The following is a 110,678-nucleotide window of genomic DNA, read 5'->3' on the forward strand; positions in this document are numbered from 1 at the left end:
GCGCGTCGCAGCCGACGATGCGGAACTCGCGCGCGGTCTTCATGCCGGCGTCCTTGACCGTGCTGCGGAAGACCGTTCCGATCCCGGTCGGGCCCTCGGGCGTCTTGGTGATCTTCTGGACGCGCGGGCTGAACTCGGGGTCGTGGCGACCGTCGGCGAGGTAGGCGAAGACCTCCTCGACCGGCCGGTCGATCTCGACGCTCGCCTCGAACTGTCGGGACATGTCCGCTCCTCGCTGAGCCCCCGGTGAATCCGCCGGACGCCGTGCGACGACGTGGGTGCCCGGCCCGGCGTGCGCCGTGGGCGCCCGCTCCGTCACCACGATCCCAGAACCGCGGCTCAGGCGCGCGCCAGCAACCCCGAGAGCAGCACCTCCGGCGTTTCGCGCAGGGTGGTGCCGAAGCCGACGCGCAGCGCGGCCGGCACGGGGTCCTCCTCGTAGGCGGCGACCTGTGGGGAGACGTTGCGCTCCAGCACGGCGGCCTGGGCGCTGATCAGGTCGCACAGGACGGGCCGCGCGACGAGGGCCTCGGCGGGGCATCCGGCGACCAGGTCGGGCCGCCGCGCGGGCGGGGCGGCGTCCACGGCCCAGGCCAGGGCCCCGCCCAGGTGGGCGACGAGTTCCCCCGTGACGGAGGCGAGGAGCTGCTCCCGGCGGCGTCTGGCGGCTCAGTCCAGCAGGGCGTAGACCGTCGAGGCCGTCGCCGCCGGCTCCTCGGCGCCCTCGGGGGTCATCGTGACGTCGGCGAAGGCCATCCGGCGGCCCAGCTTGGTGACCCGCACCCGGATCAGCACGTCCGCGCCGACCACCGGCCGCTGGAAGCTCGTCGACTGCTGGACGGTGGTCATCGGCCCGTACCCGCCGCGCGCGGCGGAGACGGCGATGACCGTGGCGGTGTCGGCCGCGGCCATCAGGGCCTGCCCCGACAGGCCGCCGCCGTCCCGGGCCAGGTCGTCGGACCAGGGCAGCCGCAGGACGGCGTACCGGTCACCGGCCTCCTGCACGGTCAGACCGAGGGCGAGCACCCAGGGGGCGAAGTGGTCGGCGAGGATCTTGTCGGCTTCTGCGGGTGTCAACGTCACAGCCGCAGTGTGGCGGCCCGGACCCGGCCGCCACAACATCCCCGCCGGACCGCCGACTTCAGGCCACCACCCCGGTCCGGAACGGGCCGCCGGTGCCCGTCGACGCCGGCCACCGGGGCCGGCCGTCAGGACCCGGCCGTCAGGGCCCGGCCGTCAGAGGCCGGCCGCCAGCTCCGTGCCCTGGCGGATGGCCCGCTTGGCGTCGAGCTCGGCGGCCACGTCGGCCCCGCCGATCAGGTGGCACGCGACACCGGCCGCGCGCAGCGCCTCGTACAGGTCGCGGCGCGGCTCCTGGCCTGTGCACAGGACCACCGTGTCGGCCGGTACGACGCGCTGCTCGTCGCCGACCGTGATGTGCAGCCCCTCGTCGTCGATGCGGTCGTAGGCGGCGCCGGCGACCGGGACCACGCCCCGGTTCCTGAGCTCCGCGCGGTGGATCCAGCCGGTGGTGGTGCCGAGGCCGGCGCCGACCTTGGTCGTCTTGCGCTGGAGCAGGTGGACCCGGCGCGGCGGTGCGGGGCGCTCGGGCGCGGTGAGGCCGCCCGGTCCGGCGTACGTGGTGTCCACGCCCCAGTGCCGGAAGTAGACGGCCGGGTCCTGGGAGGCGCCCTCGCCGCTGTCGGTGAGGAACTCGGCGACGTCGAAGCCGATGCCGCCCGCGCCGACGACCGCGACGCTCTCGCCCACCGGGGCGCCGTCGCGCAGCACGTCGAGGTAGGTGACGACCTTGGGGTGGTCCACGCCCTCGATCTCGGGGGTGCGGGGGGTGACTCCGGTGGCGACGACGACCTCGTCGTAGCCCCGGAGGGCCGCCACGTCCGCGCGGGTGTTCAGTCGGACGTCGACCCCGGTCTCCGCGAGCTGCGTGCCGAAGTAGCGGACCGTCTCCTCGAACTCCTCCTTGCCCGGCACGCGCCGGGCGATGTCGAGCTGACCGCCGATGTGCCCGGCGGCCTCGAAGAGGGTGACGGCGTGGCCCCGGCCGGCGGCGGAGACGGCGCAGGCGAGTCCGGCCGGTCCGGCGCCGACGACGGCGACGCGCTTCTTCAGCCGGGTGGGGGCGAGGACGAGTTCGGTCTCGTGGCAGGCGCGCGGGTTGACCAGGCAGCTGGTGATCCGGCCGCTGAAGGTGTGGTCCAGGCAGGCCTGGTTGCAGCCGATGCAGGTGTTGATGGCCTCCGGGCGGCCGGCGGCGGCCTTGGCCACGAACTCGGCGTCGGCGAGGAACGGCCGGGCCAGGGAGACCAGGTCGGCGCGTCCTTCGGCGAGCAGGTGTTCGGCGGTCTCGGGGGTGTTGATGCGGTTGCTGGTGACGAGGGGGACGCCGACCGCGCCCATCAGCCGCTGGGTGACCCAGGTGTAGGCGCCGCGCGGGACGGAGGTGGCGATGGTGGGGATGCGGGCCTCGTGCCAGCCGATGCCGGTGTTGATGATGGTCGCGCCGGCGGCCTCGACCTCCTTGGCGAGCCGGACCACCTCGTCCAGGGTGGAGCCGCCGGGGATCAGGTCCAGCATGGAGAGGCGGTAGATCAGGATGAAGTCGTCGCCGAGGGCGGCCCGGGTGCGCTTGACGATCTCCAGGGGGAAGCGGACCCGGTTCTCGTACGCGCCGCCCCAGCGGTCGGTCCGCCGGTTCGTCGCCGCGGCGATGAACTCGTTGACCAGGTAGCCCTCCGAGCCCATGATCTCGACGCCGTCGTAGCCGGCGAGCCGCGCGAGGCGGGCGGCGCGGACGAAGTCCTCGACGGTGCGCTCGACCTCGATGTCGGTGAGCTCGTTGGGCACGAAGGGGCTGATGGGGGCCTGGAGGGGGCTGGGGGCGACCAGGTCCTTGTGGTAGGCGTAGCGGCCGAAGTGCAGGATCTGCATCGCGATCTTCCCGCCCTCGGCGTGCACCGCGTCGGTGACCACCCGGTGCGCGGCGGCCTCCTCCTCGGTGGTGAGGCGGGCGCCGCCCTCGAAGGGCCGGCCGGCGTCGTTGGGGGCGATGCCCCCGGTGACGATCAGGCCCGCGCCGCCGCGGGCGCGTTCGGCGTAGAAGGCGGCGAGGCGCTCGAAGCCGCCCTCGTGCTCCTCCAGGCCGGTGTGCATCGACCCCATGATCACGCGGTTCGGCAGGGTGGTGAAGCCGAGGTCCAGGGGGCTCAACAGGTGCGGGTACCGGCTCTGGGACATGGGGGCGCCTCCTCGCGCGGGGGTGATGGACCTGTTCTAGCGAGGCCGGGCCCATTTTGCAACTAGGTGCAAAACCGTGCGCGCACCGCTCTCCCCCCGATCCCGGACGCCACGGGCCCCCGCCCACGACCCCTGTGGCACAGTTCACGACCGCCGCCGGGGCCCCCGAGCCCCGGCGGCGCCGGTACTCGGTCTCCTCCGTCGGCCCGCCGTCCTCGAAGCGGCAAGCGGAACACGCGGGGGCGGCCGGGCCGGTCGTCGCCGCTCGTCGCGCACCAGGAGCGGGTGGCGGCCCAGGACGTCGTCGGCCGTCGCGACGATCGTCGTTCGAGGTCGGCCCCCCGTCTGCGTGTATACAGGGAGGGAGCGACCGTTATGTGACCCTTCGTCTGGACCGAGAGGAAGCAGCATGAGCGAGACCGTCGAGCCCTTGATCGTCGTCGGCGTGGACGGTTCGAGGCATTCCAGGGAGGCCCTGCGCTGGGCGGTCCGCCAGGCCAAGGCCACCGGCGGCCGGGTGCACGCGGTGATGAGCTGGCAGTGGAACACCAATCCCTTCGGGATGGCCCCGGACACCGCGGAGGCCGATTTCGTCAGCGCCGAGGAGGCGGCGCGCCTGCGGCTGGCCGACACCGTCGCCGAGGCCGTGGGCGCCTCCCCCGGCGTGCCCGTCTTCCGCCGGGTCGAACAGGGCTCCCCCGCGCAGGTGCTGGTGGACGCGTCGAAGGAGGCCGAGCTGACCGTGGTCGGCACGCGCGGGTACGGCGGGATCAAGGGCGCCCTGCTGGGCTCGGTGAGCCAGCAGGTGGTCCAGTACGCCACCAGCAGCGTGGTGGTGGTCCGCGCGGAGCCCGAGGCCTGACCGCGCCCGGCGCGCCCCGCCCGCGCCGCCCGGCCCGCCCTCAGGCCCTCGGGGCCACCAGGTCGCCGGGGTCGGTGTTGGCCCCGCACAGGATGACGGCGACCCGCTTCCCCAGCGGTTCCGGCGCCTCGCGCAGCGCCGCCAGGGCGGTGGCCGCGGCCGCCTCGACCACGAGGCGGTGCTCCTCCCACAGCTCCCGCCGGGCGGCCGTGATCGCCGCGTCCGGGACGAGGACCGAGCGCACGTCGCCCTCCCGGGCGACCCGGAGCGCGTCGGCCGAGACCCGGGTGGCCCCGAGGGAGTCGGCGGCGACCGAGTCCACGCCGACGTCCACGGGGCGCCCGGCGGCGAGGGCGGCGTTCAGGGCGCGGCAGTTCTCCGGCTCGACGGCGACCACCCGTACGCCGTGCTCGCGCGCGGCGGTGGCCACGCCCGCGAACAGGCCGCCGCCGCCGACCGCGACGACCACGGTGTCCAGGCCCGGGAGCGCCGCGCGGATCTCGTCGAGGAGGGTGCCGGCTCCGGCCGCGATGAGCGGGTGGTCGTAGGCGTGGCTGCTGAGGGCTCCGCTCTCGGCGGCGAACTCCCGGCAGGCGGCGAGGGCTTCGGCGTAGCGGTCGCCGACGAGCCGTACCTCGGCGCCGTAACCGCGCAGCCGGTCCACCTTCACCCGCGGGGCGTTGGCCGGCAGGAACACGGTCGCCGGGACGCCCTGGGCGCGGGCCGCCCAGGCGCAGGCGAGTCCGGCGTTGCCGCCGGAGGCGATGGCGACCCCGGCGGCCGGGAGGGCGCCGGCCCGGTGGTGGGCGGCGAGGAAGTTGCGGGCGCCGCGGGCCTTGAAGGAGCCGGTGTGCTGGAGGTGTTCCAGCGCGTACCAGACGCCTTCGGACGCCGGCGCCACGGCGACGGGCCGTATGCCGTCCGCGATGCGGCCGGCGGCGGCGCGCACGGCGGCGTAGTCGAGCTGCTGTTCCATGGTCGTTCTCCCCATCAGGCGGTGGGCCGGGCGGCCTCGATCAGCTGGCGCAGGGCGCCGTGGTACACCTCGTGGTCGGTCAGCGGCGGCAGTACGTCGGCCAGCGAGCCGGAGAGGACCGGGAACTCCTGCGGGTCCAGGGCGGCGAGCGCGGCCCGGGAGGCGGCGGTGGCCCCGGCCGGGTCGCGGTGGTCCACGAAGGCGGCGCTGCCCAGGGTGAGCAGGTACATGCGGCGGTAGGCGGTCATCGCCTCGGCGGCGGTCATCCCGGCGGCCACGCTGTCGGCGAGGGCGGGCTCGACGAGCCGGGCGAGGAGCTGGCGCCCCAGCCAGGGCCGGCCGCCGCGCAGGGCGAGCAGCCCGGGGTGGGCGACGAGCAGCCGGTAGAGCGCCCGGAAGCGCTGCTCGGTGGCGTCGGCCCAGTCCGTGCCCGCCGGGATCTCGGGCAGTTGCGCGGCCAGGTGTTCGGTGCACAGGTCGAGCAGGCCCGCGAGGTCGACGCAGCGGCGCTGGACGGTGGCGTGCGAGACGTCGAGCCGCTCGGCGAGGGCGCGGAAGCTCAGCGCACCGGCGCCCTGCTCGTCGAGGAGGCGCAGGGCGGCGGCGGCGATCGCTCCGGGGGTGGCGCGGTCCAGGGCGACGGATCTTCTCGGCATGCGATACACCGTAACAGACGGCGTAACAAACGATGGGGTCGACGGCGCCGTGCCGCAGCCCGGACATCGGGCCGCCTCTTTCGCGTGACACCGACTGCGGCCATATTGCTGGTCATTGTGCGATAACCGGCGACATCCGTTGACAGTGCGTAGCCGCGCGGATGCACTGTGGGCACCACAGCCCCCACGCCAAGGAGTCTCAGTGCCGCCCCGCCTGCGTACGACGCTCCCCTGTCTGACAGCGGCCGCCCTGTTCGCCCTCGCGCTCGCCCCCGCCCCGGCGGCGGCCGAGCCCACCGCGACCTCGGACACCCCGCTCGCGCTCACCCCGCCCATGGGCTGGAACAACTGGGCGCACTACATGTGCGACATCGACGAGGCCAAGGTCGTCGCCAACGCCGACGCGCTCGTGTCCTCCGGGCTCGCGGCCAAGGGCTACGACACGGTCACCGTGGACGACTGCTGGATGACCAGGAGCCGCGACGCGGACGGCGCCCTGGTCGTCGACCGGGAGAAGTTCCCGCACGGCATGGAGTGGCTCGGCGACCGGCTGCACGCCAAGGGCCTGAAGTTCGGCATCTACCAGGACGCGGGCCACCTCACCTGCGAGAAGTACCCGGGGAGCGGGGCGCCCCTGGGCGGCGGCCCGGACCACTACGCCCAGGACGCACGGCAGTTCGCGTCCTGGCGCGTCGACTTCGTGAAGATGGACGGCTGCAACCTGTACGTGCCGGAGGGCGTCACGAAGGAGCGGGCCTACCGCGACGCCTACCGGGCGGTGGCCGACGCGCTGCGCGCGAGCGGCCGGGACATGGTGCTGTCCGCCTCCGCCCCCGCCTACTTCCAGCAGGGCGAATGGGGCGGCCCGGACTGGCACCGGGTGCTGGGCTGGGTCGGCGAGACCGGCCAGTTGTGGCGCGAGGGCCGCGACATCCAGGTCTACAAGCCGGCCGCGCCCGCCACGTCCCGCTGGGGGTCGGTGATGGGCAACTACGGATACAACCGCTGGCTCGGCCGCTACGCCGGCCCCGGCAACTGGAACGACCCCGACTTCCTGATCGCGGGCGCCCCCGGGCTCACCGCGGCCGAGAGCCGCAGCCAGGTCGCCCTCTGGGCCATGATGGCGGCGCCGTTCATCCTGTCCTCGCAGGTCTCCGAGCTCACCCCGGAGGGGCTCGCCGCGCTCGGCAACACCGAACTGATCGCCCTGGACCAGGACCGGCTGGGCCGGCAGGGCGCGGTGGCCTCCTCGAACGCCACCTTCGAGATCCTCACCCGGCAGTTGGCGGGCGGCGACCGCGCGGTGGCCGTGCTCAACCGCTCCGGCAGCGCCCGTGACATCCACGTGCCGCTGGCCGAGGTCGGCCTGCCGGGCTGCACCGTCGACGCGAAGGAGCTGTGGACCGGGGAACGCCGGCGGGTCTCCGACGCGTTGACCGGGAGGCTCGCCGCGCACGACACCGCGGTGTGGCGGCTCGACCCGCGCGGGTGCGCCGGGGCCGTGCCCACCGGACAGATCGTGGGCCGCGGCTCCCAGTGCACCGACGGGGCCGATCCGGCGGGGCCCGGCGCCGTCGTCATGGCCGCCTGCACCGGCGCCCCCGACCAGCGGTGGACCCGGGGCGCGGACGGCAGCCTGCGCCTGTCCGGCGCGTGCCTGACGGCGGGCGGTGACGGCCTGGTGGGGCTGGCCGACTGCGACGCCCGCGCGGCGCGGGCCACGGGGCAGACCTGGACGCACCGCCGCGACGGCGCCCTGGTCTCGGTGCTGAGCGGGCTGTGCCTGACGGCGGCCGCGCCGGCCGCCGGCCCGGACACCCCGGCCGACCGGCTGCGCCTGGAGTCCTGCGGCGACCACCGGGTCGACCAGGCCTGGGCCCTCCCGGTCTGACGGGCGCGCCGATGACGAACCCGACGCGACGCGCGGGCCGGCGGCTGCCGCCCCTCCCCCGCCCCACCGCCCTCGCCGCCCTGCCCGCGGCGCTCCTGACCCTGCTGTGCGCGGGAGCCGCCCCCGGGGCGACCGCGGCCGCCCGGCCCGGCCCCGGCCCCGCCCCGGCCGCCGTACGGGCGGCCGCGCAGCCGCCCGTACGCTCCGGCGTCCAGGCGCCCGTACCGTCGGGCGTGCGTCCCGGTGGTGCACCGGGGCGGCCGCGGACCTTCGACACGGCGCCCGCGCGGGCCGCGCTGGAGCGGCTGCTGCCGCGCCACGCACGGCAGTTCACCCTCGTCCCGGACACCACCGCCGCCGCCGACGCCTTCACGGTCTCCGGGAAGGCCGGGGCGATCACCGTGCGCGGCTCGACCGGCGCCACCCTGCTCACCGGCGTCGGCTGGTACCTCCAGCACGTCGCCGGCGTGGACATCGGCTGGCCCGGCGACAGCATCGGCATGCTGCCGGCCGCGCTGCCGGCCGTCCCCGCGCCGGTCACCCGCCGCGCGCTGGTGCCGCACCGGTACGCGCTGAACGACACCGACGACGGCTACGCGGGCCCGTACCGCTCCTTCGAGGAGCACCAGCGGCAGATCGACCTGCTGGCCCTGCACGGTGTCAACGAGGTGTTCGTGCAGGTCGGAGCCGAGTACCCGTACTACCGGGCGCTCCAGGGCTTCGGCTACACGGCCGCCGAGCTGCGCGAGTGGATCCCCGGCCCGGCCCACCAGAGCTGGTGGCTGCTGCAGAACCTCAGCGGCTTCGGCGGCCCCGTCTCGGAGCGGCTGGTGCGCGAGCGCGCCGCGCTGGGCGCGCGGATCGCGGACCAGGTGCGCGGCCTGGGCATGACGCCGGTGCTGCCCGGCTACTTCGGCACCGTCCCGGCCGGGTTCGCCGCGCGCAACCCCGGGGCGTCCACCGTGCCGCAGGGCGACTGGGCCGGCTTCGACCGGCCGGACTGGCTGGACCCCACCTCGCCGGTGTTCCGCAAGCTGGCCGCCGCCTACTACGCCGAACAGCGCGCGGTGTTCGGGGACAGCGCCATGTACCGGATGAGCCCGCTGCACGAGGGCGGACAGACGGGGTCCGTGGACGTGCGCTCCGCCGCCCGGGCCGTCCAGGGCGCCCTGCACGCCGCCCACCCGGGCGCGCTGTGGGCGGTACTGGGCTGGCAGGACGACCCGACGGCGGAGCTGCTCGCCGGGGTGGACACCTCGAAGCTGCTGATCCTCGACGGGCTGTCCGACCGGTACAACCGGCTGGACCGCGAGACGCGCTGGGGCGGCGCCCCGTACGCGATGGGGACCATCTACAACTTCGGCGGGCACACCACGATCGGCGCGAACACCTCCGTGTGGATCGACCGGTTCGGTTCCTGGCGCGGCAAGAGCGGCAGCGCGCTGCGGGGGACCGCCTACCTGCCGGAGGCCACCGGCACCAACCCGGCCGCCTTCGACCTCTTCACCGACCTGGCCTGGGAGTCCTCGCCGGTGGACCAGCGGAAGTGGTTCGCGGACTTCGCGGCCCGCCGCTACGGCCGCCCCGACGCCGAGGCCGCCGCGGCCTGGGAGGAGTTGCGCAAGGGGCCGTACAGCACCTCCTCGGGACTGTGGTCGGAGTCCCAGGACAGCCTGTTCACCGCACGGCCGAGCCTGACCGCGGTGGGGGCGGCGTACTGGAGCCCCAAGTCCATGCGCTACCCGGCGGGTTCGGTGCGCAGGGCGCTGGACCACCTGCTGCGGGTCGATCCGCGGCTGCGCGGCTCCAGCGCCTACCGCTTCGACCTGGTGGACACCGCGCGCCAGGCGCTGGCGAACCATTCGCGGGTGCTGCTGCCGAGGATCAAGGCGGCGTACGGGGCCGCGGACCTCGACCTCTTCCGCGAGCTGACCGCCCAATGGCGCGAGGGCGAGAGGCAGTTGGAGGCGGTCACCGGCGCCGATCCGAACTTCCTGCTCGGCGGCTGGCTGGACGGGGCGCGGGCGGCGGGTGCGGACGCGGCCGAGCGGGAGCGGTACGAGTACGACGCGCGGTCGATCCTGAGCGTGTGGGGCCGCCGCGGCACCAGCGAGGGCGGCTTCCTGCACGACTACGCGAACCGCGAGTGGCACGGCCTGGTGTCGGAGCTGTACGGGCCGCGGTGGGAGACGTACTTCGGGACGCTGGAGGAGGCCCTGGTCCGGCGGACCGCCCCGCGGGAGGTCGACTGGCACGCGGTGGAGGAGCGGTGGGCCCGGCGCACCACGCCGCACCAGGACCGGCCGCGGGGAGACCCGCACGCCCTGGCGGCGGCCGTGGCCGCCTACCTCCCGGCAGCGACGGACTGAGCTAGCAGACCGCGGGCTCGATCTCCAGGCGATCACTGGGCCCGTCACTCTCCCGGGCGAAAGTCGCCACCCGTCCGAGGGAGAGCTTCCGCAAGGGGCCACCCGTCGCGGTGGCGGCGGGTTCACTGGCCCGCAACGATCGGGGGCGGCCACCGGAGCGGTGCGACGGGGGCCGCCCCTTCCGGCGCCGTGGGCCCTCGCCGTGAGCCCGTGCCGCGGCCGACCCGCCAGGAGGGACCCGCCATGTCCGAGTCCGAGCAGGAGCGGTCCGAGCAGGAGCGGCCGGGGCGGGCGGGACCCGCCCCGGCGGGCGCGATGCCCGCCTCGACCCTGGGCCCGCTGGCCCGTCTCGCCGACGGGGTGGTGGAACTGCGCAAGCGCGGGGAGATCACCACGGTCCGGGAGGGCGCGGCGGCGGGGTCGGCCGTAGCCTGGGACGCGGTGTCCGACGGGGCCCGCGAGGTCGCGGCCGCCCGGCGGGCCGTGGACGAGGCCGAGCGGCCCCCCGCGTGACGCACCCGGTGGAACGCCGGGAGCAATCCGGCGGGGCGTCGGCTGCGAATAACGGACGGAACGGAAAGTTCCTGGAGGATCGGTCCGTGGACGACGTGACCCAGCTCGCGAAGGTGCTCGGCCGGGTCGCCGAGGGCGACGAGGCGGCCTTCTCCGATCTCTACGAGGCGTTGAGCGGATCGGTGCTCGGCGTGGCCCTCTCGGTGCTGCGCGACCGGTCCCAGGCCGAGGAGGTGGCGCAGGAGGTGCTCGTCGAGGTGTGGCGCTCCGCCGGCCGCTACCGGGCCGACCTGGGCAGCGTCCGTACGTGGGTGCTGATGATCGCCCACCGGCGGGCGGTCGACCGGGTCCGGTCGGCCCAGGCGGCGACCGAGCGGGAGCGCCGGGCCGCCCGGCTGGAGGCGGCTCTCCCGGAGTTCGACGAGGTGAGCGAGGCGGTGGAGGACCGGGAGGAGCGGGACCGGGTGCGGCGCTGCCTGGGCTCGTTGACCGATATCCAGCGCCGGTCGGTGGCCCTGGCCTACTACCAGGGGCTGACCTGTCGCGAGGTGTCCGAGACGTTGTCGGTACCGCTGGGTACCGTGAAGACGCGGCTGCGGGACGGCTTGCTGCGGTTGCGCGACTGTCTCGGGGTGAGTGGCGGATGACGACGGAGAGCATGCACGAGGCGACCGGTGCGTACGTCGCCGACGCCTTGGCCGCAGGGGAACGGGCGGCCTTCGAGGCCCACCTCGGGACCTGTCCCGACTGCGCCCGTGAAGTACGGGAGCTCGCCGCGACGGCGGCCCTGCTGGGCCGCGCCGTGGCGGTGCCGCCACCGCCCGGGATGCGCGAGGCCGTGCTGAGCCGCATCCGGGCCCTGCCCCGCGACCCCGCCCCGGCCGATGCCGGGCCCGCGGAGCTCGGGGAGCGGGCCGGCGGCGCGGCGGACGACGCCCCGGCCGACACCACCCGGCCCGGTGCCGGGACCGCGGCGGGAGCCGCACCCCGTGCCGCCGCGGACTCCGGCCCCGGCCCGAGCGGTACCCGCCGTGCGCCGGCCCGGGCCGGGCGCGGCTGGCAGCGGTGGGCCCTGGCGGCGGCCGTCGCCGCGGTGGCCGGGCTCGGCGGGGTCGCCGTGTGGCAGGCGGAGCAGGCCGGGACCGCGCGGCAGGACGCGCAGCGCGCCGAGGCCCGGGTGTCGGCCCTCACGGAAGTGCTGAGCGCCCCGGACGCCCGGCCCGCCACCGCGAAGCTCCCGGACGGCGGCACCGCCACGGTGGTGTCCTCCCGCGAACGCGACCAGGCGGTGTTCGTGGCCCGCGGGATGCCCGCTCCGCCGCCGGGCCGGGTCTACCAGCTGTGGTTCGCCGACCCGGCCGGCGCCATGCACCCGGCGGGGCTGATGGACCCGGCCCGGCCCGGCGCGCCCGAGCTGATGACCGGCTCGGTCCGCGGTTCCACGGCGGTCGGGGTCACCCTCGAACCGGCGGGCGGCTCCCCCGCCCCCACCAGTGACCCCCTGGTCGTACTGGCGCTGCCGGCGGCGTGACCGGCGCCGTCGTGCGGGCCGCGGCGCGGCGGACCCGGCCCGGCGGCGCGAGGGGGTCCGTGCGCGCCGGTACATTGGCCGCACCACCGGACATCCCCCGCATCACCCCCTCCGTCCGTCAGGAGCCGGCGCCGTGGAGCTGACCAGTACGTCGTTCCTCGCCACACTGATCGCCGTCACGGTGCTCGCCATGCTCGCGGCCCTCCTCCTGTGGAACAGGCTCCCGGGGCCGCGCTGGCTGCGCTGGCCGGCACGGGTGCTGATGCTGGGCCTGTGCCAGCTGACCGCCATCTGCGTGGTGGCCACCTGGATCAACGGCAGCTACGGGCTCTACTCCTCCTGGGACGACCTGCTCGGCACCGACGCCGGGCAGGACGCGGGCGCGATGACCGGGCCGCCGGTGGGCCGCGCGCGGTTCACCGCGGACGGCGACGGCACCCGGAGCACCTACTTCCGCGGCTCCCACTCGAAGCTGGCGGGCCGGGTGACGGTGTGGACGCCCCCCGGGTACGACGCGCCCGGAGCGGACCGGACCCGCTTTCCGGTCCTGGTGCTGCTGCACGGCTACCCGGGCACGCCCCGCACCTGGATCGACCTCGGCGAGATGCCGGGCGCGCTGACGCGGCTGGTGCAGCGGGGCACGGCGCACCCCTTCATCGTGGTGATCCCGGAGATCTACCCGGGCGGGGTGAACACCGATTGCAGCAACGTCCCCGGGCGCCGGATCGCCGACTGGCTCGCGCAGGACGTCCCGGAGCTGGTCGCGCGCACCTTCCGCACGCTGCCCTCGCCCGCCGGATGGGGGCTGATGGGGGTGTCGACCGGCGGGTTCTGCGCGGCGAAGCTGCCCCTCCAGTATCCGAAGGTGTTCCGCGCGGGCGCGGCCCTGGACCCCGATCCGCTGACGGGCGATCCCGAGGTGCTGCCCGATCCGGTGCTGCGGGAGCGCAACAGCCCGCTCTGGCTGGTCGCGCACGCCCGGACGGCGGACGTCGGGCTGTTCCTGGCCACCTCCGCCCAGGACAGGGACAGCCCGCCCGCCCAGCTCGCGACCTTCGCCGCGGCCGCGGCGGGCACCGGGGTCCGGGTGCGGACCCTGGTCCGCCCGGCCGGCGGCCACAACTTCCAGACCTGGATCGGGATGTACCCCGAGGCCCTGGGCTGGCTGAGCACCGAGGTCGCGCCGCCGGCCCCGCGCCCGCGCACCGCGTAGGGGCGCCGCCGTCGCCCGTCGCACGCACCCGGTCCGCTCCTTGACGGATCGTCACGGGACGGCCGGTGCGCCGCTGGGCCGATCCCGCCCCGCAGGGGCGCGCGTACTCGGGCGGGCCCGCGCGGGCCCCCGATCGACAGCCGGGGCCGGGCGGGAGACGATGGGAGGACGCACACCTCGCTCCCTCGCGGGAGGAACCATGTCGAACCGACGCGTACGTCTCCTGATCCTCGCCCCCGCACTGGCGGGCTCGTTCCTGGTGGCCCCGGCCGCCCTCGCGTGGACCCAGGCCGCCGCGGTCCCCGCGGCCACCTGCTCCATCTCCGGCGTCCTCCCCAACGGGATGGTGCGCCTGTCCGGCGGCGGCTTCACCCCGGGCTCCGCCTTCCTGTCCTCGCCGACCGCCGCGGGCGGCTCGTTCGCCATCGGGCAGGACGGCGGCTTCCAGATGGCGAACGTGGAGAACGCCAAGTACACGGTGTCCCAGGGCAACGACCGCACCGAGTGCAGCGGCTTCAAGGAGACGAACCCGAGCCAGACGCCCAACCAGAACCCGAACCAGAACGACCAGAACCAGAACAACATGAACAACCAGAACAACCACCAGCGCCACCAGCACCGCGACCACATGGGGCGCAACGGCTGACCGGCCCACGCGCCGGGCGCACCCTCACCCGGCGCTGCGCCCCGGCCGGACCGGCAGCGCCCGGACGCCGTTGCCGATGAAGCTGCGCTGGTGGGGCAGGTCCGCCTCCGGGGCGGCGAGGCCGAGGTCGGGGAAGCGGGCGAAGAGCCGCTCCAGGGCGATGGTGGCCTCCAGCCGGGCCAGCGGGGCGCCCGCGCAGTAGTGCGCGCCGTGGCCGAACGAGAGATGCCGGGCGGCCGTGGGGCGGGTGATGTCGAAGCGGTCGGCGTCCGGCCCGTGGAAGGCCGCGTCCCGGCCCGCCGCCGTGTATCCGGCGAGCACCGGAGTGCCCCGGGGGATCACGGTCCCGCCGACGGTCAGGTCGCGGGTGGGGTAGCGGAACGGGAACCAGCTCACGGGGCCGTCCCAGCGCAGGGTCTCGTCCACCACGTCGGACCAGGTGGCCCTGGACTCCCGTACGAGGGCGAGCTGGTCGGGGTGGGTGCACAGGGCGCGGACGGCGTTGACGATGAGGTTCAGCGTGGTTTCGTGGCCCGCGACGAGCATCAGCCGCATGGTGCCGATCAGTTCGGCCTCGCTCAGGCGGTCGCCGTCGTCGCCCTCGCGGGCTGCGATCAGAGCGCTGGTCAGGTCCTCGCCCGCCTCACCGCGGGCCGCCGCCGCGCGGTGGGCGGCCGCGATGGTGCCCATGAGCGCGACGAGCTCGCGCGCGGCGGCCATCGCCTCGGCGGGGGTGGTGTCGGTCGCCACGATCACCGTGTGGGAGAGCTCGTGCAGCCGCCCCCGGTGCTCGGGGTCCACCCCCAGCAGTTCGCAGATGACGTTCATCGGCAGCGGCAGGGCGAAGTGCGCGTGCAGGTCGGCGGCGCCGTCGGGGTCCTCGGCGGCGGCCCGGGCGAGGTCGTCGAGGAGGGTGTCCGCCAGCTCCTCCACACGCGGCCGGAGCCGTTCCACCTGGCGGGCGGTGAAGGCCTTGCCGACGAGGGCGCGCAGGCGCCGGTGGTCCGCGCCGTCGGCCGTGTGCATGCCCTGGGCGTCGGCGAAGACCCGCAGCGGCCAGTCCCGGGCGATCGACCCGTCGTGCAGGGCCGGGCAGTGCCGGGCGTCCTTGGCCACGTCGGGGTGGGCGAGGAACTCCTTCAGCTCCTCGTGCCCCAGGACCACGGCTCCGGGCACGGCGCCGGGCAGGACGACCTCCGCCACGGCGCCCCGGGCGCGCAGGCGCGCGTTGAGGGCGTGCGGGCAGCCGCCGGCCGGGTCGACGCGGTGGGCGGGGACGGACGCGCTGTTCGGCGACAAGCGGCTCTCCTGACCTTCGGGGCCTTCGGGCCGTCGGCCCTTCGGACGGTGGTGTCGACCGGCTCAACTGTGCTGCCCCTCGGCCCCGTTGTACAAGGCGGCGTCGCGGCCGGCGCGCGTCCTTCGGACCGGGCGTCAGGGCTCCCGGGTCTCGATCAGTCGGGCGAGGCCGTCCAGGACGCAGCGCAGGCCGAACGCCCAGACGGCCTGCGGGTCGTACGCGCCCACCGTGGCCCCGACCCGGCCGGCCAGGGGGTAGCGGCCGGGGGCCAGGACCTGCTCCAGCAGGGGGGCGCTGACGGCCCACCAGTCCTCGTCGCTCTGCCGGCTGTTGTGGTGGGCCGCGTCGGCGGCGGCCAGCGCGTTGGCGTGGACGAAGCCGAGGAGGTGCGTCAGGGCGGCGTCCATCTCGGCGTCGGTCAGGCCGATGCCGTCGAAGGCCGCCAGCTCCTGCTCGTACTTGCCGATCACCCCGGGCCCCAGCGGGGGCCGGGTGACGGCGAGGTCGGCGATCCAGGGGTGGCGGGCGAGCAGGGCCCGGTTGTCCTCGGCGACGCGGGTGATCCGCGCGCGCCACGGTTCGCCGGGCACCGGCCGCCCGCGGCGCATCCGCCCGTACGCGCCGTCGAGCATGAGGTCGAGCAGTTCGGCCTTGCCCGGGACGTAGGTGTACGGCGTCATCGGCGTGACGCCGAGCCGCTGGGCCAGCGCGCGCATGGTGACGGCGGCGAGCCCCTCCTCGTCGGCGAGGGCGGTGGCGGCCAGCACCACGGCGTCCACGCTCAGGCCCTGCCGCGGGCCGCGCCGCCCGGGGCGGGCTTCGGCGCCGCTCTCGCGCCACAGCAGTCGCAGGGTGCGGACGGGGTCGCCCGCACCGCTCCGGTCCCGCGCCATCCGCACTCCTCATCTCTCTGGTCCAAAAACTCACTACAGCGTATAGCGTACAGTGTATAAAGTAAGCCGAACCACCGCCACCGCGAGGAGTTCCGTGCAGATCGCCGCCGACAGCCACCAGGTCATCCAGGTCCGCGGAGCCCGGGAGAACAACCTGCGGGACGTCTCCCTGGACATACCCAAGCGCCGCCTCACCGTCTTCACCGGCGTCTCGGGCTCCGGGAAGTCGTCCCTGGTCTTCGGGACCATCGCCGCCGAGTCGCAGCGCATGATCAACGAGACGTACACGGCCTTCATCCAGTCCTTCATGCCGACCCTGGGCCGGCCGGACGTGGACGGGCTGCACAACCTGAGCGCCGCCATCGTGGTCGACCAGGAGCGGATGGGCGCCAACTCGCGCTCCACCGTGGGCACCGCCACCGACGCCTACACCATGCTGCGGATCGTCTTCTCCCGGCTGGGCACCCCGCACATCGGCACCTCCAGCGCCTTCAGCTTCAACACCCCCGAGGGCATGTGCGCGCGCTGCGAGGGCATCGGCCAGGTGTCCGACATCGACGTGGACCAGCTCGTGGACCGCTCGCTCACCCTCAACGAGGGCGCGATCACCGTCCCCGGCTTCGCCGTGGACTCCTGGTACTGGCAGAACATGGTCAACTCGGGCTTCTACTCCCCCGACACCAGACTGGCGGACTTCACCGAGCAGGAGTGGGCCGACCTGCTGCACAAGGCGCCGGTGAAGGTGAAGGCCGGTTCCAACGGCTTCACCTACGAAGGCCTGATCACCAAGATCCAGCGGACCCACCTGGCCAAGGACCGCGAGGCCATGCAGCCCCACATCCGGGCCTTCGTCGACCGCGCCGTCGTCTTCACCGACTGCCCGGACTGCGCGGGCACCCGCCTCTCGGCCGCCGCGCTGTCCTCCCGTATCGACGGGGTCAACATCGCCGACTGCTCGGCGATGCAGATCAGCGACCTGGCCGCCTTCGTCCGCGGGATCGACGACCCCGGCGTGGCGCCGCTGGTCGCGGGCCTGCGCGACCTGCTCGACTCCCTCGTCGAGATCGGCCTCGGCTACCTCAGCCTGGACCGCCCGTCGGGCACGCTGTCCGGCGGCGAGGCGCAGCGGGTCAAGATGGTCCGGCACCTGGGCTCGTCGCTCACGGACGTCACGTACGTCTTCGACGAGCCCACCACCGGCCTGCACCCGCACGACATCCGGCGCATGAACGACCTGCTGCTGCGGCTGCGCGACAAGGGCAACACCGTGCTGGTCGTGGAGCACAAGCCGGAGGTCATCGCCATCGCCGACCACGTCGTGGACCTCGGTCCGGGCGCGGGCACGGCGGGCGGGGAGCTCTGCTACAGCGGTGACCTCGCCGGTCTGCGCGCCTCCGGCACGCTCACCGGCCGCCACCTCGGGCACCGGGCGCGGCTGCGGGAGGCGGTCCGCACCCCGCGCGGGCACCTGTCCGTCAAGGGCGCCGACCTGCACAACCTCAAGGACGTCGACGTCGAGGTGCCGCTGGGGGTGCTGGCCGTGGTGACGGGCGTCGCGGGCTCGGGGAAGAGCTCGCTGATCCACGGCTACCTGGCCGGGCGGGACGGCGTGGTGGTGGCCGACCAGTCGCCGATCCGCGGCTCCCGCCGCTCCAATCCCGCTACGTACACAGGTCTGCTGAACCCGATCCGGACCGCGTTCGCCAAGGCCAGCGGGGTCAAGGCCGCCCTGTTCAGCGCCAACTCGGAGGGGGCCTGCCCGAACTGCAACGGCCTCGGGCTCGTCTACACGGACCTGGCGATGATGGCCGGGGTGGCCTCGGTCTGCGAACAGTGCGAGGGCCGGCGGTTCACGCCCGAGGTGCTCACGTACCGGTTGCGCGGCAAGAACATCAGCGAGGTGCTCGACATGCCGGTGGCGGAGGCGCACGCGTTCTTCACCACCGGGCAGGCGCACGCGATCCTGGGCCGGCTGGCCGACGTGGGACTGGGCTACCTGCGGCTCGGGCAGCCGCTCAACACCCTCTCGGGCGGCGAGCGCCAGCGGCTCAAGCTCGCCATCAACATGGCGGAGAAGTCCTCCACGTACATCCTCGACGAGCCGACGACCGGGCTGCACATGGCCGACGTGGACAAGCTGCTCGCGCTGCTGGACCGGCTCGTCGACGACGGCAACTCGGTGATCGTCATCGAGCACCACCAGGCGGTGATGGCGCACGCGGACTGGCTGATCGACATCGGCCCGGGCGGCGGCCACGCGGGGGGCCGGGTGGTCTTCGAGGGCACCCCGGCGGCCCTGGTGGCGGACGCGGACACGCTCACCGCCCGCCACCTGAGGGAGTACGTCTCCTCGTAGCCGCCGGTCCCGTGCGGTCATCCGGCGGCCGGGGCCTCCCCGGCCGCCGGCAGGCGCAGTTCGCGCTCCGCACCGAGCGGGGCGAAGTAGCGCTCCACCTCGGCGTCCGTCACGTCCGCGAGGGCGGCCGGGGACCAGCGGGGCGCGCGGTCCTTGTCGACGACCTGGGCGCGGACGCCCTCGACCAGGTCCGGGGCGGCCAGGGCGCGGCACGAGACCCGGAACTCCCGGACCAGGTCCCGCTCCAGCGGGCCGGGGGCCGCGGCGCGGCGCAGGGCGGCGAGGGTGACCTTGAGGGACGTGGGGGACTTGGCCAGGACGGTTTCGGCGGCCTCCTTCGCGGCGGGGTCGCCGTGGCCGAGGAGCCGCTCCACGATCTCCTCCACGGTGTCCGCGGCGTAGCAGTGGTCGATCCAGCCCCGCCGGCCGGCCAGTTCGCCGGGCCCGGGCGCGGTCGCGTACCGCTCCAGCACGGTGGCGGCCGGGGACGTGGCGAGTTCTGCGGTCAGTTCGGGGAGCCGGGCGGCGGGGACGCAGTGGTCGGCGAGGCCGCAGTAGACGGCGTCGGCCGCGCCGACCGCGGCGCCGGTGAGGGCGAGGTGGGTGCCGACCAGTCCGGGGGCGCGGGCGAGCAGGTGGGTGCCGCCGACGTCGGGGACGAAGCCGATGCCGGTCTCGGGCATGGCGACGCGGGAGCGTTCGGTGACGACGCGGACGCTGCCGTGGGCGGAGACGCCGACGCCGCCGCCCATGACGATGCCGTCCATGAGGGCCACGTACGGCTTGGGGTAGCGGGCGACGCGCGCGTTGAGCCGGTACTCGTCGCGCCAGAACGCCGCGGAGGCGCCGCCCCCGGCCTTGGCGTCGTCGTGGATGGCCCGGATGTCACCGCCGGCGCACAGCCCGCGCTCGCCCGCGCCGCGGATCAGGACCTGGTGGACGGCCGGGTCCTGCGCCCAGCGGGCGAGGGCCTCGTCGATGCGCAGCACCATGGGGTGGGTGAGGGCGTTGAGTGCCCTGGGGCGGTTGAGGGTGATGACCCCGGTGTGCCCCCGGACGTCGAACAGGACGGGCGGCGCGTCGCCCGCTCCGCCCGCTCCGTTCTCGTGGCCGATCGCGCGTGCGCTCTCGCTGTCGTTCTCGTTTCCGGTCTTCACACCGCCCAGTATGTCGACACGCCTGACGGCCGCGGCCGGGGCCCGGGCGGCGGCGATCGGGCGTAGGGTGCGGGCCATGCGACGCGTCACCCTGATGATGTCGGTCTCCTTGGACGGTTTCGTCGAGGGACCCGGGCGGGACATCGGCTGGCACCTCGTCGACGACGAGCTGCACCGGCACTTCAACGACGAACTCCGTGCGATGGGCGCCTTCCTGACCGGCCGCGTCACGCACGAGATGATGGCGGCGTTCTGGCCGACGGCCGACGACGACCCGGCGAACGCGGGGCCGGTGGCCGAGTTCGCCGGGATCTGGCGGTCCATGCCGAAGTACGTGTACTCGCGCACGCTGCCGCGGGCCGACGCGTGGAACTCCACGCTGGTGCGCGAGGTCGTCCCCGCGGAGGTGGCCGCCCTGAAGGCGGCTCCGGGCGGGGACCTGGCCCTGGGCGGAGCGGACCTCGCCGCCTCCTTCCTGCGCCACGACCTGGTGGACGCGTACCGGATCTACGTCCACCCGGTGCGCATCGGCCGCGGCACACCGCTCTTCCCGCCCGACGCGGCCGCGGCGCCGCTCCGCCTGGAGGGCACCCGCAGCTTCGGCAACGGCGTGGTCCAGCTCCGCTACGGCCGCCCCGGGCCGGACGCCCGGACGGGGCCGGCGTGACGGACGGGGCCGCCCTGTTCGTGCGCTTCCAGGGCACGGAGCGCGACCCCCGGGGCCGCTTCCCCGGCGTCTTCGCCCTGGCCAACCGCCTGGCCCGGTCCGGACGGCTCGACGCGGCGCAGTACCGCTTCTGGCGTGCCGGCAACGACTGGTACGACGCCCACGTCACCGACCCGTCGCAGGTCGACCCCCGGGTCTACGACCCGGACGTGCACCCCGGCGCCACGGCCTGGTTCAAGACCACGTCGGCCGAACCGGTCGCCCGGGTCACCGGCTACCTGGAACTCCTGGCCTCCCACGGAGTTCCGTGCCGGCGCGTCGAATCCCCGTCCCCGGGCCGCGTCGTCTACGAGGACGCGGACCAGATCGTGGTCGTCCCCTGGTAACCCCGCACCACGCGTCCCGGAGGGGCGTCCCGCACGGCCGCCGCGTACGCCCGTACGGCCGCCCGGTCGGGCGAACGTGGGGGTGGGGGTGTGGGCGGTGGGGGCGGGGTGGTAACTCGATGGGCATGGAGCCACAGGTGTCCCCGTTCCTCCGTACGGCCGCGGCCCACGCGTGGCGGCTGCTGGTCGTCGGGGCGGCCGTGTACGCGGTCTTCGTCGTGCTGGGGCGGTTCCACGAGATCGGGGTCGCCCTCTTCCTCGGGCTCGTCGTCACGGCGATGCTGCGGCCCGTCGCGGACCTCGTGGCCCGCCGGCTGCCCCGGGGGCTCGCCGTCGCGTTCACGCTGATCGGCGGGATCGCGCTCGTGCTGGGGGTGCTTGCGCTGGTGGGCGAGGCGGTGGCGGGCGAGAGCACGGAGCTGACGCGGGAGTTCCGGGACGGCCTGGACCGGATCACGGCGTGGCTGCAGCGGCCGCCGTTCCGGCTGGACCCGACGGCCCTGTCCGACCTGCACACGAAGGTCGGCGACTTCCTGTCCAGCCACCGCTCGACGCTGCTCAGCACGGCGATCAGCGGCGCGAGCCACCTGGTGCAGGTGCTGACCGTCCTGGCGCTGGCGCTGTTCACGTCGCTCTTCTTCATCCACTCGGGCGACCGGCAGTGGAAGTGGTTCTGCGCGCAGCTGCCGGACCGGCTGCGGGTGCGGTGGGACCTGGCGGGGCGGGCGGCCTGGCGCACGTTCACGGGGTACACGCACGGGATCGTGCTCGTCGCCGGGACCAACGCGGTCCTGGTCGGGGTGGCGCTGTACTTCCTCGGGGTCCCGCTGGCCGTGCCGCTGGCGGTGCTGGAGTTCTTCGCCGCCTTCGTGCCGCTGGTCGGCTCTCCGGTCGCGCTGGCGGTGGCGGCGGTGGTCGCCCTCGCCGCGAAGGGGCCGCTGACGGCGGCGATCGTGATCGCGCTCATCGTGGTGATCGGCCAGATCGAGGGGCACCTGCTGCACCCGCTGGTGATGAGCTGGGCGGTCCGCCTGCATCCCCTGGTGGTGGCGATCTCGGTGGTCGCGGGCGCCATCGCGGCGGGCGTCGTGGGCGCGGTGGTCGCGGTACCGCTGGTGTCGGTGGTCTGGTCGGTGCACGCGACCCTGCGCGAGGGCGGGCGGGCCCCGGCGCTGGACGTCGGCTGACGACGGGGCCCGGCCGCGGGCCGGCGCCGTCGGCCGTCAGCCCCCGGCGACGCGGTGGACCCGCTGGTCGGTGAGTTCGTAGCGGGCTCCGATCACCGACAGGGTGCGTGCCGCGACCTTCGGCGCCAGGACGGGGTCGGCGGCCAGGCGGGCCCGGACCAGGTCGATGTGGGCGGTGATCGCCGAGTCGACGCGCGCCGGTCCCATCAGGGTGGAGTCGATCGAGGGGCGGATCTGGTCGGCGAGGTACTGCATGTGGCCGGGGAGTTCACCGCCCACCTCGGCCGCGTGGACGGCGGTGGCGACGGCCCCGCACGACTGGTGGCCCAGGACGACGACGAGGGGGATGCCCAGTTCCAGGACCCCGTACGCGATGCTCGCCAGGACCGCCTCGTCCAGTACCGCGCCGGCCGAGCGCACCGTCAGCAGGTCGCCCAGGCCCTGGTCGAAGACGAGTTCCGGCGGGACGCGGGAGTCGACGCAGCCCAGGACCACGGCGAAGGGGTGCTGGCCGGAGACCAGCGTCTGCCGCACGGACGGCGACTCGTCCGGGTGCTGCCCGTCGTTGCTGCGCCAACGCCGGTTGCCCGCCAGGAGTTCGCGCAGCGCGTCCTCGGGGGTGTTCGGGCGCCGGCGGCGGCCCGGCGAGCCGTGGGCGCCGCCGGGCGGGCTGCCGCCGCCGCCGGACAGCAGCCCGGCGAGGCCCGCGGCTCCGGCGGCCGCCCCCAGCAGGGCGGCCCGGACGAACCGGCGCCGCTCCCGGCGCACGTGACCTGCTTCGACCGTCATGCGGAGACAGGCTAGGCACGGTGGCGGGCGGTCGCGGACCGCGGCGCGGCCGTCGGGGCCGGAGCGGGAAGACGACCGGGCGCCCGGAACCCGGCGCCCCGGGGCCTGCGCGCAGGCCGGCCCGGCCCCGGACGTCACCCGACCGGCGCAGTCCCGGTCGTCACCCGACCGGATGACCCTCGCCGGCCCTCGTACGCCCCCCCCCGCCGGGCCGCCCTCACGCGCCGGTGCCGGGGACGGGGCGCCCGCCGCCCGGCCAGGCGTCGCGTACCGGCCCGGGGACCGCGACCTCCACCCACACGCACTTGCCGCCGGGGTGCCGCAGGAACCCCCAGCGGCGGGCCAGCCGTTCGACGATCATCAGCCCGTGTCCGTGTCCGCCCGACGGCCGTCCCGACCCGGCGGCCCCGGGACCCGGCCCCGGACGCACCGGCACCGGCGGGTCCGGGCTGGCGTCCGTGACCTCGATCCGCAGCCGGTCGCCGGTGCAGTGCAGCAGCAGCGCCGCGGGCCCGCCGCCGTGCAGACGGGCGTTGGCGACGACCTCCGACACCAGCAGCAGCACGTCGTCGGCGGCCTCCCGGTCCTCGTCCACCGCGGCCGGCAGCCAGTGCCAGGCGATCAGGGCCCGGCGCGCGAAGGTGCGGCTGCGCGTCACGACGTCGGTGGCGCCGGACAGCCCGAGGTACCAGGTCCTGCGGGGTGACCGCCGCTGCTCCATGACGCTCAGACTCCTCCGTGTCCCGGGCCGGGCCCGGGTGCCGGGGCGGCGGCGGGTGTCAGCCGGACAGGCCGTCCGGGCCGTTGGGGCCGTCCGGACCTCCCTGTCCGTCCAGGGCCTCCGCCACGCTGCCGTGTACGGGGAAGACCTCGTCCGCGCCGGTGATGCGGAACATCCGGGCGACCGGTCCGCGCAGTCCGGCGAGCTCCAGGCTCGCACCGGCCTCGCGGGCCGTGAGCCGGGTGTGGAGGAGGACGTTCAGTCCGGTGGAATCGCAGAACCCGAGACCGCCCAGGTCCACGAGCAGCCGTCCGCCCGGGGTGACCGCGGCGTCGAGGGCCTCGCGCAACGGCTGCGCCGTGTCGTGGTCCAGCTCCCCGTCGAGGCTCAGGACGACGGTTCCGTCCACGGCCCGCACCGCGACGGTGAAGCGCTCGCTGCCGATTCCGCGAACCATGCGGCATCACCCTTCCGTATGTCCTTGCCCCTTCCCGAATGCACGGTCGATACGCGCGGCGGGCGACGGCTACCGACGGCCACGCGGCACACACGTCTCGTGAGGCACTCCCGGACGCGTGCGTCCCGGCACGGACGGCGGCGTCCGCGGTACGGGGCCGGGGCGCGGGGGGGGCGGAACGGGATGCGGACGGGAGGGGAAGGGGCGGGCGGCGGGGTGCGCGCTGTCAGGTGCGCTGCCCCGCCGCCCGCGTCTCAGGAGGCCGTGACGCGCAGCGCGTCGGCCTTCTCGCCGGCCCAGGTGAGGGCGGCGGCGGCCGAGCGCTCCGGGGCCGGGGTCGCCAGCCAGCCCAGGAGGGCTCGGCCGCGGGAGACGGCGACGACGGCCGAGCCGGCCGGCAGGTCCAGCTCCCAGGCTCCGTCCGGGCCGGTGATGCGGTCGGCGGCGTCGGTCGGGTTGAAGCCGCCGATGACCCGTACGTCCTCGGGGCCGGTCCGGGCGAGCAGGACCGCGCGCCGTCCCTCCGAGGTGCCGCGCGGCGCGCCCGCGGACGGGAGGGCGGCCACGAACGCGGCGACCGCCCCGGCGGCCGGGGCGCTCGCGGCGACGGTCAGCTCGCCGGGGACGGCGGGGGCGTCGGGGTGTCCGGCGCGCAGGACGCCGACGGGGACGGCCCGGTCCGGGACGCGGTGCGCGTCGAGCCATCCCAGGCCGATGAGCCGCCCGGAGTCGCGCAGTTGCGCGTGGACGGAGTCGGCGAGTTCACCGAGGGGGGTGCGGCCGCCGCCGCGCTGCCAGGCCCCGGCCTCGGGCAGGGCCCGGTCGAGGAGGACCAGTGCGTCCAGCTCCGGTTCGGTGTCCAGCAGGATGCCGCCGAAGCGGTCGAGGAAGGCGGCCAGCAGCCGCACTCCCCCGGCGTTGGCCTGGTGCGCACCGGACTCGGCGAGGGGCGCGCCCGGACAGTAGGGCGGTGCGTGCAGGGCCGGGTCGACGCCCTCTGCGCGCAGGCCCTCGGGGTCCATGTCCACGAGGGCGTCCCAGGTCCCGGCGGCGCACGCGGTGTACACGCTGACCGTGGTGGAGCCCAGCAGCAGCGCGAGCAGTGCGTTGAACACGGGGGTGCCCGGCGCGGCGAAGGTCTCGTCGGTCCAGGTGAAGCCCCAGTTGGCCTCGGCGACGTCGGTGCCGCCGAGGAGGATCCCGGTCAGGTGGGAGGAGAGGGCGGCGGGATCGCGGGCCGGGTTGCCGACCCACTCGGTGTGGCCGAGCAGGTACCCGGAGCCCGCCAGGGCACGCTGCCGGGCGGCCCACGCGTCGAGGGCCGCGCGCGGAGCGGCCGCGTTCGCCAGCGGCACGTTGGCCATCCGGGCGGGACCGTCCGGGAAGAGACCGGAGATGTGGTCCCACAGGCCGGTGATGGCGTGGCCGCTCCAGCGGGACCACAGCACCCGCAGGGCGGTGGGCCACCGGTCGAGTTCCTCGGCGGACCGTGCGGCCTCGTCGGTGAGGCCGCGTCCGGCCAGCCACCGCGCGAAGGCCTCGCGGCCGGCCGGGGAGGCGTCCTGGGCATCGATCGGGAGGTGCGCCTCGCCCGCCATGCCCTCGTTGCCGAGCTGGAGCGCGACGACCGGCCCGTACGGCGCCGCCGCCTTGGCCACGACCTCGTCGGCGACGGCGCGCAGCCAGCGGTCGGCCTCGGTCCGTACGGCCTGGTCCAGCAGGCTCGGCAGCGGCTTGGCCTGTGAGGTGAGCACGGCGCCGTCCAGCCCCTGGTACGGGGCGTGCGCGGGCCCGCAGAGGCGGTCGGGCAGGCCGCCGAGCTGGACTTCGGCGTGGATGAAGGGGCCGGGCTTGAGCAGGACGGCCAGGCCGGCGCGGGCGGCGAGTTCCAGCAGCCCGACGACGTCGCGCTGGGGGTCGGTGCGGCCGGTGAAGTCGAAGCTCCGCCCCTCCCCCTCGCCGACCTCGTGGAAGCGCCACGGCAGGTACCAGGAGACGACGTCGATGCCGAGCGCGCGCAACTCCCGTAGATTCGAGGCCCAGTTGGCGGGGTCGGCACGGTAGTAGGGGTATTCGCCGACGATGACGGGCCGGGCCGCGCCCGGGACCAGGGCGCGGGCCATGCGGTGGCCCGGCCCGCGCCCGGCGGCGGGCGCCGGGGCGCTCGTGCGCGCGCTCACGCGTCCCCCTCGGCGTGCGGCGGTACGAGGACGACCTTGAGGGCGCTGTACTCGGCTCCGGGGACGGCGGCGAGGGCCTTGAACGCCTCCTCGTGGTCCGCGAGGGCGAAGTGGTGGGTCACCACGCGCTCCAGCGGCAGGGTCCGGGCGAGTTCGACGGCCTTGGGGAAGATCTGGCTGTTGTAGTCGCCCGCGCCGATGATCTGCAGGCCGCGCTGGAGCAGGGCCAGCGGCCGCACCGTGGCGGTGGCGTTGCTGTTGAAGCCCATGATGACGACCCGGCCGCGGACCGCGGCGTACCCGATGCTCTGCTCCAGGAGGTTGCCGACGGAGTCGACGACCAGGTCGCCGCGTCCGGCCAGTTCGGTGTCGTCGGGGGTGTGCACGGTGACGCGGCCGCCGAAGTCGGGGGCGTCGAAGACCTCGCGGTCCAGCCGGCGGCGGATCGGGTCGGGCTCGACGAGCAGCACCCGGGCCCCGTACAGCTGGGCGGCCATGGCGGTGACCACGCCCATCGGGCCGCCGCCGACGACGACCGCGCTCTCGCCGGCGGTGAGCCGGCCGGCCTCGATGTTGTTGAGGGCGCAGGCCAGCGGTTCGACGACGACGGCGCGGTCGAAGCTCATGCCGTCGGGTATCGCGTGGCAGAAGAGTTCGGGCAGGCGGATGAACTCGGCGAAGGACCCGTCGTAGTCCAGGCCGACCTCGGTGCCGGCCTTGCGCTCGCAGAAGTTCCAGTGGCCTTCGAGGCAGGCGGGGCAGGTGCCGCAGTACAGGGTGGGGTTGACGATGACGCGGTCGCCCACGGCGAAGCGGCTGGCGCCCGGACCGGTCGCGTCGACGACTCCGACGGCCTCGTGTCCCATGACCACGCCGGTCTCGGCGGGGAACTTGCCGACCAGCACGCTGCGGTCGGTGCCGCAGATGCCGCTCTGCGCGACGCGGATGACGACGTCGTCGGCGCGTTCGGGTACCGGCTTGGGGTGGTCGACGAGGGTGAGCGTGCGGTCGGCGGTGAGCGTCAGCGCCTTCATGAGGCCTCCGTCGTGTCGGGGGTGGTGGTGGCCGCCGCGAGGTCCCAGTCCACGGACTCCAGGAGCTGTGCGTGGAGTTCGGGCGTGGACGCGGCGATGCACGACTTCTGGTTCATGGGGCCGAGGTCCACCAGGGAGGTGCTGCCCAGGTCCGCGCCGTAGGCGTCGGTGATCGTCACGCCGGCGAGGCGGGCGAGGTAGACGGCGGCGGCGATGTCGTAGGGGAAGAGGTGCAGGATCGAACCGCGGCCCACGCGCAGGAACTCGGCCTCGGTGTGCGGGTGGTCGCGCAGGACCCGGTTGCCGATGTCGACGAAGGCGTCGAGCTGGCCGGTGATGATGCGCGAGATGGAGAAGGTGCTGCTGTTGAAGACGAAGATGCCGCCGGTGTTGGCCGAGCGGTCGACGAGGTGCGCGTACGCGTCGGACATCAGGCGCATCGGGTGGCCGTTGAACTCGATCGACCAGAACATGCGGGTGAGGTCGGTGGTGCGGCTCAGGCGCGGCACGGGGGTGGTGAAGCCGCCGCTGGTCAGGCCGTGCGCCTCGTCGCCGTAGATCCACGCGCCGCTCTTGATCTCGACCAGGCAGGCGGCGGTGACGTCGGCGAGGGTGGGAGCGCCGTCGCCGTAGGGCGCCGCGGCGATGGAGACCATGCCCATCTCCAGGCCGGCCGAGGTGGGCCGGGTGCCGTCGATCGGGTCGACGACGAGGAGGACCTGCGGGTCGGGGGCGAGCTCCACGTAGGAGCCGTCCTCGGTGTAGAGGGCGAGCGGGATCTCGGCGTGGGCGCGCAGGTGGTCGAGCACGGCCCGCTCGGCCACGTCGTCCACGTCGAACTGCGCGTCTCCGCCCGGCGAGTCGCCGTGGACGCGGCGGGCGAGGCCGCGGTCGGCGTAGGCGAGGAGTTCGGAGCGCACGTGGGCGCCGAGGCCGGTGAGCAGCAGCCGCATCCGCTCCGCCTGTGCGGCCCGGTCGGTCCCGTCGGTCCCGTCGGTTCGCGTCGTCCCCGTCGTCCGGTTCATCGGGCCAGCTCCGCGAGGAAGAGGTTCTCCAGCTTGTCGCAGATCTCCTCGGCCTGGTCCATGGTGAGGATCAGCGGCGGCCGGATCTTGAGGACGTTGCCGTAGCCGTAGCGCGAGGTGCGCAGGATCAGCCCGTGGTCCATGGCCTTGGCGGCGAGGTGGTTGGTGAGCTTGACGGCCGGTTTGCCGTCGGGCTCCGCGATCTCGAAGCCGATCATCAGGCCGACGCCGCGGACGTCCACGATGGGCTGGTAGCGGGTCTGCATGTCGCGCAGGCGCTCCATGATGGCGGCGCCGGTGCGGGTGACGTGGGCGAGGAACTCGGGTTGCCGGACGATGTCGAGGGTGGCGTTCGCGGCCGCGGCCGCGAGCAGGTTCGACCCGTAGGTGAACGAGTGGTGGTTGGCGGGGAGGCCGGCGAGCCGCTCGTTGGTGAGGATCGCGGCGACCTGGGCGCCCGAGCCGCCGAGGCCCTTGGCGGTGGTGATCGCGTCCGGCTCGACGCCGAAGTACTGGGCGGCGAACATGTGGCCGGTCCGGCCTATTCCGGTCTGGATCTCGTCGAAGATGAGGGCTATTCCCTGCTCGTCGCAGAAGGCCCTTAATTTCTGCATGTATCCGTCGGGAGGGACGATGTTCCCGCCGTTGCCGGATATCGGCTCGATGAGGACGGCGGCGACGCGGCCGCTGCTGGCGTAATCGACGAAGTCTTCCAGCCGGTCCACGCACATCATTCCGCAGGTTTCCTTCTTCTGCCCGTAGAAGCAGCGGAAGCAATACGGGTCGGGGACCTGGAGGCTGCCCGGGAAGAGGTTCGGGAAGGGCTCGCGGCGAAAGGCGTTCCCGGACATCGAGGTCATCATCATCGTCTGGCCGACGTGGCTGCGGAACAGCGTGATGACATCGGACTTGCCGGTGGCGAGCTGGGCCATCTTGATGGCCCCCTCGTTGGCGGCCGAGCCGCCGGAGACCTTCGGGTGCACCTTCGTCAGGCCGCTCGGCGAGGTCTCGACCAGGCGCTGGACCAGCCCGTTGATCGGGTCGCTCTGGTAGGAGGAGGTCATGTGGACCACCTTGTCGAGCTGGTCCTTCATTGCGGCGATGACGACCGGGTGCGAGTATCCGAGGCTCAGGTTGAACGTCGCCGAGGCGCAGTCGAGGAAGCGCCTGCCGTCCTCGTCGTACAGGTAGACACCTTCGCCCCGTTCCATCTTTCGTTCACTGACGGGGTAATAGAGGTGATCCGTGACTTCCTTGGTGTCCATTTTTCCTTCTCACGCGGGTGACAGGTGAACGTCAGGGTTCGGACGGAGAGGAATCGCTCACGTCCGGGGAGACGGGGGACCGGCGGTCGTGTGACCCGGGCGGTCTTCGCGTCGGTGTGGTTTTGGTCCGGCGGGGCGTCGCGCCCCGCGGGCGGCCCGGTTTCCTCACCCGTTGCAGATCGGGGTTCCGGCGCCTTCTCATTCATACGATCACATTCCAACGGGCCCTGACAACCACTGTTGTGCCAATTCCGGGTGTCCGGTCGGTGTGCCGTTCCGCACCGGTTCACGGCACACCGGAGAGGTCCGCGCCGAGGTCACACCGGCGGGCCCGCCAGGGCCGCCTCCAGCGCGTCGGGAGTGGTGAAGACGTGTCCGTCCAGGCCGAGTTCGCGGGCGGCGGCGACGTTGTCCGCCCGGTCGTCGACGAAGAGGATCTCTCCGGGTGCCAGCCCCAGCTCCCGTACGCACCACGCGTAGGCGGCGGGCTCCGGCTTGGCGCTTCCGATCCGACAGGAGAAGCCGATGACGGAGAAGCGGTCCAGCCAGGGGTGGGTGGTCTCGTACCGGGCGGCCAGCTCCTCGGGGATGTTGGACAGCAGGCCGAGGGTGTGGCCTCGGCCGGCGAGGGTGTCGAGCAGGTCCACGGCGTGCTGGTCGATCCCGCTCCAGCTGTCCAGGTCGGCCGCGATCAGGTCGGCGGTCAGGCGTGCGTCGGGTGCGATGCCCAGGCTCTCGCAGACGCCCCGCCAGTAGGCGGGGCCCGTCACGTCGCCGCGGTCGTACGGAGCGCGGTGGCCCCAGTACGCCGCCCAGAAGCGCTCCCGGTCGGCCCCGATGGTCTCCTCCAACACGGCCTGGGACGCGGGCGACTGGAGGCGTGCGATCACGCCGAACAGGTCGAACAGTACGGCTTTCATCCGTGGATTCCTTGGGTCGGGACGGTGTCGGGCACCGCTTCGGAGCCGGGGGTCCGCACTCCGTCGGGGTCGGGCGCGTGCCTGCGCAGCCACACGCTGAGGCCGACGCAGACGACGGCGAGCGCGAACAGGACGAGCGGAGCGGCCCGCACGTCCATGGTGTCGATCACCGCACCGAGCAGCGGCGGGAAGGCGACGCCGCCGATCATCGACGCGGCGATCACGTAGGCCCCGGCGGCGGCGACGCTGGGCACGGCGCGGTTGAGCCAGGGCAGGCAGGTGGGGAAGATGGGCGCGATCATCAGGCCGACGCCGAAGTAGGCGTACGGGGCGAAGGCGGGGACGGTCGCGAGCAGCAGGAAGCCGGCCATGCCGGCGCAGCAGACGGTGAGGATCGAGGGCGCGGACCAGCGCAGGCTGAGCGGGACGATGACGAACCGGCCGATGGTCATGGCGGCCCAGTACGCCGAGGTCGCGGTGGCGGCGGTCGCGGCGCCGTACCCGACGGCCTCCAGGTGGGTGGGCTCCCAGCCGCCGACGCCGGTCTCGATGGCCACGTGCAGGACGTAGACGCCGACGAACGCGGCGATGACGGGCAGTACGCGCGCTCCGCGGGCCCCGCCGGCCTCGGTGGCCGCGGGCTCGGGTTCGCGGGCGGCGACGCCGCCGAGGGTCGGCAGGATGAGCAGGCAGACGACGCCGATCCCGAGGAAGATCTGCGGGTAGCTGTCCGCGCCGAGCCAGCCGATCAGGGCGGGGCCGGCGATGGCACCCACGCCGAAGTGGCCGTTCAGCAGGTTCAGCATGGCGGTGCTGCGGCGGCCGAAGCCGATGGCGAAGAGCTGGTTCAGGCCGTAGTCGATGCCGCCGAAGCCCAGCCCGATGACGAAGGTGCCGGCCAGCGCCAGGATCCAGGTCGGGGAGAAGGCGAAGACGGCCGCGCCGGCCGCCATGAGCACGTAGGAGGCTCCGAGGAGCGTGCGGTTGTTCAGCCGGCCGCGCAGGACGTGGTAGACGAGCACGCCGAGCAGGGCTCCGATGAAGTGGGCGCTCAGGCTGAGCCCCGCCACCGCGGGACTGATGCCGAACTCCTCGCGCAGGGCGGGGATGGCCGGGCCGTACAGCGCCTGCAGGGCACCGATCACCACGAACGCCACGCACGAGGCGACGATGGCGACGGTGGTGAGCAGGGGCCGCGCCGTCTTGGACGGGTCGGTCCCACGGGTGGCGGACATCGCTCTCCTCGTCGATCGTTGGGAAATGAACATCATCCGCGTTCGATACAGCGTGAAACTCACAACCTGCACCGCAGACTACTCACCGTGAATGTTCATTTCAACAGGCGACATGCGCACTCGGGTGCCGGAGACCCCTTCCCCTGTGCTAAAAGCAGACACATGAACGTGATGGACAGACACAAGTTCGTGGTCGCGCTGCTCATGAAGGAGAACCGCGCGACCGTCGCGGAGCTGGCCGGCGCCACCGGCGCGTCCGAGATGACGATCCGCCGCGACCTGGAGGTACTGGAGTCGCGCGGCGCCCTGCGCCGGGTCCGCGGCGGCGCCGTGAGCAACCTCCCGGGCGGCGTCGAGCCCCCCTACGCGGTCCGCGCCATGTCGGGCGCACAGGCCAAGGAGCGCCTCGCGGCCTCGGTGATGGACCTGCTCACCGACGGCGAGACCGTCGCCCTGGACACCGGGACCACCGCCGTGGCCATCGCCCGGGCCATGGCCGGCCGGCAGTTCACCGTCACCCCGCTCTCACTGCACGCCGCCTTCGAGCTCTCCGGGCAGCCGGGCATCCAACTGCTGCTGCCCGGCGGCCAAGTGCGCCCCGAGGAGCTCTCCTTCCACGGCCACACCCCGGTCCAGACGTTCCGGGACCTGTGCTTCGACACGTTCGTCCTCGGCTGCTGCGGGGTCGACCCGATCCAGGGCGCCACCGCGTACAACCTGGACGACGTCCAGGTGAAGCGGGCGGCCGTGGCGTCCGCCCGACGGGTCGTCCTGGTGGCGACCGCGGACAAGCTCGGCCGGACGGCCCTGGGCCGGATCTGCCCGATGGACCGGATCGACCTGATCGTCACGGACGCGCCGGAGAGCTCTCCGGTGGTCGAGGAACTGCGGGCGCAGGGCGTGGAGGTGGTCCATCCGTCGGACGGCTGAGCCGCGCGGCCCCACCGCCGGCGGGGACGTTCCTGCCATGCCTCGCACCCTTTCCGCTCCGCTCACCGCCGTACCGGACGCCACCGCCGTACCCGACGTCACCGCCGTACCGGACGCACCGGACCGGCGCGTCGTCCACCAGGCTCCACCGGAGCGGACGGTTCACCAACGGGTCCGGACCGTCGTCTTCCCGACTGTCGGGAAGACGCCAGCAAAGGGTTTCAGCAACTTTCAGCCGCACCGGAAGCCGCACACCTGCGACGCAACCCGTTCGAATAGCGGACGAATCACCCTCCGCGACCGTGCGCACCGCACCCCACCAGGGCGTTCCCCCGCCGCACCGGGGTCGATCCGGATACGTCCGGAAGATGTCCGATACATGCGCCTGAGCGGGGCGCCCGAAAGGTGGGCGCTCTAGCATCGCGTTCGCGACTGGCGCGAACGAGAAGGTGTCCACAGTGGAATTACCCGCACAGCGGTGCCCGGAGGACCGGGACCCACCCAGGGAACTCAAACCCGCGGAGATAGACCTCTACCGCGAATTCGCTGAACAGGGGCCTTTGGAACTGGAGCAGCTGCTGACCCGGCGGGACCGCGGCGTGACCATCCGGCTCCTCGACACGCTCATGGCGGCCGGCCTGGTCCGCCAGGCCGGCACCAACCGGTTTGCGGCAGCCAACCCGACGGACGTCTCCGGCCGACTACTCAAGGGCTGGGAGGACCGGCTGCAGGGGGCCCAGCTCGACCTGCTGCGCATGCGCGGACAGCTCGCCGAGCTCGCCCTCATCCACGCCACCCAGCAGCGGACCCTCCACGGGCCGCCCCTGGAGCGGGTCGAGTCCCCGGCGGAGGTGAACCGCATCCTCGACCTGGCCGCCGGCGAGTGCGAGCGCGAAGTGCTCAGCGCCCAGCCCGGCGGCGCGCGACCGGCCCGGGAACTGGGCGGAGCCCGCGACCGCGACCGCGACCTGCTCGAACGGGGGGTCCGGCTGCGGACCCTCTACCAGCACGCCGCCCGCTTCCACCCCCCGACGGTGGGCTACGCCGCCGAGATGGCCCGCCTGGGCGGCGAGTTCCGGACGGTCACGAGCGACCTGCCCCGCTGCCTGGTCCTCGACCGGACGCTGCTGGTCGTCCCGCTGCACGGCGCCCCCGGCGGCGCCCTGATCGTGCGCAGCCCGGACCTCGTCGGCTTCGCCGCCGACGTGTTCGACGTGCTCTGGACGGCGGGCGAGGCCCTCGGCAAGGCCCGCGAGAAGGCGTTCCTCCAGGACATCGCGGAGCAGACGAAGCGTTCGGTGCTCCAGCACCTGGTCCAGGGCGAGGACGACCGGGCCACCGCCCGGGCCCTGGGCATCTCGGTGCGCACCTGCCAGCGCCACGTCTCCGACCTCATGCGCCGCCTCGGCGCCACCAGCCGCCTCCAACTCGGCTACCTGGCCCACCGCCACGGCCTCCTCGACCCCGAACCCCCCACCGCCCCCTGACCCCCCGCGCCCCGGCCCCGAGGGACGGCGCCGGGGCGGACGGGACCGCGCCGGGGGTGGGGCCCGCCCCACCCCCGGGCGGGTGGCGGGCCGTAGTGACCCGGTGGGTGCCGGTGCGCCAGGGTCGTCCGCATGCCCACCACCCCACGGTCCGCCCGCCCACACGGACCCTCCCGTCCCGCCCTCCCTCGCCCCGGCGCCCCGGGCCGCGCGTACGCCGCGCTCGCCGCTCTCGCCGTCGTCCTCGCCGCCGCGTTCGTCGGCGCCCCCGGCCCGCTCGCGGCGCGCCTGTCGGGCGGGGGCTTCGGCGACCGGCGCGGTCTCGTCGAGAGCCTCTCCGCGGCGTTCGTCGGCTACTGGAACTCCGGCGACCGGGCCTTCACACCGGGCCTGGAGCGGGTCGTCGCCTACTGGACGCACTATCACGTGGTCAAGGCCGTGGCCGCGGCGCTCCTGCTGATCGTGCTCGGCACGCTCGGCGTCCTGCTCTGGAAGGCGTTCCTGCGGGCCGGGTCCGGGGCGGGGCGGCGGGCCGCCCTCGCGTCGGCCGGGAGCGTGGTGACGGCGCTGGCGCTGTTCTCGCTGGTGACGGTCCTGGCCAACGTCCAGGGCGCGGCGGCGCCCTTCTCGTCCCTGCTGCCGGTGCTGCCGCTGCGCACCGCCGACGGTGAACTGGCCGCGGTGCTCGCCCAGACGGGGCAGCACCTGGCCGCCCTCCCGCGGGCGGGCGATCCGGGCCCGGCCGCCGTGGAGGTGATGGTGGGCGACTTCGCCCGGTACCACGCGGTGCTGGCCGTGGCCGCCGCGACGGTGGCCGTCGTCCTCCTCGGCCTGGCCGTGGTGGCGTGGCGCAGGGGTCCGGGAGCGGCGGCGGGCGACCGGCGCACGCGGCGCGTGTTGCGGTCGTTCGCCGTCCTCGCGGCCCTGGTGGCCGCGGCCTTCGCCGTCGTCGCGGTGGCGAACGCGACCACCACGGCCGATCCGGCGCCCGCCCTCCTGGCCTTCTTCGACGGCGGCTGGTGACCGGCGGGCCGTGACGGATGACCGCCGGCCGGGTCCCCGGCCGGCGGCCCGGCCCGGCGGCGGCCGTGCGGCCGCCGTGGCCCCCTCGCCGCTCCCGCCCCGCCGGTTCAGGCGTCCTCGCGCCGGTTCAGGCCTCCTCGGGATGCCCGGGGCACGGGCCCAGGGCCGCCAGGTCGTCGGCGAAGCCGCCACGGGCGCGGCCGCGGACGCGCGGGGAGGTGAGGACCGGGCAGAGCGCCGTGGGCAGGACCCGGTGACCGGCCCGTTTCAGCGCGTCCACCAGGGCGTGGTCCTCGCCGGACGCGAGGGGTGGGAAGCCGCCGACGGACCGGTAGGCCGCCGCGCCGACTCCGAGGTTGGCCCCGTGGACGTGGGGGTGGCGCCACTCCCCGCCCGGCGGCCGGGTCTCCTCGTAGCGGGCCCGGAGCCGGTCGGCGAGCGGCGAGGTGCGGGGCAGGACCACGGTGCCGACGACCGCCTCCCAGCCCTCCCGGGCCCGGGCGAGGTGGTGCGCGAGCCAGCCCGGGGGGACTTCGCTGTCGGCGTCGGTGGTGGCGATCCAGGTGCGGGCGGCCGGTCCGCCGAGCTCCCGCAGGGCCCGGCGGACGCCGAGGGCGCGGGCCCGGCCCGGGTTGCGGAAGCGGCCGGTGACGACGGTGGCTCCGGCCTCGCGGGCCAGGGACGCGGTGTCGTCGCGGCACGCGTCCGCGACGACCACGGTCAGCACCCGTACGCGGGCCAGGGCCGGGTGCCGGGCGGCGGTGCGCAGGGCGGCGAGCGCGGCCGGCAGCAGGTCCTCCTCGTCGTGGGCGGGGACCACGACGGCCACGGCTTCGAGGGACGCACGGGGCCGTGCCGCGCGGACGGTCACACCAGCCCTTCCCGCTCGGCGGGGGTCGCCGGCCGGCTGCCGTCCGGGAGGAGGCGCTGGTGGACCTGGAGGACGAAGTCGTCCTCGCGGTGGTCCGCCAGCAGGTGCAGGCCGGGGGTCGCGGCCAGGCTCCGCGCGATGCCGGTCCCGGTGGCGAGGTGCTCGGGGACGGGGTGGTTCCAGTGGACGGTCACCAGGGTCCCGCCCGGTTCGAGCGCCTCGACGGTGCGCTCCAGCAGGGTCCGTACGGTCGCCGCGTCGAGGTAGTAGAGCAGCTCGGAGAGTACGACCAGGTCGAAGGTTCCGTCGGGCCACTGCGCGGGCACGGTCAGTTGCCGGACCTCCACGTGCGGCTGCCCGGCCGTGCGGCGCCGGGCGGTCGCGACCGCCGGGGCGACCCGGTCGCAGGCGAGGAGCGCGTCGCAGCGGGCCGCCAGGCGGTGGGTCAGTTCCCCGACCGAGCAGGCCGGTTCGAAGGCGCGGCGGTAGCGCTCCTGCGGCAGGGCGGCGAGGGTCAGGTCGTACTTGCGGCGCTCGTAGGGGCGTTCGGCGAGGTGCCAGGGGTCCTCGGCGCGGTCGTACAGGGCGTCGAAGTACGAGGCCGGGGTGGACTGGTCGGTCACGTGAAGAACACCTCGATGTCGCGCAGGTGGTGGGCGAGCTCCTCGGGCGGCAGGACGGCCGCGTCGGCCGGGTCCGGTCCCAGGGGTGCGGTCTGGCTGACGAAGTGCCGTACGGCCCGGCGTTTGCGGGCCGCGGTCCCGGGGGGCAGACGGACCGCGACGGCCGCGTCCCAGGGAACGGCGGGGTCGCCGGGCCGGGCCCAGTGCCACATCCAGACCGGGTACGTCCAGCAGGTGACGGCGGCGGCCCGGGCCGCCGCCGTCGCGGCCCGCCCGGCGGCCTCGTGGTCGCCGTGCACGTCGCCGGTCCACGGCGCCAGGCACAGCCGGGCGCCGTCGAGGAGCGGCGCCAGCGCCGCGGCGACCTGCTCCTCGTGGTGCGCCAGCCGGGTGTCGGGCACGGCCAGGCGCACCACCTCGGCGTCCGTCGCGCCCAGCGCGTCGAGCGCGCGGCGCAGTTCGGCGGCCCGGACGGCCGCCAGCGCGTCCGGGGTGACGCGGGTGCTGCCGGGGTGGGAGCGCTCGCCGTCGGTGACGGAGACCACCGTGAGGGCGAGACCGGCGCGGGCGAGGAGGGCCAGGGTGCCGCCGGCTCCCAGCACCTCGTCGTCGGGGTGGGCCGCCACGACCACCACCCGGCCGCGCACGGGCAGGTCGGCCGCCGGCAGCCCGGCGAAGCCGTGCCAGGCCCGCCAGCGGTGCTCCGGGGTGCCGGGCGCCTGGATCGGGTCGGCGGCCGGCGCACCCTGCGGCGTCCCGGCGGCCCCGGCGGCCCTTGCCGTCCCGGGCGTGCCCGCCGTCACCGCTGGTCCGTACCGGCGACCAGCCGGCCCAGTTCGGCCAGGTTGCGCTCGCCGTGGTGCTGGCGGACGTAGACGGCGAGGTCGGTGGCGTGCCGCGTGTGGGACGGGTCGTGGCACAGCGGTTCGGCGCCGGTGGCCCGTCCGACGTGGGTCAGGACGTCGGCGCAGACCGATTCGACGAAGGCCCGCACCCGCAGGCTGCGCCGCCGGGCCGTGCCCCCGGCGTCACCGGGGTCGGCGTCGATCTCCGCCGCGGCCCGGGCCAGGACGGCCGCCGCGGCGTGCAACCGCATGTCGACGGCGCCCAGATGGGCGTCGGTGAGGGGATCGGGCCCGCGCCGTGCCGCCGTACGGCCGAGGAGGTCCGCGACGGCGCGGGCGCCGCCGTACCAGCAGGCCGCCACCCCGATGCCGCCGTGCTGGAACCCGGGCCGGTCCACGTACGCCTCCACGCCCCCCACCGGCACCGCGGGCACGTCCTCGAACACCACGTCGGCGCTGTCGCTGGCAGCCATGCCCAGCGCCTGCCAGCTGCCCTCCACGGGCCGGCACCGCCCGGCGCCCGGGCCCGCCCCCGGCGCCGCACCGGTGGTGACGGCGAAGAGGCGACGGCCGTCCTCTGCCGTGGCCGTCACCAGGGCCCGGGTGCAGCTGTGCGCCCCCGAGCAGTAGCGCTTCAGCCCGTCGAGCACCCAGCCGCGGTCGCCGCGGGACGCGGTGAGCCCCTGCCCCGGGGGCTCGGCGGCCCACACGCCCCAGCGCTCCCGGGGGCCCGCCTCCGGCCCGCCGAGCTCCGCGAGGATCGCCAGCGCGTCCGCGTGGCCCTCCACCAGGCGGACCAGCGAGAGGTCCCGCCGCGCCACCGAGGCAAGCGCCCGGAACCGGTCGGCGGTCCGGCCGCCGCCCGGCAGCGGGAGGTCCAGTGCGCCCGAGGCGAGGTCGGCGACGCACTGCGCGAAGTCCGCAGCGGCCTCCTCGCGGACCTCGTCCATCCAGGCCGCGCGGCCCGGGCCGTGGGAGGGCCTCGCGCTCGATCGGGCTCCGTACGCGGTGCCGTGCATCTGCGGTGCTCCTTGGGGAGGGGGACGAAGCCGGTGGCGGAACGGGCGGCAGGGTCCCATCGTGGGCGCCGGTGGCGGAACGGGCGGCAGGGTCCCATCGTGGGCGCCGGGCGGGCGACCCGCATCACGGCGCGGCCACCTGGCCCGCACGGCGCCCTCCGCACCGGCGCCGCGGAGCGGGCGCAGGAGGGAAGCCGTCACCGGTACGGCCGTCCCCGGGGTGCCGGGGCCCGGCGCGGGCGCAAGGGTGGCCCGGGGACCCGGGGACCGCCGGCACCCGCGCCCACCGCGTGAGGCAAGAGGAGACACCCGCCATGGCCCAGCAGAAGACGACGAAGCCCGCCCCGAAATCGAAGGCGAAAGCGAAGGCGAAGGCCTTGGAGCCGGCGGCGCCGAAGCGGCCCGCGAAGGCGACAGAGCCCGCAGCGGCCAAGCGCCCCCCGAAGGCGGCAGAGCCCGCAGCGGCCAAGGGCGCCGCCTCCGGGCGGGTCGTCCGGCGCGGTGGCGCCACCGCGGGACCCGCGGGCATCCCCGGCAAGCCCGCGCCCCGGCCGCCCGCGGTCGCGGAGCCGACCCGGCCGCGCGAACCGCTGCCCCCGAAGCCCGACCAGACCGGCCCGGACACCCTCGGCCCCACGGGACAGCCGACCGGCGCGCCGCGGGCCGCCATGGCGCAGGGCGGGGCGTACCTGACGACGGCGCAGGGGGCCCGGCTCCCGGACGGCGACCATTCGCTCAAGGCGGGGGCGCGCGGACCGGTCCTGCTCCAGGACCACCACCTGCGCGAGAAGATCACGCACTTCGACCACGAGCGGATCCCGGAGCGCGTGGTCCACGCGCGCGGCGCGGCCGCGCACGGCGTCTTCCAGGGGTACGGCACGGCGGCGAAGGTCAGCAGGGCGGCGTTCCTGGCGAAGGGCGTCGAGACGCCCGTCTTCGTGCGGTTCTCCACCGTCCTCGGCTCGCGCGGTTCGGCCGACACCGTTCGCGACACCCGGGGCTTCGCGACGAAGTTCTACACCGGCGAGGGCACCTTCGACCTGGTGGGCAACAACATCCCGGTCTTCTTCATCCAGGACGCGATCAAGTTCCCCGACGTCATCCACGCCGGCAAGCCGCACCCCGACCGCGAGATCCCGCAGGCGCAGAGCGCGCACGACACGTTCTGGGACTTCGTGTCCCTGCACACCGAGGCCACGCACCACACCCTGTGGAACATGTCCGACCGCGCTCTCCCGCGGTCGCTGCGGATGATGGAGGGCTTCGGCGTCCACACCTTCCGCCTGGTGAACGCCGAGGGCGCCACGACCCTGGTGAAGTTCCACTGGAAGCCCAAGCTCGGGGTCCACTCGCTGGTCTGGGAGGAGGCGCAGCTCACCAACGGGACGGATCCGGACTTCCACCGCCGGGACCTGGCCGACGCCATCGAGTCCGGCGCCTTCCCGCAGTGGGAGCTCGGCATCCAGACCTTCCCCGACACTCCGGAGCAGACCTTCGAGGGGATCGACCTGCTCGACCCCACGAAGATCGTCCCGGAGGAGGTCGCGCCGGTCGTGCCGATCGGCCTGATGACGCTGAACGCCAACCCGACGAACTACTTCGCCGAGACCGAGCAGGTCGCCTTCCACCCCGGCCACCTCGTCCCCGGCATCGACGTCACCGACGACCCGCTGCTCGCCGGGCGGCTCTTCTCGTACCTCGACACGCAGATCAGCCGACTCGGCGGCCCCAACTTCGGGCAGATCCCGATCAACCGGCCGCACGCCCCCGTCAACGACATGCTCCGCGACGGCGCGCACCAGACCGCCGTCCACACCGGTGTCGCCCCCTACCGGCCCAACAGCCTCGACGGCGGCTGCCCGTTCCTCGCCGGAGCCGACGACGGCGCCTTCATCGAGGTCCCCGTCGAACTGCCCGCCGCGCGCAAGGTCCGCGAGGCGCCGGCCTCGTTCGCCGACCACTTCGGCCAGCCGCGGCTCTTCTGGCTGAGCATGACGCCGGTGGAGCGCGAGCACATCATCGCCGCCTACACCTTCGAGCTGGCCAAGTGCTACGAGCAGGCCGTCAAGGAGCGCACCCTGGCCGTCCTGGCCAACATCGACCCGCGGCTCTGCGCGGAGGTCGCCGCCGGCCTCGGCCTGCCCGCACCGGCCGCCACGGTCCCGCTCGCCGATCCCGGCCCGAGCCCGGCCCTCTCGCAGGTGGGGCGGGAGTGGCCGCTGGACGGCCGGGTGATCGGCATCGTCGCGGACCCGGGCGGGGACCTCGCCGGGGTGCGGACCGTGCGCGACGCGGTCCTGGCCGACGGGATGGTGCCCTTGGTGATCGCGCCCACCGGTGGCACCCTGGGCCCGCGGAAGAACCCCGTCACGGTGCAGCGCACCTTCGCCACCGCCCGTTCCGTCGAGTTCGACGCCCTGTTGTTCGCGGGCGTCCCCGGGCCGGCCGCCGATGCCCGCGGCGCCCGGGACGCCAAGGCCGGCGCGGCCCGCTCCGACGGCCCGGACCCGCGGGTCCTGCTGCTGCTGACCGAGGCCTACCGGCACGGCAAGGCCATCGGCGGCTGGAAGAGCGCCTCCCGGGTCCTCGACGCCGCCGGGATCGGGGCGGACGAACCGGGCATCGTCTTCCGGGCGACTCCCGCGGCCGCGCTGAAGCAGCTGAAGCGGGCCATGGCCGGGCACCGGGCCTGGGACAGGTTCCCCGCCGCCGACTGACCGCGCCCGCCCGCGGGCCGGTTCCCCCAGGGGCGGGGACCGGCCCCGGGTCCCGGACCGTCAGGATGCCCTGGGGCGGGCCGGGAAGCCGTGCGTACGGGCGCCGAGCACGACGGCCAGTACGGGGACCAGGAGGATCGGCACGCTCCACGGCAGGGCCCCGGTGCCGAACGCGTCCAGCAGCAGGCCGCCGGCCACTCCGCCGCCCGCCATGGCCACGTTCCACAGGGTGACCAGCATGGCCTGCGCCGCGTCGGCCTGTTCCCCGCCGGCGTCCCCCGCCGCGGTCTGCAGCAGGGTCGGTGCGCCGCCCCAGCCCAGGCCCCAGAGCGCCACGGCCGCGTACACCGCCGCCGGCGTCCCCGAGAGCAGTGCCAGGGCCGTACCGGCCACCGCGATCAGCCAGGTACCGGCGATCATCAGCGCGCGCAGCCGCCGGTTGATCAGGGTCCCGACGGCCCAGATGCCCAGCAGCGAGGCGGCGCCGAAGAGCAGCAGGACGAGGTCCGTCCGGCCGCCCATGGCGAGGTGGTCGAGGAACGGGGAGACGTAGGTGTAGAGGATGGTGTGCGCCAGGACGAACACGAAGGTCACGAAGAGGACCGGGGTGACGCCGGGCACGTCGAGCGCCCTCGCCATCGACGCTGAGGGCCCCTTCCGCGCCGGGTGGCCCGGCTGGTCGGGGACGGCGGCCAGGATCCAGCCCAGCAGGACCAGCGTCAGCCCGGTCATCAGCAGGAAGGCCGCCTGCCAGCCGATGGCCTTGCCGACGAACGAGCCCGCGGGCACGCCGAAGGAGAGCGCGACGGGGATGCCGGCCATGGCCACCGCGATGGCCCGGCCCTGGAGGTGGAGCGGGGCCAGCCTGCGGGCGTAGCCGGCCAGGAGCGTCCACACCAGTCCGGCCGCGACGCCCGCGGCGAACCGGGCGGCCATGGTGAGGGGGTAGTACGGGGAGAGCGCCGTCACGGTGTTGGCGACGGCGAATCCGGCCATCGCGGACAGCAGCAGCGGACGGCGGCGCACTCCGGCGGTGGCGGCGGCGAGCGGGATCGCCGTGAGCACGGTGCCGAGGGCGTACACCGTCACCGTCTGGCCGGTGGCGGCCTCGCTCACGTGCAGGTCGGCGCTCATCGCGGGCAGCAGTCCGGCGGGCAGCGTCTCGGTGAGGCTCGTGATGAACACGGCGGTCGCCAGCGCGAGCAGCGCGGCCAGGGGCAGCTTCTGCGGACGGGGCGGGACGCTCGGCGGCCGGGGCGGCGCACCGGTGGGCTGCCGTGCGTCGTCGGGGGCGGGCGAGGGCTCCCTGTTCAGGTCTGTACTCGACATGGCAGCATGCTCGAACCCTTCCACTGGTGTGAAGGTCAAGCCGGATCCGGAAACGGGCGCCAGGGGGCGCCGCAGGGGGGAAGCGACCGTGCGCATCGGGGACTTGTCGGACCGCACCGGTGTCTCGCGCCGGATGCTGCGCTACTACGAGGAGCAGGGGCTGATCGCCTCCCAGCGGTGCGCCAACGGCTACCGCGACTACGGGGAGCCCTGCGTGGACCGCGTCCAGCAGGTCCGCGGCCTGCTGGACGCCGGGCTGCCCACGCAGACGATCCGCAAGATCCTGCCCTGCCTCGGGCCGCCCGGCCGGATCGACATCCCGGACCCGACGCCGGAGACGATCGCGCTGCTGGAGGACGAGTGCGCGCGCATGTCGCAGCGGATCGGCCAGCTCACCCGCAACCGGGACGCGATGGCCGCCTACCTCACCGAGGTCCGCAGGGCGGTGCGCCCCGGCCCGGCGGCGGCGGGCACGGCGGGCTGACGGCGGTCCGGAGGGGGGCGCCGCCGGCCGGTGGGTCGTCGCGCGAACGGTGGTGGGCGCGGTCGGCCGTCAGCCGGCCGTCAGGATCTCCACGCCGGTCGCCCTGAGCTGTTCGACGACCGCGTCGCGGGGGTCGGCGTCGGTGATCAGTCCGCTGACCCCCTCCCAGGGCAGGACGCGGAACCGCGAAGCGGTGCCGATCTTCTCGGAGGAGGCGAGGACGTAGGTGTCCGCGGCCCGTGCGGCCAGGGCACGTTTCATCGCCGCCTCCTCCGCGTCGCCGGTGGTCAGCCCGGCCTCGGGGTGCACCCCGGTGACGCCGAGCAGGAAGAGGTCGGCGGAGACGTTCTGCGCGGCCTCGACCGCGGCGGCCCCGCAGGTGACCGCCGAGTGCTTGAAGACGCGGCCCCCGAGCAGGAAGAGCTCCGCCCTCGGATGCTCCAGCAGGGCCGCGGCGATCGTCGGGCTGTGGGTGATCACGGTGCAGTCCAGGTCCTGCGGGAGGGCGCGGGCCACGGCCAGCGCGGTGGTGCCGCCGTCGAGGATCAGCGCGCCGCCCGGCCTGACGAGGCCCGCGGCCACCGCGGCGACCCTGCGCTTGCCGTCCGGGGCCACGGCCTGCCGGGCCGCGTAGTCCGCCACGGCCGGCGACACGGGCAGCGCGCCGCCGTAGACCCGCTGGCACAACCCCTCGGCCGCGAGGTCCCGCAGGTCGCGCCGGACGCTGTCCTCGGAGATCCGCAGCTCGGCGGCGACGTCCTTGGCGACGACCTTGCCCTCGCGGGCGAGCAGCCCGAGCAGATGGTCACGCCGTTCAGCAGCCAGCATGTACATTCCTTCCTGTTCTTGCATGATTCTGCATGTATGGTAGCGCCCCATGACCGACAAGCCGCTGCTCATCCTGATCGCCGGCCCGTATCGCTCGGGCGCCGGCGGCGACCCGCGGGCCATGGCCGCCAACCTCGCGCGCCTCGAAGCGGCCGCGTGGCCCGTCTTCGCCGCCGGCCACCTCCCCGTGATCGGCGAGTGGGTGGCCCTGCCCGTCCTGCGCTCGGCGGGCGCGGGCCCCACCGACCCCCTCGCCGACCGGGTCCTGTACCCCACGGCCGACCGCCTGCTCGCCCACTGCGACGCGGTACTGCGACTGCCCGGCGACTCCGCCGGGGCCGACCAGGACGTCGCCACCGCCCGGCGCCGCGGCCTGCCCGTCTACCGCGACCCGGCCGAGATCCCCCGCCGCACCCCGCAGGAGACCGCATGACGGACCGTCCCGGCACCGACACCCCCGACCACCGCGGCCGCACCGGCCTCGACCGCGCCGGACGCGGGCTGGCCCGCAACCCGGACGTCGTCGTCCGCGACGTCGAGCTCACCTCCCGGGGCTGGCACGTCCTGCGCCGCACCACCTTCGACCGCCGCCGCAGCGACGGACGCTGGGAAACCCAGCAGCGCGAGACGTACGACCGCGGCAACGGCGCCGTCGTCCTGCCCTACGACACCGGACGCCGCCGCGTCCTGCTCACCCGCCAGTTCCGCTACCCGGCGTACGTCAACGACCACCCCGACGGCATGCTCGTCGAAGCGGCCGCGGGGCTGCTCGACGCGGACGACCCGCCCACCGCCGTCCGGCGCGAGAGCGCCGAGGAACTGGGCGTCGCCCTCGGCCCGCTCACCCACGTCCTCGACGCCTACATGAGCCCCGGCTCCGTCACCGAACGCCTCCACTTCTTCGCCGCCGCCTACACCCCGGCCGACCGGACCGGCACCGGCGGCGGTCTGGAGGAGGAAGGCGAGGACATCGAGGTCCTCGAACTGCCCTTCGCCGAGGCCCTCGCCATGACACGGGACGGCCGCATCGTCGACGGCAAGACCATCCTGCTCCTCCAATGGGCCGCCCTGGACGGCCCCTTCGCCCCCGCACCGCCCTCCACACCGTGACCGCGCTCTCGAAGACGAGCCGACCGCACGACCCCGCTACGGCGCTTACGAGGCCCCCGGAGCCCCTGAGACCATGACACCGAACGGCCGCCGGGCCGCGATCCGCCCCCGTGCGCCCGCAGCGGCCCGGCCGGACGCCGCGCAACGCCCCACGGGAGAAGAAGACATGACCACACCACCACCCACCCCGGTCCCCGTCCCGGCGCCGGCCGGGACATCGGGGGTGCGGATCGGCGCCCTCGTTCCGCTGACCCGCCCCGGCTGGGTCGATGCGGGCCGCCACCTGCTCGCCGGCATGGAGCTGGCCGTCGGCGAGGTCAACGACACCGGCGGAATCGGCGGTGCGCCCCTCGAACTGCTGGTCCGGGACACCGCGGCCGACCCGCGGCGGGCCGCGGCGGCCGTGGACGAACTGGCCGGCCTGGGCGTGGCGGCCCTGGCCGGGGAGTACCACAGCGTGGTCGCCCGCGCCGTCGCCGCCCGGGCCGACGCCCTCGGCGTGCCCTACCTCTGCTCGTCGGCGGTGCTCGACGCGCTCACCGACCGGCCGACGGACCGGGTCGCGCGCCTCGCCCCGCCGCAGTCCCGCGGCTGGCACGCGTACGCGGACTTCCTGCTGCGCGCGGGACACCGCCGCATCGCCGTGGCGGCGCAGCCGAGCGTCTACTGGTCTTCGGGGATCCGCCTGTTGCGCGAGCGCCTCGCACCGCACGGCGGCACCGTCGTCGAACTCGGCGCGAGCACGCTCTCCCCCGCGCAGGTGTGCGACGGGCTCGTCGCCCATCGCGCCACGGCCCTCCTGCTGCTGGTCGGCCACCCGGAGCCGGCCGTGCCGCTCGTCGTCTCCGTCCGCCGCGACCCCCGGCTCGCCGAGATCCTGATCGGTGCTCCGGCCGGCCAGCCGGAGTTCCCCTCGTGGGCGGCGCTGCTGGGCGCCGACGGCGCCGGGGTCCCGTTCCTGCGCTACCTGCCCGAACGCCCGGGCCCGCTCGGCGCACGGGTCGAGCGGGCCCTGCGCGAACGACTGGCCGAGGCACCCTCGTTCGTCGCCTTCGAGGGCTACGACACGATCGCCGTCCTGGCCGCCGCGCTGCGCTCCCACGGCACGGACCGGGCACGCATCGCCGCGTCCTGGCCGGATGCGGCCGTCGAGGGCACCCGCGGCCCGATCCGGTTCACCCGCCCGCCGGGCACCCGGCTGTGGCAATGGCCGGACCCCCCGGTCCAGGTCGCCGACCGCGACCCGGCCGCCCCCGACCGGTTCCGCACCCTCCACCGGGACTGAGCACCCGGCTCGCCGGCGCGCGGACGGAGCCGGCAGCGCTCCGCCCGCCCGCCGGTCACCGGCGGCTCAGCGGATGCCGAGGGCGACGATCTGGGTGACCGCGTCCTCGGCGAAGTTGTCGTCGCTGACCAGGACCAGGGTGCGTTCGCCGTCCGGCAGGGTCGGACCCCAGGTCATGCCCTCGGTGTTGTCGACCCTGGACAGGCCCAGGGTGGCCAGGTCCGCGACGAGCTTCTTGCGCATCGGGACGATCTTGTGCCCCTTGAGGGAGTCGATGCGCCGGACGTCGGTGGCGCCCCGGGTGGTGGTGTCGAAGAGACGGATCTTGTAGCCCGCGCCCGCCACCCAGGTGCGTTCGAGGACGAGGTAGCGACCGGGGTCACCCGGGTGGGCCAGGATCGCGGGCACGCCGGTGTCGGGCGGATACGTGCTGGACCCGTCGGGCGCGGTGAAGATCCTTTCGAGCGGGTAGGCGAACTGCCCGAGCACCTCGCCGTCCCGGCTCTGCTGGGTGACGCGGACGGGCGCGCCGTGCTGCAGGGTCGGCTCCGGGCCGTCCTGGAGCAGCGGCCCCTCGACGGCGCTGGTGAGCATGGTGCCCCCGGCTCCGAACGTGATCGCCTCCACCGCCTTGTTGCGACGGATGCCCAGATCACCGCTGGTGATCTCGTAGTTGGGCGGCAGCGTCAGGTGCCCGCGGTAGGCGCCGGAGCGGGCGGCGAGGAGTTCCGTGCCGGCGCCTGCGCACGGGACGCCGAACGCCGCCTGCCGCGTGCGGAGCTGGACCGGCTCTCCGCGTCCGGTCTGCTCGCCGTGACCGTGCCCGCCGAACACGGCGGGGCCGACGTCTCCGCCGAGACCCTCGCCGAGGTCTTCCGGCTGCTGGCCGCCGCCGACGCCAGCCTCGCCCAGATCCCGCAGAGCCACTTCGCCTACGTCAACGTGATCCGGCGCCAGGGAACCGGCGAACAGCAGAAGTTCTTCTTCGCCGAGCTGCTGTCGGGGGCGCGTCTGGGCAACGCCCAGTCGGAGGCGGGCACCAAGCACGTCCAGGACATCCGCACCCGCCTGGAACGGCGGCCCGACGGCGCGTACGACCTGACCGGAGTCAAGCACTACTCCACCGGCGCCCTCTTCGCCCACTGGATCCCCGTGCTGGCCCGCACGGCCGACGAGACGCTGCACGTGGCCTACGTGCCCCGTGACGCCCCGGGCCTCGCCGTCGTCGACGACTGGGACGGCCTGGGCCAGCGCACGACCGCCAGCGGCACCGTCCGCCTGGAGGGCGTACGGGTGCCGGCCGACCGCGTCCTGCCGCACCACCTCACCTTCGAAGGGCCGCAGCTGCACGGCGCGGTGGCGCAGTTGTTGCACGCGGCGATCGACGCCGGCATCGCCGGAGCCGCCCTCACGGAGGCGGCGCGGTTCGTCCGGACCGAGAGCCGTCCCTGGTTCGAGAGCGGTGTCGACTCGGCCGCCGAAGACCCCCTGCTGATCCAGCGGTTCGGGGAACTCTCCCTCCAGGTCAGGGCTGCGAAGGCGCTCCTGGGTGACGCGGCGCGGGCCGTGGACACCGCCCGCGCGGACCTCAGCGACGACACGGCGGCCGAGGCGTCCGTCGCCGTGGCAGCCGCCAAGGTACTGGCCGCGCAGGCCGCCGTGGAGGTGTCGGCAGCCCTCTTCGAGGTGGCCGGGACCCGCTCGGCCGCCGACTCCCTCAACCTGCACCGGTTCTGGCGCGACGCCCGCACCCACACGCTGCACGACCCGGTCCGCTGGAAGATCCAGCACATCGGACGGTACGTGCTCAACCGCACCCGGCCGCCCCGCCACGGCCTGCTCTGACCATCCCCCGGGGGCCCGTCGGACCCCCGGGCCCTCCTGAACGGAAGACGCCCCGTGTCCCTCACCTTCCACTGGTTCCTGCCCACGAACGGCGACAGCCGCCATGTCGTCGGCGGCGGCCACGGCACGCCCGCCACCGCCAGCGGACGCGACCGGCCCCCGACGGTGGCCTACCTGAGCCAGATCGCCCGCGCCGCCGAAGACCTGGGCTTCGTGGGCGCGCTCACCCCGACCGGCGCCTGGTGCGAGGACGCGTGGCTGACCACGGCGATGGTCGCCCAGCACACCGAACGGCTGAAGTTCCTGGTCGCCTTCCGTCCCGGCTTCGTCTCCCCCATGCTCGCCGCCCAGATGGCCGCCACCTTCCAGCGGCAGACCGGAGGCCGGCTCCTGCTCAACGTGGTCACCGGCGGCGAGAGCCACGAGCAGCGCGCCTACGGCGACTTCCTCGACAAGGACGCCCGCTACCGCCGCACCGGAGAGTTCCTGGAGATCGTCCGGGCCCTGTGGGAAGGCAAGACGGTCGACCTGCGGGGCGAACACCTCCGCGTCGAGGGCGCGAGGCTCGCGGCCGGGCCGAATCCGGTCCCCGAGGTCTACTTCGGCGGTTCCTCGCCGATCGCGGGCGAGGTGGCGGCCCGGCACGTCGACGTCTACCTCACCTGGGGCGAACCTCCGGCCCAGGTGGCCGAGAAGATCACCCGGATCCGGGAGCTCGCCGCGCGGCGGGGGCGCCGGGTGCGCTTCGGCATCCGGCTGCACGTCATCACCAGGGACACCTCCGCGCAGGCGTGGGCCGAGGCGGACCGGCTCCTGGCGGGCTTCGACCAGAAGACGGTGGCATCCGTACAGGCGGGACTCGCCCGGAGCGAGTCCGAAGGACAGCAGCGGATGCTCGCCCTGCACGGCGGCGGCGACCGGCGCGGCCTGGAGATCCATCCCAACCTCTGGGCAGGGATCGGCCTGGTGCGGGGCGGCGCGGGCACCGCCCTGGTCGGCAGCCACGCGGAGGTCGCCGATCGGATCAAGGAGTACGCGGCGCTGGGCATCGACGAGTTCGTCTTCTCGGGCTACCCGCACCTGGAGGAGGCGTACTGGTTCGGCGAGGGGGTGCTGCCCCGGCTGGCCGCGGAGGGAGTGTGGCACCACCCGTCCGAGAAGGGCGACGCTCCGGCCGTCCGGGTGCCCTTCGCCTGAGCGCGGCCCGGTCCCGGACCGTGCGTGCGGCCACCAGGCCGCGGACATGCGAAAGGCCGCCCTCCCATGGATGAGAGAACGGCCTCCGACCTGCGTAAACGCTGGTCGGGACGACAGGATTTGAACCTGCGACCCCTTGACCCCCAGTCAAGTGCGCTACCAAGCTGCGCCACGTCCCGATGTGCTTGCGACCTGGGGTTTCCCCCGTCGCGGCGGCACATGCAGAACATTACCCCACGCTGAGGGGTGTGCATGCACGGGTAACGGCCGGAAGGGAGGATGAGGGGGTGAACACACGGGATCGGGACGGCGAAGGCCGGGCGCGCAGTGCGCGGCCCCGGGACGGGCTGGGGCGGCCGCTGCCCTACGGGGCCGGCGGGGTGGAGCGGCAGCCCGAGGGGGTGGTGCGGACCCCCGCCGAGACGGTCGCGGAGGCGCAGCGGCTGCTGGACGCCGGCATGCCGTTCCACGCGCACGAGGTGTTCGAGGACGCCTGGAAGTCGGGGCCCGAGGAGGCGGCGCCGCTGTGGCGCGGGCTCGCCCAGCTCGCGGTCGGGCTGACGCACGCCGCCCGCGGGAACGACGTCGGCGGGGCCCGGCTGCTGCGGCGCGGGGCCGCCGGGATCGACGGGTTGGACGGGGGCCCGTACGGGGTGGACGTGCCGGGGCTGGTCCGCTGGGCCGTGGCCCTGGCCGGGCGCGTGGAGCCCGCCGGGAACGGCACCGCGCCGTCCGGTCCCGGGCGGCGCGGCGACGGGCGGGGGACGGCACCCGTGGACGCCGCCCGCGAGGCGCCGCGGCTGGCGCCGGACCGGGCGCGGTGAGGGCGCCGGCTCAGGCCGCGGGCTGGAGCAGGTCCCAGCGGTTGCCGTACAGGTCCTCGAAGACGACGACCGAGCCGTACGCCTCGTGCCGCGGCTCCTCCAGGAAGCGGACGCCCTCGGCCGCCATCCGGGCGTGGTCGCGGGCGAAGTCGTCGGTGTAGAGGAAGAAGCCGACGCGGCCGCCGGTCTGGTCGCCGACGCGGGAGCGCTGCGCGTCGTTCTTGGCGCGGGCGAGCAGCAGCGCGGTCTCCTTCGCGCCGGGCGGCCGGACCACCACCCAGCGGGTGCCGTCCGGGCGGGCGGTGTCCTCGGCCAGGTCGAAGCCGAGGGCGCGGGTGTAGAAGTCGATGGCCTCGTCGTAGTCGTGGACGACGAGGGCGGTCAGGGCGATGTGTGCGGACATGGGGGTCAGTCTTCCGCAGCCGTCAGCAGGACGACCTCCAGGGTCCGCGGGCCGTGCACTCCTTCCACCCGGTCGAGCTCGATGTCGCTGGTGGCGGAGGGTCCGGAGATCCACGTGAGCGGCCGGGCCGGGTCCAGCAGCGCCAGGGCCAGCGGTACGGAGTCCACCACCTGCTCCGGTGCGCGGACCACGCAGACGTGGTGGTCCGGGATCAGCGTGATCCGGCGCCTGCCCTGGCCGGGGCCGGCGTCCAGGACGATGCTGCCCGTCTCGGCGACGGCCAGGGCGCAGCCGGTCACCACGCTGTCCACGGCGTCCAGCTCCCGTGCGGTGGAAGCGGCGCGGTCCGCGACGCGGGCCTGCCCGGCCCGGGAGAGCCAGGACGGGGGCAGGCCGGGCGGGACGAGCACCGTCCGTGCGCCGCGCGCGTCCAGCAGGCCGGCCAGCAGGGCGGGCAGGCCGTGCCGGTCGGTGCGGTGGACCGCGGCGCGGTACTCCGCGAGGTGGGCGGCGAGCAGGTCCGCGCTCTCCTGCGGGGTGCGCACCCCGTGGACGCGGAGGTAGTCCCGCGGGATCCGCGCGTAGCCCGGCGCCCCGGCGCGCCCGGAGGCTCCGGGCTCCCCCTCCGCGTCCGGGCCGCGCTCCCCCACCGCCCGGCGGATGCGGGCCAGGATCCGGTCCCTCGAACTCATCGCGGGGTCCCCCGTTCGCGGGTCCACCAGGCGCGGAAGGATTCCGCGGGGAGTTCGGGCAGCTCCCGGGTGTCGGTCCAGGCCCGGCCCGGCCCAGGGAGGCGGCGCGGGCGCAGCCGGCGGGCCCGCGCGAGGAGTCGTGTCGCCGTGCTCAGGGCGCCGGGGTGGTCCAGCAGGAGCCGGGCGGCGCGCATCGCGGCGCGTTCGGCGGTGTGCCCGCGGGCGGGGCGGATGCGGACGCGGACGCCGTTCCGGGTGACGGGGCCGCCCTGCGCGATCCGTTCGCGGAGGTGGACGAGGACCTCGGGGATGTCGATGGCGACGGGGCAGACCTCGTAGCAGGCCCCGCACAGGGTGGAGGCGTACGGCAGGGAGGCGTCGATCGCGCTGGCGGTGCCGCGCAGTTGGGGGCTGAGGATGGCGCCGATGGGCCCGGGGTGGACGGAGCCGTAGGCGTGGCCGCCGGCGCGCTCGTAGACGGGGCAGACGTTGAGGCAGGCGGAGCAGCGGATGCAGCGCAGGGCCTGGCGGCCGGTCGCGTCGGCGAGGGTGTCGGTGCGGCCGTTGTCGAGGAGGACGAGGTGGAAGGCGGCGGGGCCGTCGCCCTCGGTGGTGCCGGTCCACAGGGTGGTGTAGGGGTTCATCCGCTCGGCCGTGGAGGAGCGCGGCAGGGTCTGGAGGAAGACCTCCAGGTCGCGGAAGGTGGGGACGACCTTCTCGATGCCGACGACGGAGATGAGGGTCTCGGGCAGGGTGAGGCACATGCGGCCGTTGCCCTCGGACTCGAAGACGACCAGGGTGCCGGTCTCGGCCACCATGAAGTTGGCCCCGGAGACGGCGACCTTGGCGCGCAGGAACTTCTCCCGCAGGTGCAGGCGGGCCGCTTCGGCCAGCTCGCGCGGGTCGTCGCCGAGGCCCTCGGGTGCGGGCCGTCCCCAACGGCCCATCTCGGTGCGGAAGATGTCGCGGATCTCGGCGCGGTTGCGGTGGATGGCCGGGACCAGGATGTGCGAGGGCCGGTCGTGGCCGAGCTGGACGATGAGCTCGGCGAGGTCGGTCTCGTACGCGGCGATCCCGGCGGCCGCGAGGGCTTCGTTGAGGCCGATCTCCTGGGTGGCCATCGACTTGACCTTGACCACCTCGCGTTCGCCGGTGGCGAGGACCAGTGCGGTCACGATGCGGTTGGCCTCGTCGGCGTCGACGGCCCAGTGGACGGTGCCGCCGGCTGCGGTCACGGCCTCCTCCAGCTGGACCAGGTAGTGGTCGAGGTGGCGCAGCGTGTGGTCCTTGACCGCCTTTCCGGCGGCGCGCAGGCGGTCCCAGTCGGCGAGTTCGGCGACGGCGCGGGCCCGTTTGTCGCGGATCGTGTGGGTGGCGTGCCGGAGGTTGGCGCGCAGCACCCCGTCGCCCACGGCCTGCCGGGCGGCTTCGGGGAACGGCGGGAAGGCGGGCATGCCGAGGTCCGTGGGCGGGTGGGCCGGGCCGGCCGGCGTCGGCCCCGGTCGGCCCGGCCGCGTGTCCGGTGTCCGTCCGCTCATCGCGGGGGCCCCTCGTCCTCGGTGGCGGCCAGGATCTCGGCGAGGTGCAGGGTGCGCAGGGGCGAGCCGGTGCGCCGCAGCAGGCCGTCGAGGTGGGCGAGGCAGGAGTTGTCGGCGCCGCACAGGACCTCCGCGCCGGTGGCGGCGGCGCGGTCGGCCTTGTCGGTGCCCATGGCGGCGGAGACGTCGGGGTTCTTGAGCGCGAAGGTGCCGCCGAAGCCGCAGCACTCCTCGGCTCCGGGCAGTTCGACGAGGTCCAGCCCCCTGACGGCGGCCAGCAGCCTTCGGGGCCTCTCCCCGAGCCCGAGGGCGCGCAGTCCGTGGCAGGAGGGGTGGTAGGTGACGGTGTGCGGGAAGTAGGCGCCGACGTCGGTCACCCCGAGCACGTCGACCAGGAACTCGGTGAGTTCGTACACGCGCGGCGCGAGCTCCGCGGCCAGGTCGGCCAGCTCGCCGCCGCGTCCCTCCTCCGCCGCCTTCCGGCCGATGCGCGGGTAGTGCTCGCGGAGCATGGCGGCGCAGGAACCGGAGGGGGTGACCACGTGAGCGTGCCCGGCGAAGGCCCGCGCGGTGCGGCGCAGCAGCGGTTCGGTCTCGTACCGGTGGCCGGTGTTGTACTGGGGCTGGCCGCAGCAGCTCTGGGCCGCCGGGAAGTCCACGGTGACGCCGAGGCGCTCCAGGAGGCGCACGACGGCGACGCCGGTGCGCGGGTACAGCGCGTCGTTGACGCAGGTGACGAACAGGGCGGCACGCATGACGGGCAGAATAGCCGGGTGAAGAAGTTCTCTGTGATCGGCATCGGCGCGGGCGACCCGGACCACCTGACCCTCCAGGCGGTACGGGCGATCGGCGCGGCGGACGCGTTCCTCATCCTGGAGAAGGGCGAGGAGAAGTCGGATCTGACCGGGCTGCGGCGGGCGATGCTCGACGCGCACGCCCGTCCCGGGCACCGGCTGGTGGAGGGCCGGGACCCGGACCGGGACCGGACCCCGGCCCACTACGCCCCGACGGTGGACGGCTGGCGCAGCGCGCGGGCCGAGATCTTCGAGCGGTTCGTCGCCGAGGACCTGGCGGACGGGGAGACGGGTGCGTTCCTGGTCTGGGGCGATCCCTCGCTCTACGACTCCACGCTCGCCATCCTGGACGAGGTGCTGGAGCGCGGGCGGGTCGCGTTCGAGCACGAGGTGGTACCGGGCATCAGCAGCGTGTCGGCGCTGCTGGCCCGGCACCGGACGAATCTGAACCGGGTGGGGCGGCCGGTGCAGATCACCACGGGGCGGCGGCTGGCGGAGGGCTGGCCGCAGGACGTGGACGACGTGGTGGTGATGCTGGACGCGCGGCACGCCTTCACGGCCCACCTGGACCAGGACCTGTTCATCTACTGGGGGGCCTATGTGGGCACCCCGGACGAGATCCTGGTCTCGGGCAGGCTGGCGGAGGTCGCGGGCCGGATCGAGGAGCTGCGCACCGAGGCCCGGGCCCGCAAGGGCTGGATCATGGACACGTATCTGCTCAGGCGCGGCTGAGGTAGCCGGGCAGGCCGGCGGCGAGGCGCTCGTACTCCTCGGGCCGGTTGTAGAGCTGTCCGCAGATCCGGATGCCGCCGCCGCCCGGCCAGGGCCAGATCAGCACCCGGGTGCGCAGCCGGGCCGCGAGTTCCTCGCGCAGGGCGCTCGCGGCCTCCTGGGTTTCGGCGACGCCGGGCGGCAGCCGCAGGGTGCGCATGGCGAGGCCCTCGGTGTGCGGGAGCGGGGTGAGGCCGGGGAGTTCGGCGAGCAGGGCCGCGCCGTGGGCGGCGAGGGCGGCGTTGTGGGCCCGTACGCGGTCCGCGCCGAGGCGGTCGAGGAGGTCCAGGCCCTCGGGCGCGGCGAGCCAGCCGGTGTAGTCGAGGGTGGCGCGGTACTCGACTGCGCGGGGGAAGCCGTGCTCGTCCTCCCAGGACGGGACGAGGGCCCGGACCCGGTGGCGGTGGTGCGGGGCGACGGCCAGGACGGCGGTGCCGGTCGGCGCGTAGCCCCATTTGTGGAGGTTGCCGAACCAGAAGTCGGCGCCGCCCACGAGGGGTTCGGCGAGCATTCCGGGGGCGTGGGCGCCGTCGACGACGGTGGTGATCCCGCGCTCGCGGAGGTCGGCCAGGAGCCGGGGCGAGGCGATGAGGCGGGCCGTGGGCGAGCTGATGTGGTCGAGCACCGCGACCTTGGTGCGCGGGGTCAGCCCGGCCAGGACGGCCTCGCGCACGGCGTCCTCGTCGGGCAGGGCCGGGTCCAGGGCGACGGTGGTGACGGTGGCGCGGCGGGCGGCGGCCGTGACGACGGTGCCGTAGCCGTGGTCGGTGACCAGGATCTCGTCGCCGTCGTCGAAGGGGACGGCGTCGAGCGCGAGGTTGGCGCCCTCGGTGGCGTTGGCGATGAAGGCGAGCCCGTCGGGGTCGGCGCCCAGGTGGACGGCGATCCGGGCCCGGGCTTCGGCGAGCCGGTCGGAGACGGTGACGTGGAAGGCGTCGGGGTCGGCCGCCGCGGCGTCCCGGATCGCCGCGTGGGCCTCCTCGACGGGCAGGGGCACCGCGCCGAAGGAGCCGTGGTTCAGGTGGGCGACCCCGGGATCGAGCCGGAACAGCTCCCGACCGCCGGGGAACCGGGCGGCTCGGGCGGCGGGGCGGGTCGGGTCGGGCACGGGGCCTCCGTGGGGTGGGTGGGGCGCGGCGGTCCCGTGGATCATCCCCCGCCGGGGGCCGCGCCGTCACCCCCGCCGGGTCCCGCACCGTCACCCGCGGCGAAGGCGCGGCGGCAGTAGGGGAGCAGGCCGCGCAGGGCGGGCCCGCGCGGGCCCGTCCACACGAGGGAGAGCAGGGCCGGGACGTCCGCGTCCTCGATGGGTCGGGCGGTGAGCCGGTCGGCGAAGTGCTCGGCCATGGAGGCGCTGAGGACGGCGACGCCGAGCCCGCGCGCGGCCAGGTCGGCGACGGCCTCGGCCGCGCCCGCCTGCAGGGCGACGGCCGGGCGCAGTCCCCGGGCGGCGCACGCCCGGTCGAAGGCGGTGCGCAGCCCCGTGCCCTCGGGCATCGCCACGATCGGGTGGTCCGCCAGGTCCCGCAGCCGGATCCGGCGCCGCCGCGCGAGGGGGTGTCCGGCGGGGACGGCGGCGACGAGGCGTTCGCTGACGACGGTCAGGGCCTCCAGGCCGGCGGGCACGCTGCCGGCGGTGCCGACGAGGGCCAGGTCGAGGGCGCCCTCGCGGACGGCCCGCACGAGGCGGTCGGAGTTGTCCTCCAGCAGCACGATCTCGACTCCGGGATGCGCCCGGCGGAAGGCGGCGAGGGCCTCGAAGAGCGGGGTGACGGTGCAGCCGATCACCATGCCCACGGTCACCCGGCCCCGGACGAGGTCGCCGACCTCGCCCACCGCCTGCTCGACGGCCTCGGCGGCGGCGAGCGCGGCGCGGGCGTGTTCCAGGGCCGCCTTCCCGGCGACGGTGAGCGTCACGGCGCGCCCGGAGCGGTCGAACAGCTCGGCGCCCAGTTCGCGTTCGAGGCTGCGGATCTGCGCGCTGACCCCGGACTGGCTGATGTGCACGCGCGCGGCGGCGCGGGTGAAGTTCCGCTCCTCGGCGACGGCGACGAAGTACGCGAGCTGTCTCAGGTCCATGACTACTGATTCTAGCTCCGACCACTACCAGCTGTTGGACTTCTGGTGGGCGGCTACCGAGACTGGAGGTGCGCCAGATCACGGCCCGCCGGACGGCACCGGCGGCACGGACCCGAGGAGGACGAGATGACGGACTACGCGTCGTACGAGAAGGCCCTGCGCCCGCAGGACATCACCCGCCTGTTCGTCGAGCGTTCCAACGCCGGCGACGCGGCCGGGGTCGCCGCCCTCTACGAGGAGGACGCGGTGATGGCGTACCCGCCCGGCGAGTTCACGGTGGGCCGCGAGGCCATCCGGGCCCTGTGGGAGCAGGTGCTGTCCCACCGTCCGCGGTTCCAGCCGGAGGAGCCGCTGCCCACCCTGGCCAGCGACGGCATCGCCCTCACCTCCACCCCGCCCGGCGACGGCGCGGGCGCCCGCGCCCAGGTGGTGCGCCGGCAGCCCGACGGCAGCTGGCTGCGGCTGCTCGACCAGCCGGAGTTCGTGAGCACGCAGACCGCGACCGGCTGACGCGACGGCCCGCGCCGCCCCGGCCGGGTCGGAAACGCAGTGGCGTCCGCGCTCCGGCGGCGGCGAGGATCGCGCCATGCCCGTCTTCCTGGAAACCGTCCGGCTCGCGCTCGTCCCGTTCACGCCGGACGACGTCGACCACCTGCTCGCGCTCGACAACGATCCCGACGTGATGCGCTTCATCAACGGCGGCCGGCCCACCAGCCGCGAGGCGATCCTCGGCCGGACCCTGCCGCGGCTCCTGCACGAGCACCCGCGCTTCGGCACCCGCGGCTACTGGGCGGCCCGGGAGAAGGACACCGGCGCCTTCCTGGGGTGGTTCGAGTTCCGGCCGCCGGACGAGGACCGCCCGACCACCGTCGAACTCGGCTACCGGCTCGGCAGGGCCGCCTGGGGCCGCGGCTACGCCACGGAGGGCGCACGCGCACTCGTCCACGAGGGCTTCACCCGGCTCGGGGTCGAGCGGGTCACGGCCAACACCATGGCGGTCAACCGGGCATCGCGCCGGGTGATGGAGAAGACCGGCCTGCGCTTCCTGCGCAACTACACCGAGGACTGGCCGGAGGCGATCCCCGGCTCCGAGCACGGCGAGGTCGAGTACGTGCTCACCCGCGCCCAGTGGGAGCAGCGCTGAGCGGGCCGCCGCCGCGTGCGGGGACCGCCCGCGCGGCCCCCGCACGAGGGTGACCGAGGCCCCGCGGGGGAGGGCCTACGACCCCCGGCCGCTGGTGGCCGCGTAGTACTGGAGGTCCTGCACCTCCACCGAGCGGTCCGCCGGGTAGGGCAGCTCCACCTCGGCCCGGGTGCGGCCCTCGCGCACCACCTCGGCCGAGCTGGTGCCGGGCTTCAGCGGCAGCAGCTCGGAGTGCAGCCCGGCCGGCGCCTCGTGGGTGTCCTTCGCGGAGCCGACGGCCGTACGGACGACCGCGGGCGCGGCGAGGAAGCTGAGCACCTCCACGGAGTCCCGGGGTGCGGCGCTGCCGCGGCGCAGGGACATCACCAGCGACTGGTCGCCGGTGGGGTCGGCCGCGGCGAACTGGGTCCGGGCGGTGAGGTAGAGCGTGTCCCGGACGATCGCGGGCCAGCTGCCGGTCTTGAACCGGGTCAGGTAGTAGGAGGTGAGGTCGAGGTAGGCGTAGCCGTTGTGCAGGGACGGGGCGAACTGGCTGCCCTCGGAGTAGTCGTTCCAGGTGGTGAGCTGCACCCAGTCGGCGCCGTCCTCGATGGCGTGGGTCCAGGTCGCGCGCAGGGTGGCGGTGTTCCCGGCCTCGTCGTAGATCCCCTGGTTGGGCCGGGCGTCCTGCACGGAGACGGGCTGCATCCAGATCTTGCCCAGGTCGTGCGCGCGGCGGACGTCGCGGGTGTTGCCCTCCTGGCCGACGTAGCTGCGGCTGCCCCACTCCGAGAAGCCGTAGCTGATGGGGGCGAACTCGGCGCTGTGCGCGCCGAAGTCGAGGAAGAGGGGGACGAAGGCGGTGCGGACCCCGTGCCGGGACTGGAGGATGTCGAGCGTCCGGGTCCACCAGGCGGCGCTCTTCTCCTCCGCCTTGAACGGCGAGACGACGAGGCGGCCGTCGGCGAGCCGGTGGGCGGCGGGGGCGGAGCCGAGGGTGGCGATGGCCTCGGCGAGCACGGCCGGGTCGTCCGTCTTCAGCGAGGTCATGTCCGGCATCAGCATGATCTTGAAGGCGGGGTCGACCGAACGGGCCGCCGCCATGAGCAGGTTGGAGCGGTCCCAGTTCTTGCCGGAAAGGGAGAGCAGGTCGAGGGTGAAGCCGTCGATGCCCGCCGCGCGGGCCGTGCGCACCTCCTGTTGGAGGTTGGCGTACTCCCAGTCGCCGCCCTTCGGCTGGACGGGCAGCGGCCGGTCGCGCAGCAGGCCGCCGTAGCGCTCGTGCTTGCCGCTCTCGCCGTCGGGGTCGAGGTAGTTGCGGGTGTAGTAGTCCGCGTCGGCGCTCGCGTTGTCGAGGGAGAGCGGGTACGGGGTGAAGTAGTGGGCGAACACCAGCTTCCTGCCGGCCGCGCCCGAGCGCAGGGCGGCGGGCTGGGGCAGGTCGAAGGGCAGCGCGCCGGTCGGGCGGGCGGCCGCGGAGCCGGTGGGCGCGGCCTGCGGCCGGTCGGCGCCGCCTGGCGTCGGGCTCGGAGCGGGTGCGTCGCCCGGCTCCGCGGTGGCGGCGGGCGGGGCGGCGGGGGTGGCGCCGGGATCGGAGGGTCGGGGGGCGCCGGCCCCGGGCGCGGCGGCGGCGCGCGGACCGGCCGCGGCGAAGGGGTCCCAGGCGATGCCGGTGGCGGCGCACACCCCGACGAGGAGGAACGCGGAGAGGAGCAGCAGGAGGGGTTTGCGGCCTCGGAAGCCCGGTCTGCGCCGGTGGGACACGGGCCGCGCCGCACGCCGGGCCGCCCCGCGGCTCGCACGACGGCCCGCTCCCCGGTCCGCCCGCCCATCCGTCCGCCGGTCCGCTCCCATGCCGACCCCTCCCCGGAATATGCCCCGAGTGGGGGCTGCTCAGCAGTAGAACCCAATACCGGCGCCCGGACAACCGCTCCCGGGACGGACCGCCGGGTGCGTACGTCAGGGGGGCGACGGGAAATACGCCGGGCGCGGCCCCGCGTCTCCACGTCGCCGACACGGGCACGCGGCCGCCCGGACCGACCCGTTCGTACCCACGGGTAATGCGCGGGTGCGAATCCGGGCACTCACGCACGGTGCCGAGCTGCACCGATCGACCCCGCCCCGGAACACCGGCTTCCCGAGCGCACACGCACCCGCCACGCCCGGGGCGGACGCCCGCCGACGGCGCGCCGCCGCCGGCCCGCTCCGCCTCCGCACCCCGCGGTCCCGGCCCGCGGGCCGTCCCGCCCGGCGGGCCGAAGGCGGCTCCAATGGCCTTCCACCGGAACGGATTTGGCCGGACCCGACGGCCGATCGGCCGGCAGGGGAGCACGTGTCCGGCGGCGGCCCGCGACCGCGGCGCCGCCCTCGCCCGCTCCTCCTGAAAGACTGGTCAAGGCTTTCCATGGAATGCGAAATTCCCCTGGTCTTCCGACGCACGTGGCGCATAATCATCGTCACGCGGCGTGAAACAACTCTCCTGCCGCAGTGGTCACGCATGCAATGGGGGGCATCGTGCCGATCGGGGAATCCGGTTCCACCGGAGTTCTGCCGGCTACTTCCACCGAGCTGTCCCGGCTGCTCACCGCCGTCCGGCGGGGACGGGTGGTGACGGTGACCGGGGGGTTCCGCGAGCCGCGGAGCCTGCTGGTCCGCGAGATGGCGCGGCGGCTCGCGTCGAACTTCTGCGACGGGGTGGCCGTCGTGTCCATGGACCCGCTGCTCGGGTTCCTCGGGATCCGCGAGCTGGCCGCCGAGCTGGGCTTCCCCTCGTGCGGGCCGGCGAACGCCGCCTCGTGGCTGGCCGAGCGGGACATGCTGCTCGTCCTGGACGGCGCCGAGCAGCTCGCTCCGCAGGCCCGGACCTGGCTGCGGGAACTACTGGGCGTCGCACCGGGGTTGCGGATCCTCGCCGCCGGTCGTCAGCCCCTGGGCTTCGGCCAGGAGCGGGTCCACCACCTCTGACCCCGGCACCGCGCCGCGCACGGGCCCGCTCCCGGGGCCCGTGCGCACGGTTCGCGGGCACCCGCCCGATCCGCGCACCCGCGCCCGATCCGCGCGCCCGCACCCGGTTCGCGGCGGCGCGTTACGTGCCCGGCACACCGCCGCCACGGCACTGCCATACCGGCGCCACAGCGCCGCCACAGCCCAGCTCTAGGGTCTGACCTGCGGGTTTCGGCGGCGTACGGTGCGGCCGGAATCCGGTACGCCGTACGTCACCCGCCCCCGCACGTACAGGAGAGTCCCGTGAGCGAGCACCCCCGCACGCCCCGCACCGGCACCGTCGGCCGGCGCGGCTTCATCGCCGGCGCGGCCGCCGTCGCCGCCTCGGCCACCGCCACCGCCACCGGCCTCGCCCACCCGGCCGCCGCCGCGGCGGCGGCCGGGAACGGCTCCGCGGCAGCCGCCCGCCCCAACATCCTGCTCATCGTCACCGACGACCAGCCCAAGCACACCGACTGGGCCATCCCCCAGACCATCGACTGGCTCGGCGGCCACGGCGTCACCTTCACCCACGGCCACTCCGCCACCCCGCTGTGCGCACCGTCCCGCTCCTCGATCTTCTCCGGACGGCACGCCCACCACCACGGGGTGCGCAACAACGCCGCCTCGCACAGCCTCGACCAGTCGACGACCGTGCAGCGCCACCTGGCGCAGGCGGGCTACCGCACCGGTCTCTTCGGCAAGTACCTCAACTCCTGGACGCTGGCCGACAATCCACCGCACTTCGAGGAGTTCGCCCTCCTCCAGCCCGGTTACCACAACGCCCGCTGGAACGTCGACGGCACCGTCCAGCAGCTCTCCGGCTACACCACCAACATCGTCAAGAACCGGACGCTCGCCTTCCTGGACAAGTCGACCACCGACACCCGGCCCTGGTTCGCCTACGTCACCCCGTACGCGTCCCACGCGCCCAACACCCCCGCGCCCAAGTACGCCGAGACCCCCGTCCCGGCCTGGAACGGCCGCCCCTCGGTCCCCGAGGACGACCGGTCCGACAAGCCCCCGTACATCCGCAACGCCACGTCGACCCTCGACGACGGCCGCGAGACCCGCACCCGCCAGCTGCGCAGCCTGCTCTCCGTGGACGACGCGGTCCAGGCCATCCGCGAGAAGCTGGCCGCACTGGGGCAGTTGGAGAACACCCTCGTGATCTTCACCGGGGACAACGGCTACACCTGGGCCGACCACGGCTGGACCAAGAAGTCCGTGCCCTACTCCCCCGCCCACGAGGTGCCGTTCTACCTGTCCTGGCCGGCCCGCGGGCTCGGCGGCGGCACCACGGACCAGCGCATCGTCGCGAACATCGACATCGCGCCGACGATCCTGGACGCGGCCGGGATCGCCCGGCCCGCCGGCCAGGACGGGCGCTCGCTGCTCGGCCCGGCCGCCCGCGACCACCTGCTCGTCCAGTGGTGGAAGCAGGGCACGGGCGCCGAGGGACCCACGTCCTGGGCCTCGTACGTGGCCAAGGAAAAGCAGTACACCGAGTACTACGACCTGCACACCGACGCCGCGGGCAACGTCTCCGGCACCGGGCAGGTCACCTTCCGGGAGTACTACGACCTGGCGGCCGACCCGTACCAGCTGAAGAACCTGCTGTACCAGGCCACCCCCGCACAGGAGCAGGCGCTCGGCGTGCCGGCACTGGCCGCGCAGTTGGCCGCCGACCGCTCCGCCTGACCCGGCAACCGCCCGCTCGACCCGTACCGCCGCAACCACCGGCCCCAGGAGTGAGATCCATGCCGCCCGAGCCCTGCTGCACCCCCGGCCGCGCGCCGGCCGCCCTCGCCCTGACCCCGGCACCGCGGTCCGCGCCGGCGGCGGACCCGGCGGTGGCGGACCCGGCGGTACGGCGGGCCGCCCGCGACCTGGTGGACATCGCGGGCGGCCGGTTCCTGATGGGCACCGAGGACCCGGACGGGTTCGCCGCGGACGGCGAGGGCCCGGTACGGGAAGTGGTGGTCGGGGCGTTCCGCATCGCCCCGACCACCGTCACCAACGCGCAGTTCGCCTCGTTCGTGAAGGCCACCGGGCACGTCACGGAGGCGGAGTCCTTCGGCTTCAGCTTCGTCTTCGCCGGGTTCCTCGCGCCCGCTCTCGCCGCGGCGTCCCCCGCGGTGGCCGGCACCCCGTGGTGGCGGGCGGTCGACGGCGCCGACTGGCGCCGCCCCGAGGGCCCCGGCTCCTCCTTCGCGGCCCGGCAGAACCACCCCGTCGTGCACGTCTCCTGGCACGACGCCCTGGCCTACTGCGCCTGGTCGGGCACCCGGCTGCCCGGCGAGGCCGAGTGGGAGTACGCGGCGCGCGGCGGCCTGGAGGGCAGGCGCTACCCGTGGGGCGACGAGCTGCGGCCAGGCGGCCGCCCCATGTGCAACATCTGGAACGGAGACTTCCCGGCCCACAACACCCGGGAGGACGGATACGCGGGCACCGCCCCCGCCCGGTCCTTCCGCCCCAACGGGTACGGGCTCTACAACACCGTCGGCAACGTGTGGGAGTGGTCGGCGGACCGGTTCGCGGAGCACGGCCCGGAGCGGACCATGCGCGGCGGCTCCCACATGTGCCACGACTCGTACTGCAACCGCTACCGGGTGGCGGCCCGCACCCGCAACACTCCGGACAGCTCGGCGGGGAACATCGGCTTCCGCGTGGCCGCCGACGTCCCGGCCCGGTCTGCGCCCTAGTACAGCTTGGTCACCGCGGTGCGCAGCGTCTTCTTCCAGGCGGCCACGGGCGGCTCGCCCCAGTAGCTCGACCACAGGACCAGCGTGACGGTGTCCCCGTCCCGGCCCACGCCCCACAGGTAGGTGAAGTCGGGTCGCTCGTGGGCGTTGGCGTTGGCGGCCCGGACCCCGGCCCCTCCCGTGCGGTCACGGCGCCGCGCGGGAGGGCGCGGGTACGCCGCTGCCCCGGCCGGGAGGACCCGGCCGGGGCAGCGGCATTGCGCAGCGGGGGTCAGCCCAGCAGCGCGAGCGCCTTGTTCAGCGTCGCGGACGGCCGCATGACCGCCGTGGCCTTGGCGACGTCGGGCTGGAAGTAGCCGCCGATGTCGGCCGGGGAGCCCTGCACCGCGATGAGCTCGCCGACGATGGTCTGCTCCTGCTCGGCCAGGGTCTTGGCGAGCGGGTCGAAGGCGGCCGCCAGCTTCGGGTCGTCGATCTGGCGGGACAGCTCCTGCGCCCAGTACAGGGCGAGGTAGAAGTGGCTGCCGCGGTTGTCGATGCCGCCCAGCTTGCGGCTCGGCGACTTGTCCTCGTTGAGGAAGGTGCCGGTCGCGCGGTCCAGGGTGTCGGCCAGCACCTGGGCGCGGGCGTTGCCGGTGGTGGTCGCGAGGTGCTCGAAGGAGACGGCCAGCGCGAGGAACTCACCGAGGGAGTCCCAGCGCAGGTAGTTCTCCTTGACGAGCTGCTGGACGTGCTTCGGGGCGGAGCCGCCGGCGCCGGTCTCGAAGAGGCCGCCGCCGTTCATCAGCGGGACGACCGACAGCATCTTCGCGCTGGTGCCCAGCTCCAGGATCGGGAAGAGGTCGGTCAGGTAGTCGCGCAGGACGTTGCCGGTCACCGAGATGGTGTCCTCGCCGCGGCGGATGCGCTCCAGCGAGAAGGCGGTGGCCTCGACCGGCGACAGGATCTTGATGGTCAGGCCGTCGGTGTCGTGGTCGGCCAGGTAGGTGTTGACCTTGGCGATCAGCTGCGCGTCGTGGGCGCGGTCCTCGTCGAGCCAGAAGACGGCCGGGTCGCCGGTGGCGCGGGCGCGGGTGACGGCGAGCTTGACCCAGTCCTGGATCGGCGCGTCCTTGGTCTGGCAGGCGCGGAAGATGTCGCCCTGGGCGACCTCCTGCTCCAGGACCGTGGTGCCCTCGGCGTCGACGAGGCGGACGGTGCCCGCGGCGGCGATCTCGAAGGTCTTGTCGTGGCTGCCGTACTCCTCGGCCTTCTGGGCCATGAGGCCGACGTTCGGCACCGAGCCCATGGTGGCCGGGTCGAAGGCGCCGTGGGCGCGGCAGTCGTCGATGACGGCCTGGTAGACACCGGCGTAGCTGCTGTCCGGGAGGACGGCGAGGGTGTCGGCCTCGGCGCCGTCCGGGCCCCACATGTGGCCGGAGGTGCGGATCATGGCGGGCATGGAGGCGTCGACGATGACGTCGGACGGGACGTGCAGGTTGGTGATGCCCTTGTCCGAGTCGACCATCGCGAGGGCCGGGCCCTCGGCGATCTCGGCGTCGATGGAGGCCTTGATCGCGGCGGCGTCGGGCAGGGAACCCAGGCCGGCGAGGATGCTGCCGAGGCCGTCGTTGGGCGACAGGCCGGCGGCGGCGAGGGTCGCGCCGTAGCGGGCGAAGGTCTTCGGGAGGAAGGCGCGGACGACGTGGCCGAAGACGATCGGGTCGGAGACCTTCATCATCGTGGCCTTGAGGTGCACGGAGAACAGCACGTCCTCGGCCTTGGCGCGCTCGATCTGGTCGTTCAGGAAGGTGCGCAGCGCGTCCACGTGCAGGACGGAGGCGTCCACGACCTCACCGGCGAGGACCGGTACGGATTCGCGCAGGACGGTGGTCTTGCCGTCGGTGTCGACGTGCTCGATGCGCAGCGTGCCGGCCTCGGCGATCACGGCGGACTTCTCGGTGGAGCGGAAGTCGTCGGCGCCCATCGTGGCGACGTTCGTCTTCGACTCGGAGGTCCAGGCGCCCATGCGGTGCGGGTGGGCCTTGGCGTAGTTCTTGACCGAGGCGGGGGCACGGCGGTCGGAGTTGCCCTCGCGCAGGACCGGGTTGACGGCGCTGCCCTTGACCTTGTCGTAGCGGGCGCGGGTCTCGCGCTCCTCGTCGGTCTTCGGGTCGTCCGGGTAGTCCGGCAGTGCGTATCCCTGGCCCTGGAGCTCGGCGACCGCGGCCTTGAGCTGCGGGATCGAGGCCGAGATGTTGGGCAGCTTGATGATGTTGGCGCCCGGGGTCTTCGCCAGCTCGCCGAGCTCGGCGAGGGCGTCGGCGATGCGCTGGCCCTCTTCCAGGTGCTCGGGGAAGCTGGCGATGATCCGACCGGCCAGGGAGATGTCACGGGTCTCGACGGTCACTCCGGCCGTCGACGCGTACGCCTGGATGACAGGCAGGAACGAATGCGTCGCCAGGGCCGGGGCCTCGTCGGTGTGCGTGTAGATGATGGTCGAGTCAGTCACCGGATGCTCCGCTCCACAGTCTGCGTCTCTCGTCTGCAACATTGCTCGACATCAAGATATCTCGTGATCGGGCCGCTCAGGACAGCCCCCTGCCCCGAACCGCGGGAGACGCGCGTCACGCCCTGTCCGCAACGGCGAGAGCGCCGCCGCGGCTGTTTCCAGTCGCGGCGGCGCTCTCGGGCCCGGCGTCCCGCGGGCCCGTCGGGCCGCTCAGGTCGCTCGGGCCGACCGGGTCGGGGCCCGGGTGGTGCGGATCAGGCGTGGACGGCCTTCGGGCTCGGGCCGTACTCGTTGGCCTGGGGCTGGCCCTCGGTGGCCGTCAGGACGAGCAGCCAGATGCCGCCGACCAGCGGGACGAGGGCGATGAAGTACCACCAGCCGGACTTGCCGAGGTCGTGCAGCCGGCGGACGACGACGGCCAGGGTCGGCAGGAAGGTGCCGAGCACGTACAGGCCGACGAGCAGGGGGCTGGTGCTCAGTACGGCGTCGAGGATCGAGAGGACGATGACGATGCCCAGGTTGAAGAGGACGAACATCCAGTACTCCTGGCGGCGGGCGCGGCCGGAGAAGTCCACGTACTTCTTCAGAACGTCGGTGTAGTGGTGCATGGGTCCCCCCAGAGGACGGTTGATCGGGCCCGTCCTGCTGGAGCAAGCCGGGGCAGAACTTATGCCCGCCTTACAACAGGGTCAAGCCAGTTCCGAGGAGCCCGAAATCGGCCACGGGGAGAGATTTCCGGCACTGCGCACCCGTGACGGGACCACCGAAGTGCCCCTATGTCCACGGAAGTTCGGAAAGTCCCTCTCGTTCGCCTCCCGGCCGCCCGGAGAAGCGCACTGATCGTTACCCACATCGTTACCACCTCGCGACACCGCGGCCCGGTTCCGGGGAAGACCGGGAACCGGGCCGCGGAGCGCCGGCGCGCGTCAGCCGATGTGGAAGGAGTCCCCGTAGACCTTCCAGTCGAGCGGGGTGTTGAGGTTCAGGTTGCCCTTCTTGACGAAGACCCGCTGGGCGGTGTCGACGCGACTGGTGTCGCTGTGCGCCTCCTCCTGCTTCATGGCCCAGACCCGGGCGTCGAGGAAGGCGTTGAGGTAGGCGGTCTCACTGCCGCCCTGGGCCGGGGTCTTGGCCTTGGCGAGGGCCTTCTTGCGGATGTTGCGGAAGCTGGTGGAGTCGGACCCGTCGCCGTGCATGACGATGGCGTCGTAGTAGATGAACTGGCCGAGCACGCCGATGCCGTCGGACTTGCCCTGCTGTACGGCCGGGTTGAAGTAGACCCGGTCGCGCTCGCGGTCCTGGGCCTTCTTGAAGTCGGCGTCCTGGGCCGCCTTGGCCCAGTCCTTGGTGAAGTTCGGGTCGAGCCCCGCGTGCGAGTCGGTGCCGTCCACCTTGCGGAGGGCCGGCAGGTACTTGGCGAGCACGTTGCCCGGCTTGACCTGCGTGTAGTACTCGACGAGGTCGAGCATGTCGCCGGTGCCCGAACAGAAGCCGATGATGCCCGCCGTGTAACCGCGGCCGTCGTCGATGTCCTCGATGTACTTGTACTGCGCCTTCCAGTCCAGCGAGGAGTTCTCGGCGCTGGAGACGATCTGCATGGCGATCTCCTTCTTCGCCGGATCGTCGAGCCCGACGGCCGCGGCCGCGGCGACCGCACTCCCGGTGGGCGCGGGGGCGGGAGCGGTGGCGTGCGCGGCGACCGGTACGGCGAGCAGCGCGCTGCCGAGCAGGGCGGCTGCCATCAGCGTCTTGCGGTGAGGGGTGAACACAAGGCCTCCAGAAGGGAGTTGAGGCTTTCCCGATTTCGTTAGGAAACTTTACTACCAGACCGCCCGGCTCCTCAAGACCCTCGACCGGGACCGGCGGCGGGGGCGGCCGGAGGGGCGGATGCGAGGGCGGGGCGCCGCCGGGGCCGAGGGGAGGACCGGGTCGCGCTCCGGCGCGCACCCCCCGTACGGGCGTTCGATCCGGCCGCGGCGGGGATTCCGCCGGAAACCGGGCAGAAGGCCGGCGGGCGGCGGCCCCGGAAGACCGGCGGCGGACCGTCCCGGGGCGGGTCCCCGAAGCCGCCGAATCCTTTCCCCCGGCGACCAATCCAGGACCGCGCGGGCTCCGAAACCAGAGATGTCATCCCCGGGGCCCGGCCCCGGGCCCTCCCCGACGCCCCGCACCGACGCCCGCAGCGAAGGAACAGTCATGACGTGTACGCGCAACCACCCGCCGGCCCGTCCGGGTACCCCGGGGCGGGCGGCGTGAGGCAGCAGGCCGCGTTCAGCCCGCCGGACCGCCCCGGCGCACCCGACCTGCCCGCCCTCATGGAACGGATCTCCCGCGGCGACGAGGACGCCTTCGCCGCGCTGTACGACGCGGTCGCGGGCCCCGTCTTCGGCATCGCCGTCAAGGTCCTGCGGGACCGGGCCCAGTCCGAGGAGGTCGCCCAGGAGGTCATGATCGAGGTGTGGCGCCAGGCCCCGCGCTACCGCTCCGACAAGGGCTCCGTCATGACCTGGGTGATGACCATCGCCCACCGCCGGGCCGTGGACCGGGTGCGCTCCGCGCAGGCCGCCACCGCCCGCGAGCAGGACACCGCCGCGCGCGAGCACAAGCGCCCGTACGACGAGGTGAGCGAGCAGGTGGAGGTCCGGCTGGAGAGCGAGCAGGTGCGCCGCTGCGTCCGCGGCCTCACCGAGCTGCAGCGCCAGGCCGTCACCCTCGCCTACTACGGCGGGCTGACCTACCGCGAGGTCGCCGAGACCCTGGACACCCCGCTGCCCACGATCAAGACACGCCTGCGCGACGGGCTCATCCGGCTGCGCGACTGCATGGGGGTGACCGCATGACCACCGATTCCGACCACCTGCACGCGCTGTCGGGCGCGTACGCCGTCGACGCGCTGGAGCCCGGCGAACGCGAGGCCTTCGCGCACCACCTGACCCGGTGCACGGTGTGCGAGCAGGACGTACGGGAGTTTTCCGCGACGGCCGCCCGGCTCGGTTCGGCGGTGGCCCTGGCCCCGCCACCGCGGATGCGCGCCGAGGTGCTGGCCCGGATCGAGACGGTCCGCCAACTGCCCCCGGCCCGGCGCGGCATGGTCGCGCTGCGGCGCCGGGCGATCCCGCTCGCCCTCGCCGCCTGCCTGGCCGGCGGGCTGGCGGGCGGCGTGGCCCTGGGCGGCACCGCCCTGTGGCCGCGCTCCGAGTCCCGGCAGCCGGACCGGGCCCTGCAGGACCTGGCCGCGGTCATCACGGCCCCCGACGCCCGTACGGTCACCGGACGCTCGGCGGAGGGCGCCACCGCCTCCGTGGTCGTCTCCGCCCGCCAGGGCAGGGCGGTGTTCCTCGGGTCGGGGCTGCCGGCCGCGCCCGCGGGCAAGACGTACCAGCTGTGGTTCGCCGACGGCGCCGTGATGCGTCCCGCGGGGCTGCTGGCCGGCGACGGCGGCACCCTGATGACCGGCTCCCCCGCCGGGGCGACGGCGGTCGGCCTGACGTTGGAGCCGGCGGGCGGCTCGGCGCGGCCCACCTCGGCCCCGCTGATGCTGATGACCCTGGCCTGACCGGCCGAAGGGCCCGCGGACGCGCCCGCGGGTCGCGCGCCCGCCCGTGCACCGCGGGCCGGCGCGGGGCCCGCGGCGCGCGGGCGGGCCGCAGCGCCTCGGACCCGCAGCACCGGAGCGCCTCAGAGCCAGCCGTTGCGCCGGAAGCCGCGGTGGATGACGACGCAGGCGACGGCCATCACGCCGAGGATCAGCGGGTAGCCGTAGGTCCAGTGCAGTTCGGGCATGTGCGCGAAGTTCATGCCGTAGACCCCGCAGACCATGGTGGGCACGGCCACGATCGCCGCCCACGCCGTGATCTTGCGCATGTCCTCGTTCTGCGCGACGGTCACCTGCGCGAGGTGGGCCTGGAGGATGGAGTCGAGCAGGTTGTCGTAGGCGGCGATCTGCTCGGTGGCCCGGGTGAGGTGGTCGGCGACGTCGCGGAAGTACGCGCGGACCTCCGCCGGGATCACCGGTACCGGCTGCGTGGCCAACTGCTCCAGCGGCCGGCCGAGCGGCGCCACCGCCCGCCGCAGCTCCAGCAGTTCCCGCTTGAGTTGGTAGATCCGCCCCGCGTCGCCCCGGCCGCCGTGTTCGCTGAACACGGCCGTCTCGACGGCGTCGATGTCGTTCTGCACGGTGTCCGTGACGACCACGTAGTCGTCGACGACGTGGTCGGCGATGGCGTGCAGGACCGCCGCCGGCCCCTTGGCCAGCTGCTCCGGGGAGGCCTCCAGCTCCTCGCGGAGCGGGCCGAGGGTGCCGTGGCCGCCGTGCCGGATGGTGATCACGAAGTCCGGGCCGGTGAAGGCCATCAGCTCGCCGGTCTCGACCACCTCGCTGGTCGCGGTGAGCTCCTCGTGCTCCACGTAGCGCACGGTCTTGAAGACGGCGAACAGCGTGTCGTCGTACCGCTCCACCTTGGGGCGCTGGTGCGCGTGGACGGCGTCCTCGACGGCCAGCGGGTGCAGGCCGAACAGCGCGGCGAGCCCGGTGAGCTCCTCCTGCGCCGGCTCGTGCAGCCCGATCCAGACGAAGCCCTCCCCCGCCTTGCGCACCCGGCGCAGCGCCTCCTCGGCCTCCGCGCACCCGTCCTGGCGTACGCCGTCGAGGTAGACCACGCAGTTGACGACGGCGCTGCCGAGCGGGGAGCGGGAGGGGTGGCTGAGGTCGACGGCCCGCCGGTAGCCGCGGCGCACGACCCGGCGCAGGCTGCTGAACATGGACAACGGCTTTCTCCCCTTCGGCGGATCACGGGCCAGTGTGCCACCGCCACCCGGACGCCGGACACCTCCCCCGCCCCGCCTTCCCGCCCCGCACCCGCCCGACACGGCGGGGTGGACCGGGGCCCGGCCCGGGGAGGCCGTCGCGCTCAGACGCGGTCGATGAACACGCTCGTGGACTTCACCCGCGCGGTGGCCCGCGCGCCCACCTCCAGGCCGAGTTCCTCGACCGCCTCCCGCGTCAGCAGCGACACGATCCGGTGCGGTCCGGCCTGGATCTCCACCTGGGCCTCGACGACCCCGAGCCGGACCCCGGTCACGATCCCCGGGAAGGCGTTGCGCACCGACGTGTACGGGGTCTCCTCGCCCTCGCCGGCCTCTTGGGCGACCGCGACGCAGAACGCCGCCAGGTCCGGCCCCTCCACCATCCGCCGGGTGCCGTCGCGGCGGGTGGGAAACCGTTCGGCGTCCGCCCAGCGCCGCGCCGTGTCGACGCTCACGCCGAGCAGCCGCGCCGCCTGGCCGATCGTGTAGGACTCCATGGCGGCAGCTTAGGCGGACCCGGCAGGGGCCGGCCGCAGCGCCTCCCCGGCCGCCCCGGCGATCACCTCGGCCACCCGCGCCAGCGCGGGCGAGTCCAGCTTCCACTGCTGCCAGTACAGCGGTACGTCCATGGGCCGGCGCGGGGCCAGCAACACCAGCCGTCCCGTCCGCACCAGGGGCCGCGCCTGCGACTCGGGCACCATGCCCCAGCCCATCCCGGCGGCCACCGCGTCGCAGAACCCCTCCGACGTCGGCACGTGGTGCCGCACCGGCCCCGACCGGGCCGCCGGGTCGCGGGTGAGCGACCGTACGAACGCGTCCTGGAGCTCGTCCTTCCGGTCGAACACGACGGTCGGGGCCGTCCGGAGGTCCCGGCGCAGTGCGCCCGTCAGGTGGCGGGCCGCGAAGTGCGGGCTCGCCACCGGCAGGTAGCGCGCCAGGCCCAACGGCCGCACCGTGCAGCCGGCCACCGCGTCCGGGGAGGAGGTCACGGCGGCCATCACCTGCCCCTCCCGCAGCAGCGCCGTCGTGTGCGACTCGTCCTCCCGGTGCAGCTCGAAGCAGACCGGCGGGTCCTGCGGCACCCGGGCCAGCGCCGGCAGGAACCAGGTGGCGAGCGAATCCGCGTTCACCGCGATCGGCAGCCGCACCGGACCCGTGCCGTCGGCCATGCCCAGCTCCGCCCGCGCGTCGCGCTCCAGCCGGGACAGCTGCCGGGCGAAGCGGACGACGACCTCCCCCGACTCCGTGGCCCGCACCGGCTTGGTCCGCATCAGCAGCACCCGCCCGGTCCGCTGCTCCAGCGCCTTGACCCGCTGGCTCACCGCGGACGGCGTCACGTGCAGGGCGGCGGCCGCGGCCTCGAAGGTGCCCTCGTCGACCACGGCCAGCAGGGTCCGGACCTGGTCCAGGGGAAGCTCGTCCATCACGGGCGCTAATGATACGTAAAAATCTTTAGCTGTACTGAACCCGAGGGCTGTCCTACCGTCGGCCACATGAACCACGGCACCGTCCCCGCGGCCCTCGCCGGCTTCGGCACCGGACTCTCCCTGATCGTCGCCATCGGCGCGCAGAACGCCTTCGTCCTGCGCCAGGGCGCGCGCCGCCACGCGGTCTTCGCGGTGGTCGCCATCTGCGCCCTGTCCGACGCGCTGCTCATCGCCCTCGGCGTGGCCGGGGTGGGCGCGTTCGTGACCGCCTGGCCGGCCGCCCTGACGGTCGTCGGCCTGGCCGGCGGCGCCTTCCTGATCTGCTACGGGATCCTCGCCGCCCGCCGTGTGCTGCGGCCCGACCCGGCCGCCGCCCTCACCACCGCGGGCGTCCCGCAGGGCTCCGCCCGGCGCGCCGTGGCGACCTGTCTGGCGATGACCTGGCTCAACCCGCACGTCTACCTGGACACCGTGCTGCTCGTCGGTTCCCTCGCCGCCGACCGCGGCGACCTGCGCTGGGCCTTCGGCATCGGCGCCGGCCTGGCCAGCCTGACCTGGTTCGCCACCCTGGGCTACGGCGCCCGCCTGCTCAGCGGCTTCCTCGCCCGCCCGTCGGCCTGGCGGGCCCTGGACGCCCTGGTCGCGGCGACGATGGTCACCATGGGCGGTCTCCTCCTCGCCCGCGCCTGACCCGGCGCGGCGCCGCGCCGGGCCCGCTCAGCCGCCTGACGGCAGGCCCGGCCCGCCCGGCCCGCCCGGCCCGCCCGGCCCGCCCGGCCCGCCCGGCCGCCCGTGGCCGCGCCAGTACTGGCGGCGCTTGACGTCCCGTACGACGACGCCCAGGCGGGCCAGTTCCTCCCGCAGTTCGCGCGCGTCCCCGTCGGCGGGGCCGTTCTTCTCCAGCGGCTTCCGACGGGCCGCGAGCACGGCGTTCGCCCCCTCGGGCAGCCCGGGGGCGCCGGGGACCCAGCGGCGGAACTCCGCCTCGTACGGGTCGGCGTCCGCCCACGCGAAGCCGTGCGCGGCGAAGGCGTCGGCGACGCGGCCGGGGGCCAGCTCACAGCCCTGCCGGACCAGTTCGCCGCCGTCGTGGCCGAGCAGGACGAGCTGCTTGCGGTCCAGGAACGCGACGGCCACGGACGCCCGCGAGAACTCCCGCTCCCGGCCCTCGGCGGCCAGCACGAGCCGGTCGCCGGAGAGCCGGAGCGTCAGCTGCTCGTGCTGGGCGACGAGTCCGAGGACCAGCCCGGCCACCGCGCCCACGGCCGGCAGTACGCCGGCGGGCACCTTCCCGACCAGCTCGGCCGGGCCCTGCAGCGGCGCCCAGGGCAGCGTCACGAGCCAGTCCGCCAGGGGTCCCAGGCCCCAGCCGACGGCGGCGCCGAGCGCCGCGAGGACGGCGTAGACGCCGACGGTGGCCCACACCGCCTGTCCGACCACGGTGAGCCCCCCGCCCTCCGGCTCCCGCCGCGCCGGTCCGCTCTCGTCCGTCTCCATCTCCGCGTCCCCCTCCACGTCGCCCGCCCCGGCCGCATTGGTAGACCGAGCACTCGGTCTATTGTCATCCGGTCGCCCGGCGCACCGGAACGGCCACCCGCCGACCGGCCGGTACCGCGCACGGGACGCGGGACACGAGGGCAGCGACCGGTTCCGGACCGGCGGGCGAGGAGAGACGATGAGGACGGTCGACCCGGCCAGGCATCGGGAGCGGCGTCGGCACATCGTCGACGCGGCGGCCGGCCTCTTCGCGGCGAGGGGCTTCGAGCGCACCACGACGGCGGAGATCTGCAAGGCGGCCGGCATGAGCGCCGGCAACCTCTTCCACTACTTCCCCACCAAGCGCGCCATCTTCCACGCCGTCTTCGTGGAGGACGAGCAGGAGCGCGCCGCCAAGGCCGGGCGGTTCGCCGCCGCCCTCGCCTCCGACGACCCCTGGGCCGCCCTCCTCGACGTCGTGGACCTCCTCACCGCGCCCGCCCTGGAACCGCTGGTCCCCGCCCTCGTGATGGAGGCGGTGATCCAGGCCTACCGCGACCCGGAGCTCGAAGCCCTGCTGAGCCGGGACGAGGAGGACGAGCGGGGCGCGGTGACCGCCCTGCTGCGCCGTGCGGCCGCGGCCGGCGCGCTGGACCCCGGGCTGGAGCCGGAGGCCACCGCGGCCTGGGTCATGGCCCTGATCGGCGCGCTCTACACCAGCGCGGCCACCGACCCGTCCTTCGATCCCGCCGCCCAACTCCCCACCCTGCGGCTGATCCTCCGGCGCTTCCTGCGGCCCGGCGCCCGGCCCGTTCGGGACCCCGCGCCCCCGTCGGCCGCGGAGTCCTGAACGGGTCCGGCCCGCGACCGGCCCTCCGCCCGTGCCGGTGCCCGCGCACCGGCATGTCCGCGCCCGGGCGCCGCCCGCGCACGGCATAGTGCGTCCCTGCCGCCGCCGACCAGCGCCCCTCGCCCACCACCGCCCCCGCCCGCCTCCCGTCGGAGTCCACCGTGCCCGCCACATCCGCCGCACCCGTCCCGCCCGACCGCCCCTCCCCCGGTGCGCCGCAGGACTGCCGCAGCGCCCCGCTCGTCGCCGCCACCGGGATCGTCCTGGACGCACGGGGGCGCGTGCTCGTACGCCACGCCCCCGACGGGTCCGGCCCCGACCTGCCGGGCGCCTCGGTCGGCCCCGCCGAAACCCCCGAGGAGGGGCTGTCCCGCGCGCTGGAGGAGGTGTGGGGCCTGAAGGCACCGGCCGGCCGGCTGCTCGCCGTCGACTCCCGGCCCTCCCGCGGCCCCGACCGCGCGCTCGTCGTCCACGTCCACCTCGTCGGCCCGCTCACCGCCGACGAGGCGGCCGGGCTCACCGGGCCGGGCGGCGGCCCGGCGGGAGCGCGCTGGCTCGCTCCGGACGAGGCGTGCGCCGCCCTCCCCGTCGGGATCGCGCCCCGGCTCCGGGCCGCCCTCGCCGCCCTGTACGCGGGCTCGCTCGCCCACCTCGTCGGGGGCGTCCCGCAGCCCGGCTCCCCGGCCGGCCTCGATCCGGCCCGGCGTGCGGCGCTGGAGCACTCCGGCGCGCTCGACTCCGCCAGCCACCGGGCGAACCGGCCCAAGGCCCTCACCGCCGCGAGCGCCGTCCTCACCGACTCCGCGGGCCGGGTGCTGCTCGTGCAGCCCACGTACGGCAGGGCCGACCGCTGGCACCTGCCGGGCGGCGGCGTCGACAGCGACCTCGGCGAGAACCCGCGGGCCGCGGCCCGTCGGGAGGTGCGCGAGGAACTCGGCCTCGACCTGCCGCCGGGCCGGCTCCTGGCCGTGAACTGGTCGCACAAGCCGGGCCGTCCGGCCCGCGTCCGCTTCCTCTACGACGGCGGCGTGCTCGACCCCGCCGCGCTCGCCCGCATCCGGCTCCCCCCGGCGGAGTTGGTGCGGTGGCGGACGGTCGCCCCCGGCGACCTGCGTCCGCTGGTCGCGCCGTCGCTCCGGCGGCAGATCAGGGCCTGCCTCGGGGCCCGGGAGAGCGGAGCCGGCCCGCTGGAACTCCACGCCGGCCGGCCGGCGGTGGCGGACCGCGCCTGAACCGGCCCGGGCCCGGCACGCACGCGGGGCGCCCCCCGCCGGACGTTCGACGGGGGGCGCCCCGGTGTGTCCCGCGGGCCCACCGCCGTCAGTGGACCGTGACGGTCATGGAGGGCGACGTCCAGTTGCCCGCCGAGACGCGCAGTTCCTGCTTGCCCTTGTCCTTGAAGGTGTTCTCGAAGGAGAAGCTGGAACCCTTCTTGATCAGCGTGTTGACGTGCAGCGTGGTCCACTTGGAGCCGTTCTTGTGCTGCAGGACCACCTTCGTCCCGATCGGGAGCCCCTTGCTCCTGCCGGTGAACGTGACCTTCTCACCGGCCTTCACCTCGGTGGGCGCGGCCTTGAGGGTGATCTCACCGGCGGCCGACCTGGAGGCCGACGGGGTCGGCGTCGCGGCGGCTGCGGCGGTGCTCGCGGTCGCGAGACCACCGGCGGTCAGCAGTGCCGCGGACAGGGCTCCGGCGGCGGCGATGCGGGCGATACGGCGTGGTGTGGCCATCAAGGTCGAACTCCCGTCTGGAAGGCTGCCCCCACCTGTCGCGAACTGCTCCGATGCTAGCGGCGCCCTTCCGACACCGGCGACTTGATCAAGACGAACCGCTGGTGGGAGGGGGTGCCGGAGCGCCCTGAGCCCCTCGGCCGGGGTTCACTCGCAGCCGGAGGAGATCTCCCGGAAGGTGGCGTAGTGGTCGTCCGTGTACCAGACGGCGCGGGTGTCGGGGTCGCGGACGATGCGCTCGGCATCGCGGTACTGGCCGGGGGTGCGCGGGTTGACGTCGTACTCGCGGTAGCGGCCGTCGAGGGGCAGGTCGCGGGAGCGGTTGCCGTAGACGTTGCTGCCGCGGATGACCAGACGGGTGTCCGCGACCGGGTAGTCGGTGGGCCGGGGCGCCTGGGGCCAGTCGAGCCCCTGCCAGATCCCGCACGCTTCCCGGACCTGCCCGGGGAACTCCTCGACGGGCAGCGGCGGTTCGATGACGTCGGCGGGGCGCAGCGACGGATGCGCGGCGGCCTGCGCCGAGGCGGAGGACGCGGCCGGCGCGGCGAACACGGTCAGGACGAGGGCGGCGCCGGCCAGACGGCGCGCGGTGCGCAGAAGAGTCATGTCCCCTGGAACCGGACGCGCGGCGCGGGGGTCACGCCCGCGGCCCGACGGACACCCGTCCGGCGCGCAGCCGGACGGTGCGGGCGGCCCGGCGCGCGGCGCGTCTGCCGGTCGGTCCGGTTAGCCTGCTGCGATGACGGACAGCGCGCTCGTGGTCGATCTGCGCGGCCGGCGGATCGAGACCCTCGACGGATTCTGGGACGCGGTGACCGGGCCCTGCGGCCTGCCCGCGTGGTTCGGCCGGAACCTGGACGCGTGGTCGGACACGATCGACGGCCGGGGCATCTCGGCGGTGGTCGACCGCCACCCCACCCTGGCCGTGCACGTCGACCGGACGGGCCTGTTCGCCGGCGACCGCCGCGACGCCCGGGCCCTGGCCGCGACCTTCGACGGCGTACGCAACCGCCTCTTCGTCCACCCCGTGCGCGTACGGCGCCACCCCTGACGCCGTCGCCGGTCCAGCCGCCGCTGCGGGTGCCGGGCGGGTCCTGCGGGTCGACTCCGGTGGAGGCGGAGGCGTCCTTCGTACCGCTGGGGCGACCGGAGCGGCCCCGGGGCCCGGTGCCGTGCATCCCCTTGTCGCCGCCGCGCCTGCTCCGCTCCTCGCCCCGGCCGCCCGTGCTCTTGGCGGCTTGCCGTGCGGGCTGCCCTGTTCCTGGCGGTGGAGTCCACGTCCGGGGACCGGCCGTGCTGCGCGGTGCTCGTCCGGTCACCACCGGACCGGCAAACGACTCAGGGGCCGTTTCAGATTGCTCTGAAACGGCCCCTGAGCTGCGACTTCGAAAAGTCGGGACGACAGGATTTGAACCTGCGACCCCTTGACCCCCAGTCAAGTGCGCTACCAAGCTGCGCCACGTCCCGATACCCGTTGACCTGGGGTTTCCCCTGGTTGAACGCGCAGGAGAACAATACCGCACTTCGTGCGGTGGTCGCGCGCACCTCGCTCCGGCCGGATACGGCCGGAGCGGGGTCTTGACCTCGATCGGACTTGAGGTTGCACGATCGGTGCATGACACAGGCAACCGCGGACACCGCGCTCCGCTACGAGGATCTGGGCCGCCTCATCGGCCTCATGACCGGGGCCGAGAAGCACGGCCCCGCCGCCACCTCCACCCTCGACGTCGTGTGGGTGCTCTACGACCGGGTGCTCCGGGTCACGCCGAACAGCGCCGACGACCCCGGGCGGGACCGTTTCCTGCTGTCCAAGGGACACGGTCCGATGGCCTACTACGCGGTGCTCGCCGCCAAGGGCTTCTTCCCGGTCGGCTGGCTGCCCGGCTTCGGCTCCTACGGCTCCCCGCTCGGGCACCACCCCGACCGCACCCTGATCCCCGGCGTCGAGATCGGCAGCGGCTCGCTGGGGCACGGCCTGCCCCTCGCCGTGGGCAGTGCGCTCGGGCTGCGGGCGCAGGGCCTGGACGACCCGGCCGTCTGGGTGCTGATCGGCGACGCCGAGCTGGACGAGGGCAGCAACCACGAGGCGCTCGCCTACGCGGGCTCCGCCGGACTGGAGCGGCTGCACACCGTGGTGATCGACAACGACTCGGCGACGCACGGCTGGCCCGGCGGCATCGCCACCCGGTTCGAGGCGGCCGGCTGGTCCGCGGTGACGGTGGACGGGCGCGACCACGCGGCGCTGCACGCCGCCTTCACCGCGCCGCACCCGGGACGGCCGCACGTGGTGGTCGCCCGCGTCGAGAAGAAGCAGTGAACGAGCAGCGGGATTGAGGGGCAGGGACAGCGTGGACACCATGCGGGAACGATTCATCTCGGTCACGTCGCGTCAGCTCGACGAGGACCCACGGCTGGCCGTCGTGCTCGCCGAGATCACCATGGACGGGTTCCTGCCCGCCCAGCGGCGCCATCCCGACCGGGTGGTCAACGTCGGCATCAGGGAGCAGCTGCTCATCGGGGTCGGCGGCGGCCTGGCACTCACCGGTCTGCGCCCGGTGGTCCACACGTTCGCCAGCTTCCTCGTGGAGCGGCCGTTCGAGCAGGTGAAGCTGGACTTCGGACACCAGGGCACGGGCGGGGTCCTGGTCAGCGCCGGCGGCAGTTACGACTGGCCCGCAGGCGGCTTCACCCACATGGCTCCCGGCGACGTGGCCCTGTTGGACACCCTCGACGGCTGGACGGTGCACGTCCCGGGCCACCCGGACGAGGCCGAGGCACTGCTCCGGCACGCCTACGCCGCCGGCGACGACAAGGTGTACGTCCGGCTCTCCCAGCAGTCGAACGCGGCGCCCCGGGCGGTGGACGGCCTGCGCTTCACGACCGTGCGGGAAGGACGCGCGGGCGTGGTGGTCGCGGTCGGCCCGATGCTCGACAACGTGCTCGCTGCGACCGAGGGCGCGGACCTGACCGTGCTGTACGCGCCCACCGTGCGGCCCTTCGACGACGCGGCCGTGCGACGGGCCGTCGCCCGCAGCGCACCCGCCGTGGTCCTCGTCGAGCCGTACCTGGCGGGCACCTCGGCGGCCGCGGCGGGCAGCGCTCTGGCCCATGTGCCCCACCGGGTACGGGGCCTGGGCGTGGGCCGGGCCGAACTGCGCCGCTACGGCACGATGGAGGAGCACCTCGCGGCCCACGGCCTGGACCCGGCCGGCCTGCGGGAGCGGATCAACGCCTTCCTCGCGCCGGACGCGGCGCACTGAACCCGGCCGGGGCCGGGCCGCCCCCTCGGCCGCGCCCCGCTCCGGGTGGGCGGCGGCCGGCCGCTCCGGGGGCCGCCCGGAGCCAGGTGTCGACCAGGATGAAGCGCGGTTCGGTGGTGTCCCGGACGTCCGCCGGGCGGACCCGGAACCAGGCGGAGTGGTCGTCTCCGGCTGCGGGCCCGCTCCGGACCGTCATCGCCCGCCGGGTGACGGGCCGTTCGGCTCAGTACTCCGGGGCGGCGCCCGGGCCGGTGGTGGCCGCGGGCCGTCGCGGCGGGGCCGCCAGGCACGGCCGTACGGTCGTGACCAGGACCCCCATCTCGTAGCCGAGCACTCCGGCGTCGGCCTCCGGGCCGGCCAGGACCGCCAGGCAGGTTCCGGCGCCGGCCGCCGAGACGAAGAGCAGCGCGCCGTCCAGCTCGACGGCGACCTGCCGCACCGCGGCCCCGTTGCCGAAGCGGGCCCCGGCGCTGCGGCCCAGCGAGAACAGCCCCGACGCCAGGGCGGCCAGCTGGTCGGCGCCGTCCGGATCGAGGCCGTGCGCGCAGCCGAGGAGCCCGTCCGCGGTGAGCAGGACGGCGCCGCGCGCGTGCGGCACCCGCCGTACCAGGCCGCCGAGCAGCCGGTCGAGGCCGGCGAGTCCGCTCCCTCCCGGGGGCTGCTCCGGCCACGTCACGGCTGCCCCTCCGGCCGGGCCAGGCCGAAGCCGCGGCGGAAGGCGGCCATCAGTGCCGGGTCGTGCAGGGGTTCGTCGGCGTCGGCCGGCGGGGCGGGGGCCGGGATCTCCAGCAGCCGGGGCGCGAGGTGCCGGCGCGCGTGCCGCCGGGGCAGCTCGGGCCGACCCTCCCCGCGGCGGGCGGCGGGCACCTCCGGCAGCGGCCCGCCCGGTGCCTCGGCCGGCGCGGCGGACCCGGGCACGCAGGCGTACGGGGACCCGGGCGCGGGCCCGTCCCCGGCCGCCCGCGCGGGGGCGGGTTCGGGTGCCGGGGGGCCGGGATCGGGCGCGGTGGACGGGCCGTATCCGTACGCGTCCCCGGCGCCGCCGTCCCCGGACGGCTCGCCCGACGCCCGCCCGGCCCGTACGCCGGAGGCGGGCTGCGCGGTCTCGGCGGCGGGCGTCCAGGGGCCGTCCGGCGCGGGCCGCCCCGGCCACGGCGTTCCCGTCGCGGGCGGCCGGGCGGTCGCGGTGCCCGGCGGGGGCTGCCGCGGCGGCCCGACCCGGACCGGCTCCAGGGGCGGCGCCGCCTCCCGCTCCCCGGTCGCCCACGCGGCGGTCCGGGAGCCCGCGCCGGCGTCGGTGTCGGTGTCGGTGTCGGCCGGAGGTTCCTGCGCGGCCAGCAGGTCTCGCGGGAGGACCAGGACGGCCAGCACCCCGCCGTAGATGTTCGACTTGAGCTCGACGGCGATCCCGTGCCGCCGGGCCAGCGCTCCGACCACGAACAGCCCGGTCCGCCCGTCGGCGAGGAGCGCCCGGGCGGCGGCCTGGTCGGGGTCGTCGAGCAGCGCGTTCATCCGCTGCTGCTCCGCGGCCGGCAGGCCGGGCCCGCGGTCCTCCACCTCGATCGCGATCCCGGCGGCGACGCGCTCGGCGCGCAGCGTCACATCGGTCCCGGAGGCGGAGAACACCGCGGCGTTCTCGACGAGTTCGGCGAGGAGGTGGACCACGTCGGCGACGGCGTGGCCGCGGACTCCGCCGGCCGCCGGGGGCACCACCTTGACCCGGGCGTGCTGCTCGACCTCGGCGACCGAGCAGCGGAGCACCTCGCGCAGTTCGACGGGCCGGGTCCACTGCCGGCGCGACGCGGCGCCGCCGAGGACGGCGAGGTTCTCGGCGTGGCGTCGGATGCGGGCGGCGAGGTGGTCGGCGTGGCGGAGCTCCTTGCGCAGGGCGGGGTCCTCGACCGCGGTGTCCTGGCCGTCCAGCAGGGAGATCTCCCGGTGCACGAGGGACTGGAGGCGGCGCGCGAGGGCGACGAAGACCTCGACCTTCCGGTCGCTGTCGGAGGGCGCGGCCCGGCCTGCGAGCCGTACGAGCGTGGTGTGGGCCTGCTCCCGGGCCGCGCGGAGCTCCTGGGAGAGCAGCCGGAACCCGTCCAGCCCCGGTGCGTCGCCGTCGGTCGACGGCGCCGCCGGGCCGGTGCGCACCGGACGCGGCGGGGTCTCGCCGCGTACGAGCAGATCGGCGGCGATCCGCAGTTCCTGCCGGCCGCGCACGCTGGAGCGCCGCAGCGCCTCGCACCGGTCGTGGACGGCCTTGGCGGAGCGCTGGGCACTGAGCAGGGCGGCGGCGAGCGCGGCGACGACCAGCAGGGCGCAGCCGGTGAGCACCGGCCACAGCCGGGGGTCCCGCTCGCCCGCGCCGCCACCGAGCTGCAGGGTGAAGATCACCGCGGCGGCGCCGCTGAGTCCGGCGGCGAGGGTGGGCAGCACGGCGGCCCGGGCGAGCGGGGGGCGCTTCTGCCGGGCGGCGCCGGTGACGGCGTGCCTCGACGGGGCGTGACGGGCGGCGCGGGGTCCGGACATCGGCGTCCTCGGTACGTGGGGCCCGGCCCCAGCGTTCCCGGGGTCCGGTGTTGATCACCGGATACCCACGCTAGACCGCGCGCTCCCGGCCCGGACGGGCAGTTGGGGAACTTGGCGGCCCTGCTTCCCGCTCCCGGTGGAACGCTCGCACGGCCGCCCGAATCCGCGGGGGCGGCCGTGCCCCGCCCGATCCGCTCAGGACCCGACGGCCTCGGACTCCTCGCGCCCGGCCGGACGGCTTCCCGCGCCGGATCCGGAGACCGGTCCGGTGCCGGGCTCCGTCCCGGGTGCGGCCGCCGGTGCCGGAGCGGTGACGGGCCCCGTCTGCGGCGCGGCGATGCGGACGAAGGGCCGCCACCACGGTGCGGCGGGCACGTCGGCGGCGCCCGGTTCGAAGGGCTGGCCCGGGATGGGCAGGGCGATGGCCGCCCCGGCCCCCTCGGCGGCGGCGACGGTGCCCTCGCCGGGCTCGTCCCACGGGTGCGGGGCCAGGTTGAAGGTGCCCCAGTGGATCGGCAGCATCGCCCCGTGCGGCACGCCGCCCTGGAGGTCGAGGTGGGCGCGCATGCCCTCCTCGGGCGTCATGTGGATGTCCGGCCAGTACTCCGAGTAGGCCCCGATCTGGATCATCGTGGCGTCGAAGGGGCCGTGCGCGGCGCCGATCTCCTGGAAACCGGGGAAGTACCCGGTGTCGCCGCTGTGGTAGATCCGGTGCGCGTCCCCGGCGACCACCCAGGAGGCCCACAGGGTGTGCTGCTGGTTGCGCAGGCCCCGGCCGCAGAAGTGCCGGGCGGGGGTGGCCGTGAGGGTGAGGCCGGCGACCCGGGTGCTCTCGTTCCAGTCCAGCTCGCGCACCCGGTCGGCCGGGACGCCCCAGCGCTCCAGGTGCGCGCCGACGCCGAGGGGGACCGCGAAGACCGTGTCCGTACCGGCCAGGTCCTTGATCGTCGGCAGGTCGAGGTGGTCGTAGTGGTCGTGGGAGATGACCACCACGTCGACCGCGCCCAGGGAGGCCAGCGGCACCGGCACGGGGTGCAGGCGCCTGGGGCCGGCGAAGGGGAAGGGGGAGCAGCGCTCGCCCCACACCGGGTCGAACAGCACCCGGCGGCCGTCGATCTCCGCGAGCACGCTGGAGTGCCCCATCCAGGTCAGGCGCAGCCCGGTCGCGGGCGGCTTGGCCAGCTCCGCGAGGGTGGTGGGGTAGACGGGGATCGGCGCGCCGGGGTTGCGCCGCAGCCGCTGCTCCTTGTGGAAGTAGATCTTCGCGAACTCGGTCATGGACCCGGAGGGCCGGGTCCGCGCGCCGACCGGGTTCTGGAAGACGCCGTCGGCGAAGTTCGGCGAGCGGCGGATGCGCTCCAGCCGGGCTCCGGACGGGTCCGCGCCGAAGGCTTCGGGCCGCAGGGCACGCAGCCGTGGACGCAAGGGACGGGAGCCGGACAAGGCGCCTCCTGGAACGGTGGGGACACGGGATCGTGGACGTCTACCCCCATCCCAACGCACGTCGGCCCCGGAGGATTCCACTCCGGGCCGTCTGCCCCCGCGTGTCGCGCTCCGCCCCGGGCCGAAGGACCCGCGCACCGCGCCGCGGGCCGGCCCGTCGCCCCGGGTCGAAGGCCCGCGCCCGCGTCCCCTGCCGCCCCTGTGCGCCGGTCGCTACAGCGGCATCAGGTCCGGGCGCTTCGCCGCCACGTGGTCCCCGGACGACTCGCCGCGCAGCCGCCGCCCGATCCAGGGCACCAGGTGCTCGCGGGCCCACTGGATGTTGTCCCGGGTCGCGTCCACCGAACCGCGCGGCCGCATCGGCGGCCACGGCTGGTCGGGGTCGGTCGGCACCCGGAGCCCGAGCACCTGCGCGGCGCGCAGCGCGACCCGGGTGTGCCCTTCGGGCGACAGGTGGAGCCGGTCGGTGTCCCAGGCGCGGCGGTCCTGTACGGACCTCAGCGACCAGAGGTCGAGCACCGGGCAGTCGTAGCGGTCGGCGATGGAGCGCACGTGGGCGCTGTACGTCGCGACCTTGCCGCGCAGGTGCCGCAGGACCGGGACGCCCCGGGTGTCGAAGCCGGTGGTGATCATGACAAGGCCGACGGACCCGGTGAGGTCGGCGACGGCCGCCTCGAACCGCTCGGCCACGCGGTCGGGGTCGCTGCCCGGCCGGATGATGTCGTTGCCGCCCGCGCAGAAGGTCACCAGGTCGGGCGCGAGCGCCTTGGCCCGCGGGACCTGCTCGGCCACGATCTGGTCGAGGAGCCGGCCGCGCACGGCCAGGTTCGCGTAGCGGAAGTCGTGCTCGTCGCGCTGGTCGGCCAGGAGCACGGCCAGCCGGTCCGCCCAGCCGAGAGGGGAGCCCCCGGGCCCCGGGTCGCCCACGCCTTCGGTGAAGCTGTCCCCGATCGCCGCGTACGAGCCGATGGTCTTGAGTGTCGTCGTCGTCGCTGCCACGAAGGACCATCCTTCACCCCGACGCCCGACCTACGCCAACGTAACCAGGGCTTGACGGACCGTGATCTATACCACCCGCTGGATAAGGAATACGTACGCGGCGGGCCGGGACCCCCCTCGGGTCCCGGCCCGCCGCGTGCGCGCGCTCCGGCGGCGGGTGCCGTCAGAGGCTGACGCCCTTGGAGCGGAGGTAGGCCAGCGGGCTGATGTCCGAGCCGTAGGACGGGCCGGTGCGGATCTCGAAGTGCAGGTGCGGGCCGGAGGAGTTGCCGGTCGAGCCGGAGAGTCCGATGCGCTGGCCGGCGGTGACGCTCTGGCCGGTCGAGACCGACAGGGAGGAGAGGTGGCCGTACTGGGAGTACTTGCCGTCCGCGTGCCGGATGACGACCTCGTTGCCGTACGCGCCGCCCCATCCGGCGGAGACGACGGTGCCCGCGCCGACCGCCTTGACCGTGGTGCCGGAGCTCGCGATGAAGTCGACGCCCGTGTGGTAGCCGGAGGACCACATGGCGCCGCTGGCCCGGTACTGGGTCGAGATGCCGCCGCCGACGGGGGCGACGAAGCCGGCGGCGGTCACGGCGCCCGTGCCGGTGGCGCTCTCGCCGTTCTGCGGCCGGGGCTTCTGCGTCGCCTTCGGCCGGGCCTGGGGCGCGGCCTTCGGGGCGGGGGCGGCCTGCTCGGCGGCGCCGCCGGACGTACGGGTCTCGGCGGGCTTCTGCGCGGTCCGGGCCGGCTTCTCCGCGGGGGCGGGAGCGGCGGCCCGGTCGCCCTTCGCACCGAGGGTCAGGCGCAGGCCCGGGTGGATCAGGGAGGGGTCGCTGCCGACGGCTGCGCGGTTGTCGGCGTAGAGCTGCTGCCAGCCGCCGGTCAGGCTGCGGTCGGCGGCGATCTTGGAGAGGTAGTCGCCGGCCACGACCGTGTAGACGGTCGGGGCGGCCGCCGCCCGGGCGGCGGGGACGGCCTGCGGTAGGGACGGGAGCTGTGCGGCCGGGGCGACGGCCGCGGCCGGGGCGAGCGACGGGGCGGCGGCCGGAGCACCGGCCGCCTGGGCGCCGGTGGCCCCCAGCAGCGGCAGCGCGAGGGCGGCGCCGCCGGTGCCGGCGACGGCGAAACCGCGGGACAGCGAGCGGGACTTGGGGCGGCGGTGCTTACCCTTTGCGGGCATGGCGGATTCCTCTCCGTCGCCTGCGAGGTGAGCTGTCGGGTTCGGACTGGAGATGTCCGGCCGTCCGCGCGGGGAACGCGCACGGCTTCACCCCGAGCCGTCCCGGTGCGAACACCGTGGACGGCGGCTTACCTGGTTCCCCCGCTCCTGCCGCGCGCGAATAGTCGGGTGCGGTTTCCGGGAGGCGGCAGGATTAGGCGGTCCACCCGGATCGATCGCGAAGGTAATCGAGCGAGGTGCCGGGTAACAAGCCACGAATTTCCTGACGGAATCCCAGGTGTGTGGAAGCCGCTGAATTCCCGTCACCCTCCGTCCATTCCCGACCGCCAACAACCGCCCGGGCCGGGCCATTCGGCTTTGCCGATCAGGCACTCACGGTCACCGTATGATCTGGCTCACGGGGAGGGCCCGATCTCGCCTCCGGATATGGCAAGTTGTTGCCAAGTAGTGTAATTCGGACACCGACGACGATGCGGAGGAGTTCACGTGACCCAGCAGATACCCCCGACCCCGCAGGGACTGCCGCAACCGGAACCGGAACTGGCCGGAGTGCGGAACTTCCGCGACGTGGGCGGGCTGCCCACGACCGACGGACGGAGGGTCAGGCCAGGACGACTCTTCCGAAGCGGACATCTGGCACATGCCACCGAAACCGACGCACAGTTCCTCAACTCGCTCGGGCTCCACACCGTCTTCGACTTCCGCAACGACGCCGACCACGCCTTGGAGGGCCCGGACGTGGAACTGACCGGGGTGCGGAACGTCAACATCCCGCTCTCGGACCCGGCCGACGGCCGGGAGTTCTGGAAGCTGGTCCGCGACGGCGACCTGGCCCGGCTCCGCTCGCTCCTGGGCGACGGGAAGGGCGAGGCCCGGATGGCGCACTCCTACCGCTCGATCATCGCGAACCGCACCGCCGAACACGGCCGCGTGCTGCGCGCGCTCGCCGCCGACAGCGTCCCCGCGCTCATGCACTGCGCGGCCGGGAAGGACCGGGCGGGCCTGTCGATCGCCGTCACCCTGCTCGCGCTGGGCGTCGAGCGGGAGGCGATCGTGGCGGACTACCTGGAGTCCAACGCCCCGCACCGGCGCTACCGGGTCCGCCGGAGCGGCGAGACGCAGGAGACGCGCGCCCCCGAGGTCGCGGAGCTGCTCGCCCCGCTGTTCGACGCCCGCGCCGCGTACCTGACCGCCGCCTTCGACACCATCGACGAACGGTGGGGCGGCGTCCCGTCCTACCTGACGGAGGGCCTCGGGCTGTCGCCCGAGGCCCTCGACCGGCTGCGCGCACGGCTGCTGGACTGACCCGCCGGAGCGGGCCGCCGTCACCGGTTGCCGACGGCCTGCTTCACCAGCGTCCTGCCGAAGTCCCACATCAGCCCGGACCCGCCGTGCGCCTCGTCCATGACCTCGCGGAAGGCCCCGACGAACCGCTCCACGTCCGCCTCGTCCACGATCAGCGGCGGAATGAGCTTGATCACCTCCAGGTGGTCTCCGGACACCTGGGTGAGGATGCGGTGCTTCCGGAGCAGCGGGACCACGACCATCTGGGCGAAGAGCCCCTTGCGGGCCGCCTGGAGCACGGTCCACCGCGAGCGCAGTCCCAGCGACGACGGCCGGCCGAACTCGATGCCGATCATCAGCCCGCGCCCGCGCACCTCGTACAGCAGCTCGTAGTCGTCCACGAGGGCGGCGAGCCGGCCGCGCAGCAGGTCGCCCGTGGCCCGGGCGTTCGCCACGACCTCCTCGTCCTCCATGACGGACAGCACCGCCAGGCCGGCCGCCATCGCCTGCGCGTTGGAGCCGAAGCTCGCGGAGTGGACGAGCACCCGGTCCATGGACGAGTAGACCTTCTTGAAGATCCAGTCCTTGCCGAGGGTCGCGCCGACCGGCACGTACCCCCCGGACAGGGCCTTCGCCACGCACACCAGGTCCGGCTCCACGCCCGGCTCGTGCTGGTACGCGTAGAAGTCCCCGGTCCGGCCGAGGCCGGTCTGCACCTCGTCCGCGATCAGGAGCGCCTTGTGCCGGTGCAGCAGTTCCTGCGCCGCGGGCAGGAAACCGGGCGGGGCCGCCAGGACCCCCTTGCCCTGGATCGGCTCGACCACGAAGGCGGCCACGTCGCCCTTGCGCAGCTCCCGCTCCAGAGCGGCCAGATCCCCGAGGGCGATCCTCGTGTCGGGCAGCAGCGGGGCGAAGCCGTCCCGGAAGCCGCCCTCCCCGTTCACCGACAGCGAGCCCGTGGTGAGCCCGTGGAAGGCGTGGTCGCAGTAGAGGATCCTGGGCCTCCCGGTGGCGTACCGGGCGAACTTCAGGGCCGTCTCCACGGCCTCGGTGCCGCTGTTGCCGAAGAAGACCCGGTCCAGGTGCGGGCTGTACGAGAGCAGCTTCTCGGCCAGCAGCCCGGGCAGCGGCTGGCAGTCGAAGCGGGTCAGGTCGGCGAGCCCGGCGTCGAGGACGTCGTGCAGGGCTCGCCGGACCACCGGGTGGTGCCGGCCCAGGCCCATGACGCCGAAGCCGGCCAGCATGTCGAGGTAGTCGTTGCCCTCGGCGTCCCAGAAGTGGGCGCCCTCGGCCCGCTCGTAGACCTTGTCGAAGCCGATCGTGTGCAGCATCCGGGGCAGCTGGTGGTTGAGGTGGCGGGCGTGCAGCTCGTACCGCTCGCCGCCGCGCTCGGCCAGCAGGGCGCCGAGGTCGAAGCCCCGGCCCCGGCCGGCCCCCTCCCCCTGCGTCCTCCCCCGGCCCGACGGCGTGCTCATGCCGACTTTTCCCGGTTCCCGCCGATCGTCTCCCGGGCCGCGCGCAGGGACTCCTTGAGGGACCCCATGGTGGCGAGGACGGCGGTGGGCTCGTAGCCGCAGTGCGCCATGCAGTTCGCGCAGCGCGGGTCCTTCCCGCGGCCGTACTTGCTCCAGTCGGTGTCCTCGATCAGCTCGCGGTAGGTGGGCACGTACCCGTCGCTCATCAGGTAGCAGGGGCGCTGCCAGCCGAAGAGGGAGTAGTTCGGAATGGCCCAGGCGGTGCAGGGGAAGTCCGCCTTCCCTTCCAGGAAGTCCAGGAAGAGCGGTGAATGGTTGAGCCGCCAGCGACGCCGGTTCCCGCCGGAAAAGGCCTTCTTGAAGAGCTCCCGGGTCTGTTCGACGCCCAGGAAGTGCTCCTGGTCCGGTGCCTTTTCGTAGGCGTAGGCGGGCGAGATCATCATCTCGTCCACCTGGAGTTCGTCATTCAGGTAGTTGAGCACCTCGATGATCGTCTGCGGGGTGTCGGTGTTGAAGAAGGTGGAGTTCGTGGTGACCCGGAAGCCCCGCTTCTTCGCCTCCTTGATGGCCGCGACGGCCTCGTCGAACACGCCCTCCTTGGCCACGGATTCGTCGTGGCGCTCGCGCAGGCCGTCGATGTGCACGGCGAAGGCGAAATAGGGGGACGGGGTGAACTTCTCCATCTTCTTGCGCATCAGCATGGCGTTGGTGCAGAGGAAGACGTACTTCTTCTTCGCCACCAGCTGTCGGACGATTTCGTCGATCTGCGGGTGCATCAGGGGCTCTCCGCCCGCGATGGACACCATCGGCGCGCCCGATTCCAGCACGGCGCCGACGGCCTGGGCCACCGGCATGCGCTGCTTGAGCACTCCGGCCGGGTGCTGGATCTTTCCGCACCCTTCGCAGGCGAGGTTGCACGCGTACAGCGGTTCCAGCTCGACGATCAGCGGGAACTTCTCACGCTTGCGGAGCTTCTGTTCGAGAAGATAGGTCCCGACCCTGACGGTCTGGCGCAGCGGCATGGCCATCTGGCTCACCTCCTGGGGAGCAGCAAAGAACGGTGCCATTCGTAAAACGCGGGCAGTACGGCACGCAATACGCGGAAGGCCGATATTCCACCGCGCACGGTGCCGATCCGGACGAGCTCGTGCTCCGGAGCGTCCACGATCACCCGGACGGCCGCAACCGGGCGCGCTCCGCGCTCGTGGGCGCCCCCGGCCGCGGTCCACAGGGTGGCCGCGGATTCCATGTCGACCGCGACGGCGCCGGTGGCGCGCAGGTGGGCGCGCTCCTGGCCCCGGACCACGTGGTCGGCTCCGGTCAGTACGCCGGTGTGCACGGTCCGGCCGGGCGCGGCCCGGGCCAGTGCTTCGGCGAGCAGGGCCGTGCCGGTGCAGGCGACGGTCCCGCGGGGGTCCCGGGTCTCCTCGGCGACGACGAGGTCGCCCGGGTGCATGCCGGGGACGAGCCCGGCACAGAACCCGGTGGCCAGGACGGCCGCCCCGGCCAGGGCGGGCCGCTCCAGCGCCCGGGTGACGGCCCGCTCGGCCGCGCGCGGTCCCATGCCGGTACGGAGCACCGAGAACCGCTCGGGTGCGCCGCGGCCGGCGCTGCGCAGGGCGGCCTGTTCGATGCGCAGGGCGCAGGCGACGACCAGCGGGGGTCCCGCGCCCGCCACGTGCCGCCGGTCGGCGGGCATCAGGCCTCCCCGCCGCGGACGGACGGTTCGCCGTACAGGTAGCGGCCGAGCGCGGTGAGCGGGAAGACCTGCCGGTACAGGTGGTAGTTGATGGAGAAGTCCCAGGGAAAGCCGGTCCCGGTGAAGTACGGCTCGTCCCAGGAGCCGTCCTCGTGCTGGGTCCCCACCAGGTGGGCGATGCCCCGTGCCACGGCCTCGCCGTCCCGCTCCCCGGCCGACAGCAGGGCCATGAGGGCCCACGCGGTCTGCGAGGGGGTGGAGGCGCCCTTGCCGGCCAGCGTGGCGTCCTGGTAGGAGCGCTGGTCCTCGCCCCAGCCGCCGTCCTCGTTCTGTACGGACTCCAGCCAGCGCACGGCCCGCCGGACGGCCGGGTGTCCGGTGGGCACGCCGGCGGCGGTGAGGGCGGGGACCACCGAGCCGGTGCCGTAGACGTAGTTGGTGCCCCAGCGGCCGAACCAACCGCCCTCCGGCTCCTGTTCGGCGAGCAGCCACTCGATGCCGCGCCGGGTCCGCGGGTCGCCGGCCCTGCCCTCGAAGGCGAGCATCTCGACCACGTGGGCGGTGACGTCGGCCGAGGGCGGGTCGATGACCTCGCCGAAGTCGCAGAAGGGCAGCTTGTTGGGCAGCGGGCTGGTGTTGTCGGCGTCGAATGCCCCCCAGGCGCCGTTCTTCGACTGCATGCCGAGGTTCCAGGAGACCCCGCGGGCGATGGCGCCCTCGATGCGGGCCCGGTCGGGGTGGCGGACGCGGCGCAGCGCGAGGACGACCTCGGCGGTGTCGTCGATGTCGGGGTAGGTGTCGTTGTGGAACTCGAACGCCCAGCCCCCGGGGGCGAGCCCGGGCCTGCGGACCGCCCAGTCGCCGCTGCGCACGATCTCCTCGCCGAGCATCCAGTCGGCCGCCTTGACCAGCGCCGGGTGGTCGGGCGGCAGGCCCGCGTCGGCCAGGGCGATGGTGGCGAGGCAGGTGTCCCAGACGGGCGACTGGCAGGCCTCGACCATCCGGGCGCCGTCCTCGCGCCAGACGGCGAACCGGTCCAGGGACTCCAGACCGGCCCGCATCACCGGGTGCTTCAGGTCGTACCCGAGCAGGTGCAGGGCGATGACGGAGTAGACGGCGGGCGGTTGGATGCCGCCCCAGCAGCCGTCGTTCTCCTGGCGCTCCACGATCCAACGGCCGGCGGCGGTCATCGCGGCCTTGCGCAGCCGGCGCGGGGCGTGGCGCCGGTAGACGTGCAGCACCCTGTCCATCCGCTGGAAGGCGCCGTCCCAGCTGGTCAGCGGGGCGAGCCGGCGGGCCGGGTGGGGGTTGCGGGCGTCGGTGTGCAGTTCGTCGAGGGCGAAGAGGGCGGGGCGGACCGGGCGCAGCGCGGAGACCACGGTGAGCGGCACGATGGTCTGGCGGGCCCAGCAGCCGAAGTCGTAGATGTTCAGCGGCACCCAGGGGGGCAGGAAGAGCAGTTCGGGCGGGAGTTCGGGCAGGTGGTCCCAGCTCCACCAGCCGAACAGGGCCAGCCAGATCCGGGTGAAGACGCGGGCGGCGGCGATCCCGCCGTGGGCGCGGATCCAGGCGGAGGCACGGGCCATGTGCGGGGAGTCCGGCGCGTCTCCGGCGAGGCGGAGGGCGACGTACGCCTCGATGGTGGCGGAGAGGTCGGGGGGGCCGCCGTGGAAGGTGGACCAGGTGCCGTCGTCCTGTTGCTCGCCCCGGATGAAGAGGGCGGCGGCCCGGGTGGTGGCCTCGTCGCGGATGCCGAGGAACTGCCGGAGCAGCAGGTCCTCGGCGTCCATGGTGACGTTGGTCTCCAGGTCGCCCTTCCACCAGCCCGCCGCGTCCTGACGGGCCAGCAGGTGCCGGGTGGCGCGGGCGGCGGCCTCCTGGGCGCCCCGCTCCAGGGGCCGCGGGTCGGGTGTCGCCCCGCGGGGTTCCGGCGGGGCCGGCGGGGCGAGGTGGGCGTCGCGGCTGCCCGCGCGGGCGGCCGCCGCCGCCCGGGCCCGGCCGCCGCCGTCGTGCGGGCGCGGTTCGGCGGCGGGCCCGGCCGGGCCGCCCCCGTGCGGACCCGCGGGGGCTCCCGCGGGCGCTCCCGCGTCCGCGGGCGGCTCTGCCGCGGCCGGACCCGGCCGGAGACCGGCGTCCGTGTCGCTGCCAGCGGCAGCGCTCTCCGCGCTGCCGTCGGTCGTCGCTGTCATGGCTTCCCCTTAGAACAGTGGCCTGTGCTGTGCTGGGGTCTGCCGTCGGCCGGCGCCCGCCTTGTCGGGCGGGGGCGCCGGCCGGCGACTCGCGAGTCATATGTTCGATCGGGTGGCGATCACCGCTTGCGCACGACGACGAAGTCGGCGAGGGCGACGAGCTGTTCGCGCACCCGCTGGGGCATCTCCACGTCGTCCAGGGCCCGGATCGCGACGGCGTGCTGACGACGGGCCTCGTCGGCGGTCCACTGGCGGCCGCCGGCCGCCTCGATGAGCGCCGCGCGGGCCGCGAACTCCTCCTCCGAGAAGTTCTCGAAGTCGTTGCTCTTGGCATCGGCGGCGAGCAGTTCGGCGAGCTCCTCGCAGGCGGGTCCGCCCGCGGCGAGGGCGGCGACGACCGGCAGCGACTTCTTGCGCTGGCGCAGGTCGCTCCAGGTCTGCTTGCCGGTGGCCTCCGGGTCGCCCCAGATGCCGAGCAGGTCGTCGACGGCCTGGAAGGCGAGGCCGAGGTGGTAGCCGTACTCCTCCAGCTTGTCGGCCGTGCGGTCGTCCGCGCCGCCGAGCACCGCGCCGATCGAGACCGCGCAGGCGAGCAGGGCGCCCGTCTTGTTGCCCTCCATCTCCAGGCACTCCTCGACGCTGACGCGCTCGCGGTGCTCGTACGAGATGTCCTGGGCCTGGCCGTCGATGAGCTTGCGGCTGGCGACGGTGAGCCGTCGGGCGGCGCGGCCCGCCTCCACGGTGCCCAGTTCCAGCAGGACTTCGTTGGCGAGGGCGAAGAGCGCGTCGCCGACCAGGATGGCGAGGGCGGGGCCGTGCACCTTCCAGACGGTGTCGCGGTGGCGGCGCTGCTCGTCGCCGTCCATCAGGTCGTCGTGCAGCAGCGAGAAGTTGTGCACGAGCTCGACGGCGACGGCGCCCGGGACGCCGACCTCGGCCGCGGCGCCCGCGGCCTCGGCCGAGAGCAGGGCGAGGGCGGGGCGCACGGCCTTGCCGCCGTCGCCGTCCGCCGGGTTGCCCTGGGCGTCGATCCAGCCGAAGTGGTAGGCGGCGACGGTGTCCATGGGGGCCGCGAGCCGGTCGACGGCGGCGCGGAGCACGGGCGTGGACAGGGTGCGGCCGCGTTCCAGGAGGGCGAGCGTGTCGGCCTTCTCCGCTCCCCCGCCCGCTGTGCCCACTCCGGCACCCGTGTTCTCGACAGCGGGATTCCCCGGGTTCACTGGCTCTCCTCTGGTTCCTGTACGTGTTGTGCCGGTCGTGCTGCTCGTCATGCCGCCTCCTGCAGAGGGTGTTCGCGGTGGCGGCCGAGAGCGGCCAGCGCGGCGTGGGCCGCGTTCAGTCCGCTCCGGACGGCGCTCTCCATGGTCGCGGGCCAACCGGTGGCAGTCCACGCACCGGCCAGGTAGAGCCCCGGCGTGTCGGTCCGCGCGCCGGGGCGCAGCCGGCCGACGCCGGGTGCGGGGGCGAAGGTGGCGGTCCGCTCCCGGGTGACGAAGAAGTCCCGTACCTTGGCGCCGCGCGCGGCCGGGAGCAGTTTCTCCAGCTCGGGCAGGTACTTGGCCCGCAGGACGGAGACCGGCTCGTCGATGTCGTCCTGCGCCACGGACTGGGACAGGGCCAGGTACTGGCCGCCGTCGGGCAGTCCGGAGGCGTCGGTGCGGTCGAAGACCCACTGCACCGGGGAGCCGAGGGCGGCGAAGAAGGGCTGCCGCAGGACCTTGCGGTCGTAGACCACGTGGACGTTGAGGATCGGCGCGGTGCCGATGTCCAGGAGGGCGTCCGGGTCGGCGAGCGCCCCGGGGGGCAGCAGTCCGCGGGCCTCGCGCTGCGGTACGGCGAGGACCACGGTGTCCGCGTCCAGCGGTTCGCTCTCGGTGTCGACCCGCCAACTGCCCGAATCCAGACGGGAGATGCAGGTGACCCGGGTGCGCAGTTCGGTCCGTACGCCGGCCGCGTCGAGCGCCTTGCGGGCCAGGGTGTCGTGCAGGTCGCCGAGCGGGACCCGGGCCCAGCCGATGTCGGCGGCGCCGTTCTCGGAGAGCAGCCCGGTCTTGAACACCATGGCGGCCAGGCCGAGCGAGGACTGGGCGGCGGTGGCGTTGAGGGTCGCGATGCCGACGAGGTCCCACAGGGCCTCGACGGTACGGGCGGACTGGCCGTGGCGGCCGAGCCACGTCGCGAAGTCCAGGCCGTCCAGGGCCGGGTCGGCGGGGTCGAGCCGGCGCAGCGCGAGGGCGGCGCGCCCGACGCTCGCGCGCTCGGCGAGGGACAGGTGGGGGTAGCGGGCGAGGGAGCCCGCGAGGTGGAGGGGGACGGGCAGCGCGCTGCGGCGCAGCCGGCCCAGGCGCGGGCCGCCGGGGTGGCCGACGTCGAGGACGGGGACGTCGAGCCGGTCCTGGAGCGGGGCAAGAGCGGCGCCGTCGATCCGGTCGAGGAACCACCGGTAGCCGGTGCAGCAGCGCAGGTAGACGTGCTGGCCGTTGTCCACGGTGAGGTCGCCGCGCTGGAAGGAGAAGGCGAGGCCGCCCAGCCGCGGGCGCCCTTCGAGCAGGGTCACCCGCAGTCCGGCGTCGGCGAGTTCGAGGGCGGTGGTGACGCCGGCGAGTCCGCCGCCGACGACGACGGCGTGCCGTGCGCTGTCGCTCATGCGCCCTCCCCCGTGGTGCCGCCCGGTACGGGAAGCGGCCCGGCCTTCCCGGTCCGGCCCGTACGGACGGACGCGCCGGCCGGCGCACCGGTTGCCCGTGCGCCGGCGCGGGCCGGTGCGGTGCGGCCGGGCGCGGCGCCCGGGAGGTCCGGTCGGTGGTTCGTGGGCATCAGGCCCGCCTCCGGTTGCTCTGGCGGGAGATGGTCCGCGCGTCGAGCCCGGAGAGGCCGCGCACGGCGACGTACGCCTTCTCGTGGGTCGGCAGCGAGACGCGGCCGCGCAGCACGGCCTCGGGCTCGCGCTCGATGCGGTCGAGGAGCCGGCGGTAGATGCCGGCCATGGCGGCCACGCAGGCCCCGCTGCGCCGGTCGAGCATCGGCAGCAGCCGGTAGCCCTCGGCGAACAGGGCGCGGGCGCGCCGGACTTCGTGGTGGACGAGCCCGGCGAAGTCGGAGCCGGCGGGCATCCGGTCGCTGTGGAAGCCGTCGGCGCAGGCGAACTTGGCGAGGTCCTCGGCGGGCAGGTAGGTGCGGCCGTTGGCCGCGTCCTCGCGGACGTCGCGCAGGATGTTGGTGAGTTGGAGGGCGAGGCCGAGGGTGTCGGCGTACTCTCCGGCGCGTTCGGCGTCGGCCGCGCCGAGGCCTCCGGTGTGCACGGTGCCGAAGACGCCGAGCGAGAGCCGTCCGATGGCCCCGGCGACGCAGCGGCAGTAGGTCCGCAGGTCGTCCCAGGTCTCGTAGGTCTCGCCGCGCACGTCCATGAGGACGCCGTCGATGAGCTCGTCGAGGCCGCCCAGCGGGATCGGGAAGCGGCCCGCCGCGTGGGCGAGGGCCACGGCGACCGGGTCGGTGTCGTCCTCGTCGACCTGCCCGGCGCGCACGCGGCCGAGCAGCGCGCGGGTCTCCTCCAGCCGGGCCAGTTTCGCGGCCGGTTCCAGCGTGCCGTCGCCGATGTCGTCGACCCGCCGGGAGAAGGCGTACAGCGCGGACATCGCCTGCCGCTTGTCGGTGGGCAGCAGCCGGATGCCGTAGGCGAAGTTGCGCGCCTGCGATCCGGTGACCGCCTCGCAGTAGCTGTAGGCCGCCAGGACCGGCGGCGGGGGTACGGCCGTTGACGATGTGTGTGCGGGGCCCTCCACGGTCGGGCTCACCCCTTTCTCGGCGCTGTGCGCAGGACGGCGGCCACCTCGCGGAGCAGGCCGGTCTTGGTGGGCTTGGGCGGGCCGGGGAGGACGTCGAAGCCGGCGTCGGTGACGGCCCGAAGGGCGGCGCGCCCCCCTCCCACGAAGCCCGCGAGCAGCAGCCGGAGTCTGCCGTGCACGCTACCCACGAGCGGGGTGCCTTCATTCAGGAGTTCACGGGCGCGCGCGCTTTCGAATGCGACGAGGGCGCGGACGGAGGCGCCGGCGGACGGGGCCTTGAGGTCGGTTTCGGCCACGTGGAAGCGGCGCATGTCCTCGGCCGGCAGGTAGATCCGGTCCCGGCCGAGGTCCTCGGCGACGTCCTGGAGGTGTTCGACGATCTGCAGGGCGGTGCAGACGGCGTCGGAGCGGCGGATCCGCTCGGGGGTGGCGGTGCCGGTGAGGGAGAGCACGAGCCGGCCCACCGGGTTGGCGGACAGTTCGCAGTAGGCGAGGAGGTCGCCGTAGGTCGCGTAGCGCGTCACGCGCTGGTCCTGGCGGTTGGCCTCGATCAGCCCGAGGAACGGCTCGGGGGTGAGGCCGTGGTCGCGCACGACGGGCCGCAGGGCCAGCAGCAGGGGGTGGCGCGGGGGGCCGTCGGCGGCGCCGAACACCCGCTTCAGGTCGGTCTCGAAGGCGTCGAGCATGAGGAGCCGGTCGTCCGCGGCGGCGGGGTCGAGGCCGAGGAGTTCGGCGTCGCGTCCGCCGGGGGCGAGGTCGCCGTCGCCGATGTCGTCGACGAGGCGGGCGTATCCGTAGACCGCCGTCAGGCCCTCGCGCCAGGCGCGCGGGAGGAACGCGGGGGCGACGGGGAAGTTCTCCGTCCGGGCCTTGCCGAGGGTGGCGCGCGCGTGGGCCGTGTCGGACCGGGGCCGGCTGTCGTGCCCCGGGGTCACCGCCCGCCGCCCGGGGCGGGGACGGCCGTCGTGCCTGGGGGCCGGAGAATTCCCGTAGCCATTGCCGTCACATCTCCCGTTCTACACTGCAGACTCAATACATCCTATTTCGGACACGCCGCCGGGCTTCGCCCGGGGTGCCCACGCCCGCCCACCTGCGGGGAATCGTCCCCTCTTGGCGCGATTCAGGACCGCTTCAGCTTACGCTGTACAACGCCGCCGGGGCCTCTGGGGTATTCGCTGCGCCGACGAAAGTCGCCCGTGTCCCGGCGCCGGCCGCCGTCGGAGTCCGGCCGGGCGCCGCGCGCGGCGCCCGCGGGCACGCGAAGGCCCCCGCCGCGCTGCGCGGTGGGGGCCCTTGCGTCCGTGCGCGGGGCGCGGGTCAGCTGTTGGTGGCCTTCTCGTACGCCGAGACGACTTCCTCCGTGGGCCCGTCCATGAGGAGCTCGCCCTTCTCCAGCCACAGCACCCGGTCGCAGGTGTCGCGGATGGACTTGTTGTTGTGGCTCACCAGGAAGACCGTGCCGGCCTTCTGCCGCAGCTCGCGGATGCGGTTCTCGGACCGTACCTGGAAGCTGCGGTCACCGGTGGCCAGGGCCTCGTCGATCATCAGGACGTCGTGGTCCTTGGCCGCCGCGATGGAGAAGCGCAGCCGGGCCGCCATGCCGGACGAGTAGGTGCGCATCGGCAGCGAGATGAAGTCGCCCTTCTCGTTGATGCCGGAGAAGTCGACGATGCTCTGGAAGCGTTCCTTGATCTGCTCGCGGCTCATGCCCATGGCGAGACCGCCGAGGACCACGTTCCGCTCGCCGGTCAGGTCGTTCATCAGCGCCGCGTTCACGCCGAGCAGCGAGGGCTGGCCGTCGGTGTAGACCTTGCCCTCCTCGCACGGCAGCAGGCCCGCGATGGCGCGCAGCAGGGTGGACTTGCCGGAGCCGTTGGAGCCGATGAGGCCGATGGCCTCGCCGCGGTACGCGGTGAAGGAGACCCCGCGCACGGCGTGCACCCGGCGGACGCCCGGGGCGTCGCCCTTGGTCTTGCGGCGCATGATCTTGCTGAGCGCCGCGGTGGCCGCTCCCTTGCCCGCTCCGCCGGTGTTGACCCGGTAGACGATGTGGACGCCGTCCGCGATGACGGTGGGGACGCGCCCCTGGGTTGTATCAGCCACGGCCGTAACGCTCCTCAGCCTTCCAGAAGTACACGAAGCCGCCCGCTCCGACGACCACGGCCCAGCCCACCGCGAAGAGCCAGACGTGCGGCGGCAGGTTGCTGCTGCCGTAGTTGTCGATCAGGGCGAACCGGATGAGGTCCATGTAGATGGCCACCGGGTTCCACAGCAGGATGTCGCTGATCCACTGCGGCTGGTCCTTGAGGTAGATCCCGATGGGGAACATGACGCCGGAGGCGTACATCCAGGTCCGCATGACGAACGGCATCAGCTGGGCCAGGTCGGGGGTCTTGGAGCCCAGCCGCGCGAAGATCATCGCGAGTCCGATGTTGAACACGAACTGCAGCGCCAGCGTCGGGACCACCAGCAGCCACGACAGCCGCGGATAGTTGCCGAAGCTGATCGCGATGATGAAGACCACGATCATCGAGTACAGCAGCTGCTGGAGCTGCTGGAGCGAGAACGAGATCGGCAGCGCGGCGCGCGGGAAGTGCAGGGCCCGGACCAGGCCGAGGTTGCCGGAGATCGCCCGGACACCGGCCATCAACGAGCTCTGGGTGAAGGTGAAGACGAAGATGCCCATCATCAGGAACGGAACGTAGACGCCCTTGGGCATCTGCTTTCCGGCGCCGAGGATCAGGCCGAAGATCAGGAAGTAGACGGCCGCGTTCAGCAGCGGGGTCGCCACCTGCCAGACCTGGCCGAGCTTCGCCTGGCTGTACTGGGCGACCAGCTTGGCCCGGGAGAACGCCATGATGAAGTGGCGGCGGCCCAGGAGCTGGCGGACGTACTCGCCCAGGCCGGGGCGGGCCCCGCTCACGGACAGGCCGTACTTCCTGGCGAGCTCCGCGGGGCTCAGCCCCGCGTCCTGGGACGGCGGCTTGCTCGTGGCGAGGGCGCCGTCGTGGGTTGTGTCACTCACAAGTTGAAACTTTCCGTCTTCAAGATGCGGCGGGAAGGAAGGGCATCGGGCTGGAACGCGGCCCCGTGATCGCGCCATGGTCCCAGACGCGTGCTCGTCAGATGACAGGTGGTCGGCCCAGTCGGGTCAACCGCCAGACCGTCCGCCAGCGCATCGGGCGGCGGGGGCCACAGGGAGTGGTCCATCCCTCACGGAAACCGCCGAACCACGCCTTCAGCGCGGGCGCCGAGGGCCTGCGGACCAGGGTCAGCAGGAGCCAGACGCCCAGGTAGACGGGGACCAGCGGGGCAGGCAGGTTGCGGCGGGCGAGCCACACCCGGTTACGGGCCACCATACGGTGGTAGACGGCGTGCCGGGAGGGGGCTGTGGTGGGGTGCAGCAGCACCATGTCCGCGCGGTAGTCGATCAGCCACCCCGCGTCGAGCGCCCGCCAGGCCAGGTCCGTCTCCTCGTGGGCGTAGAAGAACTCCCCGGGGAGGGCTCCGACCTGCTCGAACACCTTCGTGCGGACGGCGTTGGCGCCGCCCAGGAAGGTGGTCACGCGGGAGGAGCGCATCGGGTCCGAGGCGCGCAGCCGGGGCACGTGCCGGCGCTGGGTGGCACCGGTATCGGGGTCGGCGATCCGGAAGCTGACGATCCCGAGCTCCGGGTCCTCGGCGAAGGCCCGGCGGCACAGCTCGGCGGTGTCGGTGCGCTCCAGCAGCCCGTCGTCGTCGAGGAAGAGCAGGGCGTCCACGTCGCCGCCGCCGGGGCCGAAGGCCTCGATGCCGACGTTGCGTCCCCCCGGGATGCCCAGGTTCTCGGGCAGGTCGACCGTACGGACGCCCTCGGGCACCCCGGTGACCCGGACACCTTGGCCCACGACGACCACCTCGACGGGGTCGCCCTCCTGCCGGGCGACCGACTCGATGAGGGCCTTCAGGTCGTCGGGCCGGTTGCCCATGGTGATGATCACGGCGCCCAGCCGCATCGGCGCGCTCACTTCAGCCTGCTGGAGGCGAGGATCGAGACGAGGTGCAGCACCGTCTGCAGCAGCGCGATGCCGGCCAGCACGGCGACGCCGAGCCGCGAGAAGTACAGGTCGCCGCGCATCTGGTCGAGCACGGCCAGCACCAGGATGAGCAGCGAGGCCTCGATGCCGAGGACCAGGCGGTGGAACTTGAGCGCGGCGGCGGCCCGGCGGGCCAGCGCCATGCCGGAGGAGCGCGGCTCGGCGGCCGACTCCTGGACCGGCGCCCGGCCGGTCTGGTGGCGGGCGACGCCGACCAGGTCGGTCTCGGCCTTGATCAGGATGGCGCCGAGGGCGGCCAGGGTGCCCAGGAAGGCCCACAGCCAGTCGATGCGGCCGGTGCCCCACAGGTCGGCGGCGCGCAGGCCGAAGCCGACGAGGACCGCCGCGTCGCACAGGTAGGCGCCGACCCGGTCCAGGTACACGCCGGAGAGCGAGAACTGCTGCTTCCAGCGGGCCACCTCGCCGTCGACGCAGTCGAGCAGCAGGTACATCTGGACCGCGACCACGCCGAGGACGGCGCCCCAGACGCCCGGCACCAGCAGGGCCGGCAGGGCGAGGACGCCGGCCAGGGTCATCACGTAGGTCAGCTGGTTCGGCGTGACCTTGGTGGTGACCAGGAAGCGGGTGATGCGCAGGGAGATCTCGCGCATGTAGAGGCGTCCGCCCCAGTGCTCGCCGCTGCGCCGGTCCTTCACGCCCGCCGGATGGACGACGGGCCTCAGTTCAGCTACGGATGGTCTTGGCATAGTCGGCGTAAGCGTCCCTGATCTCGGCGGCGGACAGGTTGAGGTGCTCCAGGATGGTGAAGCGTCCCGGGCGGGTCTGGGGGGCGTACTCGACGGCGGCGACGAACTCGTCGACGCTGAAGCCGATCTCCTCGGGCAGGACGGGCAGGCCGTGGCGCCGCAGCACCTCGGTGAAGAGCCCGGACTGCGCCTCGGCCCCGCGCAGGTGCATGGCGAAGGCGGCTCCGATGCCGACCTGTTCGCCGTGGAGCGCGGAGCGGCCCGGGTAGAGCAGGTCGAAGGCGTGGCTGATCTCGTGGCAGGCGCCGGACGACGGGCGGGAGTCCCCGCTGATCGACATGGCGATGCCGGAGAGGACCAGGCCCTCCGAGAGCACGGTGAGGAACTCGTCGTCGCCGCAGCCCCCGGGGTGGCGCAGCACGGACTCGCCGGCGGTACGGGCCATGGCGGCGGCCAGGCCGTCGACGGGCTCGCCGGTGATCTTGTGGGAGAGCTCCCAGTCGGCGATGGCCGAGATGTTGGAGATCGCGTCGCCGATGCCGGCGCGGATGAACCGCACCGGTGCTTCCTTGATCACGTCGAGGTCGATCACCATGGCGATCGGCGTGGGCACGCCGTAGGAGCCGCGGCCGTTGTCGTTGTCCAGGATGGACACCGGCGAGCAGATCCCGTCGTGGGAGAGGTTGGTGGCGACGGCCACCATGGGCAGCCCGACCCGCGCCGCGGCGTACTTCGCCACGTCGATGATCTTTCCGCCGCCCAGGCCCACGACGGCGTCGTAGCGGTTGCCCTTGATGTCGTCGGCCAGCTGCACGGCGGAGTCGATGGTGCCGTCCGCGACCGGGTACCAGTCGGCGTGCGGCAGTACCGGCTCCAGCTTGGCGCGCAGCGTCACGCCGGAGCCGCCGCTGATCGCGATCGCCAGCTTGCCGGACGCGGAGATCCGCTGGTCGGCCAGGAGGCCGGCCAGGTCGTCCATGGCGCCGCGGCTGATGTCGACGACGACCGGCGAGGGGATCAGCCGGGTCAGTACTGGCATGCGATCGTCCGGCCCTTGGCGAGGTCGTCGTGGTTGTCGATCTCGACCCACGAGACGTCGCCGATGGGGGCCACGTCGACCGTGAAGCCGCGGTTGACGAGCTCCTGGTAGCCGTCCTCGTAGTAGAGGTCGGGGTCGCGCTCGAAGGTGGCCTTCAGGGCGTCCGCCAGCTCCTCGGCCGCCTCGGGCTCGATGAGGGTGACGCCGATGTACTCACCGGTCGCGGTGGCCGGATCCATCAGCTTGGTGATCTTCCGGACGCCCCGGCCCTCGGCGGTGATGACCTTCATCTCCTCGTCGGCCAGCTGCTTGACCGTGTCGAGGGCGAGGATGATCTTCCGTCCTTCGCCGCGGGCGTCGAGCAGGGTCCGCTCGACGGAGACCGGGTGCACGGTGTCGCCGTTGGCGAGGATCACGCCCTGCTTCAGGACGTCGCGCGCGCACCACAGGGAGTAGGCGTTGTTCCACTCCTCGGCCTTGTCGTTGTCGATCAGCGTGATCTTGACGCCGTACTTGGCCTCCAGCGCCTCGCGGCGCTCGTAGACGGCCTCCTTGCGGTAGCCGACGACGACGGCGACCTCGGTGAGACCGACCTCCGCGAAGTTGCCCAGGGTCAGGTCGAGGACCGTCAGGCTCTCCTCCCGGCCTTCGGGGCCGACGGGCACGAGGGCCTTGGGCAGGGTGTCGGTGTAGGGACGCAGACGGCGTCCGGCACCGGCAGCGAGGACAAGGCCGATCATGCTGGTTCTCCTTCGTCATGTACGGCGGGTGCTCCGGAGGAGACCCAGAATCGGATGCTCTCCACGAGCACCACGAGAGCCACGAACACGGCCGTGGCCGTGAGCGCGACGGGGAACGCCTCACGGGTGAGGACGGCGGCCAGGACCGCGGTCAACAGGACCCGGCCCTCGTGGCCGCCGATCGACCGCACCAGCCAGTGCGGGGGCGCGCCCGTGCCGCCCCGGATCCGGTACACCGTGTCGTAGTGATGGTAGGCGACCGCCGCGATCAGGCCGAATGCCGCCGGAAGGGCCCCCGGGACGTCCGCCTTGGCGGCGAGGACCAGCACCGTGGTGTATTCGGCGGCCCGGAAGACGGGCGGGACCAGCCAGTCGAGGGCTCCCTTGAGGGGGCGGGCGACGGCGGCTCCGGCGAGCAGCGCGTACACGACCGCGGCGATGACCACCTGGCGGCTGCCGAAGGGGTACGCCCAGGCCGTCCAGATCAGCGCGGCCGAGCCGATGACGGCCGCGGCGATCCCGGCGCCGGGTGCCACGCGGCCCAGGATCCGGCCCGCGAGCTCGGCCAGCGGGCCGGAGTCGGCCAGGTCGGCGAGGGCGCGGGCGGCCCGGTCGGTGCGCCGGGCGCGGCGGGTCAGGGAGCGCAGGACGCGGCCGGCGGTGGTGTAGAGGGCGCCGAAGGCGCAGCCGGCCAGGAGCGCGTAGAAGACGGTGCGGGGGGTGGTCAGCGCGGTCAGCACCGCGATCATCGCCCAGCGCTCGCCGATCGGGAGGATGATCATGCGCCGGAGCCAGACGGTCCAGCCGACGCTGTCGAGCCGGTCGGACAGGGCGGCGGTCGGGCTGGTGTTGGCGGTGGCGTCGTGGTTGGCCTCGTTGAAGGCGAAGTCGACGACGTGCCGGCAGGTCATGAGGATCATCGAGCCGAGGGCGAGCGCCCACACGTCGTCGCCGTCGCGGGCGGCGCCCAGGGCGAGGCCCGCGTAGAAGGAGTACTCCTTCGCCCGGTCGAAGGTGGCGTCGAGCCAGGCCCCCAGCGTCGAGTACTGGAGCGAGTAGCGGGCGAGCTGCCCGTCGGTGCAGTCCAGGACGAAGGAGACGAGGAGCAGGACGCCGGCGGCGACGTAGCCCCAGCGCTCCCCGGTCGCGGCGCAGCCGGCCGCGACGAGCGCGGTGATCAGCGAGGCGGTGGTGACCTGGTTGGGGGTCAGACCGCGGCGCGCGCACCAGCGGGCGATGTAGCGCGAGTACGGGCTGACGCAGAAGGTGGTGAAGAAGCCGTCGCGGGACTTCACGGCGGTCCGCAGCCGGACGGCCTCCTCGTCGACGGCGGCGACGGCGGCGCTCGCCCCGGCGCGCTCGGCGCCGGTGGCGGGGACGGCGGCCACCAGGGTGCCCAGGTCGGGCCGGTGGACGGCGGTGCCGGCCGCTTGCAGGGCGGCGGCGAGCCGGTCGGGCCGGGCCGCGTCGTGGGTGCCGTCGGCGGTGGGGGCGCCGGCCGGTGCGGCCACGGCGGCCGCGGCCCGCTCCAGGGCGGGCCGGGCGGCGGGCTGAACGGCGAGCGCGCCGGTGACGGCGCAGGCGTCGAAGCGCGGATCGGTCAGCGCGAGGCGCAGGGCGTGCCGGTGTCCGACGAAGGCGCTGTCGACGACGGCGACCCGCTCGCCGGCGGGCAGCGCGGCGAGGGCGTGGCGCACGTCCGGTGCGGCCGGTGCCCGGCGCACCTGGAATCCGAGTGAGCGCAGCTCGCCTTCGAGCGGTGATCCGGGGACCGGCTGACCGGTGAGGATGGCGGTCGGCAGACGAACTCACTCCTTGAAACGGGCGCCTCGGAGGGCGGCGGCACGTCGGCAGAGGCTATCGGATGAATGGAAGGCGGGGTTCACCGCCCGTTTACGCCCCGATCCGCACCCCGGCGCACGCCCGGGGAACGCCGGTGACCAGGGGGCACGGGGGCCGACGTTGATCATCATCGGTGATCGCGGCGGCCGATCACAAGCGGCCCGGATGCTACCGTGGACGGCGACGCGTGCGATCTCCGCACGAGCGTCCGAGCCCGATCCGGATGGATCCGATCCGAGGGGAAAGAGGTGTGTTGATGACCGTCGCAGCCGTCGTCGCCGCGTGCGCCGACCTCCGGTACGCCTCCTCTTCCTTCCGGGCATCCGGCCGGGGCTGATCGCAGACCGATCGCCCGTCGGCCGCGCCCCTTTCCCAAGGGTTCACGTTGACCGACACCTCCCGCTCTTCCGACCGCTCCGCCGGTCCTTCCACCCATCCGTCCGACGCCTCCGGTGTGTCCGACGTCTCCTCCGCCGCCGCCCGCGAGGCGTTCCCCTGGGCGATCGCGCCGGCGACGCCCGGGGCCGGGCCGCGCTGGCCCGCGCGGCCGGAGACGGCGGGCGACATCGGGGCCGTGCGGGCCGTCAACCTCGCGGCGTTCGACACCCCTCTGGAGGCGGACCTCGTGGACGCCCTCCGTACCGACGGCGCCTGGGTGCCCGGGCTGTCGTACGTGGCCGAGGCGCCGGACGGCTCGGTCGCGGCGCACGCCCTGCTCACCGTGTGCGAGGTCGGCGGGGCGCGTGCGCTGGCGCTCGCGCCGGTGGCCGTCGATCCCGCGCTCCAGCGTTCGGGCGCGGGCAGCTCCGTCGTACGGGCGCTGCTCGCGGCCGCCCGGACGCGCGGGGAATCGCTCGTGCTGGTGCTGGGGCACCCGGAGTACTACCCGCGCTTCGGGTTCGTGCCGGCGTCGCGCTTCGGCATCCGGGCTCCCTTCGAGGTGCCGGACGGGGCGATGATGGCACTGGTCCTGGACGATTCGGTTCCGGTTCCGTCGGGCACGATCGGCTATCCGGCCCCGTTCGGCGTCTGACGCACCGGTCGCCGTGTCCCTCCCTCCTCGCTTATCACGGAGGGAGGGGCACGGGTGCACGGATGTCCGAAGTGGGGACAAGCCGCTTTTGTACGGCAGACTGAAGGCCGGAGTCCGAAGCGAAGGATGGGTATGCCGACCACACCAGCCACCGCCGCGAACAGCGCGTCCAACGGCACCGGCACTCAAGAAGCGATCATGCTCGAACTGGTCGACGAGTCCGGCAACACCATCGGCACGGCGGAGAAACTCTCCGCCCACCAGGCCCCCGGACAGTTGCACCGGGCGTTCTCCGTGTTCCTCTTCGACGAGCAGGGCCGCCTGCTGCTCCAGCAGCGCGCCCTCGGGAAGTACCACTCCCCCGGCGTCTGGTCGAACACCTGCTGCGGCCACCCCTACCCCGGTGAGTCGCCGTTCGCCGCGGCCGCCCGGCGCACGTACGAGGAGCTGGGGCTCTCCCCCTCGCTGCTCGCGGAGGCGGGGACGGTGCGCTACAACCACCCCGATCCGGCGTCGGGTCTGGTGGAGCAGGAGTTCAACCACCTGTTCGTGGGACTGGCGCAGGCCGCCCTGCGGCCCGATCCGGAAGAGGTCGGGGACACGGCCTTCGTCACGGCCGAGGAGCTGGTGAAGCGGCACGCCGAAGCGCCGTTCTCCGCCTGGTTCATGACCGTGCTGGACGCGGCGCGGCCGGCCGTCCGCGAGCTGACCGGGGACGCCGCCGGCTGGTAGCGGGCCCGGGTCCGTCGTGTGCGGGGCTCAGCGGGCCGGGGCGGTGAGCGGCAGCGCCGCCCAGATGACCTTGCCGCCGGTCGAGGTGTGCTCCACGTCGCAGACCCCGCCGGCCTCCAGCGTGAGCTCACGCACCAGGAGCAGGCCCCGGCCGCCGGTCTGGCCGAAATCGGCCTCCAGCGCCTTGGGGCGGTACGGGTGGTCGTCCTCGACGGCCACCCGTACCCATGCCCGGCCGATCGCGACCTCGACCGCCACCTCCGGCGAGAGCAGGGCGGCGTGCCGGACGGTGTTCGTCACCAGTTCGGAGACGATCAGCAGCAGGGAGTAGACCAGGTCGCGGTCGGCCGGCACTCCCTGGCGACCGAGCAGGTCGCGAACGGCCCGCCGGGCCTGCGGAACGGATTCTTCTACGGCGGGGGCGGTGAACCGCCACACGCCCTCGTACGCGAGGGGGTCGGCCGGAGCACCCGGCGTCCCCTCCCTGGCTGGCGGGACGCTCCCGCTGACATCCATCTTCCGTCCCCCGTCTTCACGCTCGATCGTCTCCACCCGTCAAGAGTGGGACCACCCTGGTCCGGACCGGTGCGCTGACCATAAGTCAGCGGCAATCGGACACTTTCTGACCAGTGGCGCATGACGGAGTCAGTTGTTCGACTGTTCCTGATCTCCTGTCCGACGCTTATCGGCCGCCTCACGGACCCCGCCCGGCGCGCCCGCCCCCGCCGGCTCCCCGTCTTCCCTGACCAAGCCCAGGATGCGCCGCGCGCCGATGCCCAGCGCCACCAGGCTCAGGCCGTCGAACAGCAGGGCGAGGGAGAAGAAGGTTCCGATCACGTAGAGGCTGTTGCCCGGCCAGTTGGACAGGATCAGCACGCCCAGCAGCACCCCGAAGGCGCCCTGGACCAGAGCCAGCCCGAAATTGCTGCCGCGCACCACGAGCGAGCCGACCAGCCGGAACAGCCCGGCGGTGAGGAAGAGCAGCGCGGCGAACATGGTGAGCGCCTCGGCGCTCGCCTCGGGGCGCCGAAGGACGACGACCCCGGCCGCGATGTTGACCGCGGCGACGATGACGGCGAGCCAGAAGAAGTTGCTCCTGCGCGACTGCACGGCTTGCAGCAGGCCCACCACACCGCCGATGAGCAGCAGCCAGCCGAAGAGGAACATGGAGGTCAAGGTGGCCACGTTGGTGTAGACGAGACCGACCAGACCGGCCAGGACGAGGATCACCCCGAGCACGGCCAGCAGCCCGAAGCTGCGGCCCAGTTTCCCCTTCTCGCGCCGCGGCTCCCGGTCCTTCGCCTCGGTACGGCCTGTGCCCATGGGCGTGCCACCTCCTCGCACCCCCCTGGGACGGACTCCCCCGATCATAGGAGCGGCGGCCCGCGATAGCATCCGGCGCATGGACGCAGCCCGCCAGCCGGACCGGGGCCCGGCCCCGCGGCAGGCCCCCGACGCGGCCCTGCGGCACGCGGTCGCCGACGGGGTCGCCACCGTGGTCATCTCCCACCCCGCCAAGCGGAACGCGATGACGGCCGCCATGTGGCGGGCGCTGCCCGTCCTGCTCGCGGAGCTCGCGGCCGACCCCGCCGTACGGGTGCTCGTCCTGACCGGGGCCGGGCCGACCTTCTGCGCCGGGGCGGACATCTCCTCCCTGACCGGCCGCGAGGACCCGCAGGCGCTGGCCGTGGCCGCGGAGGAGGCCCTGGCCGCGTTCCCCAGGCCGACCCTCGCCGCGATCCGCGGTTTCTGCGTGGGCGGCGGCGGCCAGCTGGCCGCCGCGTGCGACCTGCGGTTCGCCGAGGAGGGCGCGTCGTTCGGCGTGACCCCGGCGAAGCTGGGCATCGTCTACCCGGCCTCCTCCACCCGGCGGCTGGCCTCCCTGGTCGGCCCCGCGTGGGCCAAGTACCTGCTGTTCTCGGCGGAGTTGATCGACGCGGAGCAGGCGCTGCACGCCGGTTTCCTGAACGAACTGCTGCCGGCGGGCGGCCTGGACGAGCGGATCGCCGCGTTCGCGCGCGTGCTGGTCTCGCGCTCGCCGCTGACCCAGGCCGCGGCCAAGGAGTTCGCGGACGGGCGCACCGACCGGGACGCCTACTGGGCGGACCAGGCGGCCGGGAGCGGCGACACCGCGGAAGGCGTCGCCGCGTTCCTCCAGCGGCGCGCTCCCGCCTTCACCTGGCGGCCGGACGCGGCCCCGGCCGGATCCGGGCCGGACCACGGGTCCGCCGTCCACGGGCCTACAGCGGGCTGACCGCGCGCAGCCGTGCGACGAGCTCGGCCGGGGCCTTGTCGGGGGAGCCGGCGTCGTAGGGCGGCTGCGGGTCGTACTCGGTCATCAGCTGGACCGTGCGGGCGACGTCGTCGCCGGCGATCCGGCCGAGCAGCGCCAGACCCATGTCGATCCCGGCGGACACTCCGGCGGCGGTGACGTACTTGCCGTCGAACACCACCCGCTCCCCCGTGGGCTCGGCGCCGTACCGCGGCAGCCGGTCCAGGAAGAGCCAGTGGCCGGCGGCCCGGCGACCGTCGAGCAGTCCGGCGGCGGCGAGCAGCAGCGAGCCGGTGCACACGGAGGTGGTCCAGGCGGTCGTCGCGTCGACGGCCCGCAGCCAGTCCAGGACCGCCGGGTTCTCCGTCTCCGCCTCGGGGAACGGACCGCCGGGCACGATCACGATGTCGGGCCGCAGCACCTCGCCGAGGCCCTTCTCGGCGACCAGCGACAGCTGCCCGCTGTCGTTGCGCACCGGGCCGGGGCGCTCGGCGACGAACACGGTCCGCGCGCCGGGGAGCCGGCCGAGGGTGTCGAAGGGGCCCACGGCGTCGAGGGCGGTGAAACGGTCGTAGAGCAGTACGGCGATCTGCATGGCTCCTCCGGAGCGTCGGGCGGTGTCCTCCCGCGCCCGGTGGGCGGGGGCCGTGCTGGTCATGCGGGGCGCTCGTGCTCGTACGGGGCCGGCGCGGGCCGGTCCGCGGCGCACGGGCGGACCGGGGAGCCGAAGCGCCGGCGGTACTCCGCCGGAGGCTGGCCCAGGGCCTTCACGAAGGCCCGGCGCAGCGCCTCCGGTGTTCCGTAGCCGCAGGTACGGGCGATCTGCGCGATGCCCTCGCCGGTGTCCTCCAGGAGCCGCCGCGCGTGTTCCACGCGCACCCGCTCCACGTACCGCCCCGGAGTCACCCCCGTCTCCGCGCGGAAGGCCCGGGCGAAGTGCCGCGGCGAGAGGCGGGCCCGCGCCGCGAGCGCCTCCACGCCCAGGTCGCCGCCCGGGTTCTCGGTGATCCACTGCTGCACGTCGCGCAGCGGCTCCCGCCGTGCGGTCTGCGCCGCGAGCTGCGCGCTGAACTGGGCCTGATTGCCGGGCCGGCGCAGGAACACCACCAGGTGCCGGGCGATGACCAGCGCCACGTCCCGTCCGTGGTCCTCCTCCACGAGGGCGAGGGCCAGGTCGATGCCGGCCGTGACCCCGGCCGAGGTCGCCACCGGGCCGTCCCGTACGTAGATGGGGTCCGGCTCCACCGACACCCGCGGGTAGTCCCGTGCCATGGCCTCGCAGGCGGACCAGTGCGTCGTCGCCCGGCGCCCGTCCAGCAGCCCGGCCTCCGCCAGCAGCAGCCCTCCCGTGCACACGGACACCAGCCGCTCCGCGCCGCTCCCGCGGGCGCGCAGCCAGTCGGTGATCCGCGGCTCGAAGTCGGCCGTGAAGCGGCCGCCCGGCACCAGCAGCGTGGTCCCGGGACCGGGCCTGGCGGCCTCCAGCGCGCCGTCCGGCAGCAGCGCGAGCCCGCTCGACGTGCGGACGGGCCCGCCGCCCGGCGACACGGTCCGGATCGCGTAGCCTGTCCGGCCGGGACAGCGGTCCACCGCGGCGAACACCTCGACCGGACCGGTGACGTCCAGGCTCTGCACCCCGTCGTAGAGGACGACGAGCACGTTTCGCACCGACATGGCCCCATGGTGTGACGGCGGGGCGCGCGGCCGCAATGACGCGCTTCCCACCGATCCGGCCATCGGGCGGGCCCCTGGGGCCCGTCGGCCGGCCCGTCCTCCCGTCCCTCCGTCCCCCGATCCGGAGCCCGCGCTGAACACCGTCGCCGCCGAGGTCCTGTCGGCCGTCCTCCTCCTCGGGGTACTGGCCTTCGCCGTGGTCCGCCCCCGCGGACTGCCCGAGGCCGCCGCCGCCGTCCCCGCGGCCGGGCTGCTCGTCGCGCTCGGCGTGGTGTCCCCGGCCGACGCCTGGGAGCAGGTGCGGGAGCTGCTGCCCGTGGTCGGCTTCCTCGCCGTCGTCCTGGCGCTCGCCCAGCTCTGCGCCGACGCCGGGCTCTTCCGGGCCGCCGGGGACGCCGTGGCCCGCCGGGCCGCCGCGCGCGGGCCGGGCGCGCTGCTCGCCGGGGTGTTCGCGGTGGCCTCGGTGGTCACGGCCGCCCTCAGCCTGGACGCGACGGTGGTGCTGCTCACCCCGGTGGTGCTGGCGGCCGCGGCGCGGCTGGGGGCCCGGCCGCGCCCGCACGTCTTCGCCATCGCGCACCTGTCGAACACGGCCTCGCTGCTGCTGCCGGTGTCCAACCTGACCAACCTGCTGGCCTTCGCCGCGAGCGGGCTCTCCTTCACCCGGTTCGCGGCGCTGATGGCCCTGCCGTGGCTGGTCGCGATCGGCGTCGAGTACGCCGTGTTCCGGCGCTGGTTCCGGGGCGACCTCCAGGCCCCGCCGGAGCACGTGCCGGACGCGGCGGAGCGGGTGCCCGTTCCGCGGTTCGCGCTCGCCGTCCTCGCCCTGACGCTGGCCGGGTTCGCCGCGGCCTCCTTCGCCGACGCCAGCCCGGCGTGGGCGGCGCTGGCCGGGACGGTCGCCTTGGCCGTCCGCGCGCTGCGGCGCCGGGAGACGACCCCGCGCCGCATCCTGGGGTCGGCGGC

The 110,678-nt window shown here is 74.5% G+C and carries 107 protein-coding genes, 2 tRNA genes and 1 riboswitch (2 of these 110 cut by a window edge); of the genes, 42 read left to right on the forward strand and 67 right to left on the reverse strand.

Going from position 1 to position 110,678, the window contains the following annotated elements:
* The 4 genes from CP968_RS05840 to CP968_RS05855 form a co-directional block, all read right to left on the reverse strand.
* Window positions 1–223 carry the 5' portion of an SRPBCC family protein gene (locus tag CP968_RS05840; RefSeq protein ID WP_150516975.1) on the reverse strand. Its footprint begins 230 nt before the window's first position, so only the first 223 of its 453 coding nucleotides appear in the window; its start codon is at window positions 221–223; the stop codon falls past the left edge of the window.
* Window positions 224–339: 116 nt separating this feature from the next.
* Window positions 340–585, reverse strand: coding sequence for a hypothetical protein (locus tag CP968_RS34025; RefSeq protein ID WP_229886231.1), 246 nt, complete (start codon window positions 583–585; stop codon window positions 340–342).
* Between the two features lie 84 nt (window positions 586–669).
* Window positions 670–1,083 (reverse strand): PaaI family thioesterase, encoded by a 414-nt coding sequence (locus tag CP968_RS05850; protein ID WP_150516976.1) that lies wholly within the window; start codon window positions 1,081–1,083, stop codon window positions 670–672.
* Between the two features lie 153 nt (window positions 1,084–1,236).
* A complete protein-coding gene (locus tag CP968_RS05855; protein ID WP_150516977.1) occupies window positions 1,237–3,258 on the reverse strand; it encodes an NADPH-dependent 2,4-dienoyl-CoA reductase in 2,022 nt (673 codons plus the stop codon).
* Between the two features lie 409 nt (window positions 3,259–3,667).
* On the opposite strand from CP968_RS05855, the gene CP968_RS05860 reads away from it, so the two are divergent.
* On the forward strand, window positions 3,668–4,120 hold the full coding sequence (locus tag CP968_RS05860; RefSeq protein ID WP_150516978.1) for a universal stress protein: 453 nt from the start codon (window positions 3,668–3,670) through the stop codon (window positions 4,118–4,120).
* Between the two features lie 40 nt (window positions 4,121–4,160).
* Here CP968_RS05860 and CP968_RS05865 read toward each other — a convergent pair whose 3' ends face one another.
* Both CP968_RS05865 and CP968_RS05870 read right to left on the reverse strand, forming a co-directional pair.
* Entirely contained in the window at window positions 4,161–5,096 is a 936-nt protein-coding gene (locus CP968_RS05865) for a serine/threonine dehydratase (protein ID WP_150516979.1), read from the reverse strand.
* Window positions 5,097–5,110: 14 nt separating this feature from the next.
* Window positions 5,111–5,752: a TetR/AcrR family transcriptional regulator C-terminal domain-containing protein gene (locus CP968_RS05870; RefSeq protein WP_150516980.1), complete on the reverse strand. Its 642-nt coding sequence runs from the start codon at window positions 5,750–5,752 to the stop codon at window positions 5,111–5,113.
* 202 nt (window positions 5,753–5,954) lie between these two features.
* Here CP968_RS05870 and CP968_RS05875 point away from each other — a divergent pair, with 202 nt between their 5' ends.
* The 7 genes from CP968_RS05875 to CP968_RS05905 all read left to right on the forward strand — a co-directional run bounded on the left by CP968_RS05875 (window position 5,955) and on the right by CP968_RS05905 (window position 13,915).
* On the forward strand, window positions 5,955–7,643 hold the full coding sequence (locus CP968_RS05875) for a ricin-type beta-trefoil lectin domain protein (protein ID WP_268253265.1): 1,689 nt from the start codon (window positions 5,955–5,957) through the stop codon (window positions 7,641–7,643).
* Between the two features lie 11 nt (window positions 7,644–7,654).
* The gene (locus CP968_RS05880) at window positions 7,655–10,012 is read left to right on the forward strand and encodes an alpha-N-acetylglucosaminidase (protein WP_150516981.1); all 2,358 of its coding nucleotides are present in this window, start codon (window positions 7,655–7,657) and stop codon (window positions 10,010–10,012) included.
* Between the two features lie 243 nt (window positions 10,013–10,255).
* Entirely contained in the window at window positions 10,256–10,525 is a 270-nt protein-coding gene (locus CP968_RS05885; protein WP_150516982.1) for a hypothetical protein, read from the forward strand.
* An 86-nt stretch (window positions 10,526–10,611) separates the two neighbouring features.
* A complete protein-coding gene (gene sigK, locus CP968_RS05890; RefSeq protein WP_229886234.1) occupies window positions 10,612–11,172 on the forward strand; it encodes an ECF RNA polymerase sigma factor SigK in 561 nt (186 codons plus the stop codon).
* Complete coding sequence (locus CP968_RS05895) at window positions 11,169–12,056, forward strand: anti-sigma factor (RefSeq protein ID WP_150516983.1); 888 nt, start codon at window positions 11,169–11,171, stop codon at window positions 12,054–12,056. Before sigK (CP968_RS05890) ends, CP968_RS05895 begins: the two co-directional genes overlap by 4 nt.
* A 133-nt stretch (window positions 12,057–12,189) precedes the next feature.
* Window positions 12,190–13,269 (forward strand): alpha/beta hydrolase, encoded by a 1,080-nt coding sequence (locus tag CP968_RS05900; protein WP_150516984.1) that lies wholly within the window; start codon window positions 12,190–12,192, stop codon window positions 13,267–13,269.
* 199 nt (window positions 13,270–13,468) lie between these two features.
* Window positions 13,469–13,915: a hypothetical protein gene (locus CP968_RS05905; protein WP_150516985.1), complete on the forward strand. Its 447-nt coding sequence runs from the start codon at window positions 13,469–13,471 to the stop codon at window positions 13,913–13,915.
* 24 nt (window positions 13,916–13,939) lie between these two features.
* Here the strand turns inward: CP968_RS05905 and CP968_RS05910 are convergent, their stop codons facing one another.
* Together CP968_RS05910 and CP968_RS05915 are read right to left on the reverse strand one after the other, a co-directional pair.
* Window positions 13,940–15,214 carry a cytochrome P450 family protein gene (locus CP968_RS05910; RefSeq protein WP_150516986.1) on the reverse strand — a complete coding sequence of 425 codons (1,275 nt, stop codon included), beginning with the start codon at window positions 15,212–15,214 and terminating at the stop codon, window positions 13,940–13,942.
* A gap of 135 nt (window positions 15,215–15,349) precedes the next feature.
* Window positions 15,350–16,108 (reverse strand): TetR/AcrR family transcriptional regulator, encoded by a 759-nt coding sequence (locus CP968_RS05915; RefSeq protein WP_150516987.1) that lies wholly within the window; start codon window positions 16,106–16,108, stop codon window positions 15,350–15,352.
* A 94-nt stretch (window positions 16,109–16,202) separates the two neighbouring features.
* On the opposite strand from CP968_RS05915, the gene CP968_RS05920 reads away from it, so the two are divergent.
* Window positions 16,203–18,464: an ATP-binding cassette domain-containing protein gene (locus tag CP968_RS05920; protein WP_150516988.1), complete on the forward strand. Its 2,262-nt coding sequence runs from the start codon at window positions 16,203–16,205 to the stop codon at window positions 18,462–18,464.
* Window positions 18,465–18,481: 17 nt separating this feature from the next.
* Here CP968_RS05920 and CP968_RS05925 read toward each other — a convergent pair whose 3' ends face one another.
* Complete coding sequence (locus CP968_RS05925) at window positions 18,482–19,699, reverse strand: enoyl-CoA hydratase/isomerase family protein (protein ID WP_150516989.1); 1,218 nt, start codon at window positions 19,697–19,699, stop codon at window positions 18,482–18,484.
* On the opposite strand from CP968_RS05925, the gene CP968_RS05930 reads away from it, so the two are divergent.
* The 3 genes from CP968_RS05930 (at window position 19,698) to CP968_RS05940 (ending at window position 21,861) form a co-directional block, all read left to right on the forward strand.
* Window positions 19,698–20,288, forward strand: a complete 591-nt coding sequence (locus CP968_RS05930; protein WP_150516990.1) for a dihydrofolate reductase family protein — start codon at window positions 19,698–19,700, stop codon at window positions 20,286–20,288. The genes CP968_RS05925 and CP968_RS05930 overlap by 2 nt on opposite strands.
* Window positions 20,285–20,674, forward strand: coding sequence for a hypothetical protein (locus CP968_RS05935; RefSeq protein WP_150516991.1), 390 nt, complete (start codon window positions 20,285–20,287; stop codon window positions 20,672–20,674). The genes CP968_RS05930 and CP968_RS05935 overlap by 4 nt, the downstream gene beginning before the upstream one ends.
* 119 nt (window positions 20,675–20,793) lie before the next feature.
* Window positions 20,794–21,861 (forward strand): AI-2E family transporter, encoded by a 1,068-nt coding sequence (locus CP968_RS05940; protein WP_150516992.1) that lies wholly within the window; start codon window positions 20,794–20,796, stop codon window positions 21,859–21,861.
* Between the two features lie 36 nt (window positions 21,862–21,897).
* Here CP968_RS05940 and CP968_RS05945 read toward each other — a convergent pair whose 3' ends face one another.
* The 9 genes from CP968_RS05945 to CP968_RS05985 form a co-directional block, all read right to left on the reverse strand.
* Entirely contained in the window at window positions 21,898–22,650 is a 753-nt protein-coding gene (locus tag CP968_RS05945; RefSeq protein ID WP_150516993.1) for a carbonic anhydrase, read from the reverse strand.
* A gap of 217 nt (window positions 22,651–22,867) precedes the next feature.
* Entirely contained in the window at window positions 22,868–23,371 is a 504-nt protein-coding gene (locus CP968_RS05950) for an ATP-binding protein (protein WP_150516994.1), read from the reverse strand.
* A gap of 58 nt (window positions 23,372–23,429) precedes the next feature.
* Complete coding sequence (locus CP968_RS05955; RefSeq protein ID WP_150516995.1) at window positions 23,430–23,828, reverse strand: STAS domain-containing protein; 399 nt, start codon at window positions 23,826–23,828, stop codon at window positions 23,430–23,432.
* Between the two features lie 254 nt (window positions 23,829–24,082).
* Window positions 24,083–26,008, reverse strand: coding sequence for a beta-galactosidase (locus CP968_RS05960; protein WP_150516996.1), 1,926 nt, complete (start codon window positions 26,006–26,008; stop codon window positions 24,083–24,085).
* Window positions 26,005–27,042 carry a zinc-dependent alcohol dehydrogenase gene (locus CP968_RS05965; RefSeq protein WP_150516997.1) on the reverse strand — a complete coding sequence of 346 codons (1,038 nt, stop codon included), beginning with the start codon at window positions 27,040–27,042 and terminating at the stop codon, window positions 26,005–26,007. The genes CP968_RS05960 and CP968_RS05965 overlap by 4 nt, the downstream gene beginning before the upstream one ends.
* Window positions 27,039–28,067: an inositol monophosphatase family protein gene (locus tag CP968_RS05970; RefSeq protein ID WP_229886237.1), complete on the reverse strand. Its 1,029-nt coding sequence runs from the start codon at window positions 28,065–28,067 to the stop codon at window positions 27,039–27,041. The genes CP968_RS05965 and CP968_RS05970 overlap by 4 nt, the downstream gene beginning before the upstream one ends.
* Window positions 28,064–29,278, reverse strand: a complete 1,215-nt coding sequence (locus tag CP968_RS05975; protein WP_229886238.1) for an aspartate aminotransferase family protein — start codon at window positions 29,276–29,278, stop codon at window positions 28,064–28,066. Before CP968_RS05975 ends, CP968_RS05970 begins: the two co-directional genes overlap by 4 nt.
* 371 nt (window positions 29,279–29,649) lie before the next feature.
* On the reverse strand, window positions 29,650–30,252 hold the full coding sequence (locus tag CP968_RS05980) for an HAD family hydrolase (RefSeq protein WP_150516999.1): 603 nt from the start codon (window positions 30,250–30,252) through the stop codon (window positions 29,650–29,652).
* The gene (locus CP968_RS05985; protein WP_189828884.1) at window positions 30,249–31,487 is read right to left on the reverse strand and encodes an MFS transporter; all 1,239 of its coding nucleotides are present in this window, start codon (window positions 31,485–31,487) and stop codon (window positions 30,249–30,251) included. The genes CP968_RS05980 and CP968_RS05985 overlap by 4 nt, the downstream gene beginning before the upstream one ends.
* A gap of 171 nt (window positions 31,488–31,658) precedes the next feature.
* On the opposite strand from CP968_RS05985, the gene CP968_RS05990 reads away from it, so the two are divergent.
* The 3 genes from CP968_RS05990 to CP968_RS06000 all read left to right on the forward strand — a co-directional run bounded on the left by CP968_RS05990 (window position 31,659) and on the right by CP968_RS06000 (window position 34,927).
* A complete protein-coding gene (locus CP968_RS05990) occupies window positions 31,659–32,417 on the forward strand; it encodes a DeoR/GlpR family DNA-binding transcription regulator (protein ID WP_229886239.1) in 759 nt (252 codons plus the stop codon).
* 560 nt (window positions 32,418–32,977) lie between these two features.
* Window positions 32,978–33,904: a helix-turn-helix transcriptional regulator gene (locus tag CP968_RS05995; protein ID WP_150517001.1), complete on the forward strand. Its 927-nt coding sequence runs from the start codon at window positions 32,978–32,980 to the stop codon at window positions 33,902–33,904.
* A 132-nt stretch (window positions 33,905–34,036) separates the two neighbouring features.
* The gene (locus CP968_RS06000; protein ID WP_189828885.1) at window positions 34,037–34,927 is read left to right on the forward strand and encodes a hypothetical protein; all 891 of its coding nucleotides are present in this window, start codon (window positions 34,037–34,039) and stop codon (window positions 34,925–34,927) included.
* A 127-nt stretch (window positions 34,928–35,054) separates the two neighbouring features.
* Here CP968_RS06000 and CP968_RS06005 read toward each other — a convergent pair whose 3' ends face one another.
* From CP968_RS06005 to CP968_RS06020, 4 genes are read right to left on the reverse strand one after another with little or no spacing between them, the layout of a single operon-like run.
* Window positions 35,055–35,798 (reverse strand): glycosyltransferase family 2 protein, encoded by a 744-nt coding sequence (locus tag CP968_RS06005; protein ID WP_150517002.1) that lies wholly within the window; start codon window positions 35,796–35,798, stop codon window positions 35,055–35,057.
* Window positions 35,795–36,421 (reverse strand): SAM-dependent methyltransferase, encoded by a 627-nt coding sequence (locus CP968_RS06010; protein ID WP_150517003.1) that lies wholly within the window; start codon window positions 36,419–36,421, stop codon window positions 35,795–35,797. The genes CP968_RS06005 and CP968_RS06010 overlap by 4 nt, the downstream gene beginning before the upstream one ends.
* A complete protein-coding gene (locus tag CP968_RS06015) occupies window positions 36,418–37,224 on the reverse strand; it encodes a PIG-L deacetylase family protein (RefSeq protein ID WP_150517004.1) in 807 nt (268 codons plus the stop codon). The genes CP968_RS06010 and CP968_RS06015 overlap by 4 nt, the downstream gene beginning before the upstream one ends.
* Window positions 37,221–38,216 carry an acyl-CoA dehydrogenase family protein gene (locus CP968_RS06020; protein WP_150521751.1) on the reverse strand — a complete coding sequence of 332 codons (996 nt, stop codon included), beginning with the start codon at window positions 38,214–38,216 and terminating at the stop codon, window positions 37,221–37,223. Before CP968_RS06020 ends, CP968_RS06015 begins: the two co-directional genes overlap by 4 nt.
* Window positions 38,217–38,599: 383 nt before the next feature.
* Between CP968_RS06020 and CP968_RS06025 the strand changes: the two genes are divergently transcribed.
* Complete coding sequence (locus CP968_RS06025) at window positions 38,600–41,002, forward strand: catalase (RefSeq protein ID WP_229886240.1); 2,403 nt, start codon at window positions 38,600–38,602, stop codon at window positions 41,000–41,002.
* Window positions 41,003–41,062: 60 nt separating this feature from the next.
* Here the strand turns inward: CP968_RS06025 and CP968_RS06030 are convergent, their stop codons facing one another.
* A complete protein-coding gene (locus CP968_RS06030; RefSeq protein WP_150517005.1) occupies window positions 41,063–42,331 on the reverse strand; it encodes an MFS transporter in 1,269 nt (422 codons plus the stop codon).
* A gap of 88 nt (window positions 42,332–42,419) precedes the next feature.
* On the opposite strand from CP968_RS06030, the gene CP968_RS06035 reads away from it, so the two are divergent.
* Window positions 42,420–42,815, forward strand: coding sequence for a MerR family transcriptional regulator (locus CP968_RS06035; protein ID WP_150517006.1), 396 nt, complete (start codon window positions 42,420–42,422; stop codon window positions 42,813–42,815).
* A 69-nt stretch (window positions 42,816–42,884) separates the two neighbouring features.
* Here CP968_RS06035 and CP968_RS06040 read toward each other — a convergent pair whose 3' ends face one another.
* The gene (locus tag CP968_RS06040; RefSeq protein ID WP_167536767.1) at window positions 42,885–43,643 is read right to left on the reverse strand and encodes a DeoR/GlpR family DNA-binding transcription regulator; all 759 of its coding nucleotides are present in this window, start codon (window positions 43,641–43,643) and stop codon (window positions 42,885–42,887) included.
* A gap of 49 nt (window positions 43,644–43,692) precedes the next feature.
* Here CP968_RS06040 and CP968_RS06045 point away from each other — a divergent pair, with 49 nt between their 5' ends.
* The 3 genes from CP968_RS06045 to CP968_RS06055 all read left to right on the forward strand — a co-directional run bounded on the left by CP968_RS06045 (window position 43,693) and on the right by CP968_RS06055 (window position 46,038).
* Window positions 43,693–44,076 carry a DUF4406 domain-containing protein gene (locus CP968_RS06045; RefSeq protein ID WP_167536768.1) on the forward strand — a complete coding sequence of 128 codons (384 nt, stop codon included), beginning with the start codon at window positions 43,693–43,695 and terminating at the stop codon, window positions 44,074–44,076.
* A complete protein-coding gene (locus CP968_RS06050) occupies window positions 44,073–44,753 on the forward strand; it encodes an NUDIX domain-containing protein (RefSeq protein WP_150517007.1) in 681 nt (226 codons plus the stop codon). The genes CP968_RS06045 and CP968_RS06050 overlap by 4 nt, the downstream gene beginning before the upstream one ends.
* A 166-nt stretch (window positions 44,754–44,919) precedes the next feature.
* Entirely contained in the window at window positions 44,920–46,038 is a 1,119-nt protein-coding gene (locus CP968_RS06055; protein ID WP_150517008.1) for an ABC transporter substrate-binding protein, read from the forward strand.
* Window positions 46,039–46,104: 66 nt separating this feature from the next.
* Here the strand turns inward: CP968_RS06055 and CP968_RS06060 are convergent, their stop codons facing one another.
* A complete protein-coding gene (locus CP968_RS06060) occupies window positions 46,105–46,728 on the reverse strand; it encodes an esterase-like activity of phytase family protein (RefSeq protein ID WP_150521755.1) in 624 nt (207 codons plus the stop codon).
* Between CP968_RS06060 and CP968_RS06065 the strand changes: the two genes are divergently transcribed.
* Window positions 46,729–47,883, forward strand: a complete 1,155-nt coding sequence (locus CP968_RS06065) for an SfnB family sulfur acquisition oxidoreductase (RefSeq protein WP_150517009.1) — start codon at window positions 46,729–46,731, stop codon at window positions 47,881–47,883. It abuts the gene before it with no gap.
* A 54-nt stretch (window positions 47,884–47,937) separates the two neighbouring features.
* Window positions 47,938–49,080, forward strand: a complete 1,143-nt coding sequence (locus CP968_RS06070) for an LLM class flavin-dependent oxidoreductase (RefSeq protein ID WP_150517010.1) — start codon at window positions 47,938–47,940, stop codon at window positions 49,078–49,080.
* A 102-nt stretch (window positions 49,081–49,182) separates the two neighbouring features.
* On the opposite strand, the gene CP968_RS06075 is transcribed toward CP968_RS06070, so the two are convergent.
* Window positions 49,183–49,259: transfer RNA gene (locus tag CP968_RS06075), tRNA-Pro, on the reverse strand.
* 108 nt (window positions 49,260–49,367) lie between these two features.
* Between CP968_RS06075 and CP968_RS06080 the strand changes: the two genes are divergently transcribed.
* Window positions 49,368–49,904, forward strand: a complete 537-nt coding sequence (locus CP968_RS06080; protein WP_229886242.1) for a DUF309 domain-containing protein — start codon at window positions 49,368–49,370, stop codon at window positions 49,902–49,904.
* A 10-nt stretch (window positions 49,905–49,914) separates the two neighbouring features.
* Here the strand turns inward: CP968_RS06080 and CP968_RS06085 are convergent, their stop codons facing one another.
* From CP968_RS06085 to CP968_RS06100, 4 genes are all read right to left on the reverse strand, one after another.
* Window positions 49,915–50,307: a VOC family protein gene (locus CP968_RS06085; protein WP_150517012.1), complete on the reverse strand. Its 393-nt coding sequence runs from the start codon at window positions 50,305–50,307 to the stop codon at window positions 49,915–49,917.
* A 5-nt stretch (window positions 50,308–50,312) separates the two neighbouring features.
* Entirely contained in the window at window positions 50,313–50,999 is a 687-nt protein-coding gene (locus CP968_RS06090) for a LutC/YkgG family protein (RefSeq protein ID WP_150517013.1), read from the reverse strand.
* Window positions 50,996–52,453, reverse strand: coding sequence for a lactate utilization protein B (locus CP968_RS06095; RefSeq protein WP_150517014.1), 1,458 nt, complete (start codon window positions 52,451–52,453; stop codon window positions 50,996–50,998). Before CP968_RS06095 ends, CP968_RS06090 begins: the two co-directional genes overlap by 4 nt.
* 80 nt (window positions 52,454–52,533) lie before the next feature.
* A complete protein-coding gene (locus CP968_RS06100) occupies window positions 52,534–53,292 on the reverse strand; it encodes a (Fe-S)-binding protein (RefSeq protein ID WP_150517015.1) in 759 nt (252 codons plus the stop codon).
* Between the two features lie 18 nt (window positions 53,293–53,310).
* Between CP968_RS06100 and cobF the strand changes: the two genes are divergently transcribed.
* Window positions 53,311–54,063 (forward strand): precorrin-6A synthase (deacetylating), encoded by a 753-nt coding sequence (gene cobF / locus CP968_RS06105; protein WP_150517016.1) that lies wholly within the window; start codon window positions 53,311–53,313, stop codon window positions 54,061–54,063.
* Here cobF and CP968_RS06110 read toward each other — a convergent pair.
* Together CP968_RS06110 and CP968_RS06115 are read right to left on the reverse strand one after the other, a co-directional pair.
* Window positions 54,050–55,210: an aminotransferase class V-fold PLP-dependent enzyme gene (locus CP968_RS06110; protein ID WP_208835981.1), complete on the reverse strand. Its 1,161-nt coding sequence runs from the start codon at window positions 55,208–55,210 to the stop codon at window positions 54,050–54,052. The genes cobF and CP968_RS06110 overlap by 14 nt on opposite strands.
* Before the next feature lie 41 nt (window positions 55,211–55,251).
* Window positions 55,252–56,181: a LysR family transcriptional regulator gene (locus CP968_RS06115; protein WP_150517018.1), complete on the reverse strand. Its 930-nt coding sequence runs from the start codon at window positions 56,179–56,181 to the stop codon at window positions 55,252–55,254.
* Window positions 56,182–56,307: 126 nt separating this feature from the next.
* Here CP968_RS06115 and CP968_RS06120 point away from each other — a divergent pair, with 126 nt between their 5' ends.
* Entirely contained in the window at window positions 56,308–56,691 is a 384-nt protein-coding gene (locus tag CP968_RS06120) for a YybH family protein (RefSeq protein ID WP_150517019.1), read from the forward strand.
* A gap of 76 nt (window positions 56,692–56,767) precedes the next feature.
* Entirely contained in the window at window positions 56,768–57,325 is a 558-nt protein-coding gene (locus tag CP968_RS06125) for a GNAT family N-acetyltransferase (protein WP_150517020.1), read from the forward strand.
* Window positions 57,326–57,400: 75 nt separating this feature from the next.
* Here the strand turns inward: CP968_RS06125 and CP968_RS06130 are convergent, their stop codons facing one another.
* Window positions 57,401–59,068, reverse strand: a complete 1,668-nt coding sequence (locus CP968_RS06130; protein ID WP_229886244.1) for a glycoside hydrolase family 71 protein — start codon at window positions 59,066–59,068, stop codon at window positions 57,401–57,403.
* A gap of 750 nt (window positions 59,069–59,818) precedes the next feature.
* Here CP968_RS06130 and CP968_RS06135 point away from each other — a divergent pair.
* The 3 genes from CP968_RS06135 (at window position 59,819) to CP968_RS06145 (ending at window position 62,991) form a co-directional block, all read left to right on the forward strand.
* Window positions 59,819–60,268, forward strand: coding sequence for a hypothetical protein (locus CP968_RS06135; protein WP_150517021.1), 450 nt, complete (start codon window positions 59,819–59,821; stop codon window positions 60,266–60,268).
* 282 nt (window positions 60,269–60,550) lie between these two features.
* Entirely contained in the window at window positions 60,551–61,987 is a 1,437-nt protein-coding gene (locus CP968_RS06140) for a sulfatase family protein (RefSeq protein ID WP_150517022.1), read from the forward strand.
* A 59-nt stretch (window positions 61,988–62,046) separates the two neighbouring features.
* A complete protein-coding gene (locus CP968_RS06145) occupies window positions 62,047–62,991 on the forward strand; it encodes a formylglycine-generating enzyme family protein (RefSeq protein WP_150517023.1) in 945 nt (314 codons plus the stop codon).
* A 271-nt stretch (window positions 62,992–63,262) separates the two neighbouring features.
* Here CP968_RS06145 and CP968_RS06150 read toward each other — a convergent pair whose 3' ends face one another.
* The 3 genes from CP968_RS06150 to CP968_RS06160 form a co-directional block, all read right to left on the reverse strand.
* Window positions 63,263–65,482: an NADP-dependent isocitrate dehydrogenase gene (locus CP968_RS06150; RefSeq protein WP_150517024.1), complete on the reverse strand. Its 2,220-nt coding sequence runs from the start codon at window positions 65,480–65,482 to the stop codon at window positions 63,263–63,265.
* A 254-nt stretch (window positions 65,483–65,736) separates the two neighbouring features.
* Window positions 65,737–66,090 (reverse strand): DUF805 domain-containing protein, encoded by a 354-nt coding sequence (locus CP968_RS06155; RefSeq protein ID WP_150517025.1) that lies wholly within the window; start codon window positions 66,088–66,090, stop codon window positions 65,737–65,739.
* A gap of 318 nt (window positions 66,091–66,408) precedes the next feature.
* The gene (locus tag CP968_RS06160) at window positions 66,409–67,224 is read right to left on the reverse strand and encodes a chitosanase (RefSeq protein WP_150521757.1); all 816 of its coding nucleotides are present in this window, start codon (window positions 67,222–67,224) and stop codon (window positions 66,409–66,411) included.
* Window positions 67,225–67,797: 573 nt separating this feature from the next.
* On the opposite strand from CP968_RS06160, the gene sigK (CP968_RS06165) reads away from it, so the two are divergent.
* Window positions 67,798–68,322: an ECF RNA polymerase sigma factor SigK gene (gene sigK, locus CP968_RS06165; RefSeq protein WP_150521758.1), complete on the forward strand. Its 525-nt coding sequence runs from the start codon at window positions 67,798–67,800 to the stop codon at window positions 68,320–68,322.
* Entirely contained in the window at window positions 68,319–69,038 is a 720-nt protein-coding gene (locus CP968_RS06170; protein ID WP_150517026.1) for an anti-sigma factor, read from the forward strand. Before sigK (CP968_RS06165) ends, CP968_RS06170 begins: the two co-directional genes overlap by 4 nt.
* 122 nt (window positions 69,039–69,160) lie before the next feature.
* Here the strand turns inward: CP968_RS06170 and corA are convergent, their stop codons facing one another.
* The 3 genes from corA to CP968_RS06185 all read right to left on the reverse strand — a co-directional run bounded on the left by corA (window position 69,161) and on the right by CP968_RS06185 (window position 71,712).
* Window positions 69,161–70,243: a magnesium/cobalt transporter CorA gene (gene corA, locus CP968_RS06175; RefSeq protein WP_150517027.1), complete on the reverse strand. Its 1,083-nt coding sequence runs from the start codon at window positions 70,241–70,243 to the stop codon at window positions 69,161–69,163.
* A gap of 149 nt (window positions 70,244–70,392) precedes the next feature.
* On the reverse strand, window positions 70,393–70,785 hold the full coding sequence (locus CP968_RS06180) for a TOBE domain-containing protein (RefSeq protein WP_150517028.1): 393 nt from the start codon (window positions 70,783–70,785) through the stop codon (window positions 70,393–70,395).
* Window positions 70,786–70,794: 9 nt separating this feature from the next.
* On the reverse strand, window positions 70,795–71,712 hold the full coding sequence (locus CP968_RS06185; RefSeq protein WP_150517029.1) for a LysR family transcriptional regulator ArgP: 918 nt from the start codon (window positions 71,710–71,712) through the stop codon (window positions 70,795–70,797).
* Window positions 71,713–71,781: 69 nt separating this feature from the next.
* Between CP968_RS06185 and CP968_RS06190 the strand changes: the two genes are divergently transcribed.
* Window positions 71,782–72,405, forward strand: a complete 624-nt coding sequence (locus tag CP968_RS06190) for a LysE/ArgO family amino acid transporter (RefSeq protein ID WP_150517030.1) — start codon at window positions 71,782–71,784, stop codon at window positions 72,403–72,405.
* A gap of 27 nt (window positions 72,406–72,432) precedes the next feature.
* Here the strand turns inward: CP968_RS06190 and CP968_RS06195 are convergent, their stop codons facing one another.
* The gene (locus CP968_RS06195) at window positions 72,433–73,212 is read right to left on the reverse strand and encodes a YqeB family protein (RefSeq protein WP_150517031.1); all 780 of its coding nucleotides are present in this window, start codon (window positions 73,210–73,212) and stop codon (window positions 72,433–72,435) included.
* Between the two features lie 178 nt (window positions 73,213–73,390).
* Here CP968_RS06195 and CP968_RS06200 point away from each other — a divergent pair, with 178 nt between their 5' ends.
* Both CP968_RS06200 and CP968_RS34695 read left to right on the forward strand, forming a co-directional pair.
* Window positions 73,391–74,041, forward strand: coding sequence for a TetR/AcrR family transcriptional regulator (locus tag CP968_RS06200; RefSeq protein ID WP_150517032.1), 651 nt, complete (start codon window positions 73,391–73,393; stop codon window positions 74,039–74,041).
* Window positions 74,042–74,202: 161 nt separating this feature from the next.
* Window positions 74,203–75,273 (forward strand): NUDIX hydrolase, encoded by a 1,071-nt coding sequence (locus CP968_RS34695; protein WP_167536770.1) that lies wholly within the window; start codon window positions 74,203–74,205, stop codon window positions 75,271–75,273.
* Window positions 75,274–75,361: 88 nt separating this feature from the next.
* Here the strand turns inward: CP968_RS34695 and CP968_RS06210 are convergent, their stop codons facing one another.
* Window positions 75,362–75,772 carry a hypothetical protein gene (locus CP968_RS06210; protein WP_150517033.1) on the reverse strand — a complete coding sequence of 137 codons (411 nt, stop codon included), beginning with the start codon at window positions 75,770–75,772 and terminating at the stop codon, window positions 75,362–75,364.
* A gap of 147 nt (window positions 75,773–75,919) precedes the next feature.
* Window positions 75,920–76,378: a ribonuclease domain-containing protein gene (locus CP968_RS06215; protein WP_150517034.1), complete on the reverse strand. Its 459-nt coding sequence runs from the start codon at window positions 76,376–76,378 to the stop codon at window positions 75,920–75,922.
* 133 nt (window positions 76,379–76,511) lie between these two features.
* On the opposite strand from CP968_RS06215, the gene CP968_RS06220 reads away from it, so the two are divergent.
* On the forward strand, window positions 76,512–76,823 hold the full coding sequence (locus CP968_RS06220; protein WP_150517035.1) for a barstar family protein: 312 nt from the start codon (window positions 76,512–76,514) through the stop codon (window positions 76,821–76,823).
* Between the two features lie 342 nt (window positions 76,824–77,165).
* On the opposite strand, the gene CP968_RS06225 is transcribed toward CP968_RS06220, so the two are convergent.
* Window positions 77,166–77,239: transfer RNA gene (locus CP968_RS06225), tRNA-Pro, on the reverse strand.
* Between the two features lie 148 nt (window positions 77,240–77,387).
* Here CP968_RS06225 and CP968_RS06230 point away from each other — a divergent pair.
* Both CP968_RS06230 and CP968_RS06235 read left to right on the forward strand, forming a co-directional pair.
* Window positions 77,388–78,089, forward strand: coding sequence for a thiamine pyrophosphate-dependent enzyme (locus CP968_RS06230; protein WP_150517036.1), 702 nt, complete (start codon window positions 77,388–77,390; stop codon window positions 78,087–78,089).
* Between the two features lie 31 nt (window positions 78,090–78,120).
* Window positions 78,121–79,032, forward strand: coding sequence for a transketolase family protein (locus tag CP968_RS06235; RefSeq protein WP_150517037.1), 912 nt, complete (start codon window positions 78,121–78,123; stop codon window positions 79,030–79,032).
* 223 nt (window positions 79,033–79,255) lie between these two features.
* Here CP968_RS06235 and CP968_RS06240 read toward each other — a convergent pair whose 3' ends face one another.
* The 5 genes from CP968_RS06240 to CP968_RS06260 all read right to left on the reverse strand — a co-directional run bounded on the left by CP968_RS06240 (window position 79,256) and on the right by CP968_RS06260 (window position 85,162).
* Complete coding sequence (locus tag CP968_RS06240; RefSeq protein WP_150517038.1) at window positions 79,256–79,708, reverse strand: roadblock/LC7 domain-containing protein; 453 nt, start codon at window positions 79,706–79,708, stop codon at window positions 79,256–79,258.
* Window positions 79,705–81,555, reverse strand: a complete 1,851-nt coding sequence (locus CP968_RS06245) for a sensor histidine kinase (protein WP_150517039.1) — start codon at window positions 81,553–81,555, stop codon at window positions 79,705–79,707. The genes CP968_RS06240 and CP968_RS06245 overlap by 4 nt, the downstream gene beginning before the upstream one ends.
* 195 nt (window positions 81,556–81,750) lie before the next feature.
* A complete protein-coding gene (locus tag CP968_RS06250; protein WP_150517040.1) occupies window positions 81,751–82,998 on the reverse strand; it encodes an MBL fold metallo-hydrolase in 1,248 nt (415 codons plus the stop codon).
* A 213-nt stretch (window positions 82,999–83,211) separates the two neighbouring features.
* The gene (locus CP968_RS06255; protein WP_150517041.1) at window positions 83,212–83,997 is read right to left on the reverse strand and encodes an SGNH/GDSL hydrolase family protein; all 786 of its coding nucleotides are present in this window, start codon (window positions 83,995–83,997) and stop codon (window positions 83,212–83,214) included.
* Between the two features lie 163 nt (window positions 83,998–84,160).
* The gene (locus CP968_RS06260) at window positions 84,161–85,162 is read right to left on the reverse strand and encodes a LysM peptidoglycan-binding domain-containing M23 family metallopeptidase (RefSeq protein WP_150517042.1); all 1,002 of its coding nucleotides are present in this window, start codon (window positions 85,160–85,162) and stop codon (window positions 84,161–84,163) included.
* Window positions 85,163–85,166: 4 nt separating this feature from the next.
* Window positions 85,167–85,339: riboswitch (cyclic di-AMP (ydaO/yuaA leader) on the reverse strand.
* A 309-nt stretch (window positions 85,340–85,648) separates the two neighbouring features.
* On the opposite strand from CP968_RS06260, the gene CP968_RS06265 reads away from it, so the two are divergent.
* Window positions 85,649–86,467, forward strand: a complete 819-nt coding sequence (locus CP968_RS06265) for a tyrosine-protein phosphatase (protein ID WP_150517043.1) — start codon at window positions 85,649–85,651, stop codon at window positions 86,465–86,467.
* 20 nt (window positions 86,468–86,487) lie between these two features.
* Here CP968_RS06265 and CP968_RS06270 read toward each other — a convergent pair whose 3' ends face one another.
* From CP968_RS06270 to CP968_RS06340, 15 genes are all read right to left on the reverse strand, one after another.
* Window positions 86,488–87,921: an aspartate aminotransferase family protein gene (locus CP968_RS06270; protein ID WP_150517044.1), complete on the reverse strand. Its 1,434-nt coding sequence runs from the start codon at window positions 87,919–87,921 to the stop codon at window positions 86,488–86,490.
* On the reverse strand, window positions 87,918–88,949 hold the full coding sequence (gene hpnH / locus CP968_RS06275; RefSeq protein ID WP_150517045.1) for an adenosyl-hopene transferase HpnH: 1,032 nt from the start codon (window positions 88,947–88,949) through the stop codon (window positions 87,918–87,920). The genes CP968_RS06270 and hpnH overlap by 4 nt, the downstream gene beginning before the upstream one ends.
* A gap of 5 nt (window positions 88,950–88,954) precedes the next feature.
* Complete coding sequence (locus tag CP968_RS06280; protein WP_150517046.1) at window positions 88,955–89,620, reverse strand: phosphorylase family protein; 666 nt, start codon at window positions 89,618–89,620, stop codon at window positions 88,955–88,957.
* Entirely contained in the window at window positions 89,620–91,809 is a 2,190-nt protein-coding gene (gene shc / locus CP968_RS06285; RefSeq protein ID WP_229886246.1) for a squalene--hopene cyclase, read from the reverse strand. The genes CP968_RS06280 and shc overlap by 1 nt, the downstream gene beginning before the upstream one ends.
* Window positions 91,810–91,928: 119 nt before the next feature.
* On the reverse strand, window positions 91,929–93,029 hold the full coding sequence (locus CP968_RS06290; RefSeq protein WP_373304043.1) for a polyprenyl synthetase family protein: 1,101 nt from the start codon (window positions 93,027–93,029) through the stop codon (window positions 91,929–91,931).
* Window positions 93,030–93,076: 47 nt separating this feature from the next.
* Window positions 93,077–94,456, reverse strand: a complete 1,380-nt coding sequence (gene hpnE / locus CP968_RS06295) for a hydroxysqualene dehydroxylase HpnE (protein WP_150517047.1) — start codon at window positions 94,454–94,456, stop codon at window positions 93,077–93,079.
* A gap of 169 nt (window positions 94,457–94,625) precedes the next feature.
* Window positions 94,626–95,606: a presqualene diphosphate synthase HpnD gene (hpnD, locus tag CP968_RS06300; RefSeq protein ID WP_150517048.1), complete on the reverse strand. Its 981-nt coding sequence runs from the start codon at window positions 95,604–95,606 to the stop codon at window positions 94,626–94,628.
* On the reverse strand, window positions 95,603–96,532 hold the full coding sequence (gene hpnC, locus CP968_RS06305; RefSeq protein ID WP_150517049.1) for a squalene synthase HpnC: 930 nt from the start codon (window positions 96,530–96,532) through the stop codon (window positions 95,603–95,605). The genes hpnD and hpnC overlap by 4 nt, the downstream gene beginning before the upstream one ends.
* Before the next feature lie 382 nt (window positions 96,533–96,914).
* Entirely contained in the window at window positions 96,915–97,700 is a 786-nt protein-coding gene (locus CP968_RS06310) for an ABC transporter ATP-binding protein (RefSeq protein ID WP_150517050.1), read from the reverse strand.
* Entirely contained in the window at window positions 97,693–98,622 is a 930-nt protein-coding gene (locus CP968_RS06315) for an ABC transporter permease (protein ID WP_150517051.1), read from the reverse strand. Before CP968_RS06315 ends, CP968_RS06310 begins: the two co-directional genes overlap by 8 nt.
* Before the next feature lie 97 nt (window positions 98,623–98,719).
* Window positions 98,720–99,592: a glycosyltransferase family 2 protein gene (locus tag CP968_RS06320; protein ID WP_150521762.1), complete on the reverse strand. Its 873-nt coding sequence runs from the start codon at window positions 99,590–99,592 to the stop codon at window positions 98,720–98,722.
* Window positions 99,593–99,600: 8 nt separating this feature from the next.
* Window positions 99,601–100,380: a CDP-alcohol phosphatidyltransferase family protein gene (locus CP968_RS06325; RefSeq protein WP_150517052.1), complete on the reverse strand. Its 780-nt coding sequence runs from the start codon at window positions 100,378–100,380 to the stop codon at window positions 99,601–99,603.
* The gene (locus tag CP968_RS06330; RefSeq protein ID WP_150517053.1) at window positions 100,358–101,419 is read right to left on the reverse strand and encodes an iron-containing alcohol dehydrogenase family protein; all 1,062 of its coding nucleotides are present in this window, start codon (window positions 101,417–101,419) and stop codon (window positions 100,358–100,360) included. The genes CP968_RS06325 and CP968_RS06330 overlap by 23 nt, the downstream gene beginning before the upstream one ends.
* Window positions 101,407–102,159, reverse strand: a complete 753-nt coding sequence (locus CP968_RS06335; protein ID WP_150517054.1) for a phosphocholine cytidylyltransferase family protein — start codon at window positions 102,157–102,159, stop codon at window positions 101,407–101,409. Before CP968_RS06335 ends, CP968_RS06330 begins: the two co-directional genes overlap by 13 nt.
* On the reverse strand, window positions 102,156–103,961 hold the full coding sequence (locus tag CP968_RS06340) for a DUF5941 domain-containing protein (protein ID WP_150517055.1): 1,806 nt from the start codon (window positions 103,959–103,961) through the stop codon (window positions 102,156–102,158). Before CP968_RS06340 ends, CP968_RS06335 begins: the two co-directional genes overlap by 4 nt.
* Window positions 103,962–104,386: 425 nt before the next feature.
* Between CP968_RS06340 and CP968_RS06345 the strand changes: the two genes are divergently transcribed.
* A complete protein-coding gene (locus CP968_RS06345; RefSeq protein WP_150517056.1) occupies window positions 104,387–105,034 on the forward strand; it encodes a GNAT family N-acetyltransferase in 648 nt (215 codons plus the stop codon).
* 132 nt (window positions 105,035–105,166) lie between these two features.
* Entirely contained in the window at window positions 105,167–105,766 is a 600-nt protein-coding gene (gene idi, locus CP968_RS06350) for an isopentenyl-diphosphate Delta-isomerase (protein ID WP_150517057.1), read from the forward strand.
* A 27-nt stretch (window positions 105,767–105,793) separates the two neighbouring features.
* On the opposite strand, the gene CP968_RS06355 is transcribed toward idi, so the two are convergent.
* Together CP968_RS06355 and CP968_RS06360 are read right to left on the reverse strand one after the other, a co-directional pair.
* Window positions 105,794–106,282 carry an ATP-binding protein gene (locus CP968_RS06355; RefSeq protein ID WP_229886252.1) on the reverse strand — a complete coding sequence of 163 codons (489 nt, stop codon included), beginning with the start codon at window positions 106,280–106,282 and terminating at the stop codon, window positions 105,794–105,796.
* Between the two features lie 129 nt (window positions 106,283–106,411).
* Window positions 106,412–107,089, reverse strand: a complete 678-nt coding sequence (locus CP968_RS06360; protein WP_150517059.1) for an HdeD family acid-resistance protein — start codon at window positions 107,087–107,089, stop codon at window positions 106,412–106,414.
* Between the two features lie 79 nt (window positions 107,090–107,168).
* Between CP968_RS06360 and CP968_RS06365 the strand changes: the two genes are divergently transcribed.
* On the forward strand, window positions 107,169–108,020 hold the full coding sequence (locus CP968_RS06365; RefSeq protein ID WP_150517060.1) for an enoyl-CoA hydratase/isomerase family protein: 852 nt from the start codon (window positions 107,169–107,171) through the stop codon (window positions 108,018–108,020).
* On the opposite strand, the gene CP968_RS06370 is transcribed toward CP968_RS06365, so the two are convergent.
* The gene (locus tag CP968_RS06370; RefSeq protein ID WP_150521763.1) at window positions 108,007–108,633 is read right to left on the reverse strand and encodes a DJ-1/PfpI family protein; all 627 of its coding nucleotides are present in this window, start codon (window positions 108,631–108,633) and stop codon (window positions 108,007–108,009) included. The genes CP968_RS06365 and CP968_RS06370 overlap by 14 nt on opposite strands.
* A 59-nt stretch (window positions 108,634–108,692) precedes the next feature.
* Window positions 108,693–109,712 (reverse strand): GlxA family transcriptional regulator, encoded by a 1,020-nt coding sequence (locus CP968_RS06375; RefSeq protein ID WP_150517061.1) that lies wholly within the window; start codon window positions 109,710–109,712, stop codon window positions 108,693–108,695.
* Between the two features lie 133 nt (window positions 109,713–109,845).
* Here CP968_RS06375 and CP968_RS06380 point away from each other — a divergent pair, with 133 nt between their 5' ends.
* A protein-coding gene (locus CP968_RS06380) for an SLC13 family permease (RefSeq protein WP_167536917.1) crosses the window boundary here: on the forward strand, window positions 109,846–110,678 show its 5' portion. The gene runs 430 nt beyond the window's last position; the window shows 833 of its 1,263 coding nt (coding positions 1–833); it begins with the start codon at window positions 109,846–109,848; its stop codon lies off the right edge, out of view.

The organism is Streptomyces subrutilus (genome assembly GCF_008704535.1).
GTDB lineage: Bacteria > Actinomycetota > Actinomycetes > Streptomycetales > Streptomycetaceae > Streptomyces > Streptomyces subrutilus.

What these genes read in the sequence shown, in the direction of transcription:
- CP968_RS06200 (WP_150517032.1), top strand. Translation starts at nt 73,391, where the DNA reads ATGAGGACGGTCGACCCGGCCAGGCATCGGGAGCGGCGTCGGCACATC.
- CP968_RS06030 (WP_150517005.1), bottom strand. Translation starts at nt 42,331, where the DNA reads ATGTCGAGTACAGACCTGAACAGGGAGCCCTCGCCCGCCCCCGACGAC.
- CP968_RS06160 (WP_150521757.1), bottom strand. Translation starts at nt 67,224, where the DNA reads ATGGCAGCCGCCCTGCTCGGCAGCGCGCTGCTCGCCGTACCGGTCGCC.
- CP968_RS06085 (WP_150517012.1), bottom strand. Translation starts at nt 50,307, where the DNA reads ATGTCCGCACACATCGCCCTGACCGCCCTCGTCGTCCACGACTACGAC.
- idi (WP_150517057.1), top strand. Translation starts at nt 105,167, where the DNA reads ATGCCGACCACACCAGCCACCGCCGCGAACAGCGCGTCCAACGGCACC.
- CP968_RS05905 (WP_150516985.1), top strand. Translation starts at nt 13,469, where the DNA reads ATGTCGAACCGACGCGTACGTCTCCTGATCCTCGCCCCCGCACTGGCG.
- CP968_RS06270 (WP_150517044.1), bottom strand. Translation starts at nt 87,921, where the DNA reads ATGAGCACGCCGTCGGGCCGGGGGAGGACGCAGGGGGAGGGGGCCGGC.
- corA (WP_150517027.1), bottom strand. Translation starts at nt 70,243, where the DNA reads ATGTTCAGCAGCCTGCGCCGGGTCGTGCGCCGCGGCTACCGGCGGGCC.
- CP968_RS06260 (WP_150517042.1), bottom strand. Translation starts at nt 85,162, where the DNA reads ATGCCCGCAAAGGGTAAGCACCGCCGCCCCAAGTCCCGCTCGCTGTCC.
- CP968_RS06185 (WP_150517029.1), bottom strand. Translation starts at nt 71,712, where the DNA reads ATGGACGAGCTTCCCCTGGACCAGGTCCGGACCCTGCTGGCCGTGGTC.
- CP968_RS06050 (WP_150517007.1), top strand. Translation starts at nt 44,073, where the DNA reads ATGACGGACCGTCCCGGCACCGACACCCCCGACCACCGCGGCCGCACC.
- CP968_RS06195 (WP_150517031.1), bottom strand. Translation starts at nt 73,212, where the DNA reads ATGGAGACGGACGAGAGCGGACCGGCGCGGCGGGAGCCGGAGGGCGGG.
- sigK (WP_150521758.1), top strand. Translation starts at nt 67,798, where the DNA reads ATGGAACGGATCTCCCGCGGCGACGAGGACGCCTTCGCCGCGCTGTAC.
- CP968_RS05990 (WP_229886239.1), top strand. Translation starts at nt 31,659, where the DNA reads ATGGACAGACACAAGTTCGTGGTCGCGCTGCTCATGAAGGAGAACCGC.
- CP968_RS05865 (WP_150516979.1), bottom strand. Translation starts at nt 5,096, where the DNA reads ATGGAACAGCAGCTCGACTACGCCGCCGTGCGCGCCGCCGCCGGCCGC.
- CP968_RS05885 (WP_150516982.1), top strand. Translation starts at nt 10,256, where the DNA reads ATGTCCGAGTCCGAGCAGGAGCGGTCCGAGCAGGAGCGGCCGGGGCGG.
- CP968_RS05895 (WP_150516983.1), top strand. Translation starts at nt 11,169, where the DNA reads ATGACGACGGAGAGCATGCACGAGGCGACCGGTGCGTACGTCGCCGAC.
- CP968_RS06325 (WP_150517052.1), bottom strand. Translation starts at nt 100,380, where the DNA reads ATGCCAAGACCATCCGTAGCTGAACTGAGGCCCGTCGTCCATCCGGCG.
- CP968_RS06230 (WP_150517036.1), top strand. Translation starts at nt 77,388, where the DNA reads ATGACACAGGCAACCGCGGACACCGCGCTCCGCTACGAGGATCTGGGC.
- CP968_RS05945 (WP_150516993.1), bottom strand. Translation starts at nt 22,650, where the DNA reads ATGACGGTCGAAGCAGGTCACGTGCGCCGGGAGCGGCGCCGGTTCGTC.
- CP968_RS06210 (WP_150517033.1), bottom strand. Translation starts at nt 75,772, where the DNA reads ATGGCCACACCACGCCGTATCGCCCGCATCGCCGCCGCCGGAGCCCTG.
- CP968_RS05940 (WP_150516992.1), top strand. Translation starts at nt 20,794, where the DNA reads ATGGGCATGGAGCCACAGGTGTCCCCGTTCCTCCGTACGGCCGCGGCC.
- CP968_RS05855 (WP_150516977.1), bottom strand. Translation starts at nt 3,258, where the DNA reads ATGTCCCAGAGCCGGTACCCGCACCTGTTGAGCCCCCTGGACCTCGGC.
- CP968_RS06040 (WP_167536767.1), bottom strand. Translation starts at nt 43,643, where the DNA reads ATGCTGGCTGCTGAACGGCGTGACCATCTGCTCGGGCTGCTCGCCCGC.
- CP968_RS05950 (WP_150516994.1), bottom strand. Translation starts at nt 23,371, where the DNA reads ATGGAGCAGCGGCGGTCACCCCGCAGGACCTGGTACCTCGGGCTGTCC.
- CP968_RS05925 (WP_150516989.1), bottom strand. Translation starts at nt 19,699, where the DNA reads ATGGCCCGCACCCTACGCCCGATCGCCGCCGCCCGGGCCCCGGCCGCG.
- CP968_RS05985 (WP_189828884.1), bottom strand. Translation starts at nt 31,487, where the DNA reads ATGTCCGCCACCCGTGGGACCGACCCGTCCAAGACGGCGCGGCCCCTG.
- CP968_RS06220 (WP_150517035.1), top strand. Translation starts at nt 76,512, where the DNA reads ATGACGGACAGCGCGCTCGTGGTCGATCTGCGCGGCCGGCGGATCGAG.
- CP968_RS06115 (WP_150517018.1), bottom strand. Translation starts at nt 56,181, where the DNA reads ATGGACCTGAGACAGCTCGCGTACTTCGTCGCCGTCGCCGAGGAGCGG.
- CP968_RS06095 (WP_150517014.1), bottom strand. Translation starts at nt 52,453, where the DNA reads ATGCCCGCCTTCCCGCCGTTCCCCGAAGCCGCCCGGCAGGCCGTGGGC.
- CP968_RS05955 (WP_150516995.1), bottom strand. Translation starts at nt 23,828, where the DNA reads ATGGTTCGCGGAATCGGCAGCGAGCGCTTCACCGTCGCGGTGCGGGCC.
- CP968_RS05915 (WP_150516987.1), bottom strand. Translation starts at nt 16,108, where the DNA reads ATGGCGCGGGACCGGAGCGGTGCGGGCGACCCCGTCCGCACCCTGCGA.
- CP968_RS05975 (WP_229886238.1), bottom strand. Translation starts at nt 29,278, where the DNA reads ATGGAACGGGGCGAAGGTGTCTACCTGTACGACGAGGACGGCAGGCGC.
- CP968_RS06170 (WP_150517026.1), top strand. Translation starts at nt 68,319, where the DNA reads ATGACCACCGATTCCGACCACCTGCACGCGCTGTCGGGCGCGTACGCC.
- CP968_RS06215 (WP_150517034.1), bottom strand. Translation starts at nt 76,378, where the DNA reads ATGACTCTTCTGCGCACCGCGCGCCGTCTGGCCGGCGCCGCCCTCGTC.
- CP968_RS06360 (WP_150517059.1), bottom strand. Translation starts at nt 107,089, where the DNA reads ATGGGCACAGGCCGTACCGAGGCGAAGGACCGGGAGCCGCGGCGCGAG.
- hpnH (WP_150517045.1), bottom strand. Translation starts at nt 88,949, where the DNA reads ATGGCCATGCCGCTGCGCCAGACCGTCAGGGTCGGGACCTATCTTCTC.
- CP968_RS06025 (WP_229886240.1), top strand. Translation starts at nt 38,600, where the DNA reads ATGGCCCAGCAGAAGACGACGAAGCCCGCCCCGAAATCGAAGGCGAAA.
- CP968_RS05930 (WP_150516990.1), top strand. Translation starts at nt 19,698, where the DNA reads ATGCGACGCGTCACCCTGATGATGTCGGTCTCCTTGGACGGTTTCGTC.
- CP968_RS06330 (WP_150517053.1), bottom strand. Translation starts at nt 101,419, where the DNA reads ATGCCAGTACTGACCCGGCTGATCCCCTCGCCGGTCGTCGTCGACATC.
- hpnE (WP_150517047.1), bottom strand. Translation starts at nt 94,456, where the DNA reads ATGAGCGACAGCGCACGGCACGCCGTCGTCGTCGGCGGCGGACTCGCC.
- CP968_RS05860 (WP_150516978.1), top strand. Translation starts at nt 3,668, where the DNA reads ATGAGCGAGACCGTCGAGCCCTTGATCGTCGTCGGCGTGGACGGTTCG.
- CP968_RS06155 (WP_150517025.1), bottom strand. Translation starts at nt 66,090, where the DNA reads ATGCACCACTACACCGACGTTCTGAAGAAGTACGTGGACTTCTCCGGC.
- CP968_RS06375 (WP_150517061.1), bottom strand. Translation starts at nt 109,712, where the DNA reads ATGTCGGTGCGAAACGTGCTCGTCGTCCTCTACGACGGGGTGCAGAGC.
- CP968_RS06045 (WP_167536768.1), top strand. Translation starts at nt 43,693, where the DNA reads ATGACCGACAAGCCGCTGCTCATCCTGATCGCCGGCCCGTATCGCTCG.
- CP968_RS06180 (WP_150517028.1), bottom strand. Translation starts at nt 70,785, where the DNA reads ATGGAGTCCTACACGATCGGCCAGGCGGCGCGGCTGCTCGGCGTGAGC.
- CP968_RS06190 (WP_150517030.1), top strand. Translation starts at nt 71,782, where the DNA reads ATGAACCACGGCACCGTCCCCGCGGCCCTCGCCGGCTTCGGCACCGGA.
- CP968_RS05870 (WP_150516980.1), bottom strand. Translation starts at nt 5,752, where the DNA reads ATGCCGAGAAGATCCGTCGCCCTGGACCGCGCCACCCCCGGAGCGATC.
- CP968_RS06245 (WP_150517039.1), bottom strand. Translation starts at nt 81,555, where the DNA reads ATGTCCGGACCCCGCGCCGCCCGTCACGCCCCGTCGAGGCACGCCGTC.
- CP968_RS05980 (WP_150516999.1), bottom strand. Translation starts at nt 30,252, where the DNA reads ATGAAAGCCGTACTGTTCGACCTGTTCGGCGTGATCGCACGCCTCCAG.
- CP968_RS06100 (WP_150517015.1), bottom strand. Translation starts at nt 53,292, where the DNA reads ATGCGTGCCGCCCTGTTCGTCACCTGCGTCAACGACGCGCTGTACCCG.
- CP968_RS06355 (WP_229886252.1), bottom strand. Translation starts at nt 106,282, where the DNA reads ATGGATGTCAGCGGGAGCGTCCCGCCAGCCAGGGAGGGGACGCCGGGT.
- CP968_RS06020 (WP_150521751.1), bottom strand. Translation starts at nt 38,216, where the DNA reads ATGGACGAGGTCCGCGAGGAGGCCGCTGCGGACTTCGCGCAGTGCGTC.
- CP968_RS06320 (WP_150521762.1), bottom strand. Translation starts at nt 99,592, where the DNA reads ATGCGGCTGGGCGCCGTGATCATCACCATGGGCAACCGGCCCGACGAC.
- CP968_RS05965 (WP_150516997.1), bottom strand. Translation starts at nt 27,042, where the DNA reads ATGAAGGCGCTGACGCTCACCGCCGACCGCACGCTCACCCTCGTCGAC.
- CP968_RS06090 (WP_150517013.1), bottom strand. Translation starts at nt 50,999, where the DNA reads ATGAGTTCGAGGGACCGGATCCTGGCCCGCATCCGCCGGGCGGTGGGG.
- CP968_RS06055 (WP_150517008.1), top strand. Translation starts at nt 44,920, where the DNA reads ATGACCACACCACCACCCACCCCGGTCCCCGTCCCGGCGCCGGCCGGG.
- CP968_RS06335 (WP_150517054.1), bottom strand. Translation starts at nt 102,159, where the DNA reads ATGATCGGCCTTGTCCTCGCTGCCGGTGCCGGACGCCGTCTGCGTCCC.
- CP968_RS06000 (WP_189828885.1), top strand. Translation starts at nt 34,037, where the DNA reads ATGCCCACCACCCCACGGTCCGCCCGCCCACACGGACCCTCCCGTCCC.
- CP968_RS06125 (WP_150517020.1), top strand. Translation starts at nt 56,768, where the DNA reads ATGCCCGTCTTCCTGGAAACCGTCCGGCTCGCGCTCGTCCCGTTCACG.
- CP968_RS06365 (WP_150517060.1), top strand. Translation starts at nt 107,169, where the DNA reads ATGGACGCAGCCCGCCAGCCGGACCGGGGCCCGGCCCCGCGGCAGGCC.
- CP968_RS05970 (WP_229886237.1), bottom strand. Translation starts at nt 28,067, where the DNA reads ATGAACCGGACGACGGGGACGACGCGAACCGACGGGACCGACGGGACC.
- shc (WP_229886246.1), bottom strand. Translation starts at nt 91,809, where the DNA reads ATGACAGCGACGACCGACGGCAGCGCGGAGAGCGCTGCCGCTGGCAGC.
- CP968_RS06280 (WP_150517046.1), bottom strand. Translation starts at nt 89,620, where the DNA reads ATGCCCGCCGACCGGCGGCACGTGGCGGGCGCGGGACCCCCGCTGGTC.
- CP968_RS06145 (WP_150517023.1), top strand. Translation starts at nt 62,047, where the DNA reads ATGCCGCCCGAGCCCTGCTGCACCCCCGGCCGCGCGCCGGCCGCCCTC.
- CP968_RS06120 (WP_150517019.1), top strand. Translation starts at nt 56,308, where the DNA reads ATGACGGACTACGCGTCGTACGAGAAGGCCCTGCGCCCGCAGGACATC.
- CP968_RS06370 (WP_150521763.1), bottom strand. Translation starts at nt 108,633, where the DNA reads ATGCAGATCGCCGTACTGCTCTACGACCGTTTCACCGCCCTCGACGCC.
- CP968_RS05880 (WP_150516981.1), top strand. Translation starts at nt 7,655, where the DNA reads ATGACGAACCCGACGCGACGCGCGGGCCGGCGGCTGCCGCCCCTCCCC.